This window comes from Candidatus Woesearchaeota archaeon (assembly GCA_020854775.1).
Taxonomy (GTDB): Archaea; Nanobdellota; Nanobdellia; order Woesearchaeales; family 21-14-0-10-32-9; genus 21-14-0-10-32-9.
The window spans coordinates 115,344-230,686 of the sequence record JAHKLZ010000005.1 but is presented as its reverse complement, the minus strand read 5'-3'; the positions used below and the strand labels follow the sequence as shown (position 1 = coordinate 230,686).

General features: G+C 31.7%; 119 protein-coding genes, 8 tRNA genes, 2 rRNA genes and 1 other RNA gene (1 of these 130 only partly in view). 90 read left to right on the top strand and 40 right to left on the bottom strand.

Annotated features, from left to right (window positions below):
* The 5 genes from KO361_01840 to KO361_01820 form a co-directional block, all read left to right on the top strand.
* Positions 1-770 carry the 3' portion of a carboxypeptidase-like regulatory domain-containing protein gene (locus tag KO361_01840; protein MCC7574306.1) on the top strand. Its footprint begins 349 nt before the window's first position, so only the last 770 of its 1,119 coding nucleotides appear in the window; the start codon falls outside the window, past its left edge; it ends in the stop codon at positions 768-770.
* A gap of 68 nt (positions 771-838) precedes the next feature.
* Positions 839-2,035: a cation:proton antiporter gene (locus tag KO361_01835; protein MCC7574305.1), complete on the top strand. Its 1,197-nt coding sequence runs from the start codon at positions 839-841 to the stop codon at positions 2,033-2,035.
* Between the two features lie 45 nt (positions 2,036-2,080).
* The gene (locus tag KO361_01830; protein ID MCC7574304.1) at positions 2,081-3,067 is read left to right on the top strand and encodes an RsmB/NOP family class I SAM-dependent RNA methyltransferase; all 987 of its coding nucleotides are present in this window, start codon (positions 2,081-2,083) and stop codon (positions 3,065-3,067) included.
* 99 nt (positions 3,068-3,166) lie between these two features.
* Positions 3,167-3,892 carry a hypothetical protein gene (locus KO361_01825; GenBank protein MCC7574303.1) on the top strand — a complete coding sequence of 242 codons (726 nt, stop codon included), beginning with the start codon at positions 3,167-3,169 and terminating at the stop codon, positions 3,890-3,892.
* A gap of 8 nt (positions 3,893-3,900) precedes the next feature.
* Complete coding sequence (locus KO361_01820) at positions 3,901-4,167, top strand: hypothetical protein (GenBank protein MCC7574302.1); 267 nt, start codon at positions 3,901-3,903, stop codon at positions 4,165-4,167.
* On the opposite strand, the gene KO361_01815 is transcribed toward KO361_01820, so the two are convergent.
* Positions 4,154-4,324 carry a DUF1931 domain-containing protein gene (locus KO361_01815; GenBank protein MCC7574301.1) on the bottom strand — a complete coding sequence of 57 codons (171 nt, stop codon included), beginning with the start codon at positions 4,322-4,324 and terminating at the stop codon, positions 4,154-4,156. The two genes, KO361_01820 and KO361_01815, sit on opposite strands and share 14 nt — an antisense overlap.
* A 117-nt stretch (positions 4,325-4,441) precedes the next feature.
* Here KO361_01815 and KO361_01810 point away from each other — a divergent pair, with 117 nt between their 5' ends.
* The 10 genes from KO361_01810 (at position 4,442) to lspA (ending at position 12,476) form a co-directional block, all read left to right on the top strand.
* A complete protein-coding gene (locus KO361_01810) occupies positions 4,442-4,909 on the top strand; it encodes a hypothetical protein (GenBank protein ID MCC7574300.1) in 468 nt (155 codons plus the stop codon).
* Between the two features lie 54 nt (positions 4,910-4,963).
* On the top strand, positions 4,964-5,278 hold the full coding sequence (locus KO361_01805; protein MCC7574299.1) for a 4a-hydroxytetrahydrobiopterin dehydratase: 315 nt from the start codon (positions 4,964-4,966) through the stop codon (positions 5,276-5,278).
* A 224-nt stretch (positions 5,279-5,502) separates the two neighbouring features.
* Positions 5,503-5,706, top strand: coding sequence for a helix-turn-helix domain-containing protein (locus KO361_01800; protein ID MCC7574298.1), 204 nt, complete (start codon positions 5,503-5,505; stop codon positions 5,704-5,706).
* Positions 5,703-7,469, top strand: a complete 1,767-nt coding sequence (locus tag KO361_01795; protein MCC7574297.1) for a hypothetical protein — start codon at positions 5,703-5,705, stop codon at positions 7,467-7,469. The genes KO361_01800 and KO361_01795 overlap by 4 nt, the downstream gene beginning before the upstream one ends.
* Positions 7,466-9,646 carry a hypothetical protein gene (locus KO361_01790; protein MCC7574296.1) on the top strand — a complete coding sequence of 727 codons (2,181 nt, stop codon included), beginning with the start codon at positions 7,466-7,468 and terminating at the stop codon, positions 9,644-9,646. The genes KO361_01795 and KO361_01790 overlap by 4 nt, the downstream gene beginning before the upstream one ends.
* 8 nt (positions 9,647-9,654) lie before the next feature.
* Entirely contained in the window at positions 9,655-9,912 is a 258-nt protein-coding gene (locus KO361_01785) for a hypothetical protein (protein MCC7574295.1), read from the top strand.
* 10 nt (positions 9,913-9,922) lie between these two features.
* A complete protein-coding gene (locus KO361_01780; GenBank protein MCC7574294.1) occupies positions 9,923-10,828 on the top strand; it encodes a twin-arginine translocase subunit TatC in 906 nt (301 codons plus the stop codon).
* 19 nt (positions 10,829-10,847) lie between these two features.
* A complete protein-coding gene (locus KO361_01775) occupies positions 10,848-11,588 on the top strand; it encodes a hypothetical protein (GenBank protein ID MCC7574293.1) in 741 nt (246 codons plus the stop codon).
* A 2-nt stretch (positions 11,589-11,590) separates the two neighbouring features.
* Complete coding sequence (locus KO361_01770) at positions 11,591-11,974, top strand: hypothetical protein (GenBank protein MCC7574292.1); 384 nt, start codon at positions 11,591-11,593, stop codon at positions 11,972-11,974.
* 4 nt (positions 11,975-11,978) lie between these two features.
* Positions 11,979-12,476, top strand: a complete 498-nt coding sequence (gene lspA, locus KO361_01765) for a signal peptidase II (protein MCC7574291.1) — start codon at positions 11,979-11,981, stop codon at positions 12,474-12,476.
* Here the strand turns inward: lspA and KO361_01760 are convergent.
* The 3 genes from KO361_01760 to KO361_01750 form a co-directional block, all read right to left on the bottom strand.
* Positions 12,460-12,729, bottom strand: a complete 270-nt coding sequence (locus tag KO361_01760) for a winged helix-turn-helix domain-containing protein (GenBank protein ID MCC7574290.1) — start codon at positions 12,727-12,729, stop codon at positions 12,460-12,462. The two genes, lspA and KO361_01760, sit on opposite strands and share 17 nt — an antisense overlap.
* 287 nt (positions 12,730-13,016) lie before the next feature.
* Positions 13,017-13,099: transfer RNA gene (locus tag KO361_01755), tRNA-Ser, on the bottom strand.
* A 101-nt stretch (positions 13,100-13,200) separates the two neighbouring features.
* Complete coding sequence (locus KO361_01750; protein MCC7574289.1) at positions 13,201-15,330, bottom strand: diphthine--ammonia ligase; 2,130 nt, start codon at positions 15,328-15,330, stop codon at positions 13,201-13,203.
* Positions 15,331-15,433: 103 nt separating this feature from the next.
* Between KO361_01750 and glyS the strand changes: the two genes are divergently transcribed.
* From glyS to KO361_01710, 8 genes are all read left to right on the top strand, one after another.
* The gene (glyS, locus tag KO361_01745) at positions 15,434-16,948 is read left to right on the top strand and encodes a glycine--tRNA ligase (protein ID MCC7574288.1); all 1,515 of its coding nucleotides are present in this window, start codon (positions 15,434-15,436) and stop codon (positions 16,946-16,948) included.
* 45 nt (positions 16,949-16,993) lie between these two features.
* Positions 16,994-18,382 (top strand): cysteine--tRNA ligase, encoded by a 1,389-nt coding sequence (gene cysS, locus KO361_01740; GenBank protein ID MCC7574287.1) that lies wholly within the window; start codon positions 16,994-16,996, stop codon positions 18,380-18,382.
* Between the two features lie 10 nt (positions 18,383-18,392).
* Complete coding sequence (locus KO361_01735; GenBank protein ID MCC7574286.1) at positions 18,393-18,605, top strand: hypothetical protein; 213 nt, start codon at positions 18,393-18,395, stop codon at positions 18,603-18,605.
* A 21-nt stretch (positions 18,606-18,626) separates the two neighbouring features.
* Positions 18,627-18,929, top strand: a complete 303-nt coding sequence (locus KO361_01730) for a non-canonical purine NTP pyrophosphatase (GenBank protein ID MCC7574285.1) — start codon at positions 18,627-18,629, stop codon at positions 18,927-18,929.
* 39 nt (positions 18,930-18,968) lie between these two features.
* Positions 18,969-19,556 (top strand): methyltransferase, encoded by a 588-nt coding sequence (locus KO361_01725; GenBank protein MCC7574284.1) that lies wholly within the window; start codon positions 18,969-18,971, stop codon positions 19,554-19,556.
* Positions 19,557-19,604: 48 nt separating this feature from the next.
* A complete protein-coding gene (locus KO361_01720; GenBank protein ID MCC7574283.1) occupies positions 19,605-21,332 on the top strand; it encodes a cation:proton antiporter in 1,728 nt (575 codons plus the stop codon).
* Between the two features lie 90 nt (positions 21,333-21,422).
* A complete protein-coding gene (locus tag KO361_01715) occupies positions 21,423-22,265 on the top strand; it encodes a hypothetical protein (GenBank protein ID MCC7574282.1) in 843 nt (280 codons plus the stop codon).
* Positions 22,262-22,699, top strand: a complete 438-nt coding sequence (locus KO361_01710; protein MCC7574281.1) for a DUF192 domain-containing protein — start codon at positions 22,262-22,264, stop codon at positions 22,697-22,699. Before KO361_01715 ends, KO361_01710 begins: the two co-directional genes overlap by 4 nt.
* Before the next feature lie 98 nt (positions 22,700-22,797).
* On the opposite strand, the gene KO361_01705 is transcribed toward KO361_01710, so the two are convergent.
* Positions 22,798-22,920 (bottom strand) — tRNA-Leu (locus KO361_01705).
* A 176-nt stretch (positions 22,921-23,096) separates the two neighbouring features.
* Between KO361_01705 and KO361_01700 the strand changes: the two genes are divergently transcribed.
* The gene (locus KO361_01700; GenBank protein ID MCC7574280.1) at positions 23,097-24,059 is read left to right on the top strand and encodes an SET domain-containing protein-lysine N-methyltransferase; all 963 of its coding nucleotides are present in this window, start codon (positions 23,097-23,099) and stop codon (positions 24,057-24,059) included.
* On the opposite strand, the gene KO361_01695 is transcribed toward KO361_01700, so the two are convergent.
* Positions 24,054-25,205 (bottom strand): glycosyltransferase family 4 protein, encoded by a 1,152-nt coding sequence (locus KO361_01695; protein ID MCC7574279.1) that lies wholly within the window; start codon positions 25,203-25,205, stop codon positions 24,054-24,056. The two genes, KO361_01700 and KO361_01695, sit on opposite strands and share 6 nt — an antisense overlap.
* Positions 25,202-25,897 carry a PIG-L family deacetylase gene (locus KO361_01690; protein MCC7574278.1) on the bottom strand — a complete coding sequence of 232 codons (696 nt, stop codon included), beginning with the start codon at positions 25,895-25,897 and terminating at the stop codon, positions 25,202-25,204. Before KO361_01690 ends, KO361_01695 begins: the two co-directional genes overlap by 4 nt.
* A 115-nt stretch (positions 25,898-26,012) precedes the next feature.
* On the opposite strand from KO361_01690, the gene KO361_01685 reads away from it, so the two are divergent.
* A complete protein-coding gene (locus KO361_01685; GenBank protein ID MCC7574277.1) occupies positions 26,013-26,705 on the top strand; it encodes a nitroreductase family protein in 693 nt (230 codons plus the stop codon).
* 4 nt (positions 26,706-26,709) lie between these two features.
* On the opposite strand, the gene KO361_01680 is transcribed toward KO361_01685, so the two are convergent.
* From KO361_01680 to KO361_01665, 4 genes are all read right to left on the bottom strand, one after another.
* Positions 26,710-27,051 carry a MarR family transcriptional regulator gene (locus tag KO361_01680; GenBank protein ID MCC7574276.1) on the bottom strand — a complete coding sequence of 114 codons (342 nt, stop codon included), beginning with the start codon at positions 27,049-27,051 and terminating at the stop codon, positions 26,710-26,712.
* A 13-nt stretch (positions 27,052-27,064) separates the two neighbouring features.
* A complete protein-coding gene (gene trxA / locus KO361_01675) occupies positions 27,065-27,394 on the bottom strand; it encodes a thioredoxin (protein ID MCC7574275.1) in 330 nt (109 codons plus the stop codon).
* A 102-nt stretch (positions 27,395-27,496) separates the two neighbouring features.
* Positions 27,497-28,120 carry a hypothetical protein gene (locus KO361_01670; GenBank protein MCC7574274.1) on the bottom strand — a complete coding sequence of 208 codons (624 nt, stop codon included), beginning with the start codon at positions 28,118-28,120 and terminating at the stop codon, positions 27,497-27,499.
* 71 nt (positions 28,121-28,191) lie between these two features.
* Positions 28,192-28,650 (bottom strand): 30S ribosomal protein S15, encoded by a 459-nt coding sequence (locus KO361_01665; protein MCC7574273.1) that lies wholly within the window; start codon positions 28,648-28,650, stop codon positions 28,192-28,194.
* Positions 28,651-28,838: 188 nt separating this feature from the next.
* On the opposite strand from KO361_01665, the gene KO361_01660 reads away from it, so the two are divergent.
* The 4 genes from KO361_01660 (at position 28,839) to KO361_01645 (ending at position 30,966) form a co-directional block, all read left to right on the top strand.
* The gene (locus KO361_01660; GenBank protein ID MCC7574272.1) at positions 28,839-29,303 is read left to right on the top strand and encodes an RNA-binding protein; all 465 of its coding nucleotides are present in this window, start codon (positions 28,839-28,841) and stop codon (positions 29,301-29,303) included.
* A gap of 122 nt (positions 29,304-29,425) precedes the next feature.
* Positions 29,426-29,833: an HD domain-containing protein gene (locus KO361_01655; GenBank protein MCC7574271.1), complete on the top strand. Its 408-nt coding sequence runs from the start codon at positions 29,426-29,428 to the stop codon at positions 29,831-29,833.
* Positions 29,834-29,962: 129 nt separating this feature from the next.
* Positions 29,963-30,157 (top strand): hypothetical protein, encoded by a 195-nt coding sequence (locus KO361_01650; protein ID MCC7574270.1) that lies wholly within the window; start codon positions 29,963-29,965, stop codon positions 30,155-30,157.
* A 407-nt stretch (positions 30,158-30,564) separates the two neighbouring features.
* Positions 30,565-30,966: an HIT family protein gene (locus tag KO361_01645; protein MCC7574269.1), complete on the top strand. Its 402-nt coding sequence runs from the start codon at positions 30,565-30,567 to the stop codon at positions 30,964-30,966.
* On the opposite strand, the gene KO361_01640 is transcribed toward KO361_01645, so the two are convergent.
* From KO361_01640 to KO361_01630, 3 genes are all read right to left on the bottom strand, one after another.
* Positions 30,963-31,385: a GNAT family N-acetyltransferase gene (locus KO361_01640; protein ID MCC7574268.1), complete on the bottom strand. Its 423-nt coding sequence runs from the start codon at positions 31,383-31,385 to the stop codon at positions 30,963-30,965. The genes KO361_01645 and KO361_01640 overlap by 4 nt on opposite strands.
* A 229-nt stretch (positions 31,386-31,614) precedes the next feature.
* Positions 31,615-32,358 carry a hypothetical protein gene (locus KO361_01635; GenBank protein ID MCC7574267.1) on the bottom strand — a complete coding sequence of 248 codons (744 nt, stop codon included), beginning with the start codon at positions 32,356-32,358 and terminating at the stop codon, positions 31,615-31,617.
* Between the two features lie 118 nt (positions 32,359-32,476).
* Positions 32,477-34,039 carry a hypothetical protein gene (locus tag KO361_01630; protein MCC7574266.1) on the bottom strand — a complete coding sequence of 521 codons (1,563 nt, stop codon included), beginning with the start codon at positions 34,037-34,039 and terminating at the stop codon, positions 32,477-32,479.
* Positions 34,040-34,143: 104 nt separating this feature from the next.
* Here KO361_01630 and KO361_01625 point away from each other — a divergent pair, with 104 nt between their 5' ends.
* Positions 34,144-35,646 carry a hypothetical protein gene (locus KO361_01625; GenBank protein MCC7574265.1) on the top strand — a complete coding sequence of 501 codons (1,503 nt, stop codon included), beginning with the start codon at positions 34,144-34,146 and terminating at the stop codon, positions 35,644-35,646.
* A 16-nt stretch (positions 35,647-35,662) separates the two neighbouring features.
* A complete protein-coding gene (locus tag KO361_01620) occupies positions 35,663-37,027 on the top strand; it encodes a hypothetical protein (GenBank protein ID MCC7574264.1) in 1,365 nt (454 codons plus the stop codon).
* Here the strand turns inward: KO361_01620 and rnpB are convergent.
* Together rnpB and KO361_01610 are read right to left on the bottom strand one after the other, a co-directional pair.
* Positions 37,024-37,325, bottom strand: an RNA gene (gene rnpB / locus KO361_01615) — RNase P RNA component. The genes KO361_01620 and rnpB overlap by 4 nt on opposite strands.
* 19 nt (positions 37,326-37,344) lie before the next feature.
* Positions 37,345-38,325, bottom strand: a complete 981-nt coding sequence (locus KO361_01610) for a hypothetical protein (GenBank protein ID MCC7574263.1) — start codon at positions 38,323-38,325, stop codon at positions 37,345-37,347.
* A gap of 228 nt (positions 38,326-38,553) precedes the next feature.
* Here KO361_01610 and KO361_01605 point away from each other — a divergent pair, with 228 nt between their 5' ends.
* The 4 genes from KO361_01605 (at position 38,554) to KO361_01590 (ending at position 44,787) form a co-directional block, all read left to right on the top strand.
* Positions 38,554-41,346, top strand: coding sequence for an HAD-IC family P-type ATPase (locus tag KO361_01605; protein ID MCC7574262.1), 2,793 nt, complete (start codon positions 38,554-38,556; stop codon positions 41,344-41,346).
* Between the two features lie 160 nt (positions 41,347-41,506).
* Complete coding sequence (locus tag KO361_01600; GenBank protein ID MCC7574261.1) at positions 41,507-43,783, top strand: CDC48 family AAA ATPase; 2,277 nt, start codon at positions 41,507-41,509, stop codon at positions 43,781-43,783.
* The gene (locus tag KO361_01595) at positions 43,758-44,120 is read left to right on the top strand and encodes a hypothetical protein (protein ID MCC7574260.1); all 363 of its coding nucleotides are present in this window, start codon (positions 43,758-43,760) and stop codon (positions 44,118-44,120) included. The genes KO361_01600 and KO361_01595 overlap by 26 nt, the downstream gene beginning before the upstream one ends.
* 85 nt (positions 44,121-44,205) lie before the next feature.
* On the top strand, positions 44,206-44,787 hold the full coding sequence (locus KO361_01590) for a nitroreductase family protein (protein ID MCC7574259.1): 582 nt from the start codon (positions 44,206-44,208) through the stop codon (positions 44,785-44,787).
* Between the two features lie 18 nt (positions 44,788-44,805).
* Here KO361_01590 and KO361_01585 read toward each other — a convergent pair whose 3' ends face one another.
* Entirely contained in the window at positions 44,806-45,243 is a 438-nt protein-coding gene (locus KO361_01585) for a hypothetical protein (GenBank protein ID MCC7574258.1), read from the bottom strand.
* Positions 45,244-45,465: 222 nt separating this feature from the next.
* Here KO361_01585 and KO361_01580 point away from each other — a divergent pair, with 222 nt between their 5' ends.
* Both KO361_01580 and KO361_01575 read left to right on the top strand, forming a co-directional pair.
* Positions 45,466-45,606 (top strand): hypothetical protein, encoded by a 141-nt coding sequence (locus KO361_01580; GenBank protein ID MCC7574257.1) that lies wholly within the window; start codon positions 45,466-45,468, stop codon positions 45,604-45,606.
* On the top strand, positions 45,599-45,751 hold the full coding sequence (locus KO361_01575; protein ID MCC7574256.1) for a hypothetical protein: 153 nt from the start codon (positions 45,599-45,601) through the stop codon (positions 45,749-45,751). The genes KO361_01580 and KO361_01575 overlap by 8 nt, the downstream gene beginning before the upstream one ends.
* Before the next feature lie 2 nt (positions 45,752-45,753).
* Here KO361_01575 and KO361_01570 read toward each other — a convergent pair whose 3' ends face one another.
* A complete protein-coding gene (locus KO361_01570; GenBank protein ID MCC7574255.1) occupies positions 45,754-46,281 on the bottom strand; it encodes a PH domain-containing protein in 528 nt (175 codons plus the stop codon).
* A gap of 135 nt (positions 46,282-46,416) precedes the next feature.
* The gene (locus tag KO361_01565; GenBank protein MCC7574254.1) at positions 46,417-47,049 is read right to left on the bottom strand and encodes a hypothetical protein; all 633 of its coding nucleotides are present in this window, start codon (positions 47,047-47,049) and stop codon (positions 46,417-46,419) included.
* Between the two features lie 119 nt (positions 47,050-47,168).
* On the opposite strand from KO361_01565, the gene alr reads away from it, so the two are divergent.
* The 3 genes from alr (at position 47,169) to KO361_01550 (ending at position 52,364) form a co-directional block, all read left to right on the top strand.
* The gene (alr, locus tag KO361_01560) at positions 47,169-48,320 is read left to right on the top strand and encodes an alanine racemase (GenBank protein ID MCC7574253.1); all 1,152 of its coding nucleotides are present in this window, start codon (positions 47,169-47,171) and stop codon (positions 48,318-48,320) included.
* Between the two features lie 117 nt (positions 48,321-48,437).
* Positions 48,438-51,062 (top strand): pyruvate, phosphate dikinase, encoded by a 2,625-nt coding sequence (gene ppdK / locus KO361_01555; protein ID MCC7574252.1) that lies wholly within the window; start codon positions 48,438-48,440, stop codon positions 51,060-51,062.
* Between the two features lie 483 nt (positions 51,063-51,545).
* Complete coding sequence (locus KO361_01550; GenBank protein MCC7574251.1) at positions 51,546-52,364, top strand: hypothetical protein; 819 nt, start codon at positions 51,546-51,548, stop codon at positions 52,362-52,364.
* Between the two features lie 75 nt (positions 52,365-52,439).
* Here the strand turns inward: KO361_01550 and KO361_01545 are convergent, their stop codons facing one another.
* On the bottom strand, positions 52,440-53,132 hold the full coding sequence (locus tag KO361_01545; protein MCC7574250.1) for a hypothetical protein: 693 nt from the start codon (positions 53,130-53,132) through the stop codon (positions 52,440-52,442).
* A gap of 64 nt (positions 53,133-53,196) precedes the next feature.
* The gene (locus KO361_01540; protein MCC7574249.1) at positions 53,197-53,943 is read right to left on the bottom strand and encodes a TatD family hydrolase; all 747 of its coding nucleotides are present in this window, start codon (positions 53,941-53,943) and stop codon (positions 53,197-53,199) included.
* Between the two features lie 86 nt (positions 53,944-54,029).
* On the opposite strand from KO361_01540, the gene KO361_01535 reads away from it, so the two are divergent.
* Positions 54,030-54,776, top strand: a complete 747-nt coding sequence (locus tag KO361_01535; GenBank protein ID MCC7574248.1) for a nucleotidyltransferase domain-containing protein — start codon at positions 54,030-54,032, stop codon at positions 54,774-54,776.
* Here the strand turns inward: KO361_01535 and KO361_01530 are convergent.
* The 3 genes from KO361_01530 to KO361_01520 are packed head-to-tail and all read right to left on the bottom strand — an operon-like array spanning position 54,769 to position 56,924.
* Positions 54,769-55,353 carry a hypothetical protein gene (locus KO361_01530; protein MCC7574247.1) on the bottom strand — a complete coding sequence of 195 codons (585 nt, stop codon included), beginning with the start codon at positions 55,351-55,353 and terminating at the stop codon, positions 54,769-54,771. The genes KO361_01535 and KO361_01530 overlap by 8 nt on opposite strands.
* Before the next feature lie 46 nt (positions 55,354-55,399).
* Entirely contained in the window at positions 55,400-56,089 is a 690-nt protein-coding gene (locus tag KO361_01525; GenBank protein ID MCC7574246.1) for a hypothetical protein, read from the bottom strand.
* A gap of 40 nt (positions 56,090-56,129) precedes the next feature.
* Positions 56,130-56,924 carry a patatin-like phospholipase family protein gene (locus KO361_01520; protein MCC7574245.1) on the bottom strand — a complete coding sequence of 265 codons (795 nt, stop codon included), beginning with the start codon at positions 56,922-56,924 and terminating at the stop codon, positions 56,130-56,132.
* 117 nt (positions 56,925-57,041) lie between these two features.
* Here KO361_01520 and KO361_01515 point away from each other — a divergent pair, with 117 nt between their 5' ends.
* The 11 genes from KO361_01515 to KO361_01465 all read left to right on the top strand — a co-directional run bounded on the left by KO361_01515 (position 57,042) and on the right by KO361_01465 (position 66,794).
* Complete coding sequence (locus KO361_01515; GenBank protein ID MCC7574244.1) at positions 57,042-57,545, top strand: ferritin; 504 nt, start codon at positions 57,042-57,044, stop codon at positions 57,543-57,545.
* Between the two features lie 493 nt (positions 57,546-58,038).
* Positions 58,039-59,499: ribosomal RNA gene (locus KO361_01510) — 16S ribosomal RNA — on the top strand.
* Positions 59,500-59,580: 81 nt separating this feature from the next.
* Positions 59,581-59,685: transfer RNA gene (locus KO361_01505), tRNA-Ala, on the top strand.
* Between the two features lie 194 nt (positions 59,686-59,879).
* Positions 59,880-62,789, top strand: a 23S ribosomal RNA gene (locus KO361_01500).
* The 16S and 23S rRNA genes sit together here with 1 tRNA gene alongside, the layout of an rRNA operon.
* 140 nt (positions 62,790-62,929) lie before the next feature.
* Positions 62,930-63,142: a hypothetical protein gene (locus tag KO361_01495; protein MCC7574243.1), complete on the top strand. Its 213-nt coding sequence runs from the start codon at positions 62,930-62,932 to the stop codon at positions 63,140-63,142.
* A 57-nt stretch (positions 63,143-63,199) separates the two neighbouring features.
* Positions 63,200-63,919, top strand: a complete 720-nt coding sequence (locus tag KO361_01490; GenBank protein MCC7574242.1) for a hypothetical protein — start codon at positions 63,200-63,202, stop codon at positions 63,917-63,919.
* Between the two features lie 6 nt (positions 63,920-63,925).
* Positions 63,926-64,597 (top strand): fibrillarin-like rRNA/tRNA 2'-O-methyltransferase, encoded by a 672-nt coding sequence (locus KO361_01485; protein MCC7574241.1) that lies wholly within the window; start codon positions 63,926-63,928, stop codon positions 64,595-64,597.
* 10 nt (positions 64,598-64,607) lie between these two features.
* The gene (locus tag KO361_01480; GenBank protein ID MCC7574240.1) at positions 64,608-64,970 is read left to right on the top strand and encodes a hypothetical protein; all 363 of its coding nucleotides are present in this window, start codon (positions 64,608-64,610) and stop codon (positions 64,968-64,970) included.
* Positions 64,967-65,644 carry a HesA/MoeB/ThiF family protein gene (locus KO361_01475; protein ID MCC7574239.1) on the top strand — a complete coding sequence of 226 codons (678 nt, stop codon included), beginning with the start codon at positions 64,967-64,969 and terminating at the stop codon, positions 65,642-65,644. The genes KO361_01480 and KO361_01475 overlap by 4 nt, the downstream gene beginning before the upstream one ends.
* A gap of 61 nt (positions 65,645-65,705) precedes the next feature.
* A complete protein-coding gene (locus KO361_01470) occupies positions 65,706-66,131 on the top strand; it encodes a hypothetical protein (protein MCC7574238.1) in 426 nt (141 codons plus the stop codon).
* Positions 66,132-66,794 (top strand): hypothetical protein, encoded by a 663-nt coding sequence (locus KO361_01465; GenBank protein ID MCC7574237.1) that lies wholly within the window; start codon positions 66,132-66,134, stop codon positions 66,792-66,794.
* On the opposite strand, the gene KO361_01460 is transcribed toward KO361_01465, so the two are convergent.
* Genes KO361_01460 through KO361_01450 form a run of 3 tightly spaced genes read right to left on the bottom strand, consistent with a single transcriptional unit; the run spans position 66,791 to position 68,085 of the window.
* Complete coding sequence (locus tag KO361_01460) at positions 66,791-67,087, bottom strand: metal-sulfur cluster assembly factor (GenBank protein ID MCC7574236.1); 297 nt, start codon at positions 67,085-67,087, stop codon at positions 66,791-66,793. The two genes, KO361_01465 and KO361_01460, sit on opposite strands and share 4 nt — an antisense overlap.
* 11 nt (positions 67,088-67,098) lie before the next feature.
* A complete protein-coding gene (locus KO361_01455) occupies positions 67,099-67,557 on the bottom strand; it encodes a hypothetical protein (protein ID MCC7574235.1) in 459 nt (152 codons plus the stop codon).
* Positions 67,558-67,605: 48 nt separating this feature from the next.
* On the bottom strand, positions 67,606-68,085 hold the full coding sequence (locus KO361_01450) for a hypothetical protein (GenBank protein ID MCC7574234.1): 480 nt from the start codon (positions 68,083-68,085) through the stop codon (positions 67,606-67,608).
* Positions 68,086-68,256: 171 nt separating this feature from the next.
* Between KO361_01450 and pth2 the strand changes: the two genes are divergently transcribed.
* The 4 genes from pth2 (at position 68,257) to KO361_01430 (ending at position 69,472) form a co-directional block, all read left to right on the top strand.
* Positions 68,257-68,601, top strand: coding sequence for a peptidyl-tRNA hydrolase Pth2 (gene pth2, locus KO361_01445; protein ID MCC7574233.1), 345 nt, complete (start codon positions 68,257-68,259; stop codon positions 68,599-68,601).
* Between the two features lie 63 nt (positions 68,602-68,664).
* Positions 68,665-69,045 carry a 30S ribosomal protein S8e gene (locus tag KO361_01440; protein ID MCC7574232.1) on the top strand — a complete coding sequence of 127 codons (381 nt, stop codon included), beginning with the start codon at positions 68,665-68,667 and terminating at the stop codon, positions 69,043-69,045.
* A gap of 25 nt (positions 69,046-69,070) precedes the next feature.
* Complete coding sequence (locus KO361_01435; GenBank protein MCC7574231.1) at positions 69,071-69,298, top strand: small nuclear ribonucleoprotein; 228 nt, start codon at positions 69,071-69,073, stop codon at positions 69,296-69,298.
* A gap of 9 nt (positions 69,299-69,307) precedes the next feature.
* Positions 69,308-69,472, top strand: coding sequence for a 50S ribosomal protein L37e (locus tag KO361_01430; protein ID MCC7574230.1), 165 nt, complete (start codon positions 69,308-69,310; stop codon positions 69,470-69,472).
* 67 nt (positions 69,473-69,539) lie between these two features.
* On the opposite strand, the gene KO361_01425 is transcribed toward KO361_01430, so the two are convergent.
* Positions 69,540-69,611, bottom strand: a tRNA-His gene (locus tag KO361_01425).
* A 157-nt stretch (positions 69,612-69,768) separates the two neighbouring features.
* Between KO361_01425 and KO361_01420 the strand changes: the two genes are divergently transcribed.
* The 4 genes from KO361_01420 (at position 69,769) to KO361_01405 (ending at position 72,865) form a co-directional block, all read left to right on the top strand.
* Positions 69,769-69,972: a hypothetical protein gene (locus tag KO361_01420; protein MCC7574229.1), complete on the top strand. Its 204-nt coding sequence runs from the start codon at positions 69,769-69,771 to the stop codon at positions 69,970-69,972.
* A gap of 24 nt (positions 69,973-69,996) precedes the next feature.
* Positions 69,997-70,434 (top strand): hypothetical protein, encoded by a 438-nt coding sequence (locus tag KO361_01415; protein MCC7574228.1) that lies wholly within the window; start codon positions 69,997-69,999, stop codon positions 70,432-70,434.
* A gap of 79 nt (positions 70,435-70,513) precedes the next feature.
* Positions 70,514-72,199, top strand: coding sequence for an arginine--tRNA ligase (gene argS, locus KO361_01410; protein MCC7574227.1), 1,686 nt, complete (start codon positions 70,514-70,516; stop codon positions 72,197-72,199).
* Positions 72,200-72,865: a DEAD/DEAH box helicase gene (locus KO361_01405; GenBank protein MCC7574226.1), complete on the top strand. Its 666-nt coding sequence runs from the start codon at positions 72,200-72,202 to the stop codon at positions 72,863-72,865. It begins immediately after the preceding gene.
* Here the strand turns inward: KO361_01405 and KO361_01400 are convergent, their stop codons facing one another.
* The gene (locus KO361_01400; protein MCC7574225.1) at positions 72,866-74,143 is read right to left on the bottom strand and encodes a hypothetical protein; all 1,278 of its coding nucleotides are present in this window, start codon (positions 74,141-74,143) and stop codon (positions 72,866-72,868) included. It lies immediately after the preceding gene.
* A gap of 155 nt (positions 74,144-74,298) precedes the next feature.
* Between KO361_01400 and KO361_01395 the strand changes: the two genes are divergently transcribed.
* The 10 genes from KO361_01395 (at position 74,299) to nucS (ending at position 85,166) form a co-directional block, all read left to right on the top strand.
* A complete protein-coding gene (locus tag KO361_01395) occupies positions 74,299-74,898 on the top strand; it encodes a 30S ribosomal protein S7 (protein MCC7574224.1) in 600 nt (199 codons plus the stop codon).
* 67 nt (positions 74,899-74,965) lie between these two features.
* Complete coding sequence (locus KO361_01390; protein MCC7574223.1) at positions 74,966-75,595, top strand: class I SAM-dependent methyltransferase; 630 nt, start codon at positions 74,966-74,968, stop codon at positions 75,593-75,595.
* Between the two features lie 66 nt (positions 75,596-75,661).
* Positions 75,662-76,216 (top strand): histidine phosphatase family protein, encoded by a 555-nt coding sequence (locus KO361_01385; protein MCC7574222.1) that lies wholly within the window; start codon positions 75,662-75,664, stop codon positions 76,214-76,216.
* A gap of 126 nt (positions 76,217-76,342) precedes the next feature.
* A complete protein-coding gene (locus tag KO361_01380; GenBank protein ID MCC7574221.1) occupies positions 76,343-78,412 on the top strand; it encodes a beta-propeller domain-containing protein in 2,070 nt (689 codons plus the stop codon).
* A gap of 61 nt (positions 78,413-78,473) precedes the next feature.
* Entirely contained in the window at positions 78,474-80,462 is a 1,989-nt protein-coding gene (locus tag KO361_01375) for a sugar phosphate isomerase/epimerase (GenBank protein ID MCC7574220.1), read from the top strand.
* 114 nt (positions 80,463-80,576) lie between these two features.
* The gene (locus tag KO361_01370) at positions 80,577-81,026 is read left to right on the top strand and encodes a hypothetical protein (GenBank protein ID MCC7574219.1); all 450 of its coding nucleotides are present in this window, start codon (positions 80,577-80,579) and stop codon (positions 81,024-81,026) included.
* Positions 81,027-81,068: 42 nt separating this feature from the next.
* Positions 81,069-81,196 (top strand) — tRNA-Cys (locus KO361_01365).
* 78 nt (positions 81,197-81,274) lie between these two features.
* Positions 81,275-83,686, top strand: coding sequence for a valine--tRNA ligase (locus KO361_01360; GenBank protein ID MCC7574218.1), 2,412 nt, complete (start codon positions 81,275-81,277; stop codon positions 83,684-83,686).
* 134 nt (positions 83,687-83,820) lie between these two features.
* Positions 83,821-84,363 carry a hypothetical protein gene (locus KO361_01355; protein ID MCC7574217.1) on the top strand — a complete coding sequence of 181 codons (543 nt, stop codon included), beginning with the start codon at positions 83,821-83,823 and terminating at the stop codon, positions 84,361-84,363.
* Between the two features lie 53 nt (positions 84,364-84,416).
* The gene (nucS, locus tag KO361_01350) at positions 84,417-85,166 is read left to right on the top strand and encodes an endonuclease NucS (protein MCC7574216.1); all 750 of its coding nucleotides are present in this window, start codon (positions 84,417-84,419) and stop codon (positions 85,164-85,166) included.
* On the opposite strand, the gene KO361_01345 is transcribed toward nucS, so the two are convergent.
* A complete protein-coding gene (locus KO361_01345) occupies positions 85,163-85,717 on the bottom strand; it encodes a hypothetical protein (protein MCC7574215.1) in 555 nt (184 codons plus the stop codon). The two genes, nucS and KO361_01345, sit on opposite strands and share 4 nt — an antisense overlap.
* Before the next feature lie 112 nt (positions 85,718-85,829).
* Between KO361_01345 and KO361_01340 the strand changes: the two genes are divergently transcribed.
* Positions 85,830-86,282: a hypothetical protein gene (locus KO361_01340; protein MCC7574214.1), complete on the top strand. Its 453-nt coding sequence runs from the start codon at positions 85,830-85,832 to the stop codon at positions 86,280-86,282.
* Positions 86,279-86,905, top strand: coding sequence for a nucleoside monophosphate kinase (locus KO361_01335; GenBank protein MCC7574213.1), 627 nt, complete (start codon positions 86,279-86,281; stop codon positions 86,903-86,905). The genes KO361_01340 and KO361_01335 overlap by 4 nt, the downstream gene beginning before the upstream one ends.
* An 18-nt stretch (positions 86,906-86,923) precedes the next feature.
* Here KO361_01335 and KO361_01330 read toward each other — a convergent pair whose 3' ends face one another.
* Positions 86,924-87,517 (bottom strand): metalloprotease, encoded by a 594-nt coding sequence (locus tag KO361_01330; protein ID MCC7574212.1) that lies wholly within the window; start codon positions 87,515-87,517, stop codon positions 86,924-86,926.
* A 36-nt stretch (positions 87,518-87,553) separates the two neighbouring features.
* Positions 87,554-89,068, bottom strand: coding sequence for an MFS transporter (locus tag KO361_01325; GenBank protein MCC7574211.1), 1,515 nt, complete (start codon positions 89,066-89,068; stop codon positions 87,554-87,556).
* Between the two features lie 1,010 nt (positions 89,069-90,078).
* On the opposite strand from KO361_01325, the gene KO361_01320 reads away from it, so the two are divergent.
* The 4 genes from KO361_01320 to KO361_01305 all read left to right on the top strand — a co-directional run bounded on the left by KO361_01320 (position 90,079) and on the right by KO361_01305 (position 93,241).
* Positions 90,079-91,374, top strand: coding sequence for a DNA primase (locus KO361_01320; protein ID MCC7574210.1), 1,296 nt, complete (start codon positions 90,079-90,081; stop codon positions 91,372-91,374).
* A 41-nt stretch (positions 91,375-91,415) separates the two neighbouring features.
* Positions 91,416-91,955, top strand: a complete 540-nt coding sequence (locus KO361_01315; GenBank protein ID MCC7574209.1) for a class I SAM-dependent methyltransferase — start codon at positions 91,416-91,418, stop codon at positions 91,953-91,955.
* A 311-nt stretch (positions 91,956-92,266) separates the two neighbouring features.
* Positions 92,267-92,701 (top strand): metal-dependent hydrolase, encoded by a 435-nt coding sequence (locus KO361_01310; GenBank protein ID MCC7574208.1) that lies wholly within the window; start codon positions 92,267-92,269, stop codon positions 92,699-92,701.
* A 96-nt stretch (positions 92,702-92,797) separates the two neighbouring features.
* Complete coding sequence (locus KO361_01305; protein ID MCC7574207.1) at positions 92,798-93,241, top strand: hypothetical protein; 444 nt, start codon at positions 92,798-92,800, stop codon at positions 93,239-93,241.
* A gap of 78 nt (positions 93,242-93,319) precedes the next feature.
* On the opposite strand, the gene KO361_01300 is transcribed toward KO361_01305, so the two are convergent.
* Positions 93,320-93,391: transfer RNA gene (locus KO361_01300), tRNA-Thr, on the bottom strand.
* Between the two features lie 138 nt (positions 93,392-93,529).
* On the opposite strand from KO361_01300, the gene KO361_01295 reads away from it, so the two are divergent.
* Complete coding sequence (locus KO361_01295) at positions 93,530-94,489, top strand: VWA domain-containing protein (GenBank protein MCC7574206.1); 960 nt, start codon at positions 93,530-93,532, stop codon at positions 94,487-94,489.
* A gap of 41 nt (positions 94,490-94,530) precedes the next feature.
* A complete protein-coding gene (locus KO361_01290) occupies positions 94,531-95,673 on the top strand; it encodes a radical SAM protein (GenBank protein MCC7574205.1) in 1,143 nt (380 codons plus the stop codon).
* Between the two features lies 1 nt (position 95,674).
* Here the strand turns inward: KO361_01290 and KO361_01285 are convergent, their stop codons facing one another.
* Positions 95,675-96,880: a replication factor C large subunit gene (locus KO361_01285; protein ID MCC7574204.1), complete on the bottom strand. Its 1,206-nt coding sequence runs from the start codon at positions 96,878-96,880 to the stop codon at positions 95,675-95,677.
* 122 nt (positions 96,881-97,002) lie between these two features.
* On the opposite strand from KO361_01285, the gene KO361_01280 reads away from it, so the two are divergent.
* From KO361_01280 to KO361_01265, 4 genes are read left to right on the top strand one after another with little or no spacing between them, the layout of a single operon-like run.
* Entirely contained in the window at positions 97,003-97,608 is a 606-nt protein-coding gene (locus tag KO361_01280) for a Sua5/YciO/YrdC/YwlC family protein (GenBank protein MCC7574203.1), read from the top strand.
* 11 nt (positions 97,609-97,619) lie between these two features.
* Complete coding sequence (locus KO361_01275; GenBank protein ID MCC7574202.1) at positions 97,620-98,219, top strand: metallophosphoesterase; 600 nt, start codon at positions 97,620-97,622, stop codon at positions 98,217-98,219.
* A gap of 43 nt (positions 98,220-98,262) precedes the next feature.
* Positions 98,263-98,688: an archease gene (locus KO361_01270; GenBank protein ID MCC7574201.1), complete on the top strand. Its 426-nt coding sequence runs from the start codon at positions 98,263-98,265 to the stop codon at positions 98,686-98,688.
* A gap of 13 nt (positions 98,689-98,701) precedes the next feature.
* Complete coding sequence (locus KO361_01265) at positions 98,702-100,120, top strand: RtcB family protein (GenBank protein MCC7574200.1); 1,419 nt, start codon at positions 98,702-98,704, stop codon at positions 100,118-100,120.
* Here the strand turns inward: KO361_01265 and KO361_01260 are convergent, their stop codons facing one another.
* Positions 100,121-100,720, bottom strand: a complete 600-nt coding sequence (locus tag KO361_01260; protein ID MCC7574199.1) for a hypothetical protein — start codon at positions 100,718-100,720, stop codon at positions 100,121-100,123.
* Between the two features lie 243 nt (positions 100,721-100,963).
* Between KO361_01260 and KO361_01255 the strand changes: the two genes are divergently transcribed.
* Positions 100,964-101,455 (top strand): peptidyl-prolyl cis-trans isomerase, encoded by a 492-nt coding sequence (locus KO361_01255; protein MCC7574198.1) that lies wholly within the window; start codon positions 100,964-100,966, stop codon positions 101,453-101,455.
* Positions 101,456-101,519: 64 nt separating this feature from the next.
* The gene (locus KO361_01250; protein MCC7574197.1) at positions 101,520-102,713 is read left to right on the top strand and encodes a tripartite tricarboxylate transporter permease; all 1,194 of its coding nucleotides are present in this window, start codon (positions 101,520-101,522) and stop codon (positions 102,711-102,713) included.
* A gap of 9 nt (positions 102,714-102,722) precedes the next feature.
* On the opposite strand, the gene KO361_01245 is transcribed toward KO361_01250, so the two are convergent.
* A complete protein-coding gene (locus KO361_01245) occupies positions 102,723-103,172 on the bottom strand; it encodes a hypothetical protein (GenBank protein ID MCC7574196.1) in 450 nt (149 codons plus the stop codon).
* Between the two features lie 246 nt (positions 103,173-103,418).
* Here KO361_01245 and KO361_01240 point away from each other — a divergent pair, with 246 nt between their 5' ends.
* Both KO361_01240 and KO361_01235 read left to right on the top strand, forming a co-directional pair.
* On the top strand, positions 103,419-103,547 hold the full coding sequence (locus KO361_01240; GenBank protein ID MCC7574195.1) for a toxin-antitoxin system HicB family antitoxin: 129 nt from the start codon (positions 103,419-103,421) through the stop codon (positions 103,545-103,547).
* Positions 103,548-103,549: 2 nt separating this feature from the next.
* Entirely contained in the window at positions 103,550-107,527 is a 3,978-nt protein-coding gene (locus KO361_01235) for a hypothetical protein (protein MCC7574194.1), read from the top strand.
* 7 nt (positions 107,528-107,534) lie between these two features.
* Here KO361_01235 and KO361_01230 read toward each other — a convergent pair whose 3' ends face one another.
* Entirely contained in the window at positions 107,535-108,734 is a 1,200-nt protein-coding gene (locus tag KO361_01230) for a hypothetical protein (protein ID MCC7574193.1), read from the bottom strand.
* Between the two features lie 194 nt (positions 108,735-108,928).
* Here KO361_01230 and KO361_01225 point away from each other — a divergent pair.
* A tRNA-Gly gene (locus KO361_01225) sits at positions 108,929-109,044 on the top strand.
* Positions 109,045-109,174: 130 nt separating this feature from the next.
* On the opposite strand, the gene KO361_01220 is transcribed toward KO361_01225, so the two are convergent.
* Both KO361_01220 and KO361_01215 read right to left on the bottom strand, forming a co-directional pair.
* Entirely contained in the window at positions 109,175-110,710 is a 1,536-nt protein-coding gene (locus KO361_01220; GenBank protein ID MCC7574192.1) for a hypothetical protein, read from the bottom strand.
* An 81-nt stretch (positions 110,711-110,791) separates the two neighbouring features.
* Entirely contained in the window at positions 110,792-111,223 is a 432-nt protein-coding gene (locus tag KO361_01215) for a divergent PAP2 family protein (GenBank protein MCC7574191.1), read from the bottom strand.
* A gap of 136 nt (positions 111,224-111,359) precedes the next feature.
* Here KO361_01215 and KO361_01210 point away from each other — a divergent pair.
* A tRNA-Ile gene (locus tag KO361_01210) sits at positions 111,360-111,436 on the top strand.
* Between the two features lie 67 nt (positions 111,437-111,503).
* Positions 111,504-112,301, top strand: a complete 798-nt coding sequence (locus KO361_01205; protein MCC7574190.1) for a hypothetical protein — start codon at positions 111,504-111,506, stop codon at positions 112,299-112,301.
* Between the two features lie 3 nt (positions 112,302-112,304).
* On the opposite strand, the gene KO361_01200 is transcribed toward KO361_01205, so the two are convergent.
* Complete coding sequence (locus KO361_01200) at positions 112,305-113,936, bottom strand: CTP synthase (GenBank protein ID MCC7574189.1); 1,632 nt, start codon at positions 113,934-113,936, stop codon at positions 112,305-112,307.
* Between the two features lie 186 nt (positions 113,937-114,122).
* Between KO361_01200 and KO361_01195 the strand changes: the two genes are divergently transcribed.
* A complete protein-coding gene (locus tag KO361_01195) occupies positions 114,123-115,307 on the top strand; it encodes a hypothetical protein (GenBank protein ID MCC7574188.1) in 1,185 nt (394 codons plus the stop codon).
* Positions 115,308-115,343 lie beyond the last annotated feature (36 nt).

The following is a 115,343-nucleotide window of genomic DNA, read 5'->3' as shown; positions in this document are numbered from 1 at the left end:
CAGAAACAAAAACTTATAGAAGTGATTTATGGGAAATAAATTACTCATTCTTAGGACATTATAACGTTAACAATTATGATATGTATATAAGGGCAATATGTGGAAATATATTAACAACGCCTTCATGTAATGAATGTGTGGATCCTGATTGTACAGCTAGCATAAAAGGAATAGCACACACAGGAGACGGAAATACAGTAAAAGATGCAGTAGTAGTAATAATTCCACAAAATGAAATTCAAAAAGCAAACGAACCATTATTTATGAGATCAAATACAACAAATGAAAAAGGAGAATACAAAATAAGCAACGCTTACTCTGGCAAAGTAACAATGCTTTGCTCAGCAATAGGGTATGAAGGTACAGCAAGGAATATAACTTTACTAGCAGGGGAAAACGTAGTAGATTGCAATTTAGGTCATGCATCATGTGATGAACACTGTACAATACCTTCATCAAGATTCGGAGAAAGAATCTGCGCAAAAGAATGCCAAGGAGAAAACGGATGTGATTTTAATAGTACAATAGCCATGAACGCGTGTGATAGAAGACCAATAAACTTTTTTCACCAACTAAATTCAACGATACTATCTGATTACATACAAATAGAAGGAATACTTTGTTGTAACACTTTCCCACACATAATAAACAGAACAATATTCAGAGTTAACCCAGAAACAGAAATATCTGATTTATTAACAAGAAGATTCAGAAAAGCACTCCCTGACGGAACACCTATGGATTTACACATCATAGTATACAATAAATGAACACAAAAAGAAAGATTTAAATTCTAAAAACTAAATTCTGAATATAAATCAAAAAAAGAGGCAACTAAGTGTTAAACAACAACGAATCCGCATTAATAATATTAACAGCGTTCGTAGTACTACTAGTAATCGGTCTAATTATATCAGAATTCTCAAGAAAACTAAAAATATCAAATATACTATTATTAACAATCACAGGATTAATAATGGGTCACTTCTTATCAGACTACGCATTATTTAACATATCGAACAACGCAATACTAACAATAGCTGTATTCACTCTCGCATTAGTAGTATTCGACGGAGCATCAAGATTCAAAGCAAGATCAGTAGATACACTATCCTTTTCAGCACTTAAATTATCAGGACTATTTTTATCACTAAACATGATATTCATAACAATAGCAACAATATTATTATTCTTTGACTTCTCAATAGCTAATTTGTTCTACGCATTAATATTCGCATCAATAATATCAGGAACAGACCCTGCATCAATATTCATAATGTTCAACAATAAAAGCAACAGAATATTAGAATTCCTAAAAATAGAAGGCATACTAAATACGCCTATAATGGTGCTAATACCATTCATACTATTAGACATACTAAACCAAATACTAAAAAAAAGTGTTATTTCTTTTGAAGCACATTTAGCAGCGATATTAACACAAATATTAGTAGGAATAGGATCAGGAATACTCATAGGCTTAATATTCTTCAAAGGAATAAGAAAATTTTCAGATCAAACATCAGGACTAACACTAATATGTTCAGCACTACTAGCATTCATATTATCAGAAAACCTAGGAGGAAACGGAGTACTAGCAGTAGCAGTACTAGGATTCATGTTCGGAGCATTATACATGTCAAATAAAGAAGTTCTTCAAGAATTTAGCGGAATGTTATCAAAATCACTAGAAATACTAGTATTTTTACTAATAGGATTCATAGTAAAATTAAACGTAGATGTAGAGTTCATAATAAAATCATTAGTGATATTCGCGATCTTAATAATAACAAGATTCATAGCAGTAAAAATAATTCTAAGAAAAAAAGAACATACTCGAGAAGAAATATTATTCATGACGTTTAACATGCCAAAAGGAATAGCTGTCGCAGTCCTAATATTCTCGTTATCATTCTTAGAAGCACCACAAATAAGCATAATAAACAATCTATTATTAACAATAATAATATACTCAGTACTGCTATCAACAATTGTTAACAAATTCTCAGAAAAATTCATAAACTTAAAAATATGAAACAATGAAACTTTTTTAAAATAAATAACCTTTCTAAATGAAAACATGACAAAAAACAAGAAAAATAAAGAACAAAAAGAAGCAGAATCACCAAGAGAACAATCATTAAAATTAAAAGAATTATTCAAAGAAAGATACAAAAAATTACTAGGTGAAAATTATGAAGAATTCATTAAGTATTCAACAACTTATATAAGAAAATCTATAAGAATAAACACGCTAAAAAAAACAAAAAAAGAAATACAACAAAGACTAAATAATACATGGGATTTAACACAAGTACCTTGGTGTAAAGAAGGATTCTGGATAAAATACAAAGATAAAAAAAGATTTGATATAGGAAATACTCCTGAACATCAATTAGGTTACATATACGTTCAAGACGCAGCATCAATGATTCCACCAGTAGTATTAGCGCCGAAACCAGGAGACATAGTTCTAGATTTATGTGCGGCGCCAGGAAGTAAAACAACTCAAATAGCGCAATACATGGAAAATAAAGGAATACTAATGGCAAACGATTCTCAAGGAAAAAGACTAAGCGCCCTAGGAATAAACTTACAAAGATGCGGAGTCACAAACACACTAATAACGAAAATGAACGGAGAAACAATAAAAGGAAACGAAATATTTGACAAAATACTAGTGGATGCTCCGTGCTCAGGAACAGGAACAATAAGAAGAAGCTACAAAATAGCAGAAATGTGGAGTCCTGGATTAGTTGAACGAATGTCAAAAACACAATCAAAACTACTAAAAAATGCTTACAGATTGCTAAAAAAAAATGGAGTCCTTGTATATAGCACGTGTACGTTAGAACCACAAGAAAATGAAAAAGTAATAAGCAAATTATTAGAAGAAAACCAAGACGCACAACTCCTAGAAATAAATCTTAACATAAAAAGAAGTCCACCAATAACATCTTTTCAAAACGAAACATACAACGAAGAAGTAAAAAAATGCTTAAGAATATATCCTCAAGATAATGACACGGAAGGATTCTTCGTAGCTAAAATAACAAAAAAACCATAAAAAACAAAAAGGTTTATAAAAACAATAATTTAGATAAGATTTATATATTAGTTTAATCACTTCAAAAGTTAACTAATTTAAAAAAAAGAGGTCTGGGTGATGGATGAAGAATACGAGCTTCTATCTCATGAAGAAGTTGAGAGACTAAAAAAAGAAGCTGAGAAATACAAAGATAATCCTTTCGTAAAAGGAAACTCAGAAGACAAACTATATTCCGCAATAATAGACTTAAACAAATCAATACACAAATTAACATCAGTATTTGAAGACGTAAAACAACAAATATTATTAGAACAAGAAACAGGAGAAGGCCCTGATTCAAAAATAGAAAAAATATTAGACCAAAACAGACAAATAGCAAGAGCCCTAGTATCATTCGGAGAAAAAATGGAAAACATTTCAATATCACAACAAGCACCACAACAAACGTTTAATCAACCAACTAATTTTAATCAACAACCACAAACAAATACTGAACCAACGCAACAACGCAACAACATAGAATTAGACTACCAATCATTAAATTATAATAATCCTAATCTAAATAACAATCCAAATGAACCAAAACCAACAAATAATGAAAACAATCAACCAACTAATTTTAATCAGCAATCACAGAATCAACAACAAAATAATTTTTCACAAGGACTCCAAGAAAACCAACAAAACCTACAATTCCCAAAACCAAATGATGATGCTCAACAATCGATGAATCAACAACAAAATAATAATATGCCGTTCCCAAATCAAAACATGCCAAATCTAAAACAAATACAAAAAGATAAACCACCAGAAAAGAAAAAAAGAACCTTTGGCTTATTCTGAGGCAAAAAATGGACCCTTCTTACAAATTAAGAAACTTTTTTCTAAAAACAGTAAAAACAATTAATGAATTAAAAGGCGAAGAAGACCAAACAAAACAAAAAAAATTAAAAACAATAAAAGAGCTAGAAGATGATTTATTCTACCTAAAAGAATCAGCAAAAAAACTACTAGAACAAAAAGAAATACAACTAATACAATACAAAAAAATAATACAAAGAACTCAAAAAATAAACTCGGAATTAAAAAAAATTAAAACAAAAATTACAAATCCTTAGACATAACAGTTCTTCTACCATTAGCTTCAGCTCTTTTCAAAGCATCACTAACAAGAACTTTGACTTTTTCATCAAGCGCATCACCAAAATCAGAAGAAATACTAAAATTATTAGCTAATTCTTTAATTTTAGTTCTGACAACAATAGTTCCACTCATAAAAACACCTCCTACAATTTTATTAATAAACGAAAATAACCCTATCTTAAAAATTTTTTCAAAATTTTAAAAAAATTTATAAACAAAATAACAAAATGAAAATAAAGAGGCAAATAAATGGAACTTTTTGAAATAGCAAAAAAAATGGAATTAGAAGGAAAACAACTCTATGAAGAGCAAGCTAAAAAAACAGAAGACACAGGACTAAAAAACATATTAATGATGCTTGCACATCAAGAACAAGAACACTACAACATTTTTGACGCATTACAAAAAAAACAACCTATAAAAATAAAAAAAGAATCATTCGAAGGAATAATTGATTTCTTTAAAGAAGTGAGAGAAAAACTTCCAAAAGATCAAGTAGATTTTTATAAAAAAATATTAGATGTAGAGAAAAAAAGCCAAGAATTCTATGAAGAATTATCAAAAAATCAAGAAGAACAAGAAGCAAAAGAAATAATTCTAAGAATAGCAAAAGAAGAACACAAGCATTGGATAATTATAAAAAACATAATAGACTATATAAAAAAACCAGATCAATGGGTTGAAGACCCAGAATTTCACCACTTAGAAGACTTCTAACAAATTTCTAAAAACCCCGAAACTTTTTTAAACAAAGAAAAATAAGATTAACTAATGGTATTAGAACCAATGCACTTAGAAGAAATAAACGATAACTTAACCCGAATTAAAGGATGGGATGAATTAAATCAAGATTTTATAAAAAAAACATTTCATTTCCCTGACTTTAAAGAAGCACTAGAATTCGTAAACAAAATAGGAATCGTTGCAGAAGCACAAAATCATTACCCAAAAATAATTTTATCCCATGGTCAAGTCATAATAAAACTATTCACAGTAGAAGCAGAAGGAATAACTTACAAAGATTTCGAATTAGCAAAATTAATAGAAGAAATATTTGAAGAATACACAAGAAATATAAAAAAATAACAATTCTAACATTTTCTAAAATAATTTTCTAACATTTTCAATATATTTAAGAAGAATAAACAAGAATTCTATTAGCTTTCTATAATGAATTTTCTAATTTGAAAACTCTTTTTTAATTTCAGAAACATTTATATACTACTTAGGTAATTAAAATACATAAAGGTTATATTATATTTAAAATCAATAAAATTAAAAAAATAAATAAAACTTATTGAGGTTATATTTTGCTGACAAAAAAAGAATACCAAGTGCTTGAGCTCAGAACAAAAAAGAAACTAACTCAAGTAGAAGTCGCAAAACAACTAAAAATATCTCAAGCAGCAGTTTCTAAATTCGAAAGAACAGCAATACAAAAAATAAAAAACGCACACAAAATAATAGAAATCTCAGAAAGACTAGGAATAAAACTGGAGGATGATGCAATATGACTCCAGCCAATAACATTTCTAAATACAAAGAAACAATATTCTTAGTGTTCACTTTTTTCATAATAATAGGAACAATGTTCTTATCAACACTAGATACACCAACAGGATTAGCAACACTATCAAATAAAGAAACAAAAACACTAAATTTAGATGATACATATGCACAAAATTCAACTATAGATGTAAGTCTTAAAAAAGTAGAAAAAATAAGTGCTACTGGAACATATAAAGGTAATCTAGGAGATAAAGCTAAAATATATGCTAAAACGAATGAAGGTGCAATAATTCTAATAGCAGAAATAACGTTAGAAGAATCAACAACGACTGTGTCGCAATTCACAGCACAAGTAACAGGACAAACACAAGAAGAACAAGAAAACGAAATAGAAGAAGAAACAACAACGAACGAAGAAGAAATTACTGTAGAAGATGAAATAATAATTGAAGAAACAACAGAAGAAAACCTTGAAGAATTACTAAACGAAACTACTGAAGTTGACGAAGTTGATGATTTAGTAGAAGATGACATGAATGAATTATTAGAAGAAGAAATAATAATTGGATCTTCTGATGAAATTGTTGAAGAAAGTCCTGAAGAAACAATTACAGATGATGAAGTTGATGAAGTTGAGGATGTGGTAGAAGATGACTTAGATGAAGTATTGGAAGAAGAAATAATAGAAGAAACAAGTCCTGAAGATAATCAAACAGTAATAAATGAAACAACAGAAGAACCACAAACATTTGATTTAATAAAAGAATTCAACAATTTATGCACACAAACTTGTGCACTAATAGGTATAGACATATCACAAATAATAATAGAAATAGAAACAGGAGAATTATACATAGAAAAAATAACATATACACAAGAATCAGAATACTTAGGAGAAGGCATAACACAAAAAGTAGAAAATATTCAAATCAAAAAAGGAGAAAACAAAACAATAAACGCACAAAATTACTTCGAAGAAGAAAACTTAGTGTTTGATGCAAAATCAAGTGAAGGATACACTCACATTGTAAATCAAAATGAAATAAATTTCATAGCACAAAAAATAGGAACTTGGGAATCAATCATATACGCAACGAATGGAACTGATTTAATAGTGAGCAACAAATTTAACATAACAATAACAGAACAAGAAGAACAAGAAATAATAGAAGAGCCATCAATTCCAGACAATAACGAAACAATAACAAATGAGACAATAACTATAGACATTCCTATTAATGAGACAATAATAGGAAATGAAACTATGATAGGAAATGAAACTATGATAGGAAATGAGACAATAACTAATGAAACAATAATAGGAGACATACCAGGATGTGATTACCCAGATCCAAACCAAAGACCATTAGAATGCATACAAAATGAAAACACAACGTATTTCCAACCAGAAGACTTAGTGCTGGAAAACACAAGAGGAACAACCATAGCGAGATTCACACCAATAGGAAACTTGCTAATAAAAGGAGACTTCGTAGAAAACTCACAAGAACAAGCAAAAACACACGATTACCAATTAGGATACGTAAATAACCAAGGAGAATTCATACCAACTATTTGGATAAACTCAGAAACAGGAGACTTACACCTAAAAGGAAAACTAACAGAATCTAACTCCAATATTGTAATGGAACAAGGACTATCAGCAATAACAAACAAAAGAGGAATATTGCTAGCAACAATTAACAGACAAACAGGAGACATGAAAATAAGAGGAAACGTAGTACCTTATAGGAGGTCGTTAGAATGAAAAAAAAAATTGTTCTAACAACAATATCAGTAATAACAATAATACTAGTGATGATGCTTCAAGTATCTGCGTTTAACGACCCAGGACACGACTCATTATACGTTCTCAAATTAGGAGACAGCACGATACTAGGCAATTTAAACGTAACTGGTAACATAACGACTACGCAATTAACAGCAGAAGAAAGAGTATTTAGTCCATACTTAGTAATAAAAGGAGATGGAGATCCTGCAGGAGCAGCAATAAACAGAATAGTAGGAACAACAGCAGGACTAGAAATAAGTTCCATACAAGAATTAGTTCTAAACACAGGCGTAGGAGGAATAGTTAGAATAGGATCAACAGGAGTGCCTGCAGGATTAAACGTAACAGGAAATATATGGTCTGGCGGAACCTTAGTTTGTTTAGCAGACGGAACTAATTGTATTAGTGGAACGAATCAAGGAAACGTTACAAGTGTATTCGGAAGAACAGGAATAGTAGTTGCAGAATCAGGAGATTATGATTTTACACAAATATCAGGTACATTACAAATAGATAAAGGAGGAACAGGTGCAACAACAGCAAACGACGCAATAATAGCCTTAGGTGCAGCAAAAGCAGATAATTGTCCACCAGGACAAGTAGTTGTAAACACAACCACTACAGGCGTTCAATGTATGAATGTAGGAACAGGAGATGGAAGCGTAACACAAATAGATCAAGGAACAGGAATAATTCTAAGTCCCACAACTATAACAACAACAGGAACAATAAGCTTCAACACGAGCTGGGGTGATGCTAGGTATTATACGCAGTCTTCTGCGGATTCTAATTTTGTGGCTATAGGTGGGAGTACGATGACTGGTTTCTTAATTCTTAGCGGGAATCCTACTGATAATTTGCATGCAACTACTAAACAATACGTTGACACAGTTGTAAGTGGAAACATAAGCGCGATAGACGGGTACTCAGGATGGAACATAAGTGACGGAACAACATCAACACTCATAAGTAGCGGAGAACTAATGACTATACTAGGAGGAACAGGAATAACATCATCAGAAACAAGTGGAACAATCACAATAAGCACAACAGCAACAACTTGCGGAGCCAATCAATACAGTTACTGGAACGGATCTCACTGGAATTGTAGAAGCGACGAAGACACAATTTATTCAGCAGGAGATGGAATAAGCTTATCAGGAACATCATTCACCGTAGAGGGAGGAACAGGCTTAACACAACAAAGTAGTGGATTAGCATTTGATCCAACTTGGGGTGATGCTAGGTATTATACGCAGTCTTCTGCGGATTCTAATTTTGTGGCTATAGGTGGGAGTACGATGAGTGGTTTCTTAACTCTTAGCGGGAATCCTACTAATAATTTGCATGCAACCACCAAACAATACGTAGACACAGTTGTAAGCGGAAACATAAGCGAAGTAGATGGAAGTAAATGGACAACAGGAACAGGAGATAATATTTACCGTCTAATTGGAGATGTAGGAATAGGAACATATGAACCAACAGCTAAACTTCACGTAGTAGGAACAGTAAATATAACTAATAACACATTCTTTGGAGGAAACGTTACACTAAGTCACAATCCTTTATCTGATTTACAAGCAGCAACAAAACAATACGTAGACACAGAAATAGTTACAGCACTAGGAGAATTTGACGGAAGTAACTGGAACAAAACTAACGGAGATATTTACAGACCAACAGGTCTTGTAGGAATAGGAACTGACACTCCTCAAAAATTACTTCATCTTAATCAACCAAGTAACGGATCAATATTACTAATACAAAGAAACAGTACTACTTTAGGAGATTTTACAGGAATAAACTTCGCAGTCACATCATCAGCAGGCGTATTTGGAGATGAACATCAAAAAGCAGCAATATTTTTTGAAAGAACAGACACAGATGGAAGAGGAAGCTTACACTTAGCAACATCTAATACAGTGGGAACATCAAACGTAGGATTAAGTGAAGCGAGAGTAACAATAACACAAACAGGAGAAGTAGGAATAGGAACAACAACTCCAACAGAAACACTAACAATAAACGGAACATTAAGCGTATCAGACAATGCAGAAATGAAACTAATACGATTTAGTGCAAATGATAGCTTAGGAATGTACGCCAATGAAACAGATATAATAATAGGAGACATAAGTGCTTTCATATAAGGGAAAAAATGGACTTAGAAAAATTAATGCAAAAAAGAATATCAAGAAAAGATTTCTTGAAATCAATAGGATTCATACTGTTAGCACTAATTTTCTTTCCAAAAAAAGCACTAGCGTTCCTTGACAAAACAGATAACACACAAATAAGAACAGAGATAAGACAAGAAATAAAAAAAGAAATTAAAACAGAACTAAATGAAAAAGAACTATTCAAAAAAGGAATATTCGTGAATGGAATAAAAGTAATGGAGATTTCAAACAAATAAAGGTAAAAAAATGTCAGAAGAACTACTAACAATCAAAGAACACTTAAAAGAACTAAAAAAAAGACTAAAAATCATATTAATAGCTGCTGTGCTAGTGTTCTTTACAGGATTCATAATAAGTGAAAAACTAATAATTTTCCTAATAGATTACTTCAAATTAGAACTATACGCATTATCGCCACTAGAATTTATAAGAACTCAACTAGTTGTATCACTATACCTAACACTAGCATTCCTAATACCGTTCATACTAGTACAACTATACTTATTTTCAAAACCAATAATGAAACAACAAAATAAAAAAATAGCAATAAAATACTTTACTTACTCAACCGCGCTAGCAATAATAGGATGTTTATTCGGCTTACTAATATTCTCAAAATACAGCTTAGACTACTTCGCAACACTACCACCACAAATATCTACTTTGTGGGGAGTATACAGCGCCATAATATTCGTGGCGCTAAGCGGATTCGCATTTGCACTAACAGCACAAATAATAATAATAATACCAATACTAGTAAAATCAGAAATAATAGATATAAACACACTAAAAAAATCAAGAGGAATAGTAATAATACTAGCACTAACATTATCAGCGATACTAACATCACCAGACCCAATAACACAAATATTAATGAGCGCTCCAATGTACATATGCTTCGAAACAGGATTATTCATATCAAGATTTCAAAAAAACAAAGAAGAAAACCTAAAACCCAAAATATTAAAACCCTTAACAGAAACTAATAACATAAAAGAATTATTAAAAACAACAAAGACAACAAAAAACAAAGAAGAATTAATAAAAATATACAAAAAAATAAACTATTTATACGAAGAAAAAACAATTCAAGAAAAAAAAGAAATATACCCTGAATTACTAAAATTATACTCAAAAATAAAAAATAATTAAAAAGCGCGAGGTGCAATAAATGACGATACAAATAATATTAATAATAATAGGACTTGCTTTAGTATTCTTATTATCTTTCAGATTACTAAAAGGAGTAATAAAAGCACTAATATCAGTAGTAATAATTTCAATAGTACTAATAGGAGTATTAGGGATAGTGATATACACAGACGCGATGGCATTAAAAAAAGGATTCGAAGGAGAAAAAACAATAATAATAACAGAAGAACAATTATTAATAACTGCATTCAAAATAACTAGTGATGTTACTTTATCATCCGCGATTAATCAAAAATTTTATGAATCAATAACACCGCAAGAAATAGATGAACTATTTGAAAAAATAAAAGAAGAAGACTACGAAGAAATAGAAGAAAATGGAATATTAATAGTAATAGAACAAAAAACTTTCTATGATGACGAAATAACTCTATCGGGAAGAAAAATAAAAATGGAAGAACAAACACTAAAAGATTTTGCATTAGCAACATCAAGCAATGAAGCAACAACAATACTAGAAAACGCTGAAGTAATAACGCAACAAGAAGCAATAATATTAAGAGAAGAAGGGCTGCACGAAATAAAGAACAAAATATACTACGCATTACTCGCGACTAAAATGAAAGAAACAAAAGGAAACTTCCTAATAAAAGAAGTAAAAAATCAGAACATAAATATAAAACCAGAAATGCTATCAATAAAAATGTTGAACTTTTTTCCAAAAAAAATAATGAATAATTTAATGAACGTGACTGAATAAAAATGGGCATATTAGACGTATTCAAAAAGAAACCAAACCTAGAAACAGAGAAAATAAACACAGAAAACAAAGACTTAGGCATGGATCCTTTCAAAACAGACCAATTAACAAACCTAGATTCAGGACTAAACTTACCAAAAAATGACTACGACCCAATAAACTCAACAATGCAAATGAATACAGCCAGTAACCAATTCACAGATTACAAAAACAAACCTTACCAAAAGATGCAAGAAACAAACAACAACTACAATCAACAACCAAACGAAACACAAAAAGACCTACAAATAATAATAGCTAAATTAGACGCATTAAGAGCGGAAGTACAAACAATAAACCACAAAATAGAAAAAATAGAAGAAAAACAACAAAAAAGAATGTGGTGAAAAATTGAAAAACAACAAAAAAATAATAATACTATTTCTAGTACTAGTAATACTAGATCAAATAACAAAACAAATATTCTCAAAACAAACAATAGACTTAGGAATCTTAGCACTAAGACCAGTAACAAACACAGGAATAAGCTTTGGATTACTACAAGGAAACAACTTCATATTCATAATAATAAGCGCACTATTCATAGCACTACTAATAAAATTCAGAAAAGAATTCAAAGAAAACCAAATACTACTAACAATGATACTAGCAGGAGCAACAGGAAACCTAATAGACAGAATAATACAAGGGCACGTACTAGATTTCATAGATTTCAAAATATTCCCAGTATTTAACATAGCAGACACACTAATATTTCTAGGAGTTGCAGGAATAATAATTTATGAAATAAAAAAAACAACAAAAGAAAAGACAAAAAATCAAATCAAAACCAAAGAACCAAAACTTAAAAAACTAAAAACAAAAAAAAGAATTAAAGAGCATTCTTAATAAAACTAATCTTCTCAGCAACATCGCTACCCTTCTTAGTAAGCTTAATAATCTTCAAACGACCCTGCTTCCTAAACTCAACCAAACCAGCACGCTCCATATCCATCAAAACCTTAACGATGTAACTATAAGTACCATCAATAATCTTAGCAAGAGAAGAAGCATAAACCTCGTTTTCGGAGTTCTTCAAAGCAATCAACAGCATAGCTGGCTTTTCCCTAAAAATTGCATTAAAAATTCCTTTATTCTTCACTTATAAAACCCCCTAATAAAAAAATGTAAAAAAATAAATTATTTAAACGTATTTACTAAAACAAAGATTATGTTGTATTTATATAATTTTCTTTTTTTAACAACCTTTAAAAATAAAAATTCTAAAAAAAATAGTCACTACAAAAAAAAACAAAAAAACAAAAATATTGATGTTTTATTGTTGTAACATGAAGAACGCCACGACCCGGATTTGAATAACCAGTACGCCCGTTAACGCCCTGTGCGTTTCGCTTCGCTCAAGCGCATAATTTATATTAAACAAAGAAACGCCACGACCCGGATTTGAACCGGGAATCCCAGATGGGACAAGCTTTCCAGGCTTGCGCAATACCAGATTATGCGATCGTGGCATGAATGAATGTGAATGACTCGAATCGCGACCAAAAATCGTTTTTTGATTTTTGTGTATGCGATCGTGGCATGAAGGCTATGAATTTAAAGAAAAATTTGTTCATTTAAAAGCTTTATCAACCAAAGAAGCCCTAACAACAACTAACGAAGCATAAAGCTCGCTTTCTTCATCAACACGAACTTCGTCTAAAGAAATTCGCTTACTAAAAAAGGGAGCATCCAAAACCAAAGATTCAAACTCACCACCCTCCCCGGCAGGATTCAAACCAAATTTTTCTTTCAAAATACGAAGATTATCAAAATCTTGTTTTACCAAAGACCGACCAAGCCAACTCTTATCAAGACCCTCCGCGGCAACTTTAACTAAACAAAAATCAATATTTTTAACACAAAGAATCTCCAACTCTTTCTCCTGATCCATATGCCACAAAGGAGCAAAAACCTTCAAACCAAGCTCATCACAAATCACTTCGATACGCTTACGCTGATAATTAGAAAACAAAGCACCACTAACAACACCCTCAATATTATGTTCATTAACAGCTCTAATCAAAGCCAACCTTAAATCAACAAGCTCATCCTCTTTAGCCTTATCAGAATCCTGAACAATCAAAGGAATACCGCAAGCATCAGAATGAAGACTCGCCAAATGAGTATTAGGACCATGATACATATAAGAATCTTTATCAGCAGGATTAATAGTAATAAAACAAGAAACAACATAATTTTGCTCTAACATGATTTGAACAGCCAAACAACTATCTTTACCAGTACTCCACAAAGCACCAAGACGAACATTACCAAAATCATAAAACTGCTTCAAAAAACCAGACTTAGACAAACCAGCAACCTTAGAAAACTTAGTAAGCGCCTTATCAAAATTAGAACCATATTGCGCAGCCATCTTCCTCCTAAAAGCAAATTCATCAGGCAAACCCAAGTCCTTACTAATACTACGAAGAATAAACTTATTAACACCATCCCTAAGCTTTAAATGAGGAGGAATACACAAAGAAAACTTAACTAAATTAATATCTAAAAAAGGAGATCTAAGCTCCAAATTATTAAACATAGTAATAACATCATCCCTATACAAATCTCGCTCAAATAACTTACGAAAACCACTAAGACACTCCTCATTAAGCTCAAAACTATTCAAATGACGATTATAACCAGCAAATAACTCCTCACTACCAAGCCCTGAAAAAATAACCTTAAAACCATCATCTCTAGCCTTACGAGAACACATAAAAAAAGAAGCACCAACACTAACTTTAGTAACATTATTATCCTCAATGATGCCTAAAACGTCTTTAACAACATCTTTATAATCATCAAGAGACGTACGAACAACTTCCAAATCAAGACCTAAAACTTTAGCAGCCCTCAAAGACCAAGACTCATCATGACTCACTTGAAAAGAATCATGCTCCAAAGAAGCAGTATAACACTTAAAATCAACACCTAATTTCTTTAAAATAAGAGCGATGAAACAAGAATCTAAACCACCAGAAAACAACAAAGCAACCCTATTATCAGGAGGAATCCTTTTCTTAACAGCATCCTCCAATAACCTAGACGTTTCATTAAAAAAGAAAGCATCATCTTCATCAAGAACTGAAACCTCAAAAAAATCTTTATAACTAGAACTCAATTCATAAGAAGACAAATCAAAAGTAATAATGTGCCTAGGATGAACCTCGCGAATAAACTGAGAATCAAGACCCAAACCAATCAAAACCTTTTTCTCAGAAGCAAAAGCAAACTTACCCTCATGAAAAAAATACCACAAAGGCTTCTCACCAAGCAAATCCCTAGTAATAGTAACCAAGTTTTTATTCAAATCCCAAAAAGCAAAAGCATAAACACCATCCAATAAACTTAAAGAATCAACACTAACACCTTGCTTAATCAAAAAATCTAACAAAACAACAGAATCATTATCATGCAGACTAATATCAAAATTTTTAGCAAGATCCCTAAAATTATAAATCTCGCAATTAGCAGACAAAACAAAACCATCCTTAACCAAAGGCATAAGACTAAAACCATTCACAGCATGAAGTCTATGACCTACACAATTAAAAGAATTACCACTAATATTCTCACCAACAGAAACACCATCAAATAAAGAAAAACCATCAACTCCTCGATGACTCATCAAATCTAACCCTTTACGAACTAAACTAACAGAATTCTCAAAATTAAAAAAACCAATAACTCCACACATAAAAAAACAGAAAACACTCAATATTTAAAAAAATAATGACAAAAACAAAAAAATAACAAATTTCAAAGCAATATTTATAAAAACAAAAGCTTCACTCATAAAAATGAACAAAAAAGAATCCCAAAAAGCAAGAGAAGAACTAATGAGTTTCATATCCGAAAAAGGATTCGTACACGGACCAAGCCCAGAAATATATGATGGAGGTGTTTCAGGATTCTACGATTTCGGTCCATTAGGAAAAACATTAAAAAATAATATAGAAAACACAATAAGAAAATTCTTTCAAAAATTAATGTTTTACGAAGTAGAATGCCCAATAGTAACGCCAAAAAAAGTATGGGAAGCATCAGGACACTTAGGAAACTTCTCAGATCCATTAGTAGAATGCGAAAAATGCAAAAACATATACAGAGCAGACAACTTAATAGAAGAAACACATAATGTGGATGGAGACTCATTCACAGAAAAACAATTAGAAGAATTTTTCAAAGAAAATGAAATAAACTGTCCAACATGCAAAACTAGACTACCACCAAAAATAGAAAAACACATGTTAATGCTAAAAACAAAAATAGGACTAAACCAAGAAATGTACAACAGACCAGAAACAGCAACCACTACGTATCTGCCTTTCTTGAACTACTTACGATTCTACAGAGATAAACTACCTTTTGGAATATTCCAAATAGGAAACGCATACAGAAACGAAATAAGTCCTCGCCAACACTTACTAAGAACTCGTGAATTTACACAAGCAGAAGCACAAATATTCTTATTCAAAGACCAAAAACAAGAATTTGAACAATTCAAAGATTATGAAGAAAAAGAACTAAACTTGCTATCAGCAAAAACACAAAAAGAAAACAAAGAATATCAAAAAATAAAATTAAAAGACGCAATAAATAAAAAAATACTAAAAAACAAAGCATACGCATGGACACTAGGATTTACACAAGCATTATTTGAAGAATTTGGCATTCCAAAAGAAAATATAAGATTCAAACAACACTTACCTGAAAAAATGTCATTTTACGCAGAAGATGCATGGGACTTAGAAATGAATTTCAAGAGCTACGGATGGATAGAACTATGCGGTTGCCACGACAGAACAGATTACGATTTAAAAGTACACTCAAAACATTCAGGTAAAGAATTACAAGCATTAAATCCTGAAACAAACAAAAAAGAAACACCACACATACTAGAAATAGCAATAGGACCAAACAGAGTATTATTAGCATTATTAGACCTAGCATATAACAAACAAGAAATAGAAGCAGGAAAACCCAAACTAAGATTACCAAAAAACGTGGCACCAGTAAAAGCATCGATACTACCTCTAATAAAAAAAGAACCATTACAAAAATTAGCACACAAAATAAAACAAGAATTACTAGAACAAGGACTAATAATACAATACGATGAATCAGGAAGCATCGGAAAAAGATACCTAAGACAGGACTCCATAGGAACACCTTACTGTATCACAATAGATTTTGAAACAATAGAAACAGGAAATAACAAAAACACAGTAACAATCAGAGAACGAGACAGCGAAGAACAAAAAAGAATAAAAATAGAAAACATACAAGAATATTTATTAAATAATCTAAAATAAGAATAATTAGAAATTAATATAAATAACCCTTTCTTTATGACATTTATGAAAATAAAAATATATAACACTTTAACTAAAGAAAAAGAAGAATTCACACCTTTAGAAAAAGGAAAAGTCAAAATATATTCTTGCGGACCAACAGTTTATAATTATCCTCACATTGGGAATCTAAGATCATACGTATTCGCAGACATACTAAAAAAAACATTCAAATTAAACAATTACGAAGTAAACCATGTAATAAACATAACAGACGTAGGTCATTTAACAAGTGATGAAGACGAAGGGGAAGATAAACTCGTAAAAGGAGCAAAAAGAGAAAACAAAACAGTTTGGGATATCGCTAAATTTTATGAAGAAGCATTCTATGAAGACCTAAAAAAACTAAACATAGAACCAGCAAACCATTACCCTAAAGCAACAGAACACATACAAGAAATGATAGAACTAATAAAAAAAATACAAACTAATGGATACGTGTATGAAGCAGAAGGAAATATATATTTTGATACTGAAAAATTTGAAGAATACGGAAAACTTACAGGAAGAAAACAAAAACAAGAAGAAACCCAATCACGCGTAGAAATAGACAAACACAAAAAAAACAACTCTGATTTCGTGTTATGGTTTACCAGACACAAATATGAAAATCACGAAATGGAATGGGAATCACCCTGGGGTAAAGGTTTCCCAGGATGGCACATAGAATGTAGCGCTATGTCTTGCAAATACTTAGGAGAAAAATTTGACATACACACAGGAGGTATAGATCACGTACCAATTCATCACACAAACGAAATAGCACAAAGCGAAGCAGCATTCGGACACGAATGGGTAACTTATTGGATGCATAATGAATTCTTAGTGATGAGTGAAGGCGAAAAAATGTCAAAATCCAAAGACGGATTCTTAACATTACAAGTCTTAATAGACAAAGGATACAAACCAGAAGAATACCGTTATTTCTTATTAGGAACACATTACAGAAAAAAAATAATGTACTCAAAAGAAGCAATGGACACAGCCAAAAATTCTTTACAAAAATTAAAAAATAAAATACGCGAAATAAAAAAAGCAGAAAAAAAAGAAATACAAAAAGAAAAATACGAAGAACAACTAACAAAATTTAAAGAAAATCTAAATGATGATTTAAATACGGCGAAAGCATTAGCAACGACGTGGGAAATGCTAGAAGAAGATATTAACGAAACAACAAAACTCGCACTAATAGAAAAATTTGACGAAGTACTGGGATTAAAATTAATAGAAAAAGAACAAAAGATACCAGAAGACATACTAAAAATACAAGAAGAAAGAGACGCGACAAGAAAAAACAAAAACTGGAAAAAAAGTGACGAACTCCGAGACTTACTAAAACAAAAAGGATACAAAGTTCTAGACTCCAAAGAAGGAAGCGAAATAATCAAAGAATAATAAAAATAACATGAAAAAACTAATAATAGCAACAGGAAACAAGAATAAATTACAAGAATTCAAATCCTTACTAGAAGAATACGAATTAGAAGCAATACCAGTAGAAACAAAAGAAATACAAGGAACATCAGAAGAAGTAATACTAGAAAAAGCCAAACAAACATATGCTCAACTAAAAAAACCTTGCCTAATAGAAGACACGTCCTTCGGATTCGAAGAATGAAACGGATTACCAGGACCATACATTAAAGATTTCATAGATATATTAGGATATGAAAAACTAGCTCACTTAACAAAAAATAAAAACGCAACAACTACTTGTTTAATCGCATTAGCAAAATCAGAACAAGACATAAAAATATTCAAAGGAGAAATAAAAGGAACAGTCGTAGAAATGAAAGGAGATAAAGGATTCGCGTTTGATAAAATATTCATACCAATAGGATACAATAAAAGATTCTCAGAAATGACGCCTGAAGAAAAAAATAAAATATCTCACAGATATAAAGCAATACAAAGACTAAAAGACTACTTAGACAATAATTAAAAACAAAACTTTTTATAATATACAAAACAATAAAAAATGATGGACCATTATTACACAGAAAAACCATTATCAAAAGAAGAAATATTCACTATAAAAATAAAACTAAAAAAACAAGCATTCGAACTATTCTCAGCATCAGGATTATTTTCAAAAAAAGAATTAGACAGCGCAACTCAGTTATTAATAGAAAACGCAGAAATAACCAAAAAAAAAATACTTGATTTAGGATGTGGAAATGGAGTAATAGGCATTTGTTTACTAAAACAAAAACCGGAACTAGAAATAACATTCTCAGATATTAACGAAAGAGCAATAAAAATTACGAGAATGAATCTTGAAAAACACAAATTAAAAGGAAAAATTATTAAATCAAATCTCTTTGAAAAAATACAAGAAGAATACGATCACATAATATCAAATCCGCCAATAGCAACAGGAAAAGAAACTTGCTTCACATTAATAGAACAAGCACATAAGCACCTTAAAAAAAAAGGAACATTGCAAATAGTTGCTAGGCACAACAAAGGTGGAAAAACACTCGCTAAAAAAATAGAAGAAACCTTTGGAAACGTATCTGAAATCGTCAAACAAAGCGGATTCAGAGTATACAAAGGAACAAAAAAATAAAATTAATAAATAACTAAAAAAAACAATAATAAAAAAGAGGAAAAAAAATTGTTAAATAATGTATTCGTAGAATTATCATTAGTTCTAGTAATAGCTGTAATAGTATCAGGGATAATGCGAATACTCAAACAACCACTAATTATAGGACATATAGCCACAGGAATACTAGTTAGCCCGTTATTATTAAACTTAGTAAAACCAGGAAACGAAACATTCGAAGCATTCGCACACATGGGTGTGGCAATACTACTATTCATGGTAGGATTACATCTAAATCCGAAAGCAGTAAAAGACGTAGGAAAAATAGCACTAATAACAGGAATAGGACAAATAATATTCACATCAGTGATAGGATTCTTAATAATAAAAACTTTAGGATTCGCAACAATACCTGCAATATACATAGCAATAGCACTAACGTTCAGTAGCACAATAATAATACTAAAACTATTATCAGACAAAGGAGACGTGGATACGTTGTATGGAAGAATCGCAATAGGATTCCTAATAGTACAAGACATAGTCGCAATGTTTATACTAATGTTAATATCATCCTCAACAGGAACAGCAGGTTTATCATTAATAGTAATAATAGAAATAATAATAAAACTAATAACTATTTTAGTAGGAGTATTCATAATAGCAAAACTAATATTCCCATTAATAACAGAAAAAATAGCAAAATCACAAGAATTCTTATTATTCTTCGCGATAGCATGGTGCTTCATAGTAGCAACAATATTTGAAAAACTAAATTTTTCAATAGAAGCAGGAGCACTACTAGCAGGAGTAGCCTTGTCAATGTCGCCACTAAAATATGAAATAAGCTCAAAACTAAAACCACTAAGAGACTTCTTCATATTACTATTCTTTGTATGGCTAGGAAGCCAAATGGTATTCTCAAACATAACACAATTCATATGGCCAATAATAATACTATCAATATTCGTACTAATAGGAAATCCATTAATAGTATTGATATTGATGGGTGCACAAGGATACTCTAAAAGAAACGCGTTATTCTCAGGATTCACAGTCGCACAAATAAGCGAATTCTCACTAATACTAATAGGATTAGGAGTGACAGTAGGACACTTAACAGGAGAAATATTATCATTAGTCACATTCATAGGAATAATAACAATTTCAGGCTCTACTTACCTAATAATATACAATAAAAAAATATACGAATTATTATCACCTTATTTATCAATATTCGAAAAGAAAAAAACATCAGAAAAAAACCAAGAACAAAACAAAAAAATGCATGAAGTAATACTTTTCGGATATAACCGAATAGGATTTGACTTAGCAGAATCATTAACAAAAATGAAAAAAACTTTCTTAGTAATAGATAACAATCCTGACACAGTAAAAGAAGTAACAAAACAAGGAATAAATTCAATATATGGGGATGCAGACAACAGAGAATTCTTATCAGAAATAAACTTATCAAAAACAAAAATGATAATATCAACAATACCTGACCCTGAAACAAACCACGTACTAATAAAAACATTAAAAGAAATAAATCCTAAAGCAATAAAAATAGTAGTAGCAAACCAAATAGATACAGCGTTAGAACTATACGAAACAGGAGCTGATTACGTCATAATGCCTCATATGCTAGGAGGAAAACACACATCTCAACTATTACAAGAAACAAAATTTAAAAAAGATTTAATTCTAAAAGAAAAATTAAACCACTTAAGACACATAGAAAAAAGAAAAAAATACAAAGAACTAAAAAGTAACATAAACAAAGAACAAGCATAACAACAAAAAAACTTCTAATTCACCACTAATAAATAAAAAAACAAAAAAATTTTCAAAAAATATATAAAACAAAACAATACTTACACAGATATGGAGATAGTCAACAGACAAAACAAAATACTATTTGAAGGATTCTCAATATTCTCTATACTGATTCTATTAGCAATAATAATAATATCAGCGTTCAGCACGAATTCACCATTACTCTTCGTAGTAATAGGATTTCTACCATCTTTAATAACAATAATACTAAGCTTAGTATTATACGAAGAATCATTCCATCACAAAATAACAATATGGTTCATACCACTAATAATAACAGGATCATTCTTCTTAATAGGAACAAATTACGAATACATGAACTATAACATGGACGTAGCAACCTTAACATCAATAAATATAATATACTCAGTGTTGTACTTAACGATGTTCTTCACAATAATAAGAATAACAAGGAAAAAACCAAAACAAACAAAAGAACAAAAACCAGTACAACTAAAAGAACAAAACATCCAAGAATACATAGCGTCAATAGAAGAAAAAAGCAAAGCACTAAACTTCGTAATAGGAAGAGTCTATAATAAATACCACGGAGGAACACAAGAACTAAGAAAATCAATAAATCTAAAACCTGATTGGTACAACGAATTATCAGAAGCACTACAAAACGAAGAAAAAACCGACACGAAAAGACTATTCACAATCATAGAAAAAATAGAATCTCACTTAAAAAACTTAAAAAAACCAGAAAACCAAGTCCTAACAAAAAAACAACTACAAGACCTAAAAAACTTGGACAGAGACAAAGAAGGAAAAGACACAATACTAGAAGTACTAATGAAAAACGACGCTGACCCCGTAGAACTATACTATAAAGGAATGCAAGAATTCTGCGAAACAATAAGAAAAGAACTAGAAGAAAAAAAACAATGAAAACAAAAACAACGCTTTTACTCATAATAACATTCTTCATAATAAGTTGCACACAAACACAACAATGCGAACCAACAATTTGCTTTGAAGAAACCTGCTACGAAATAGAAATACCAAGAACACAAGAAGAAAAACAACAAGGACTAATGTTCAGAGAACACCTACAAGAAAACCAAGGAATGCTATTCATATTCAACACACAACAAAAACACGCCTTCTGGATGAAAAACACATTAATACCTTTAGACATGATATGGCTAAACGAAGACCTAGAAGTAGTATACATACAAACAGCCACGCCTTGCGAAGAAGAACCATGCAAGATATACGCACCAACCACGGAAGCACTATACACACTAGAAATAAACGCGGGACTAGCAGAACAAAACAACATCAAAATAGAAACACAAGCAAAACTAGAACTATGTGAATAAAATTAAAGATTTCTAAACATTTTAAAGAAAAGTGCGGGGGAAGATAAAGAAAATCAAAGATTTTCAAACCTTCCAGCCCTCATTTTTCTAAAGAAAAGTGCGGGGGAAGGGATTCGAACCCTCGAACTCACTAAGAGACAGGATATCTCCTTCCAAACGAAAGAGTGTCTCGCTTTGGATGCTTAAGTCCTGCGCATTTGACCAGGCTTTGCTACCCCCGCGTAAAATAAAGGAGAACTCTTCCTTTTTTAAAGGTTATTTTTTTAAACACAAATAAAAGAATGAATAAATCCTTATGAAAATTAAAAAAAAACAGTGTTTTAAGACGATGAAACTTTTAAAAAATAGTTTTAAGAATCAAAAGGTTTTTAAAAAGACCAAATCTTCGAATTTCTTAATGGAAAACAAAGAAATTAAGAAAAACGAATATGTTCATGCTAAAAAATCAAAAATACATAACACTGGTATATTTGCTAAAAAATTCATACAAAAAGGAACCCTAATAATAGAATACATAGGAGAAAAAATATCAAAAAAAGAGTCGGAAAGAAGAGCGGACCAAGTCTTAGAAGATTCAAAAAAAAATAAAGAAAAAGGCGCGGTTTACATATTTGAAATAAACAAAAAATATGACTTAGACGGAAACGTACCTTACAACATAGCTCGTTTCATAAATCATTCTTGCAATCCTAACTGCGAATCAGAAATAATAAATGAAGAAATATGGATAAAAGCAATAAAAGACATAAAACCAGGAGAGGAACTCAAATATAATTATGGATATGACGTTGACAATTTCGAAGAACATCCTTGTCGTTGCGGATCAAAAAAATGTAAAGGATACATAGCATCAGAAGATAACTGGAAAAAACTAAAAAACTTACTAAGAAAAAATTTCAAAAACAAAAAAGTACTAATAGCATATTATTCAAGAACGGGAAACACAAAGAAAGTAGCAGAATACTTAGCAGAAAACATGGGTTTTGACGTAGATGAAATAACAACGGATAAAAGAGATGGAATAATAGGATATCTAAAAAGAGGATATGAATCCGCGTCGAATAAAAAATCAAGAATATCATTTAATAAAAACCCTGAAAGCTATGACTTGGTAATAATAGGAACGCCTATTTGGGCATATAATATAAGTTCGCCAATAAGAACATACTTAGTATTATGCAAAAACGTAAACGTGGCAGCATTTTGTACGATGAGTGGAAAAGATCATGGAAACGCGTTCAAAGAAATATCTCAAAACATAAAATCTTTCAAAGGATTACTTAATATTAATGAAAAAACAATAAAAAACAACACTTTTCAACATGATTTACTAGAATTCTTTAGAAAAATAGAACTATGAAAGATTTCTTAAAGCTTCTACAATTTTCTTAGAAGTTACATTCCAATGAAAATCTATAAGCACGGTTTCTCGAGCATTAAAACCCAACTTAGAAGCCCGCTTAGAATCTCTTTTAACAGATTCAAGTTTCTTAAACAATTCAAAAGAATGTTTCTGATTAAAAATCAAACCATTCTTATTATTCTTAATATATTCTTTAATAAAACCAACAGGAGTAGAAATAACAGGCAAACCAGAAGCCATAGCCTCAAGAGTAGTCAAAGAAGTAGTCTCAGTTAAAGAAGAAGTAACATAAACATCCATTAAATTCAAATAAATATGGACATTATTCTTAGAACCAGTCAAAACACAACCCTCAACACCAGAAAATTTATTTTTGATACTTTCTAATCCATCACCTACAATTAACAACTTAGAATTCTTATGATTCTTTCTAAACCACTTAAAAGCTCTTAATAAAGTAACAAGATCTTTCTCATTAGCTAATCTGCCATGATTACCAATAACAAAAGAATTTTCTAAGCCAAGCTCTTCTTTCAATTTATTAATTTCTTCTAATTCCTCACGTGTTCGTCCAAAAATAGGTTTAAAAATATCGCAATCAACACCTAAAGTAGCAATACTTTTCTTAGTAGTAATACCTCTCCAAGCTAAAGCATCAGATAAAGCACCAGAAGGAGTAATTAATAAATCAGGCTTATTATAAATAAACTTAGTGAACATTTTAGAAACAGGATATAATAATTTTCTTAAAAAAATATTACGCGTAGACATAGGAACAAGCTCCCATTCAAGACTATGAATATAAGTAGCAACTTTTTTATTTAGTTTCTTAGAATAATAAATAGCCAAAGAACCAATAGGGCCAATAGTTTGAGTAAATACTAAATCAGCCTTCCTAACTTCGCGTTTAACAGTCCTAAAACTAAACTTAGGAGCAACATAATCGCCTAAACCAAAACGAGACTTCTTAATTTTAACTAAACGATAACCTTCAGGCTTAAATGAACCAAAATCAGGAGCTATAACAGTCACATCATAATGCTTTAATAAACTAGGAATAATCTCAGACAAAAAACGAGATATACCACACCACCTAGGAAGAAAATTATCTGTGGCTATTAACAACTTTTTTTTAGGAATCATCTTAACTTATAAAACACCTCGACCCTTTTAAATTTATATCTTAAACCATTCAAATAAGCCTTAACAAAAACCGAAACAAACAAAACATTAACTAAAAAAGTATGAGAAAAAAAATTAATCTGACTCTTAAATTCCTTCAAAGCACGAACTTTATACTTAAAAGTCTTAGAAACATCAACAATTAAAAAAGGATTATTCCTCTTTAACAAATTCCAAATATTCCAAACATCAAAAGAATAAACATCACTAACCAATTTCTTTTTTCTACTAAGCTCATCATAAATACCAAGAACAACTTCCCTAACAAATCTATGATCTGGTAACAAATCATCTCTAGAATGAGTAAAAATCATCTCAGGATCATACTTCAAAAAAATATTAAGCAATTTACTACGCATCTTTTTCTTCAAAAAATCTTCTTTCATAATACCATCTTTTATACCAAGAAAAAACACGCCGCTACCACCAATAATCTTATCAGCCTCTCTAGACTCTTGAACCCTTATCTTAGCAATATAACTACGCTTAACATGAGGATGACTTAACTCACCATACGAAAAAATAATAGTATAAACATTATAACCTTCCCTAGCAAACTTAGCCATTGCACCCCCTGGACCAATAACCTGATCATCTGAATGCGCACAAACTACTAAAATATTCTTTTTTTCTTCACTATCGCGTTTTTCCATAAAAATAACCTAATTAAGCTAATAACTAATAAAAAACTTTCTTATTTAAAATGTTTTTGTGTAAAAACCCTTCTAAATCAAAACATATAAAAAGAAAAACCATTATTAACACCACATGGACCTATTTGAATGCATACACACAAGAAGAAGCGTAAGAAATTATTCAAACAAAAAAATAGAATTTGACAAAATAACCTTGATACTAGAAGCAGCCACAAAAGCACCAACTTCAGGAAACTTACAAGATTACAGATTCATAATAGTAAATGACAAAGAAAAAATAAGAGCGCTAGCAGACCATTGCAACGAACAACACTGGATAGCAACAGCACCAACACTAATAATAGTGTGCGCAGACACAGAAAGAACAGAAACATATTATGGATTAAGAGGACAAAGATTATACGCTGTTCAAAACGCAGCAGCAGCAGCACAAAACATATTATTAGCAGCACACGCATTAGGAATAGGTGCTTGTTGGATAGGAGCATTTAACGAAGAATACATATCAGACGAATTTAACCTTCCTGGAAAAGTAAGACCTCAAGCAATAATAACACTAGGATATCAAGAAGGCGAACTCGATCCAAAAACAGAAAATGACTTAGACGCAATGATATTCTTTAATTCATACGGATCAAAAGTAGAAAACATGAATTTATTAATGAGAGAATACAGCAAAGAAATTGATAAAGCATTAGCTAGAGGAGACAAAAAAATAAATCAAAACATAAAAACATTCAAAGGAAAAATTAAAACATTATTCTCAAAAACAAAAGAAAAATTTGAATCAAACAACAAAAAATAAGGAATTACCATTGATTAAGAGAAGACTCAACATTACTAAGCCAACCACTAAGAATCTTTCTTAGCTCTTCTTTCAAAAAAGCTTTATCTTTAGGTCTGTAAAAAAATAAATAACCGCCCTTATCTAGATTTTGTTGTCGTCTATCTAACAAGTTCTTTTCATGAAGACTCTTCAAACTACGCTGAACTGTGGCTAAGCTGACATCAAGAAAAGTAGTCACATCGTGAGCTGTACTCCAATCTTTATCAAAAAGCAATTCTAAAACATCTAACTCTGTTTTAGTAATCCCGAAGCCACAACGCATAACTTCCTTCAAATCCAGTTTTTTACAAGCAAAATCAATCATCTTAAACAAATAATTATTTCTTCTTTAAAGATTCTTCTATTTCCTTTTTTAGTTCATCTTTTTGCCTAAAACCAACAATTCTGTTAATCTCCTCATTACCTCTAATAACGGACAAACTAGGAATGCCTCTAATCTGAAAATTATTAGAAAGCTCTTGTTCAGTTTCAGTATTAACTTTTCCAAATTTAACTTTTCCTTCATATTCTTTACTAAGATCTTCAAAAACAGGACCCATCATTCTACAAGGACCACACCAAGAAGCCCAAAAATCCAGAACTACAGGGACATCTGATTGTAAAACTTCTTTCTCAAAATTATCTTTTGTAATATTAATTGTTGCCATAAAAACGCACCTCCATATCAAATAATTCGCGGTACTGTGAGAAATATGAGGTTCTTTAAATACTTCACTAAGAACATCAAAAAAACAACAAGAAATGAGATTCTAAGATTTGATACGTCGAAGAATACTATTTGATTCATCAAAAGAATCACCGTTCTTCCAAACAAAATAATCTTTAATTAACACATCATAATCTTGCTTAGAGAAACCCATATCAACAACGCCAATAGAATCATGAGAATCCCAACTTTGACTAAAATTATTAAAAAAATCTTTGTTCTTAAAAGAAGCCAAAAACAAAAAATTAACGCGTTCACCAAATAATTTCTCAACACACTTAACCAAATAATCTAATTTATTAACGTCATATTTTTTTAAACTATTAGATTTAGACTCAACAATAAACAAATCATCTTTATAAGTTCCTAAAAAATCAAACTCAAAAACAGGAGAAGAACCACGATAAAACTTAAGATTATGATTATTCTGAAAAATATCATAATTACTTGTAGGAACATCATCTTTAGAAAAAAAAACAAAACCTGACTCGTATAAAGATTTTTCGACAAAATACTCGCTAAGCACACATTTAATTTCGCTTTTAGTCACTTTATCATAAAAGTCAAGTCTTTCTTGAATTTCATCAAAATTAATATCTAAAGATTTAAAATTATAAACGCTAAGAAAATCAATCAAAGAAGCCAAACTAATATTTTTTTTATTCATTAAATAATAGTTACAAAAAGATGTTTAAATAATTTATGAAAAAAAATAATTAAAAAGAAAAAAAAGAAAAATTAATCCTGAGCATACATCTTAAATTGATCAGCATTATAACGCCATTTAGCTTCAAGAATTCCTTTAGTCTTGTAATACTTAGCTAACCTTCTAATCTTAGAATCAGTAAGCTGTAAACCGCGCTTAGCAGACATATCTTTCTTATTAATTTCAAGATGCTTTCTAAGCATAACGGATTTCTTAATCAAAGCCAAAAAATCTTCAGGCAAATCTTGCTTAACCTTCTTTTCCTTCAAAATCTGAGTTATAGTTTTACCTGTAACAACTTTGATATCAGGAATACCATACTGATCTCTTAAAAAAATACCTATTTGACTAGGTTTTTTTTCTTCTTTAGCATACTTAACAACTAATAACTCAGCTTCCTTAGCAGAGTACTTTAACCAACCAGGAACAACCTTTTTTATAGGTTTAGTGCTTCCTGAAACACCTTTTGCACGTGAATGCATCCTTGCCATAATATTTCACCTTTTAATTGTACTGGACGGAGAAAAAAACTCGTAAAAACAAGTATTTCGAATAAAAACCAAAAGGCTTTAACTCTCCGGTTTAAGCAAGCCAATAATTGACCGACTTATCCATCAAACAAAAGAAACCAAGTTTTTTTTATAAATGTTTTTATATTACTTCTTCTTATAAGAAAAATATGAGTTCAAAAACACTAAACAAATCAGAAATAAAACAACTAAATCAAACACTTAACGATTTGTATGGAAAAGAATTCTTTAATAAAAAAGATTTAATTCAAATAACACAAAACCCTATAAAACACATAAAACTAAATAAAGAACCAGTATTTTTCTTCGAAAAAGAAAAACCAATACCTTTGCTGAAGTTATTGCTGAAAGAACAATTTCTAAAAACAATAACTGTTGATATGGGTGCTATAAAATTCATTTGCAACGGCGCAGACGTAATGAAACCAGGAATAACTGATTTAGATGAAAACATAAGAAAAGGAGAAATAATAGTTATAGTGGATGAAAAAAATAAAAAACCTTTAGTTGTAGGAGAAACACTTTATTCAGGAGAAGAAATAAAACAAAAAACAGATGGGAAAGTGATAAAAAATTTACATTTTATAACTGACAACAAATGGGATTTAAATTAAGAATAACTACGATTCAGTAAATATCAAAAAATGTTTTAAATCTAACAATATTTCTTTATAATATTAGATTAAGTCAAACTAATAATTTGAGAATCAATAATAAATAATCTTTGATGTATCAAATGGAATTATGGCAAAAAATAGAAAAAGGGCTCTCGTTAATAAATGAAATATTCGAAAAAACAAACGAAGATAATTACAAAGTATTAATGCCTGAAATAACAAATATAATTATAGGGCAAGACTACGAACAAGTTTTCTCAGAAACCCAAGAAGATTTCTTTAAAAAAGGACTAGAATACGCAATAAAAAAACATCTTGGAGATTACAGAGATAACGGATTACCTTACGCAGTTCATCCAGTATCAACAGCGTACTTACTAGCAACGTGGAACAGACCTTTATACTTAGTAGTGTCGGGATTACTGCATGATGTACCTGAACATCAAGGAATAGATGAATTAAACAATATAAATTCAAGATTTAAAGAAAAAGTCTCAGAAATAATAGATTCAGTATCTATATTCTAAGAAGACAGAACAAAAAGAGACTTTACACAAAAGAAAAAAATACTAACAAAAACTAAAGAACTAGGAACATATGACCCAATAATATTAAAATTAGCAGACATAAGTCATAACTTAGAAACAACACAATATATGAAACCAAAAAATAATGTGTCCGCGGAAAGAAGACAAGAAATATTCATTAATAATGTAATAAATAATTGGTTACCTTATGCAAAATACGTAGATAAAAAAATTAATATGGAATTTGAAATAGCGCCATATATGAATTATTTAATAGAAAAAAATCAACAAATCTCAACAATTTTATTGCCTGCACCAAAATAAAAAAAACAACTCGTATTATGATGACGCATAATTTTCTTAAACTTAGTTAATTGCTTCCTAGCTTTAACAATCCTATAAGAACACTTAACTTCATAAAGATGCAATTCATCTCCTCGCTTAGCAACAACATCAACTTCACCAATAATTCTTTTCTTTTTCTCAAGTCTTAGATGGGTAGAAATATCATCATAATCAGGCCGTAATTGCCTTACAAGTTTCTCGACGTAACGGTCGTGCTTGTTTAGTTTTTTTATGGTTTACACCTTCAAAAAAGGTAACGAATGTTTTTTGTATACCAGTATTATAATTTATTCATTTTAAATTATATAAACATTGTTGTACTAGAACAGCATTATAACAAAATAATAAAAAATTTATAAAAACAAAAATAAAAACAAATAATTAAGATGGAAAATTGCATATTTTGTAAAATAATAAAACAAGAAATACAAGCACATAAGATATACGAAGATGAAGAAACAATAGTAATATTGGATATAAATCCTGCAAGTAAAGGACATTCTTTAGTAATACCAAAAAAACACTACGAAAACTTACAAGACGTAACAGAAGAAGCACTGAAAAACATAATTGTGACAACAAAAAAAATAGCAAAGAAATTACAAGAAAAATTGAACGCGACAGGAATAAATGTAGTGAACGCATCAGGAAAAGATGCACAACAAACAGTAGAGCATATACACTTTCACGTAGTGCCAAGATATAAAGAAGACGGCTTAGACTTATGGTTTCACGGAAGAAAAAAAGAACTAAATGTAGATGAAATTAAAAAACAAATAATTAATTAAAGTTTCTTAGTGATGCACAAAGTGTAAATATCTTCGCCAAAAAAATCACCAAACATAGTGTTTTTCTTTTTATCAAAAATCTCAAAACCTAATCTTTCATAAAGCGACTCATAACGCTTACTATTAGAAGAAAATAATTCACCATAATATTGGTTTTGCCCAGCATCTCTAACCATTGACTCGAAACTAGTAAGTAATTCTAACCCAAGCGATTTTCCTCTATAATTAGGAAGCATGTTTAAATGCAAATGAGCAGGCACATTAGGATGCTTCGGAGCTTCTTTAATAGCTTCAGTAAAAGACCACTTCACAAAATGCTTACTAGATTCATGATTGTTATAATGACCTAAAACATATCGTCCAATAAGCTTAGATGCTGACTTTAAAATATGTAAATTCTTATTTAAAGCACCAATCATGTAACCAACAACTTTGCCTTTATCTTCAACAACTAAAGCGTGCTCGGGTTAAAAACGCAAATAAGGATCCACAATCAATTCGGAAAAAAGAGCTCTATCTTGAAAAAAAGAATCAATAGGTTCTCCCCACAGCCCAGTCTCTGCACAAATATCTCTAATAGATTGCCTATCTTCTGGCTTATAATGTCTTATTAAAGGATTTTTATTTGACATTTTACGTTTTTAAAAATTATTTTTTTGATTTATAACTAGACAATATATTCGTATTCAAATCAAGAAATTTCACAGTGTTATAACTAAAAATATTTTCACGCATATCTTTTGCAACGTCATTTAAAAAATGATGCAAATAGAAAGGGATGTGATTTGAAGATATTAAATTAGGATGCTCTAATTCCTTTTCTATTTGATTAATTGATTTATATAAAAAAACACTTTTATTTTTTGAAAAAATGACTAATGGATTTTTCATAGGTTTTCCAAACAGAGGCTCAAACACAATTTCTTCTAAATCAAAAAGCGATTTTTCTTTAACTAAATCTAAATAAGCACCATCCATACCGCTAGACATTTCTTGCAAAGCATGATTTGAGGATTTCAAAGTAATATTTTTAGAATGTCCAAACACATTTTCTTTTAGAGGAGGTTCTTTATCAGGAATTGCAAAATTACCAATAACTAAAGGTATGTTTGTAACATTAAATTTTAAATAAAATGATTTTCCAGAATTATTAATGGGGTATTTTCCTTGAGGAGTTATATAAGTGTTTAAGTTAGGCAAAATTTGCATAAAATTTTCATATGCTTCCACAGATGCTCCTGCAGGCAAACCTGGAATCGCAACGGCATTAAACTCTTGTTCAGAGTATGCGTCTAATTTTCTAGCATGTGTATTTGCTTTAAAAGATGCATTGTGTAAATATTCTCCTAATTTATGAAAAAAATTAATTTTGACATTATTTAATTTTGACATTTTTTTTACTCCTCCTAAGATGTACTTTTTAAGTAATTTTTAACTGTCGGAAGAACAATTAACTTATAAACTTTTCTTTTTTAACTACTATTTAATAGTAACAAAATATGTGTTTTGATTATTTACTATCAAAATCATTCAAATTAAACTGACCTTTACGCTTATTTTTTTTCACAACAACCTTCTCAACACTCAAATCCTGACCAACTTGCTTCTTAATACTAAAAGCAACACTCTCCCCAACAAGCTCAACAAGACTACTGATATCAATACTCTTAACATCTTTAACGTTCTTAACACCATTATTAAACAACTTACGAGCCCGAACACGACCAACACCCTTAAACTTAGTCAAAGGCAACAACTCTTCCTTAATACCCTTACTCAAACGCTCACGAATAACATGAAGACGCAACAAATCCCTCTTAATACCAGGAACAATCTTAGAAAGCTCCTGACAAGAATACAACAACCAATTACCCCGCTCAACCTTAACATTAAGCTCACCAGGAGTAACACCATAAGAATCAAACAAAAAATCTTCTGACTTCTCATCCATCCAATCCTCTAAAACCAAAGCAGTCTTAACACTACCAAGAAAATCATAATAATAATCAGAAAAAGAACTAGGCTCCTCAACCAAAAAATCAGACCCTAAAATCTTCTCTTCAATCAAATCCTGATCCTTTTTCCTAAGACTAAAAAAAGGACGCATCTCATTAACTCCACAAATCAACTGCAAAACACCAAAAACAGAAACTTCATCCTTAACAAGCAACAAACCCTCGATTAATTCATAAGCAGTAAAAGGATCCAAATACAACTCAGAAACCCTACGCCCAAGCCTAGTAGCATCCAACTTAAAATCAGACTCCAAAGCACTCCTAAAAAAATTATTTTCTCTAGACGAAATAATAAAACCATACTCTTCCAAAGAACTAATAACGCGCAAAACTATTCCTTTTAACTTATCAGAATCTTGATACTGAAAAGCATACAAAGTCAAAGACAAAAAATCCATTAAACCAGAAAAAGAACTAACATAACCAGAAGCAACTAAAGACAAAACATAAGTACGAAGAACAGGCTCAACAGCCAACTTAGAACTAATATCCTCAGGAAAACCATTAATATACTCCTCCCAAAAAAATTCTTTCTCCTCAGAAGAAGAAGCAATACAAATAGCCTCCCCAAAAGAATCAAAACTAGGACGACCAGCCCTACCAGCCATCTGCTCATACTCCAAAACAGGAATAGGAACTGAACCCCAACCAGGACTAAAACGCTTCAAATCCCTAATAATAGTACGAAAAGCAGGCAAATCCAAACCAGCACCAAGAGTAGTAGTACTACAAATAATCCTAATAACACCAGAACGAAAACCCTCTTCAATCAAACGACGCTGAACACTACTAAGACCAGAATGATGAAAAGCAACACCATTCCTCAAAACCTTACCTAAACGCTTACACTGCTTAGTAGGAGAACCTAAAACTTTCTCAACCCTAGAACCAAGAACAGAAGCCTCCTCAAAAAAACTAAGCTTAGAAGAAACACGCTCAGCACAAGCCTCAGCACTCTTCTTAGTACCAACAAAAACAATACATTGCTTACCAATACGAGAAACATCTAAACAAAGATCAACAACACCATCCCCAGTAACCCTATCAATAACTATCACAAACAAAAAGAAAACAAAACACTTTTTTAAATATTCACCCAAAATGACCAGTGAAAAACAACTATTCCATCAAATATATAAATAAATATTCTTTTCAACAAACCATGAAACGCAGAACAACAATAATACTAGGAATCATGTTCATATTAGTATTAGCCCTAAGACTATTCATAGCATTTCAAACAGAAGACATAACATACGACGCTTATTTCACACTAAGGAATATAGAAAACATAAAAGAAACAGGACTACCATTATTCAAAGACGAATTAAGCTACTCAGGAAGAAACAACGTTTTCAGCCCATTATACTACTACTTACTAACAATATTCTCGTTTATAATACCAGAAATGCTAGTACTAAAAATAATACCTAACATACTAGCAACATCAATCATAATAATTGTGTTTCTATTCTCACTACACTTATCAAAACACGAAGACGCATCACTAATAACAGCAGGAGCATCAGCAATAATACCAGTATACTTCTCAAACACAATAAACAACGCATCAATATACTCCTTAGTAATACCTTTATTTTTCTTATCAGCATACTACTTCCTAAAAACAGTAAGCAACTCAGAAAACTTATGGAAACTATTAACTTGCCTAATAATACTAGCACTATCACACGCATCCTCACTAATACTAGCATTCAGCTTACTAATATACGTAGCACTACTAAAAATACAAGGATTCAAAAAAAGCTCAAAAGAACCAGAACTACTACTATTCTCAATATTCCTAATAGTATGGTCTAATCTAACAATATACAAACAAGCAATAACAACACACGGATCAGCAGCAATATACCAAAACGTACCAATACAACTAATACTAGAAATATACAAAGAACTAACATTCATAGAAAGCCTATACTGGATAGGAACAATACCATTACTATTCGGAGTAATAACCATTTACGACTCAGTATTTTCATCAAGAAAAAAATCAGTAACTATGCTAATATCAATATGTATAACATTCTTTTTCTTATTATGGTTTAAACTAATAAACATATACATAGGACTAATGTTCTTAGGAGTAACAATGAGTATATTAGCATCAGGAACTCTTGGAAAAACCCTAAATTATGCAGAGAATCTAAAATTCAAAATAACAAAAACCCTAACAAAAACTTTGATAATAATACTAATATTAACATCATTTATACCAGCACTAACATATTCATTCTACGAAGCATCAAAAGTACCAACAGAAAACGACAAAGAAGCATTCGAATGGATAAAACAAAACACAAACAAAAACGCTACAATACTAGCACTACCAGAAGAAAGCTCAGCAATGAGCTACTACGCGCAAAGAAAAAATGTCATAGATCAAAACTTTTTATTAATAAAAAACATAGACTTAAGATACAGAGAAACAAAAAAAATATATGATGATCGATTCTTAATACCTGCTTTAACAAAACTAAACTATTATTCAGTAGACTACATATTATTATCTGAACACGCAAAAAATAAAGAAAAAATAACAAACCTATTTTACGAAGACAACGACTGTATAAAAAAAATATATGAAGGAGAACAATCAAAAACAGAAATATTCAGCGTTAACTGCGTAGTCACACTAATAGAATAACAATGAGAATAAAAAAATGAAAGACAAAAAAATACAAACAGCAATCCTAATAGTAATATTCTTATTATTAATATTACCTATGACTCTAAAAACAGGATTCACAGAAAAAACATTCACATCAGAAGAAACATACCTTAATCTAATACAAGTAAATCAAATACAACAAGAACCACTACACAAACAAATAACAAATAACAACCCATTTCACGTATTATTAAAAAAAATACCTTTAAACGACGTAGGAATAGCATTCATAATACCTTTAATAACAGGAATACTAACAATAATACTAATATTCATAATACTAAGAAAACTAAATTTATCGGACAACGAAATAGTATTAGCATTACTATTATTTTCATTAACTCCTATATTTCTATACAAATTCACAACACTAAACCCTGACAATTTAGCATTTCCACTATTACTACTCACAATAATATTATACATGAAAAAAACATACACAACAAGCATACCTCTAATACTAATGACTTTCATAAATCCAATACTAGGAATAATATTCACAATATTCCTAATAACAGAATTATTACTAAAAAAACAAAACAAAACAATAAAACTAACGCTACTAATATCAATAATATCTCTTGCAATATATTTCTTAACACTGGACTTATTCATAAACATACAAAGAACAATACTAGACAACGTTTTAATAGAACTAGGAAGTATGAACGGATACTCAATACCATTAATAATACTAAGCGCGATAGGACTATTTGCATGGTGGGAAAAAGGAAAAGAAAGAACAATAATAACAACATCACTAACAACAGGACTAATAATTTCTTTATTCATACCAGAAATAAGACTGATATTCGCATTAGCACTAGCAATATTTGCAGGAATAGGAATGAACCAATTATTAACAATGGAATGGGAACTAAAAAAAATAAAACAAATAGCGATACTCCTAATATTCTACATAATATTATTTTCAGCAATAATAACAATAAACACACAACTAACACAAATAAGCAAACAAGAAGTAGAAGCATCAAAATTCTTAGCATCAATAAAAACAGAAAACCAAGTCCTAAGCACAGAAAACAAAGGATTCATGATACAATACTTATCACAAAAACAAACATTCTTAGATGGAAACACTCAAAAAAATAAACAAAACGAAAAAATAGACATAGCAAATCAAATATTCTACGCAAGAAAACTAAGCGAATTACAACAATTACTAAACGAAAACAACATAGAATACATATTCATACACGAAAAAATGAAAAACGGAGGAACATGGATAGGAAGAGAAGAAGGACTACAATTCTTCTTACAACACAGCGAACAATTCATAAAAATATTTGACAACGAACAAGTACAAATATACAAATACATAGAAAAACAAGAGTAGGACAGTTATAAGCCGCTTTCTGTCAACCCCCATAAAATGGAAGGGTTATTCGTGACATTCTACTAAGCCTCTCCAAAGAGTTGCACCAGTCAAGGACTCACAGTTTCATCCATTCTCATAAACAAAGTCAAGAGGTTAACTCAGCTTAGTCACCTAAGCCTTCGCATCTATCATCCCGGATATGAGGGGTCTCTTTTCTGAGTGGTTGCCATCCTTTTCAGGATCTCACAAAAAAGTGAGTGACATTCTCGGTGAGCGGACTTTCCTCCAATAAATGGACGGTCACGCACTGCCCTACAAACAAAAAGAAAGAACAACTAATTTTTAAAAACTCTGTTTTTCTCATGCATAGAAATAATCCAAGAAACAACCAAACCAATAAGCAAAGTCAATAAAAACAAAGGAAGCAACAATTCTCTGAACAAAGTATTTTTAACATCACCTTGAACAAAAAACTCAAAATCCAAATCAAAACCAGGAGTAATTCTATAAGAAAAAACAACCTCGTCCTTCAAAGAATCAACACGCCACAAAATTAACTGCTTAGAAGAATCATAAAAATAATCCCCATTAATAACAAGATTCTTATTACTCAAATCACCATGAATTCGCTCAACAATAATAAAATCATCAAGTCTAACATAATTATCAGGAATAATAACTAAAGAAACATCAGCAACAACTATTCGCCTATTATTAACAAGTCGCTCATTAACAGAAACCTCGCGCTCAACAACAACATTATCCAAAACAACATCATTATTATTAATTAAAGAAGATTTACTCCTCATATCAAAATAATCAACAAAAACAGAACCTTCAAGATAAGAAAGAACAACTAAATCATAAATATCTATAGGAACAGAATCATCAACAACAAAAAAATCCTCAACATCCAACAAACCATTAATACAAATATCAGAATTCTCAATAATTATTTCTTCACACTCATAAGGAAGTTCCTTACCACTATGACAACGAATCTCATCAATAACATAACTAAATAAAGTATTACCTTCACACCTAGGAGAAGGACAAGGATTAGGCCTAGAAGAAAAAGCACGATTCCTAATCTCTAAAGGTCTATTAGGAAAACAATAAACTTCTTTACAATACTCTTGCTCCATCAAACTAAAAATTTGAGAACAAGAACAACCAAGAAAGTCAGGATTCCTCAAAATAATAGGTAAGCCTTCACCTGTATTAGTATCTGGACAATTATCAAATGCATCAATAACACCATCACCATCACTATCTATTCTATCAGAAGACTGAGCAATAACGATGAAAGAAAGCAAAAAAACTAAAAACAAACACAAAAATACAAACCTTAACGCCCTCATTTGAATAACCACCACTAAACACCCCAAAAAAACGTGCTTAAACAACTAAATACTTTCTTATTTATATTATTTACTAAACCTAACTAATAAAAAACAAACAAATAACTATAACATTTATATATAACTTAGTTCCTTAAAAACATAAGTTAAAAAGAGGGTTATTAAAAAAAAGGGTGTTAATTAATGACAGAAAACATGAAAACAGAAGATAGAAATTGGCACATAAAATCAATACCTGAAATATTCTCAGAAACAAAAACAAACAGACAAGGACTCACAGAAGAAGAAACAAAAAAAAGACTACAAGAAAACGGACCTAACACCATAGCAAAAGAAGAAAAAAACTCAGCTCTAAAAATGCTTCTAAGAAACTTTAACAGCTTACTAATATATGTATTATTAACAGCATCATTAATATCCTTATTCTCAGATCACGTAGAAGAATTCATAGTAATAATGGTAATAATACTATTCACAGGATTACTAGGATTCATACAAGAATATAGAGCAGGAAAATCAGTAGAAGCACTATCAAAATTAACAGCAAAAAAAGTAGATGTATTAAGAAATAATAAAAGAAAAGAAATATTAGCTGAAAACTTAGTACAAGGAGATATAGTTTTCTTAAAAAGAGGAATGATAGTTCCTGCAGATATAAGAATAATAGAAAGCAATGGATTAAGAGTAGACGAATCAATACTTACAGGAGAATCAGTATCAAAAGCAAAATACCCCGAAAGACTAGATGTACCAGGAGTAGTAATATCAGACAGAACAAACATGATATTTAACGGAACAAATATATCAGGAGGCTCAGGACTAGGAGTAGTTGTAGAAACAGGAATCAAAACAGAACTAGGAAAAATATCTATGACTCTAAGAAAAATAGGCTACGTAAAAAGTCCACTACAAAAAAAATTAGATGGAATGAGCAAAAGAATATCTTTAACAGTAATAGGTATATGTGTACTATTCTTTTTCATATTACTAAGTCAAGGACTGGAATTATTAGAAGCACTACTATTTACGAGCGTATTAGCAGTATCAGGAATACCAGAAAGTTTCCCATTAGCATTAACCCTAGGATTATCTAACGGCGTAAAAAAAATGGCAAAACAAAAAGCCATAGTTAAAGATTTAGGATCAGTAGAAACACTAGGAACAACCACGGTTATATGCACTGATAAAACAGGAACATTAACAGAAAACAAGATGAGAGTCGTAAAAGCATACTTATCTTCAGGAGAAGAAATAGACGTAACAGGAAAAGGATACGAACCAATAAGCATGTTTTCAACAAAAGACAAACAATTAAAAAAAGAATATTTACAACAACACAAAGAATTCTTAAAAACATGCGTTTTATGCAACAACGCAGAATTAACATTCGACGAAGGAGAATGGATTTTATCAGGAGAACCAACAGAAGGCGCTCTATTAACATTAGCCAAAAGCGCAGGAATAGATGACGCTTTAATGAAAGAAGACAATCCGAAACTATACGAAGTAGCATTTGATTCAAGACAAAAATACATGATAACAATAAATAAGTCAAAACATAAAGGAACACAAACAGCGTACCTTAAAGGAGCATACGATAAAATAATAGAAAAATGTGACTACATAAGAATACAAGGAAAAATAAAAAAACTAACTCCTAAAGACAAAGCAAGACTCTCAGCAAAATTAACAAGATACGCTTCACTAACACTAAGAGTATTAGCGCTAGCAACAAAAAAAATACCCAAACCAATAAAACTTGACAAAAGAGGAGAAATAACAAAAGCAGAACTCAAACACTTAGAAAAAGGATATGTTCTAGAAGGCTTATTAGGAATAGAAGATCCAATAAAAGAAGATGTTTACAAAGCAGTAGAAGAATGCGTAAGCGCAGGAATAAAAGTAATAATAGTAACAGGAGATCATAAACACACAGCTACTAGCATAGGCAAAAAATTAGGCTTAGTAAAATCCAAATATGACTTAATCATAGAAGGATCAGAACTAGATAACATGGATGATGAAGACTTAGATAACGCAATGAGCAAAGTAGTAATATTCGCGAGAGCAACACCCGAACACAAATTCAGAATCGTAAATTCACTACAAAGACTAGGAGAAATAGTGGCAATGACTGGAGACGGCGTAAATGACGCACCAGCTCTAAAAAAAGCAGACATAGGAGTAAGCATGGGCAAAACAGGAACAGACGTCGCAAGAGAAGCATCTAACATGGTACTAGCAGATGATAGCTTCAGCACAATAGTAAAAGCAGTAAAACAAGGAAGAACAATATATAGCAACATAAGACGATTCATATACTACTTACTAACAGGAAACTTCACAGAAGTAACCTTAATATTTATCTCAGTACTAATAGGAATACTAAACCCATTAACCGCGATAATGGTATTATTCGTAAACATAGTAACAAGCACTTTCCCAGCAAGCGCTCTAAGCATAGAACCAACAAGAGATAAAGTAATGCAACAAAAACCCAGAAACCCAAAAGAAAAACTATTATCAGGATATGTATTACTAAAAATACTAGTATTAGTACCTATACTATTCGTAGGAACACTCTTATTATTCATATGGGAATTAGAAGTAGCAGGAGCAACAATAGAAAAAGCAAGAACAGTAGCATTCGTAACACTAATAATGTTCGAATTATTCCATACATTCAACGCGAGATCACTACACACAACCATATTTAATAATAACTTTTTCAAAAACAAATACATATTCATAGCGGTGGGACTATCATTTTTATGCACCTTATTAGCGGTGTATTGGGCGCCCGCACAAGGAATATTAGGAACAGAAGCTCTACTATTAAAGGATTGGCTCATAATAATAATAGTTAGCATGTCTGTAATAGCAGTAAGTGAAGTAATAAAACTAATGATAAAAAGCGAATTCGAAGAACAAAACAGACTACGAGGAAAAGGCGGATCCATATACAAAATAGAATAATATTTTTTTATTATCATGTTTTTTTTCAAAAAATATAAATACTGAGTTTTATTCTTAAATAAAATAATAATTAATACTCTAAACAGGTTTAAAAAAAGCACAATTTTTTCAGAGGGGATGAAACAAAATGGTTGAAGAAAATGAAAATAACAATAACAACGTGGAACTAAACTTAAAAGTAACAGAATCCATACAGGATGACGTAAACAAAGGCATAATAAGAATAGACAGCGGGTACATGAAGAAACTAGGCGTACGAGAAGGACACTTCGTAGAAATAAAAGGACAAAGAACAACCATAGGAATAGTGGATAGGGCTTTACCAGGAGACATAGGATTACCAATAATAAGAATGGACGGCCTTCTAAGAAGAAATGCAAAAGCAGGAATAGGAGAATGGGTATCAGTAAAAAAAGCAGAAGTAACAGATGCAAAAAAAGTAATAATAGCTCCTGCAAGAGAAGGATTAATAATTAAAGCATCAAATCTAGACTTATTCAAATTAGGATTCGTAGGAAGAGCAGTATTCAAAGGAGACTTAGTAGCAATGTCCAAATTCAAAAAAAGAACATCAGCACTAGGAGACTCAGCTAGAATAGCGGATGTATTAGAAAGCATGTTCGGATTTCCAGACATAAAATTCGTAGTTTTAGAAACAGATCCAAAACAAGGACCAGTAGTCATAAATGAAGAAACACAATTCGAATACAAACAAGAAGGAGTAGAACCAAGCACAGAAGAAGAAAAAGAAACAACAACTGTGGAAGTATCCTACGAAGACATAGGGGGATTAGATGACGAACTAGAAAAAATCAGAGAAATGGTAGAATTACCATTAAAACACCCTGAATTATTCCAAAGACTAGGAATAGAACCACCGAAAGGAGTCTTATTGCATGGACCGCCAGGAACAGGAAAAACCATAGTTGCAAGAGCAGTAGCAAACGAAACAAACAGCAACTTCTACGTTATTAACGGACCAGAAATCATGAGCAAATTCTATGGAGAAAGCGAAGCCAATCTAAGAAAAATATTTGAAGAAGCAGAAAAAAACGCTCCAAGCATAATATTTTTTGATGAAATAGACGCGATAGCAACAAAAAGAGAAGAAAGCAAAGGAGAAGTAGAAAGAAGAGTAGTAGCACAACTCTTAGCATTAATGGATGGACTAAAAAGCAGAGGAAAAATAGTAGTTATAGCAGCTACAAACATACCTAATTCTTTAGATCCTGCATTAAGAAGACCTGGAAGATTCGACCGTGAATTAGTAATAGGAGTACCACAATATGAAGGAAGACTAAAAATATTAAAAATTCACACAAGAAACATGCCTCTAGACAAAGATGTATCTTTAGAAAAACTAGCAGAAGTCACCCATGGATTTGTAGGCGCAGACCTCGCTAGTCTATCCAGAGAAGCAGCAATGAACGTATTAAGAAAAATACTTCCACAATTAAATCTTAAAGAAGACCAAAAAATATCAGAAGAAACTCTTAGCGAAATAAAAATAACAATGGAAGACTTTAAAGAAGCACTAAAATCAGTAAGACCATCGTCACTAAGAGAAGTATTATTTGAAACACCAAAAACTACTTGGGAACAAGTTGGAGGATTAGAAGAAGTAAAACAAGAACTAATAGAATCAGTTGACTGGCCATTAAAACACAAAGGAGAATTCCAAAAATTAGGTGTAAGACCTCCAAAAGGAGTACTTCTATATGGACCTCCTGGAACAGGAAAAACATTACTTGCTAAAGCGGTAGCAAAAGAATCAGAATCCAATTTCATATCTGTGAAAGGACCTGAATTACTAAACAAATGGGTTGGAGAATCAGAGAAAGCAATAAGGGAAATATTCAAAAAAGCAAGACAAGCAAGCCCATGCATAGTTTTTTTTGATGAAATAGATAGCGTAGCACCAAGAAGACACGTTGGAACAAACGATAGTCACACAACAGAAAGAGTAGTAAATCAATTATTAACAGAAATGGACGGCATGCAAGACTTAGCAGACATAGTAATAATAGCTGCAACGAACAGACCTGACTTATTAGACACAGCACTTCTAAGACCTGGAAGATTTGACAGAATACTACTAGTAAGCGCACCTGACAAAAAAGCAAGAGAAGCAATATTCAAAGTACATACAAAAGGAATGCCTTTAGCTAAAGACGTCAATTTAAAAGACTTCGTAGACAAAACAGACGGATACTCAGGAGCTGACATAGAAAGCTTATGTAGAGAAGCAGCTATGCTAGCACTAAGAAAAGACTTGAAAACCACTGTTATTAAAAAAGAATTCTTTGAAGAAGCGCTTAAAAAAGTAAGACCGTCAATAACAAAAGAAGTTCAAGACGCTTACGCAGAGATACAAAATCATTTCAGATCCGCAGCAGGAAAACAACTAAAAGATGAAAGACCTAGTTACTACGGATAATCTTTTTTTTTTTTTAAATAATAAAAGAACAATATTAAGATTAAAAATGAACTTATTAGAAAAAAAATTACTGGAAAAAGAAACAAATCAAAAAATAATATTAAGTGAACCACGTTATTTATATGACTTCCAAAAATACCAAGATAAAACATCAAGAGCTTGGAAAAGAGTACAAGTCGGCATAATAATGATGGGAGCAACAATATCGATGTTTTTTTATAATGACTTAGATAAAATATTTAAAAATGAATTAATACCTTTAATAAAAACGAAATATGAAACAATAACAAAACAAGTTAATAATCAAGAATCAAACAAGTCTTATTTCTTTAACTAAAAAAATAAATCCTTTAAGATTCTTAAAAAAACTTAAATAAAAACTAATATTCCTAGATTAAACAAGTTCTAACAAGAGGTAAAATATGAAATTAACAGAACATAGAAAAACAGAACAAAAAATTAATGAATTATTCATAAACAGATGGTCTCCAAGAGCAATGAAACCAGAAAGTATAACAGAACAAGAACTACTAGCTTTATTTGAAGCAGCAAAATGGGCACCATCTTCTTATAATAGTCAACCTTGGAGATTTATTTACGCATTAAGAGATTCAGAAGAATGGAACCAATTCTTAAATTTATTAATAGATTTCAATAAATCTTGGGCAAAAAATGCTTCAGCACTAATAATCTTAGTTTCAAGAAAAAACTTTGAATACAACGAAGAATATTCAAAAACACATTCTTTTGATACAGGCGCCGCTTGGCAAAACCTAGCGCTACAAGCAACAATGAATGACTTAATAGCACATGGAATAGGAGGATTTGATCACGAAGAAGCAAGAAAAATCGCGAACATATCTGACGCATACAAAGTAGAAGCAATGATAGCAATAGGAAAACCAGGAAACAAAGAAGATTTACCTTTACAATTAAAAGAGAGAGAACAACCAAGTAACAGAAAATCACTAAAAGAAATAGCTTTCAAAGGAAAATTAAAATAAAAAAAACAAAAAAAATAATTATTTCTTAGCAGGTTTGTTATTAGAATCATCCTTCACACTAGGCATAGGAATAGGAGAAGGCAAACCAAGCTCTCTAGATAACAAAATAACTTCGACTGTGCATTTATTCATAACGTTATTAATAACAACTTTAGCATTATCTTTGTCTAAAGATTTATCTTTTTTCCACTTATCAAGAATAATTGTTGCTTCAGCAACATCAACTAAACTTAAAAGCTCACCTTTAAGCTCAATAGATGCAATATCAGGAGAATAAACAGTTTTATAAGAAAATAAGAACTTCAAAGCACTTTTAGTCTTATCAAGACCCATTTTAACTTCTTCCACGCCTTCAATCTTGATATTGTTAGAAACAGAAATACTGCCTTTAGGCACGGATTTTCTCTCTGCGCTTATACCATTAAAAGTTATATTTAGTATATTCATGTACATCACCAATCCACTAGAATTAATCTTCTTTTATAAACTTTTCTTAGACCTATTTAAAAACACAAGCACTGGACAAACGTGCGCGCGGAGTATTTAAACTAAACCAAACCAATAAGGTGTGAGGTGAAAAACAATGAATAACAACCACACAAACCCTGAATACATACAAAAAATAACATTCTCACAAATAATGAGACAGACAATGAAAAACCTAGAGAGGTGAAAAACATGAAAAAATACCAAGAAGAAATAGACAAATACGAACAAATAAACAAAAGATTAATACCAATACTAATAGAACACAGACTAATAAACGAAGACATAGACTACTTTGACGACTACTTAGTAGGAGGAGAAGAAAATGCTTAAAAAAATAAAAATGATGATGACTAAGAAAACAAATAACTACTTCGAATGGGAAGAATACAAAAACAAAATAACATTCTTAGAAACATTCAAATGGCAACAAGACATAAGAAAACAAAGCATAAAAAACTCAAATTTTTTTTCTTAACTTTACATATCAACAACGTGGCTAACATGAGAATTCTTCTTATGAATCAAAGAATACACTAACTCCTCAAGTTTGACAGGATCTTTAACATAACGAATAACTAAATCAGGCATTTCATCATCGCCAGTGTGTAAAGTAATGCTGCCCGCACCAGTAATACGATCCCACAACGAAACCTTCAAAACGATATTAGTAATACGACTATAAACAACGGACTTTCTACTAATAACAATGAATCTAAATTCCTTAACAGCGTTAGTCTCGTAAAAATAATACTTAGTTAATCTAAGAATAATCAACCTAAAAGAAATAGAAAAAAAAGTTAAAATAAAAACAATCAAAAAAACCAAACCAGCATTGGGAAGAACAAATAAATCAACAAAACTAACAAATATGCCTAACAAGAAATATAAACCAAAACATAAAAGTAAAAAAACAAAGAAATTCTTAAAAAACAAAGGAAACAAAGCATTAATAACGTCAGGTCTAACAACCAATAAAGGCTTCCTACCACTAATACTTCGAGACATAAATAAAAAAATAAAAAAACAAGTATATAAATATTATCAAAAAATTAATTATTCAAAGCACGCTTATAAGTAAGATTTACAGAATCATAAAAAGTATTATGTTCTGGATTGCTCAATTTATTCTTTATCGTAAGATTACTTCCTATACATAGGCAAAACATCTTGATATTCGAATTCTAACAAACGAACATAAGTATGACGCGTATCTGACTTACTAGAAAAAAAACTTTTTTTTGAATCAGACTGAACCAAAATATCTGTTTGACCTATTCTTTTATACAATCCATCCATACTCTTCAAATCATTAAAATTAGGATTTCCAAAAACACCTGTTGCTATTCTAGCAATACCCGAAAACTCATCATTAGGCATTAAAGAACCATAAAAATTAATCAAAGAAGAAGTATCGCCAACAAAAAACCTGATCTTAGTAACAACATCTAATTTAGTTAAATCATCATTTTCTAATACTAACAAATTAATTAAATTATCCTTATTAAAATCAGAATTAACATATTCAAAATTTAAACTCAAATGAGCGCCAACACTACGAGTATTAGGAGAAAATATAACATCCAAAAAATCATAATCAATCTTTTTTTCATATACGCCTTCAACAGGCCAACTATCTTTATTAGATAAATTAATGGCTATAACGGAATCTAACGTAGAAAAATCAAAAATATTCAATTCAACAGACCTAATCAAATTATCTTTATTAAATCTTAAAGTCTTAAAATTTTTAACTTTTTTAAAACGCTCACTCATAACACAAAGAAAGACCTCATCATTTTTAAAGTTTATTATTTTAACCACTCAAAAGTAATTATTAAAAAAAAAGGGGTGGTTTAGAAAAACTTATAATAAATAATCAGATACTCAAAAAAATGTATTCTTCAAAAATATATTTGGACAAAAAAAAGTATGAAGAAAATATACGCTTCATAAAAAAAATAATAGGTGAAAAAACAATAATATCATCTGTTGTAAAAGGCAATGCTTACGGACACGGAATAAAAGAAATGATTTTATTGGCAGAAGAATCTGGAATAAATCATTTCTCAGTATTTAGTCAAGACGAAGCATACAAAGTAAAAAAATACAGCACAAAAAATTCAACTATAATGATAATGGGTGTTTTATCTCTAAAAAAAATAAATTGGGTAATATCAAATGATATAGAATTCTTTGTTTTCAATTTTAAAAGATTAAAAGAAGCACTAAAAACATCAAAGAAACTAAACAAAAAAATAAAAATACATATAGAAGTAGAAACAGGGCTTAACAGAACAGGATTCTCAGAAAAAGAATTACCTGAGTTATTCAAAATAATACAAAAAAACAAAGAATACATAACAATAAAAGGAATATGCACACATTTCGCAGGAGCAGAAAGCATAGCCAACTATTATAGAATAAAAAAACAAAATAACAGATTCAAAAAATACTTAGAAGAATTTGACAAAGCAAACATAAAATATGAATTAACACATGCTGCTTGCTCAGCAGCAGCAGTCACAATGCCCAACACAAGAAGAAACTTAGTAAGAATAGGGATAATGCAATACGGATTTTGGCCAAGCGATGAAACAAGAATGTTTTACTTAACAAAAAAACAAAAGAAAAAAGATCCGCTACAACCAATACTTTCATGGGAATCAGAAATAATGAGTATAAAACACGTAAAAGCAGGAGAATACATAGGTTACGGAGATTACTACTTAGCAAAAGAAGATATGACTATAGGAACTGTTCCCATAGGTTACGCACAAGGATACGGAAGACAATTAAGCAATAATTCTTGGATAATGGTTAACGATGAAATAGCAGAAGTAATAGGGGTAATAAATATGAATTTATTCCAAATAAACATTTCAGGATTAGAAAATGTGAATATAGGGGATAGAGTAATACTAATTGGGCAAGAAAATAATAAAGAAATAAGATTTGCATCATTTAGTGATAAAAAAAGTTCACTAAATTACGAAATACTAACAAGAATCCCTGAAGAATTACCACGAGAAATAATAAACAAATAAATCATTTTTCCGTAACTTTTTTAAGCAAATCATACATCCTTGAAACTGCAAGAAAAAACAAGAAAAAGAAAAAAAAAGACGAAGAGGGAATTTTTATTCTTAAACAGGAGGTAAAAAATGAAAAACGTATACTTTTTTGGAGCAAATAAAACCGAAGGAAAAAAAGAAATGAAAGAAATACTAGGAGGAAAAGGAGCGAACCTAGCAGAAATGGCGAACCTAGGATTACCAGTACCGCCAGGATTTACAATATCAACACAAACATGCAAAAAATATTACGAAGAAGAACAAAAAATTCCTGAAACAATAAAAGAAGAAATCAAAGAAAATCTAAAAAAATTAGAAGACACAATGCAATCAAAATTAGGAAACGCAGAAAATCCCCTATTATTATCAATAAGGAGTGGAGCAGTAGCATCAATGCCTGGAATGATGGACACAGTTCTAAACCTAGGACTAAACGATGAAGTAGTACAAGGACTAATCAAAAAAACAAACAATGAACGATTTGCATGGGACTCATACAGAAGATTCATTACGATGTTCGGAGACGTAGTACTAGATGTGCCACATCACGACTTCGAAGAAATATTAGATAAGAAAAAAATAAACAAAGGGGTTAATGTTGACACAGAACTAAACGCTGAGGACTTAAAAGAAATAACGCAAGAATACAAAGCATTAGTAGAACAAAAAACAGGAAAACCATTCCCAAAAAACGCAGAAGAACAATTATTTTTATCAATAGAGGCCGTATTCAAATCATGGAATAATAGTAGAGCAATACATTACCGAAAAATGCATGATTTACATCATTTAATAGGAACAGCTGTGAATGTACAAGCAATGGTGTTTGGAAACATGGGTGAAACCTCAGGAACAGGAGTTTGTTTTACAAGAGATCCCAGTACGGGCGAAAACGTATTTTACGGAGAATATTTAATGAACGCGCAAGGAGAAGACGTAGTAGCAGGAACAAGAACTCCTAAACCAATAAAACAATTAGAAGAAACTATGCCTCACGCGTACAAAGAATTAGTGGAAACATACAAGAAATTAGAACAACACTACAAAGATATGCAAGATATGGAATTCACAATACAAGACAAAAAATTATACATTCTACAAACAAGAAACGGAAAAAGAACCGCGCAAGCAGCAGTACAAATCGCGATAGATATGTGTAAAGAAAAACTCATAACAGAAGAAGAAGCAATACTAAGAGTAGAACCAGAACAACTAGATCAATTATTACACAAACAACTAGATCCAGTAGCAAAAAATAAACATGAATCCTTAGGAAAAGGCTTACCGGCAAGTCCTGGAGCAGCAGTAGGAAAAATAGCATTCAATAACGAATCAGCAGTAGAAATGAAAAAACAAGAACACTCAGTAATTCTTGTAAGAAACGAAACAAGCCCTGAAGACTTAATAGGAATGGAAGCAGCACAAGGAATTCTAACTTCAAAAGGAGGAATGACTTCGCACGCAGCAGTCGTCGCAAGAGGAATGGGAAAATGTTGTGTCGCAGGATGTTCAGATGCGAAAGTTTCAGAAAAAAACAAAACTCTCGAAATAGGTGGAGAAACATTCAAAGAAGGAGATTATATAACATTGGATGGCTCAAAAGGAGAAGTATTCAAAGGCAAAATACCAACAGTAGACCCAGAACTTAGCGGAGCATTCGGAGAACTAATGAGTTGGGCAGATAAATATAGAAAACTAGGAATAAGAACAAACGCAGACACACCAAGAGACGCAGCGCAAGCAATAACATTCGGCGCAGAAGGAATAGGATTATGTAGAACGGAACACATGTTCTTTGAAGGAAACAGAATCAAAGCAGTAAGAGAAATGATACTATCAGAAACAAAAGAAGCAAGAGAAAAAGCCTTAGAAAAATTGAAACCATACCAAAAACAAGACTTTTATGAACTGTTCAAAATAATGAATGGAAAACCAATAACAATAAGATTGTTGGATCCTCCGCTACATGAATTCTTACCAAGAGAAGAAGCAGACATAAAAACACTCGCAGAAGAATTAAATGTGACTTTAGAAAAATTACACAAAAAAATGGATTCATTACACGAAGTAAACCCGATGCTAGGACACAGAGGATGCAGACTCGGAATTACTTATCCTGAAATAACAAAGATGCAAGCAGAAGCAATATTTGAAGCAGCAAAAGAAGTATCAGAAAAAGGAATAGAAGTAAAACCAGAAGTAATGATACCACTAATAGGAAACGTGGAAGAATTAAAAAATCAAAAAATAATAGTTGAAGAAGTTGCTAAACAAATTCTAGAAAGCAATGATAAAGTCAAATACTTAATAGGGACTATGATAGAAGTACCAAGAGCAGCAATAACCGCGGACAAAATTGCGAGAGAAGCAGAATTCTTTAGCTTTGGAACCAATGATTTAACACAAATGACGTTAGGATTCTCAAGAGATGATGTAGGATCTTTTGTTCCTGAATACATAGAAAAAAAAATACTAGAAAAAGATCCTTTTCAAACACTCGACCAAGAAGGCGTAGGTCATCTAATAAAAATAGCTGTAGAAAAAGGAAAATCGACAAATGAAAAAATAAAATTAGGTATTTGCGGAGAACATGGCGGAGATCCAAAAAGCATAGAATTCTGCCACGAAGTTGGGCTAAACTATGTTTCGTGTAGTCCTTTCCGAGTTCCTATAGCGAGATTAGCAGCAGCACACGCGGCACTAAAACAAAAATAATTTTTTCTTTTTTTTTACTAAAAAAATGAGAACACGAAAAATATATGGAGAAAGCAAAGTAAGTCGATGTCCTTTTTGTGATGGAGCCGCGGTAACAAGAAACGAACAAAAAATACCTGTGTGTATGAAACATAAAAATGAATTACTGCAAGACTTGAAATGTAGTTGCGGGGACTATTTAGATATAAAAATGGGCAAATATGGTCCTTTCTTTATTTGTATGAATTGCAACATAATAAAATTTGAAAAAGGTTTAGAAATAAATGGTTATCCTCTTATAAATATAAAAGATTTATGAAACTTGATTCTTACATCTATTAAGAACTAAGATGAAATTAATCATTCTTCATCTTCTTCAAGTCCTTCGTATTCATCCTCCGTCCAAAAATCTTTTTTCCACAACATAGAAATATTAATATAGTTGTACTATATTTAGATATTATTGTAAAAAAAATAAGCACATAGTTGTAGGGGGTTGTTTTATTGTTAGATCAAAAAATCACAAAGAAAATAGAAAACTTCGTAAAAAATAGACCTAGAACAATAGAAGAAATATCTAAATTAATAAGTAAGAATTGGCGAACAGCAGATAACTACGTAAAAAAAATATCTTCTGAACAAGGAACAATAGCGACACACACTTTTAGAAAAGGAACAAGAGGAGCACTAAAATTAGTATACGTTGTTTCTGGAGAAAACTTTCATTCAACAGCTTATCAAGAAAGAATATTTTCACAAATAATATCTTCAAGACAAAAAGAAGATTTTAACCCTTTTGATATATATCAACATGTTCCAGAAAAGAAAAGAAGAGCATTTCTAGAAAAACAAACAGAACTGGAAATAACAGAAAAACAAGGATTAACAAACGCGCTAAGAAGCGCAGAAAGTCAAGTACTAATATTCTCAGGAAATTTGTCTTGGGCAATAACAAAACAAGGAACAACATCAATATTAAGTTTATTAGAAGAACTAATAATAAGAAAAACACCAATAAAAATATTATGCGATGTAGATTTAGAATCGATGGAAAATATAAGCAGAATACAATCTCTAAACGAAAAACACAAAACAGACTTAATAGAAATAAGACACGCAGAACAACCACTAAGAGCATTCATAGTGGACAATAAATTTGCAAGATTCAAACAACACAAACAAAGAAATACGTTCATATTCTATGAAATAACTGATGAAGAATGGGTGAATTGGCTACAAAAATTATTTTGGCAAATATTCAGAACAAGCATCGGAGCAGAACAACGAATAAAAGATCTAAAAAGCATAGAAAGAATAAAATAATAATTTTTTAATAAATTATGAGGGTTGATTAAAAAAAAATAAATAGTCAAAAACATAAAACTAAGAATTTACGCATTATTTCTTATGAGCTTCTAATAAACGATTAAACTTGCCATCAACTTTCATTGCCAAAACAGGATTATATTTTCTAGTAAATTGCTCAAATAATTTACCTTGAAATTCACATTCTTTAGAATAATCAGCTTTCAAAACATCCATTCTAGAAGGAGTGTGAGAAATATAACCTATCCAACTAGGAATATAAACGCCTGAATTAACACCTATTGTTAATTCATTAAAAAAATGGCTTCCTGTCGAAGCTTTAGGTTGATTAGAATAATGAGCACAAGCTTCCTCGGGATAACCTAAAGCTTTACCTATATCATAATCATTTCCTGATTTAAAACTCTCAACTAAGACATTAAGATTTTCTTTATTAGAAGCAACAAAATAATTTTCAAGCTGACATTTAACAAAATAATTTTCAATATTCTTTCTACTTAAAAAAGAATCATCTTTTTTATTAAAAAACAAACCTTCTTTCACTAAGGCTTTCCTAAAATCTTGAACATCATCAAACGCTAAATAAAAATCATCAAAACCACTAATAATATCACGCCCATTTTTAAAATCGTTTTTTACTCGAGGATTATCAATATATATAGGGTCTAAACTAATCAAGGTGGAAGGTTTTAAATTATTTAATACTAAAAATAAATTTAACTCATCAACAGGATACAATCCTTTTATTTTAGGTATTTTTACCATAAAATTAAGAAATCAAACTAATTTAAAAAACTTTCTCTTTTAATTACTTAAAAGTAACAACTCATTAAAATAATTTTTGATAATTCATAAAAATATTATTCTCAACTTCCTTCTCCTCAAAACCCTTAATTTCTGCAATCTTCTTAATAGCAATATTAACATTCCAAGGATAATTCTTCTCACCAGGAACAGGACCAAGATAAGGACTATCAGTCTCAGTCAACAACTGATTAATATTAGTATACTTAACCATTTCTTGAAATTGCTGCAACTTATTCACAATAACAGGAACAGAAAAAAACCAACTATTATCAGCACAACGTTCCACTAATTTTTTCTTACCAGAAAAACAATGCATAACAGGTTTCTTCAAACGAGAAGACTCAAGCATCTCAATCACTCTAAGCTCAGCCTTACGAGAATGAATAATCAAAGGCTTATTAGTCTTCTCTCCCAATTCAATAAAACGCCAAAACGCATTCTCTTGTTTCTTCATACCAACATCATCCTTAGTATACTTAAAATCTAAACCAATCTCGCCAAACGCAACACACTTAGACTTAGAAATAAAATCAAACTCAGCATCAAAAACATCATCAGATTCCTCAACAACATGAGTAGGATAAAAACCAAGAGCAGGTTTAACCAAATCATACTTTTCAGCCAACTTCAAAACTTTACGATTACTACTAGGATTAACACCATTCACAACCACAACAGTTCTAGTCTCTTCGCATCTACGCATAACATCATCTATCTCAGAATCATAATCCTCAAAATCGAGGTGAGCGTGAACATCAACAAAAGGCATAAAAACTAAAAAATCTTTAACTTTATAACTTTTTTCAATAAAAAAACTAAAAACAATTATAAACAACGAATTCTTAATAATCATAAATGAAAAAAATAAGTAAAATAAACAAATTCTGGGAAGACTGGAAAAACAAAACAGAAATCGAAACGAAAATAATACAAGAACTTGAAAAAACAGAAAACATTCTAAAAAAACAAACAAAAATATTATCAATATACGTAAAAGGAACATTTCCAAGAAGAGAAACAATACAAGGAAGCGACGTAGACCTCGTATTAATATTCAAAGAAAAAAACTACGAAGAACAAAAAAATAAAATAAAACAAGAACTAAAACAAAAAGAATTAAACAAAATATCCTTATCTGCTTATTCAACAGAAGAACTAAAAACAGGAAAAACACATCAAGGAAAAAACACGACGAGATTCTCAAAACACATCGATGAATACGAATTATTAATAGGAAAAAAATTAAACAGCAAAGAATTAAAAAAAAGAACAAATAAACAAGATTTTGAAAAAATGATAAAAGCATTTCAAGAAATATTCTTACCTAAATACAAAGAAAAAGAAATGAGCTTCCATGATATAATAAAACAAGTATTCTGGTTAACAGACAACGAATTAAGACACAAAAAAATCAAACCAAAAAACAAATGGCTTGATTTAAAAAATCAAACACAAAAAATAAATCCTGAACACATAATAATGGATGCTTACAAATTCAGAGAACAAAAAGCACAAAACAAAGAAATAACAATGCAAGAAAAAAAAGAATTCATAAAAAAACTAAAAAAACACCTAAAAGAATTAAAAAAACAAATCATTTAAAACTATTAATAACACGAACGCAATCTTCCCAAGAATTAACTCTTACAATTCCTTTAACAATACCTTTATTAACATTCCAAGGCTTATTAAACAAAATAACTAATCTATCATTTCTTAAACAATCAACAGCATAACCAAAAGAATCCTCAATCATAACACTAATATTTAACTCATCACAAACATCACCTTTACTACGAGAAACCCCGCTATTAGAAAGATGATTAACAATAATCAAACCCTTAAACAAACCAGGAAAAAACAAATCAAGCCAAACCTTAGTTTTATCAGCAATAAACTCCTGACGCGCAGTAATAATAAATAGTTCATGAATCTCACCAAGCGCTTTAACACCTTCAACAGCGCCTTTAACAGGCTTTAAATTCTTAAAAAAATCAGACTCATAAAAAGCAAAAACCTTCAACTTAGCTTCCTCAACATCGCCACCCCAAACCTCCCAAAAATTATAACTAAAAAAATCATCAAAAACCAAAGAAGAACCATAAACAGAATTATGAAAATCAATCAAACCACTAAGAAACTCACAAAGAACCTCATCTAAATCAACACCGATACGCATAAAAAATCAAATAACAAAGACATATAAAAAACTTTTCTAAAAAAAACTACTTATTAAAAAAACCCCTGATCTTATAAGAACCATTCAAAGGACCTCTACGCCTAACATCAAAACCAACCTCAAAATCAGGATACAAAGAACCTTCACTCTGATTCAAATTAATAACATCACTAAAAATACCCTCATCAACATCCTGAACCTTAATACCTTTAATCTCCATAGCATCCAAAGAAGACCTAACAAAAAAATAACTTTCACCAAACAAGAAAAAATCAATAGTATCACCAACACTATTCAACTGCTCAACAGTCAAATCAGCCAAAGTATTACCACTAAAAGAATGACCAATAAGATCATTTTTATAATCACGATTATTACCTTTAGCAACATAATCAACAAGAACCCATGAATCATCTCGCTTCTTATAAATAAAAGTCTCATCAGGCAAACTCAAATTCTCAACATAAGTAGAATCATTAGGCTTATCAAAACCATACTTAACCCTATTAAACAAAACACTAACCTCCAAAGACTTCTTAGAACCATTACTAGTCTTAATCATAGTACCAGTAGGAACATTAATTCGACCACCAAAAATACCAGTCTTCAAATCATAACTAAACTCAACAGGAAAACCAGAATAATCAACACCAACATAATCATGATTAACAAAAGGCTTAGAATACATCAAAAAAGGAAACAAAAAAGGAACAATAATCTTTGAAAACTTATTCATAAAAAAACAAAAAACAAATAACTTTTTAAAATTTATGAAATCAAAGATTTTCAAATTCTCGAAGAACCTTCCTAATACTAGGCAAAGCTTTCTTCGCAGCCAACTCCCCTTGTTTAATAATGTGACTAGCTTCAGAAAAACTCGCAAAATAATCAATATCAATATCAGGAGAAATAACAACATCTGCTTTTTCAGAAATACTCTTAGACAAATGATAAAACAAAATCCTAACAGTGCGCTTAGCAATACCCCCAAAAGAAGGACTCATATCATTACGTAAATATTTCTTAGAATCAAGATTAACAGCAATAACAACATCGGGCTTCTTACTAAGCGCGGCATTAACAGGAACAGGCTCAGACAAATGACCATCAATTAAAGACAAACCCTTATAACTATAAGGTGAAAAAAGCAAAGGAATACTAATACTACCTCTAATGGCATTAACCAAATCACCCCTATCAAAATAAACAGACTCGCCATTACGAGTATTAGTAGCAACAACCACCAAAGGAATCTTCAAATCCTTAAATTCAACATCGCCCAAATTATCTTTCAAAAAATTAATAACTTTATTACCTCTAAAAAAACCCATACTAAGAGAAGGATCTAACAACTTAAACAACTTCTTATTATTAATAGATAAAGCAATTCTTTCAACATCCAAAATATCTTTATTCTTAGCATAAAACGCACCAATAATAGCACCCATACTAGTACCTGTAATTAAATCAATGGGAATATTATTTTTCTCAAGAACTTTAACAACGCCAATATGAGCCAAACCCCTAGCACTACCAGCACCAAGAGCCAAAGCAACAACAGGTTTCTTCATAAAAAAACCAATATTTCCTGTATTTAAATAATTTATCAAACCAATAAAAAAAACAAATAAGACACACCCAAATATTTATAAAATAAAACTAATTAGTAAAAAATAAGGGTGATAAACATGGGCACAAAAGCCATAGATATAATAAAAGGAAACGTAAAAGAACTAATAGACTTACTAAATAAAGCATTAGCAGACGAATGGTTAGCAGTATACCAATACTGGGTAGGAGCATACATAATAAAAGGACCAATGAGGCCAGAAATAGAAACAGAACTAAAAGAACATGCAAAAGAAGAACTAGAACACGCAGAAATGCTAGCAGAAAGAATAATCCAACTAGGAGGAGAACCAATCCTAAACCCAGAGGATTTAGGAAAATTCAGCAACTGCGGATACGAAACTCCAAACAAACCAGACACAAAAACAATACTAGCACAAAACATTAAAGGAGAACAATGCGCAATCGGAGTCTACAACACAATACTAGAAAAACTAAAAGGAATGAATGACGCAATCACATACAACATGATTAGAAAAATCATGCAAGACGAAGTAAAACACGAACAAGAACTACAAGACTTGCAAGAAGACCTAGAACTAATGTGCAACTGCAAAAAATAACCTTTTTTTTACTTTTTTTTTAACAAAAATTAAATAAAAGAACAAAATTCTGAAATGAATGAATAAAACAATCAAAAAAATAATAAAACAACAAAGAATAAACATTAAAATAACCGAAGAAAACTTTTTTTGGTAAAAAAATTTATTTATATAAAAACAAAAAAATTCTGCACCAAAAAAACAAAAAACAAAAGAACGAAAACCTTTTAAATGGAAACGTTTTCCCACAATTTACTCAAATAGAGTATCACCACCAAATTCTGAGACTGTCGCCTCTCGAGGCTTACGACAGGAGAATAAACAAAAAAAAATTCAAAATCATGCTTGATTGCAGAATCGAGTATGCGCAAAAAGATTGATAAGAAAATCAACAAATAGTTCGTATGATGTACTAACGAGAACTTAGTAATAATATACGACCTAGAAACGTAAACCTTGTAACAATTTTTAAAGTTTTAAAGCGATCGGAACATAAACGAAGGATGTAAAATGAATACCCGTTGATCCTGCGGGAGATTGCTGCTATTGGGATTCGATTAAGCCATGCAAGTCTTCTAGCAATAGAGGCGTAAGGCTCAGTAACACGTCGTTAATCTGCCCTAAGGTCAGGGATACCCACGGGAAACTGTGGTTAACACCTGATAAGGAATACATACTGGAATGTAGTATTCTCCAAACTCGAGCCTTAGGATGAGACGGCGGCCGATTAGGCTGTTGGCGGTGTAACGGACCACCAAACCAAAGATCGGTACGGGCCATGAGAGTGGGAGCCCGGAGAGGGACACTGAGATACTGGTCCCAGCCCTACGGGGTGCAGCAGGCGCGAAACCTTTACAATGCACGCAAGTGTGATAAGGGGATCCCAAGTGCTCAAGCAATGCTTGGGCTTTTGTTGTGTGTAAATAGCACGGCGAATAAGTGGTGGGAAAGACTGGTGCCAGCCGCCGCGGTAACACCAGCGCCACAAGTGGCAATCACGTTTATTGGGCCTAAAGCGTCCGTAGCAGGTTTCGTTAATCTCTTGTGAAATTGCCAGGCCTAACTTGGCAGAGTGCAGGAGACACTGCGAGACTTGAGACCGGGAGGGGTTAGAGGTATTCCTTAGGGAGCGGTAAAATGCTATAATCTAAGGAGGACCACCTGTGGCGAAGGCGTCTAACTAGAACGGATCTGACTGTGAGGGACGAAAGCTAGGGGAGCGAACCGGATTAGATACCCGAGTAGTCCTAGCCGTAAACGCTGTGAGCTAGGTGTCGCGTATTCTACGTGAATGCGCGGTGTCGAAAGGAAGCTATTAAGCTCACCGCCTGGGAAGTACGGTCGCAAGACTGAAACTTTAAGGAATTGGCGGGGGCGCACCACAAGGGGTGCGGCGTGCGGTTTAATCTAACTCAACGCAGAGAATCTTACTAGAAGCGACGGCAGGATGAAGGTCATGTTGAAGACATTACCTGACGAGCCGAGAGGTGGTGCATGGCCGCCGTCAGCTCGTGCTATGAAGTGTCCAGTTAAGTCTGGCAACGAGCGAGACCTATATCTGCAATTGCTACCGGCACTACGGTGGACCGGGCACATTGCAGGGACTGCCTTGGAAACAAGGAGGAAGGTGTAGGCTACGGCAGGTCTGTATGCCCCGAATCTTCTAGGCTACACGCGCGCAACAATGGTAGGGACAATGGGATGCAACTCCGAAAGGAGAAGCTAAACCTCTAAACCCTATCTCAGTCCAGATTGAGGATTGTAACTCATCCTCATGACGTCGGAATCCCTAGTAATCGGGTTTCATCATAGCCCGGTGAATATGTCCCTGCGCCTTGCACACACCGCCCGTCAAACCAACCGAGCAGGGTTTAGGTAAAACTTAGCTTATTGGTTAAGTTGAATCTAGGCTCAGTGAGGCGGGTTAAGTCGTCACAAGGTAGCCGTAGGGGAACCTGCGGCTGGATCACCTCCTTTTTTTTTACTATTAATAATAGTAAAACGGTTAACTACCGAACAAGTTATTCTTATCAATCTTTTTGCCTTTTATTATCACGGGCTCGTAGCTCAACGGTAGAGCGCTCGCCTTGCACGCGAGAGGCTTCGGGTTCAAAAAAATCGACGTGGATTCGCGTTATGTTTGAAAGTCCCGACGAGTCCATTATAATCATTTAAAAATTATATTCACTCAAATTCATTTGATGAAAAACTGCTCACAAGCTTTTTTGTGAGTGGAGGCAGAAAACTCCAACAACAGGAATGTTGGAATCACGTTTTATGAAGCCGTGCATAGTTGATTCCTGGTCTTTGCTAACAGTGTAAAATTAATGTAAATTATCCTTACACTACCAAATTAAGGAAAGAATCCTACGCTGTTAGGTGAATAGCTTGGCTCAATAGCTGAAGAAGGACGTGGCAAGCTGCGATAAGCAAGGGATAGGCGCATGCAGCCTTCGACCCCCTGATTTCCGAATGCGACTTCGTTATACACTCCGAAAGGAGAAGAAACGCGGGGAATTGAAACGTCTTAGTACCCGCAGGAAAAGAAACCAATTGGGATTCCGTTAGTAACAGCGAGTGAAAACGGAAAAGGGCAAACTGAATCTGTTGCAGTAATGCATCAGGGATGTGGTGTTGTAAGACTTCTTTTTTGATCCATTTACGAGAATCTAAAGTCCTCTGGAAAGAGGCGCCGAAGAGGGTGATAGCCCCGTGAGAGAAACGTGATGGACTTTAGAATGTTCTTGAGTAGCGTATCTTGGAAATGATGCGTGAACCTGGGGGACATCAACCTCCAACCCTAAATACAAGTTGAGTCCGATAGAGTATAGTACCGTGAGGGAATGCTGAAAAGAACTCTTAACCGAGAGTTAAAAGAGCTTGAAACCTAGCAGTTATCGATAGGTACGCGTCTAAGGGCGTGTATCGTGCGTTTTGAATAACGTGCCAGGGAGTGCATCTAAGTGGCAAGAATAACCTAACAAGGGTATTCATAGCGAAAGCAAACGCCCGCAGTTTACGAGGGGCGAGGTATGAAAGTGCCTTGAGTCACTTGGATGCGACCCGAAGCCGAGCGATCTATTCTTGGGTAAGGTGAAGCGCCTCTTAAAGGGCGTGGAGGCCTGAAGAGGTTCTACGTGCAAGTGTTCTTCTAACCTGTGAATAGGGGTAAAAAGCCAATCGAGCTCGGTGATAGCTGGTTCCTGCCAAATTTGGCCGTAGTCAAGTCTCCATTGAGATAGTTTAGGGGGTAGAGCTACGGATTGGGGATTTAGGGGAAGAAATTCCTCGGTTCCTTGTCCAACTCCGAATACCTAAACGTCGTAGACGTGGGGAGACGGGGGCTCGGGGTAAACCTGAGTTCCGAGAGGGAAACAACCCAGACTACAGTTAAGGTCCCAAAATACTGATTAAGTGTGAATGGCACAAGGCTGTTCATAACCAGAGACAGCGAGGAGGTTGGCTTAGAAGCAGCCACCCTTTAAAAAGTGCGTAACAGCTTACTTGTCAAGGTTATGAGCGCTGAAAATGGACGGGGCTAAATCAGTTACCGATACTGTAGACCACCGCAAGGTGAGTGGTAGGCAGGCGTTCTGCATGGGCTGAAGCTTTTCTGAAAAGAAATGTGGACCGTGTAGAAATGAGAATCCTGGTAGTAGTAGGAACATAGTGGAGTGAGAATCTCCACCACCGAAAGGGCAAGGGTTCCTTGGCAATGCAGTTCAGCCAAGGGTAAGTTGGTCCTAACCGCGATCATAAATTGATTCTAGCGGGAAAGGGAAACCGGTTAATATTCCGGTACTATCTTAGTATGCGTGGCGACACAAGTTTGTTTACTGACGCATCGTGCTAGCCTAACAAGTAATTTCAGACTTGATAATAAAGACAATTCAAGGGAGTATCGTAATGATGAGAACTCGAATAATCTTTAGATGTGCATACCTTAAGGTATGTTTAGGTAATGCTTGGTGCCCGTGAAAAAGGAAACAAAAAAGATCTTAGATAGCCATACCCAGAACCAGCACAGGTGCCCCTGGGTGAGAAACCCAAGGTGTGAAGGGATAATCTAGTTAAGGGAATTCGGCAAATTAGCCCCGTACCTTCGGTATAAGGGGTCCCTGGATTCGTTGTTGTATAATTGCGATTTCAGGGCGCAGTGACAAGGGGTGTCCGACTGTTTAACAAAAACATAACCGACTGCTAGCCTGTAAAGGTGTGAATAGTCGGTGACGTCTGCCCAGTGCCCGTACTTCAAACCTCATTTCAATGGGGCTAAGAGCGGGTAAACGGCGGGGGTAACTATAACTCTCTTAAGGTAGCGAAATGCCTTGCCGTTTGATTGACGGCCTGCATGAATGGCGTAACGAGATGCCCACTGTCCCTAACTAGAACCCTCCGAACTTTCCATTCTGGTGCAAAGGCCAGAGACTTCCAGTGGGAAGCGAAGACCCCGTGAAACTTTACTGTAGCCTGTTGTTGCAAGGCAAGATAAGTTATATAGCGTAATTGGGAGCTGTTTGATGGTACGAACGCCAGTTCGTGCATAGGCGAAAATGTAACACCAATTTTCTTGTTTTACCTTGCTTTACTCTTCCGAGAGGACATCGGCAGGTGGACAGTTTGGCTGGGGTGGCACGCTGTTGAAAAGGTATCAACAGCGCCCAATGGTCTGCTCAGACGGGTCAGAAATCCGTCGTAGAGTGCAAGAGCAAAAGCAGGCTTAACTAGGATTTTTACAAAAGGAATCATAGTAGAGAAATCTTGGTCTAGCGATCTCCTATCTCTCCTTGACTGGGGGGTAGGCATGACTGAAAAGTTACTCCGGGGATAACAGAGTTGTCGCGCCCGAGAGCCCATATCGACGGCGCGGCTTGCTACATCGTTGTCGGCTCTTCCTATCCTGGGCGTGCAGAAGCGTCCAAGGGTGGGGGTGTTCACCCATTAAAAGGAATCGTGAGCTGGGTTCAGAACGCTGTGAGGCAGTTTGTTTGATATCTACTGGAAGTGTTAGAGATCTGAAGGGAAGAATCTCTTAGTACGAGAGGAACGGAGAATCGGCGCCTCTGGTTTACCAGTTATCCGGAAGGGTATTTGCTGGGCAGCTACGCGCTAATGGATAAGTGCTGAAAGCATCTAAGCACGAAACCAGCCCTGAAAAGAGATCTCTTAGACGCCTATAGAAGATAGGTTTGATAGAAGCGGAGTGTAAGTACCAAGGTAACGAGGTATTCAGCTCGCGCTCACTAAACGTCTTACTCTTTCCAAAGTTTGTATTTGGTGAAGTCCAAGGAATCAACTATGCACGTGCTTCTCTTTTTTTTTTTTTTTTTTTTTTTTAATTATTTGTTCTATAAATAAAAACATTTATTAGCTAAGAAAATAATAACTGGTCTAGGTGATACAATATGAATCTAACAAAAATGTTTAATAAAATGTTAAAAAAAATGAAAATATTTGATTTTCAAATAATGAAATTATTAGTTTTTTTATTCACATTAATGTTATTAACTGCTTGGCCAGGATTCAGAAATTTAGCACTAAGCATTTATTGGTATTGGTACTTAATTTTTATAATAATACTAATTATACCTTTATATAAAAGATTATTTTCTAAATAATCTTTATTTTTTTTCTTCTTCAAAACCTTTAAAAACTAGTTTCATATCCTAATAAGTATGAATCAAGATTTTGATGAAATAAGAAAAAAAGCTTTATTAGAAGTTAAACAAAAAATTAAAGAATCTGTTAATAAAGATTTAATGATTATAAATGCTATTTCTAACATAGAAGAACTAGATAAGTATTTCAACGTAGTAGTCGGAAGACTAAGAGAATGGTTCTTGCTTAAAAATCCTGAACTCGAAAAAAAAGTAGAAGACAATCAAAGAATCGTAGATATAATACTACAACAAGAATATTCAAAGACTGAGATGGGAACAAAACTAGAGCCTAGAGATGAAGAAGCAATAATGTCATTAGCATTATTAGCTCAAGCAACAACAAAAACCAAAGAATTCTTAACAGAATACTTAGAAGAAATAATGAATGATTATTGCAAGAACTTATTGAGTTTAGCAGGAACAACAATAGGTGCAAAATTATTAAGAGAAGCAGGATCATTAAAGAGGCTAGCGAGCTTACAAAGTGGAACGATCCAATTATTAGGAGCTGAAAAAGCATTGTTTAGACATATAAAAACAGGAGCTAAACCTCCAAAGTACGGATTCATAATAAATCATCCTGTTGTGACTGGGGCATCTATTAAAGAAAAAGGAAAAGCTTCCCGCACATTAGCGGATAAAATAAGTATGTGTGCCAGATTAGATTTTTTTAAAGGAGAATTCTTAGGTCATAAATACTTAGAAGAATTAAAAACTAAATTTAATAAAACATAAAGAAAAATGGAAGAAATTAACAAATTAAGAATATATAGAGAAAGAAAAGGAAAAAAAACTTTGTTGTACACAAAAAGTATTCTTCCAGGAAAAAAATTCTTCGCAGAAAAAACAATTAAAATAAAAGGGGAAGAATATCGCGAAATAAATCCTGAAAGAAGCAAATTAGGAGCCGCGGTGCTAAAGGGATTATCACAAACAGGCATAAAACAAGGCTCAATAATTTTGTACTTAGGAGCAAGTCATGGTTATACACCTTCATTCATATCAGACATTGTTGGGGAGGAAGGAATCATATTTTGTTTAGACTTCGCACCAAGAGTTGTTCGAGACTTAGTTTTTGTTTGTGAAGAAAGAAAAAACATGATACCTTTACTAGAAAATGCGTCTCAACCACAAAATTATAAAGATAAAGTTTCAAAAGTAGACGTGGTTTATCAAGACGTTGCTCAAAGAGACCAAGTAGGAATATTTTTAGATAATTGCAAAGAATTTCTTAAACCAGGAGGATTCGGATTACTAGCAATAAAACCAAGAAGCATAGATGTAACAAGAAAACCAAAAGACATATTTAAGGAAGTAAGAAAGAAATTAGAAGAAACTCTTTTAATAGTAGATTACAAAGAATTAGATCCTTATGAAATGGATCATGCGTTCTTCGTAGTAAAAAATAAATAAGTGGTGCGTCATGGAACTGTTAGAATTGCAAAATCAAATAAAAAAATTTAATGATGACAGAGAGTGGAGTCATCCAAGACAAATAAAAGATTTATTACTAAATATGTCTGAAGAAGTAGGAGAATTCTGGAACAAAATAAAATGGGTTGACGTAGAAACACAAGTAAAAATAATTAAAGAAAACAAAGAAGAAGTTTCAAATGATTTAGCAGACATGTTATATTTAATACTAAAACTAGCTTATATTTGTGATGTGAATTTAGAAAAATCTTTGAAAGAAGTGATGGATGAATATGAACAAAGATTTCCTTTAGAACAAACAAAAGGGCATCATGGAAACATATTGGCATCAGGAATAGATAATAAAAAATGAATAAATACATAAGACAAGAAATCCTAGAAGAAATAGGTATTGAAGGTCAAAAAAGAATAAGAAATGCTAAAATAGCCATAATAGGTTTAGGAGCATTGGGAACAGTAACTTCTGAATTGTTAACAAGAGCAGGAATCGGCGAATTATTATTGTTTGATAAAGACATAATAATAATAGAAAATTTGCACAGACAAGTATTATACAAAGAAAAACATGTAGGAAAATCAAAAGTAGAAATAGCAAAAAAAGAACTAAACGAAATAAATAAAGACACAAAAATAAAAATAATAAAAGAATACTTATCTAAGAGTAATACTAAAGAACTTGATGACTATGATTTAATATTGGATTGTACAGATAACATGGCTTCTAGATTTATAATAAATGATTATTGTCAAGAAAAAAACAAGACTTGGATACACGCAGCAGCAACAGGAATAAAAGGCAACATATTAGTGGTAGATAATCCTGATAAGTTCAAAAAAATAATAAGAACTGGAGAAACATTTGATAATTGCAATGAAATAGGTGTTATAAACACAATAACGATGATTGTGTCAGCAACACAAGTAACTCAAACAATAAGAATAATAACAGAAAAAAAACATTCAAAAGAATTAATAAGAATAAATACGTGGAATAACGAATATGATTCTTACAACATAAAAAACTAAACGTATTTTAGTTAAATTTTTATTTACAAACAATAATAACTAAGAAAAAGAGGTTAAAAAAATGAAAAAAATCTTTATGTTCACGTTATTAACAATATCCTTAGTGTTTTTTGCTTGTAACAATCCTATAATAAGTGATGATTCAGAAAAAATAACAATTTATTATTTTTGGGAAAAAGGATGTCCTAATTGCGAAATACAAGAAGAATTCTTAAAAAATTTAGAAAACAAATATGACGACATAGAAATAAAAAGCTATGAAGTTTCAAATCAAGAAAACGAAGAATTGCTAATATTATTGCTTGAAGCATACAATGAACGAAAAAGTGGAGTGCCAACAACATTTATAGGAGATGAATTAATCATAGGATTCGGAGACGCAGAAACAACAGGAAACCTAATAGAGGACATAATAAAAAAATGTCAAATAAATAAATGTAAAAATCCTGCAGACATATTACTAGAATCAAAAAAAGAGGAATCCTAAATGAATTTAGCTGAAAAAGCTTACGAATCATTATTTCCTAATAAAAAAGAAACAAGAAGATTTGTATTAAAATACTCTGCGAAGTTTAAACCATTTAATGCTAATGCTAAGTATGACTCAGAAAAAATAGTTTTTTCTATAAGTAAAAACTGGGAAGAATTCTCAGAAGAACTAAGAATAGGATTAATACAAAGCTTACTAATAAGAATAATTAAACAAGATTACGACGAAACTTTCGAACTCGATTTATATAATAAATTCATAAAGAACTTACCTAATTATTCAAAAATAGATAAATCAGACCCTGAATTATTAAATAGTTTTAACAAAATAAATAAAGACTATTTCAATGAAGAAATAAACACACCTAACTTAGTTTGGGGAACTAATTCATTTAATAAATTAGGCCATTATGAATACACAACTGATACGATAATGATAAGCACCGTACTTAAAGGAGAACAAGAATTACTTGATTATGTTGTATTTCATGAAGCATTACATAAAAAGCTAGGATACAAAAAAACAAAGACTGGGAGAATGACTCATCACTCCAAAGAATTCAAACAGGAAGAAGCAAAATACAAAACAAAAGACATAGAAAAAAAACTCAGAAATTACTTAAGAAAAAAAAAGCTAATAAAAGCACTAAAATTCTTTTAAATATTCAAAGCAGCACGAATATCAGGATCAATCTTATCAGGATTCCAAGGAGGATCAAAAGTTAAACGAACCTCTACGCTTTTAACACCTGATAACTCGGAAACTGTTTCTTTAACTTCATTAACAAGAAAATCAGCATAAGGACAACCAGGAAAAGTAAGAGTGAACAAAACAAAAACTTCATCCTCAGATACTTTAACATCATAAATTAAACCAAGACTAACAACGTCTACACCTATATCTGGATCAACAACATTCATCAAAGCCTTAAAAACATCATCTTTAGTAACCATAAAAAACACCTTCAATCAGAAAAATAACCAATTACGTTTCCCTCAGTAGTTCTAGGAAATTCTTGACCGTGATACTTATAATAAATAACAACGTTAGACCTAATCAAACTAGGCTCATTATAAATGCCGTCAGGCGTACAGATTATATCAGCACTAGAATCACTAGGGGCCAGGACTATGCTAGGAACAAACTCAGTCGTGTTTCTATCGTATCGTTCAATTTGACAACTAATATGAGTGATATTAACAGGTCTACCAGCATTATTTCGCATTTCGAGAATTAAACCAGATTCATTAAATTTATGACCCATACAAAAAAGATCATCAGTAAACAAACAAGAAGGAGGAACAACTTGCTCAGGACCCATCCTAAAATAAAAAAAAGCACCTATAACAACTAACATAACTAAGAAAGCCCAACCATAAGTAATAATGAATTCTAAAGCAATTTGACCTTTATTTTTCTTCATAACATCACCGAACTAAATAAAAGAAAATAAAAAAAAGAAAAAAAATAATTATTGCTGTACTTCAGCACCTAAACTACCACGAGATTGTTGTTCTATATTTCCACCAGCACGAGTATATTTCACGATTATGTCTGATTGGAATCGTTCACCAGAAACATACTCAAAATTTTCATCACAAGTAAAAGTTATTCTTCCACCATCAATAACTCTATTTCCTGTATCGGGATCTGAAGTACAACTAATTTCAGCATCGGGATTATTTAAATCTATAAGAACAGCATTGAACCCATCAATAGTGTAACCCAACCTGTTAACAATAGTGAATTCTACACCATCATCTTTTACAGCGAATTCATCACAAGTAAAACCTGCAGGGAAACTACACCTAGGAGGAATAAGTTTCGCAGGATTCAAAACATCAAAATAAACGAATGCGCCAATAACAATTAATATGACTAAGAAAGCCCAACCATAAGTCATCAAGAACTCTAAAGCAGCTTGACCTTTTTTCTTTTTTTTACACACCATTACATATTCACCTCGTATTTAAAACAATAATTTTTACTTATTAGTATTTATTAATGCGCTAATAAAAGATATTAAGTCATTAGTATTTAAATATTTCTTTTTTCTTAAGTATTAATAGAGAATAAAATAATTTAAACAATTTTATATACTAAAACAATTTATTTAAAAAATATGAGTTTAAAACAAGTAATAATAGTAAGAACGGATCTAAAAATGCCTAAAGGGAAATTAGCTGCACAAGTGGCACATGGAAGTGTAGAAGCAGTTATGAACTCTGACCAAAAAATGGTGCAAGCTTGGAAAAAACAAGGAATGAAAAAATCAGTATTAAAAGTGTTGTCTGACAAAGAATTAAGAGATTTATTAGTACAAGCAAAAAATCATGATTTAAAAGTAGGATTAATAAATGACGCGGGAAGAACTTTTTTAGAACCAGGAACAATAACGGTGCTAGGAATAGGGCCTGACGCAGAAGAAAAAATAGATAAAATAACAGGGCACTTATCATTACTCTAATTCTAAATAATAATAGTCGAGAGCATACAAAGATTTATAAATCAAAGTTTTTTTCCAATATTCATGGTAGTAGTACAAGACAGATCATTAAGAAAACCCTCAGGGGCGAGAAATACGAGCACAAGAACAAAGAGAGTGCATATGACTGGTAATAAAGCAGCATTGCCAACAATAGGTTTTTTAAGAGTTAAAACTAAAAAAACCAAAGGTGGTTCAAAAAAAGAACATTTATTATCAGCTGAATTAGCAAATGTTTACGACCCGAAAACAGGGAAACACGCAATAGTAAAAATAAAAGCAGTAAAAGAAAATTCGGCGAACAGAAACTATGTTAGACGAAACATATTAACAAAAAACACGATAATAGAAACAGAAAAAGGATTAGCTGTAATAACTAGTAGACCAGGACAAGAAAAAATCATAAACGCAGTCTTAAAAAAATAATTTGATTTTTTTTGGAGGGTAAAAAATGGAACAAGCATCAAGGCCTTTAGACGCATTAAACAAGGCAAGAAATAAAAGAGTATTAGTAGAATTAAAGAACGGAAGACAATACGTGGGTAGCTTAATAGCATTTGACATTCACATAAACACAGTCCTAGATAACGCAGAGGAAAGAGTGGATGGAGAGTTAAAAAAACAATTAGGCACGGTTTTCATAAGAGGAGACACAATCACAATAATTTCGCCGCAATGAGGTTAAAAGATGAGTAAAGGAACAGCATCAATGGGTAAAAGATCTGGCAAGAAATCACACATAGCTTGCAGGAGATGTGGAAAGATATCTTTTCATGCAAGAGATAAGGTCTGTTCTAGTTGCGGATTCGGAAAAAGTGCTAAATTGCGTAGTTATGCATGGCAAAAAAAATAATTCTTTTTTAATTTTTTTTTTCTTTAAATATTTCTAAGTTATTGAATAATTTTAGCTTTTATAGAAGGGCGGCCGCCGGGAATCGAACCCGGTCCTAAGGTTCCACAGACCTCAATGCTAGCCGGTACACCACGGCCGCCATATAGTCTGTGATTATTGTTTGTTTTATATACTTTTTGGGTTCTTTTTTATAACAAAAAAACAAAAAAACCTTTTTAACTACTAAAAAGTGATAAAAAATAGAAAGATTTATATAGTTGTTTTACTTTACTAATAATAAGAAAAAGGTGAACAAAATGAACCAAAACAAATATTTAAGAACAAACAACCAAGAAAACAATCCAAACGCTCAGAATCCTTTTAAACACATAGCTTATATGCCAAAAACACAAGAAAATAAGCAAATACAACAATACAAACAAGACGTAATAATATCAAAAAAACCAAAACAAACACACCAAGAATACTGGGAAAGCGTTGTAAGAACCCTATACTTATAAAAAACCAAAAAGAGGTGAAAAAACATGAATCAATACAGACCAAATGAATCACAATATCAAAATGAACAAAAAAACAACCACGGAAATTTTTTTAAGAATTTAACGAAAGGCTTACTAATAGCAGGAATAATGTCAACACCTTTTCTACTAAATAAATGCAACACACAACCAGAAACACAAATAATAAACGGACCAAAAGGATACGAATTAGTAGAATTTAACATACCTTTAAAGTATCAATCAACCCATGTAAGCGAAATACACTTAGGAGACGATACCACAAAAATGAAGAGAACTTATAATCCTGAAGAAGGAACAATAACATACGAAGGACCAATAAAATACAGAATAAGCAATCCTAGATCACCTGACCCTGAAGACGCAAAATTAACAGAAAGAATGTCCGAAGCTACAAAACCAGGTAGCGTAACACTAAAAAAATCAATAGATGACCACTTATAAACCATTTTTTTTATTTTTACTAATTTTTTTCTAAAACTAACAAAAAACATTTATAATACATTAATACTTTCTAACAATGATGAACTTCAAAGAAGAACTAGCTCAAATAATATCAAAAGAACTAAATATAGACAAAACACAAATACTAGAACTAATAGAAACGCCAAAAAATCAAGAACAAGGCGATTACGCACTACCTTGCTTTTTCTTATCAAAAACACAAAAAAAACCACCTCAAAAAATAGCAGAAGAACTAACAAAAATAAACAAAGAATGGTTCACAACACAAAACGAAGGATCTTACTTGAATTTTAAAATAAAAATAGAAATACTAGCAAAAAATACTTTAGAAAAAATAAATGAACCTTACATATTAGAAAGACAAGAAAAAACAAACATAGGAATAGAATCACCATCACCAAATTCAAACAAACCACTACACCTAGGACACGTAAGAAACATGCTACTAGGACTAAGTCTAAAAAACATATATGAAAAAACAGGAAAAAAAGTCACGTGGTTTGACATAGTAAATGACAAAGGAACACACATCTGCAAATCAATGCTAGCGTATCAAAAACAAGGAAATAACAAAACGCCTGAACAAGAAAACAAAAAACCAGACCACTTCGTAGGAGAATACTACGTAAAATTCTCAGAACTACTAAAACAAAAACCAGAACTAGAACAAGAAGCACAAAAAATGCTACAAAAATGGGAACAAAAAAATCCAGAAACAATAAAATTATGGAAACAAATGAGAGAATGGTGGCTACAAGGAACAAAAAAAACATACGAAGAATACGGAATAAAAATAGACTCACAAACATATGAAAGCGACATATACGAAGAAGGAAAAAAAATAGTGCTAGAAGGACTGAAACAAGGAATATTCAAAAAAGACGAAACAAACGCGATATACATAGACTTAGAAAAAGAAGGGCTAGGCAAAAAATATTTACTAAGATCAGATGGAACTACTATTTACATAACACAAGATATATATTTAGCAAAAAAAAGATTCACAGAACACAAATTAGAAGAATTTAGATACATAGTGGGAAGCGAACAAATATATCATTTTAAAACACTATTTGAAATATTTAAAAAACTAAATTATGATTTCTGGAACAAATGCATACACATAGCTTACGGAATGATATATTTACCAAGCGGAAGAATGAAATCAAGAGAAGGAACAATAATAGATGCTGACGACTTCAAAAAAGAATTAGAAGAACTAGCAGAAAAAGAACTACAAAAAAGATATCTTGAAATAACAAAAGAAGAATTACAAAAAAGAAAAAAAATAATCGCAACAGGAGCAATCAATTTCTTCATACTAAAATACGATTCATTAAAAGATTTTACTTATTACCCAGAAAAATCATTAAATTTCCAAGGAGAATCAGGACCATACGTGCAATACGCACACGCAAGAATTTGCTCCATACTAAGAAAAGAACAACCAAAAAAAACCCTTGATTATTCAAAATTAGAACTAGAACTAGAAAAACAAATACTAAACAAACTAAGAAAATACGAAGAAACAATACACAACGCATCAAAAAATAATAAGCCATCAATAATAACAACATATTTACTAGAACTAGCACAACTTTTGAATTCGTATTATCACGAAACACCAATACTAAAAGAAGAAGAACAAACAAAAAACGCAAGACTACACCTAATAAACAAAACAAGAATAATATTAAAAGATGGCTTAGCACTACTAGGAATAACAGCACCAGAGGAAATGTGAATGAAACTCACAGAACTAAAAAAAGAAATACCAAAAAATATCTACGAAATACTAGAAAACAAAAAATTTGAAGAACTAAGACCAAGCCAAACAAAAGCAATAAAACAAGGATTATTTAAAGAAAAAAACCAATTAATATGCACGCCAACAGCATCAGGAAAAACACTCGTCGCAGAAATGTCATTCTTAAACACAATACTAAATAAAAAACAAAAAGCAGTATATATAGTACCTCTAAGAGCACTAGCAACAGAAAAATATTATTCATTTAAAGAAACATACACAGAAATAAAAACAGGACTAAGCACAGGAGAACTAGACTCAGAAGACACAGCACTAGGAAACAACGATTTAATAATCGTAACAAGCGAAAAATTTGACTCATTACTAAGACACAAAACACCCTGGATAAAAAAACTAGGAACAATAATAATAGACGAAATACACTTATTAAATGACCCTAACAGAGGACCAACACTAGAAATAGTGATAGCAATACTAAAAAAAGAACTACCAAAAGCACAAATAATAGGACTATCCGCAACAATAGGAAACCCAGAACAACTAGCACAATGGCTAAACGCAGAACTAATAAAAGACACATGGAGACCAGTCAAACTCAAAAAAGGAGTATATCTCGAAGGGGAAATACACTTCAAAGAATAATCAAACACGATTTCTAAAATTATTTTTAAAACAAGGATTACGATAAAAAACAGAACTCAACTCAGAAATACTATCGAAACCAGATAAAAAATAATCAGGACTCACCATAGGCTTAGACAAATACTCAACACCAAGAACTTTAGCACTATAATTAGCATGAAGAAGCAATTGCTCAGCTCTATCTCTAGTAAGATTAGAGTAAATACTGGCTTCATAATTATCTAATCCATTAATAACTCGGTCATACCAATTCTCAATCTTCAAAATAGCATTCTTAATATCAGGTAACTCCCGAGCAATCCTACTATCGCAATTATCTTGCATATCGCAAACACCCTTACCCTCAACAAGAACTAGTTCATTCCTATCCAAAGCACGATTAACAAGATTCTTCAAAAAAACTTTATCATACAAAAAAAGCTTAACTTCTTCAAAAAAATTATTATGACTAAAATACTCATCTTTAGGAATAACTTCAATCATTTCCTGAAGATTATATTTAATAATGCTATTAGTAGCAGTTCTTTCAAGCTTATGCAAATTCTTATTTAAAGATTTCACATTCTCAATCTTAACATGCCTATTTTGCTTCAAATACTTCAAAATCATATCAGAAAAATTACTCAACAAAATCAAATCCTCATGATGCTCAGAAGGAAAATAATCACCTAAGAATTTATCTAATCCATTAATTTGATAATTATTACCTTTTTTATCCTTAACAGAACGCAACAAATCTTCTATGCTATCATGAACCAACCACAAAAAATTATGATACTTACCACTATTATGAATATCATATTGCAAAGCCTCAGAAGTAGCAGCACACCTAATATTGTGCATGTTAAAAGGCAAATTACAAGTTCGTATCCTAGTTTTACCATGATTAAACAAATCAATAATAGTTTTAGCAAAAGAAGTATAATCGCCAAACAAAACCCTTAAAGATTCATCAGGAGGAACAACCCAGTCTTTAAGATGATCCCTGATAGGATTCATAAATTCTTTATTTAAAATATCATTTTTCTTAACAGAAATCTCGGTTTTTTCATAAACATTAATTGTTTTAATGATGTCTAAATCAGAAACAGAACCAACTTTGCTTAATACATTTTCAAAGTAAGTCTCAATAATTTTTTTATTCGCACTTAATTGCCTACGATCATATAATTCAATAAGCAAATCATCAGAAGGCATATTAAGCTCAATCACTGAATTCAAAACTAATTCAGCTAATTGCTCCCTTCTAGCCTTATTAGGAATTATGAGTTCAGACATATAAAAACAAACCTCGAAACTTATTTTAACTACTACGTAATGAACACGCATTTATATTATTTACTAAAAAACTAAAAAATATTAACAAAAAACAACAAAAAATGATAGTTATAAAAGCATAACGTTTATAAACTAACCATTATTTCTTAGACACTATGACAAAAGTACTAGCATTCAACAAATGGGATGTAGAAGGAATAACTGTAACTGACCCCGGAATAGCGCCATACTTAACACTAAAACCAGTTATAGTGCCAAAAACAGGGGCGAGATACGCAGGAAACAAATTCCACAAATCCAAAGTATTCATAGTAGAAAGACTAATTAACAAAATAATGATAACAGGTCACAAATCTAAAAAACACTTTATAAGCTCAGGACATAACACAGGAAAAGCACATAAAGCATACGATTTAGTTCAAGACACACTAGAATTAATAGAGAAAAAAACCAAAAAAAATCCAATAGGTGTACTGGCAAAAGCAATAGAGAATGCAGCTCCAAGAGAAGAAATAGTAACAATAGAATATGGTGGAGCGAGATATCCAAAAGCAGTAGAATGTGCACCACAAAGACGAATAGACATGGTTCTAAGATTAATGGCGCAAGGAGCAAGACAAAAAAGCTTCAATAAAAAAAGATCAATGGAAGACGCACTAGCAGACGAAATAATAAATGCATATAACGCATCACAAAACAGTGTCGCAATATCCAAGAAATTAGAACTAGAAAGACAAGCAGATTCTAGCAGATAAACAAACTAATTCTTTTTTATTTTCTTATAAACATAGTTTTTTAAATAAAAAAATAAACCAAAACTAAATGGATGAAGCCTGGAAAAAAATATACCAAGAAAACGCAACTAAAGAAATACCTATACACACAATGTCTTGTTGGACAGAAGAAGGATTCCAAGAATTATTCAAAATAACATTCAAAATAGTAAAAAAACTAAAAAACATAAAAACAGTACTAGATGTAGGATGCGGACCTGGAGAATACTGCGCAGAATTTCATAGAAAAGGATATGAAATAACTGGAATAGATTATGCAGAAAACGTAATAAAACAAGCACAAAAAAAACACCCTGACATAAAATTTATTGTGGGAAACGCATACAAATTACCATTTAAAGATCAAGAATTTGATTTAATAACTTGCATAGGAGTCTTACAATGCGTTTATGAACCAGAAAAAATAATAAATGAACTAACAAGAGTATCAAAAAAACACATAATAATATCAACACTCCTAAGACAAAAAAAATTAGAAAACCCAATAAGGTTACTACAAAAAAAATTAGAAACAGATAACTGGCCAACCAGAGATTATCACCCCTCAGAAATACAAGAAATACTAGAAAAAAAAGGATATATAACAACACTTATTCTAAAAAATAATAAACAACTAATAAAAGACGGATTCTTCATAATAGCAACAAAAAAACAATAAAAATAAGAATTATAGAAAACTTTTTAATATCTCAAAACAAAAGTTACTATTAAAGAGTGCTTTCAAATGGTAACTTCCATAATATTAATAAGACACGCCTCAAGCGAAACTATTAATCCAGAACAACCAAGAACGCCAGGTCTTGGACTAACAGAATCAGGAAAAGAACAAGCCAAAAAAACAGCTATGTTCCTACAAGGACTAACATTCTCAAAAATATACACTAGCAAAATGACTAGAGCAATAGAAACAGCACAAATAATAACAAATCAAGAAATAAAACAACAAGAAAACCTAAACGAATTCAACAAAATAGTATTCGAAGAACAACCAGAAAAAGAAACAAAACAACTAGAAAAATTTAATGAAAACATAGAACAAGCACTAAAAACAAAAACAGTATTCGAAGAAATACTCAGAAAACACAGAGACTCAAAAGTACTAATAGTAGCACACGGAAACGTTATAAGATACTTAGTGTGCTGTGCACTAAGCCTAAAACCACACAAAGCACCAAACTTCATAATATCAAACGCTTCAATCACGCACTTATTCTTTGAAGGAAACCAATTAATCAATGTCGGATGTATAAACTCAACAACGCACTTATTCTTAAAATAATAAGACTTCTAACAAAATAGAACTCTAAGCAACCTATATATATACAATTAACTTATCTAAAAAATAAAAAAGTTAATTTAATAAAATAATGAAGTTGTTAAACAACAATATTAAGAGGTAAAAAAAATGATAAAAAACAAAGCAATAATACTTATTTTAACAATAATGTCTATTACATTAATAGGTTGCGTAGAAACACAACGAATTTATGAAACATCAAAAGATGTAACAATAAATAATTTTAAATCAGAACAAGAATTCAAAGAATTTCTAAACGAAAATAAAAATAATTACGGCTATTATGGAGGTGCGTTAAGAGGCTCAACAATGATGGCTTTTGACATGGTCGCTGATGGCGCAGTTCCAGAATCAACACTCGCAACAAAAACAATATCATTAGATTATTCAGAAACTAATGTTCAAGTACAAGGAGTAGATGAATTAGACATAATAAAAACCGACGGAAACTACATATACACATCAACAAACCAAGACTTATTCATAATCAAAGCTTACCCTGCAGAAGAGGCAGAAATAATAAGCACAATAAATCTAAAAAATCAAATAACAGGACTATTCATAGAAGAAAACATATTAGCAGTAACAGGAACAATAAGAAACATAGATGAACTAAAAGAAATAGGATTATCAACATACACAGGACTAACATTTCTAAATATGTATGATGTTAGTGATAAAAAAAATCCTGAACTAATAAAAGAATACAAATTTGATGGATCGTACTTTAATGCGAGACTATTTGAAGGAATAATATATTTATCGACGAATTTTAACCCTTACAATAGACCAAGTCCTATGCCTATAATAATAACAGACGGTGTAACAAGAACAACACCTATAACTGATATCTATTTTTACAACACAGATTATAGTTCAGCAGCATTTGTAAGCATACACTCAATAAATATGAAAAACCAAGAAAAAATAGATTCAAAAATAATGACTCTAGAAGGAAATAATCATATGTATATGTCTTATGAAAATATATACTTAACGTACCAAGAAAACATAAACCAATATGAACTACAACAAGAAATAATGATGAACAAAATAATTCCTAAATTATCAAAACAAGACAAAGATTACATACAAAGAATAAAAGAAGTAGATAATGATTTAATGAACAAATACGAAAAACAATCAAAAATAATGGAAGTAATACAAAGATACGTAGAATTCTTAGATATAAAAGAACGAGATGAATTACAAGAACAAATAGAACTGGAAGTAAAAGAAGAACTAAAAAAACTAAAATATTTAGAATACACAGTTATACACAAAATAAGCGTGGATAAAGGAAAATTAAATTTTGAAGCAGGAAACAAAGTTCCAGGAAACGTATACGGACAATTTGCTTTAGACGAACACAAAGGAATACTAAGAGTGACAACCACGCTAAGACAAGGAATGACAGTAACTGATGAATATGATTTATTTAATTGGCAAAAAAGATCTCCTTCAACAAACAATGTTTACACATTAAATGAAAAAATGGAAATAATAGGAAAACTAGAAGGACTAGCACCAACAGAAAGCATATTCAGCGCGAGATACGCAGGAAACAGATTATATTTGGTAACCTTTGAACAAATAGATCCTTTCTTCGTAATAGACTTAGAAGACCCTGAAAATCCAAAGGACTTAGGAGAACTAAAAATAACAGGGTATTCAAGATACTTACATCCATACGATGAAAACACAATCATAGGACTAGGAAGAGAAGGAACAGAAACAGGAAGAATACAAGGACTAAAAATAAGCTTGTTTGACGTAAGCGACATATCAAATCCAACAGAAATAGTAACATATGTGAGTGAAGACACAACATCTAGTTCAGGAGCAGAATGGGAACACAAAGCGTTCTTATTCTCAAAAGAAAAAGATTTACTAGTAATACCAACACAAAACTATGATTGGAGAAATCCTGAAAATAATTATGCGGGAGCATTAGTATTCAAAATAAACAAACAAGAAATAACACCAAGAGGATTAATAATTCATGAACAAGGAACACAATACAACTATGGACAAGGAGTTGAAAGATCATTATACATAGAAAATGAGTTATACACAAAAAGTCCTAACTTGTTAAGAATAAATAATTTAGAAACACTAGAAAGCACAAAGAACATAACACTGACTGCTACAAGAACAGGAACAATACCAAGATACTAACCATTTTTTTATTTTTTTTAAAAAATAAACATTTAAATACTACTTTCTTTTAAGTATATTTATGCAATTTTCAAATAAAGGATACTACTCAGCTATGGATCACATAGATAACACTGAGTTCTTCACATCAAATCAACCAACACAATTAGATGAAGAAGGTAATCCCATAACGCCTGATGAAGCACTAAATTTTACGCCAAAAGACATAGGACTAACAACGAATCCTATGCAAAATACTTTAGAATCATTCAAAGCACAAATAAAACAAGGAATAGGACGTATAGAGTTCGGATTTATGGGGCAAGGAAAAGGAAGTGCTCAAAACCCAACACCAGAATCCATAGGTTCAGATGAAAGAAGAGACGTGCGAGAATTATTAAAAATAAATGATATAAAAACAAGTACGCATGCAGCAGTACACACAAATAGTTTAGCAGGATTTACAAACAAAGGATTTGATAACGCGTCAAGAGCTCATGCATTAAAAGAAATAAACAAAGCAATACAATTCGCAGGAGAAGCAACTCGTGGAGGAGCGATAGTATTTCACATGCATGAATGGCAAAGACCTATGACTGAAATAAATGATTCGGCAGGAGCAAAATTCAAAAGTTACACAGAAGAAAATGAAGAAGCAGTACTATTCGCAGTAGATAAAAGAACAGGGGAACCAGTATCAGTAATAAGTAAAAATAGAGAAGTATTTAGACCGGTATATGAAACAGCAGGAAGCACGGGACGCGTAGGACAAAAAGATGCTTTTGGAAATGTTTTGAAAAAAGATGATTGGGTAGATGTAAGAGGTAATTTAATACCGAAAGACGCATCACCAGAATTATTGTTTAATAGAGTTCCAAAATTTAACAAAGAAAAAACAAATTTCGAAGTAGAACCAGTAACATGGAACAAATTAGTAGAAGAAACAAATAGGTGGAACGCGGAAAATCCTGATCAACCAAGAAGATCACCAGAAGAAATGTTCGCGATAGTAGATACAGAAAATAAAGTATTACAAGCAAAAGGAGCATCATTATTTCACGCACAAGGATATGAAAGCGCGAAGTATGAAAGAGACCAATTACTAGAAGAATATGAATTATATAAAAAATTAAAACAACAAGTACCAGAAGAAGATCAATGGAAAATAGAAAGTCATTTCGTAGAAAAGCATAAACAAGGATATTTTGGTATGAGATCTGATGAATCAGCCGAATCATACTATGAAAGAAGAATAAAAGATAACGAAGATAGAATGAGACATATTCACGAATCATCAGCTTCAGCAGATGTTCAAGCAAGACAAGCACAAGAACTAATAAATAATATTCAATCAGCAAAAGAATACGGCCTGACTAAAACAGCAGATACAATATCGTCAGCAGGAATAAGAGCTATGGAAGTCTACAATAAAAACAAAGACAAATATGAATTATCAGAACCTTTATTTGTAGCTCCAGAAAACTGGGATTCAGGATTCTATGGGAGTCATCCTGACGAGATGAGAAGAATAGTTGAAGAATCAAGAAAAGCAATGGCACAAAAATTAATGGATAAAAAATATTCAAAAAAAGAAGCTGAAGAATTAGCAAAAACACACATAAAAGCAACACTAGACGTAGGTCACTTAAACACTTTAAGAGATAAATTTCAAGGCTCGCAAGAAGAATTTAACAAATGGATGATTGACCAATCAGAAAAACTCGTAAAAGACGGAATAGTAGGACACATACATTTAAGTGATAACTTTGGTTATGACGATGAACACTTAACACCAGGACAAGGAAATATACCTATGAAAGAATTCCTAAAAAAAATGGAAGAGCGAGGAATGAAAGACATAATACTAGAAGTAGGAAGCTTTAACGCTAATTCAGCGTACTTAGATACTTTAGCATTTACTAACGCACCAACATACGGATTAGGAGCAAAACAAAGATTTACACAAACAAGAAATGCGCACTTCGGATACAACGCACCAGGCTTCTTCATAGCGGGAGCATACTCACCAAGTAATGAATGGAAACCATGGACAGACATCCCGTTAGAATAAACATTCTGAGTTCAATATTAATATGTATTATGTGGTTTAATACAAGTAAATATTCGAAAGAATTTCGAAAAAATACTGAAAGACTATTTATAAATAAATAATTTAATTAAATCAATGAATTTAGAACAAAAAATAAAACAACAAGAAATAAAAAAAGAACCAACAAACCAAATAAGAAAAATAACTAATTATGATATATTATTATTAAAATACTCAAGAACTGTAGATAACATAGATATGTTCTTAGGACCAATATCAGAAATAGCAAAAATATCGGATTCAGAAACAATAAAGACAACGGGGCTAGCAATAGCACTAATAAAAGGAATAATAAAATTGCCTTTCGTAACAATGTACTTAAAAAGAACAAAAGACTACGCATCATTATATGATTGGATACCAAAAGAAATATTCTCATACGTAGTACCTATGGGGAGCTTCATAGACATTCTGAGAAGCTACGAAAAAATAACATTCAAACACTACGGAATAAAACCATTCACAGAAATACCAACAAAAAAAGAATTAAATACAAAATTAATAACACAAAAAAACTATGTTTAAAAACAAAATTATATAAAGAAATACTAACCCCGAATGAACTAAGCGGAGGTAGCCAAGCGGCCTAAGGCGACCGCCTGCAGAAGCAGGAAAACAACTGCTGTGAAGAGCTAACAAGCAATGAAAAAAAAACAGACAGCGGTTATTCGGGGGTTCAAATCCCTCCCTCCGCTTAAGCGTGGGAGGTTTGGAAATCTTTGATTTTCCTTATCTCCCTCGGCTCTTTTATAAAAAAGTTGGGGAACAAAAAATTGGAAAAACCACAAAATTATGACTTCGCAGAATCAGAAAATAAATGGATGACTTATTGGCAAGAAAAAAAATTATATAAATACGAAGAAAATCAAGCAAAACAAACATTCTCAATAGATACTCCGCCACCATACGCTAGTGCTGATCACTTACACGTAGGACACGCCATGCATTATTCTCAATTCGAATTCGTAGCAAGATACAAAAGAATGAAAGGATTCAATGTATTTTTTCCAATGGGTTTCGATGACAACGGATTACCTACTGAACGATTCGTAGAAAAAAAACACAAAATAAACAAGTCAAAAACAACAAGAACTGACTTCGTAAAACTGTGTTTAGAAGAAACTAAACTATGTGGAAAAACATATAATGATTTATTTAACTCATTAGGATTCTCAATAGATTGGACATTACTATATCAAACAATAGGAGAAAAAGCAAGAAAAGTATCGCAAAAATCATTTCTAGACTTGTACAAAAAAAACAAACTATACAGAAAAGATGCTCCTGTAATGTGGGATACATCGATGCAAACAACATTAGCACAAGCAGACCTTGAAGACGTGGAAATGACTTCTCATTTCAATGACATAATATTCAAAGTATATGGAAAAGACATAATAATAGCAACAACAAGACCAGAATTATTACCTGCTTGCGTAGCAATATTTTACAATCCATCGGATGAAAGATACAAGGAATTAAAAGGAAAATTCGCAAAAGTGCCTTTATTTGATTTTGAAGTTCCAATACTGCCAGATGAAAAAGCAGATCCAGAAAAAGGGTCAGGACTAGTAATGTGTTGCACGTTCGGAGACAAAACAGACATAGAATGGTGGCAAAAACATAATTTGCCATTAAAAATAGTAATAACTAAAGATGGAAAAATGAACGAACAAGCAAAAAAATATCAAGGACTAAAAATTAAAGACGCAAGAAAACAAATCATAGAAGATCTAAAAAAAGAAAACTTACTAATAAAACAAAAAGAAATAATTCACTCAGTTAATGTATCAGAACGAAGCGGAACAGAAATAGAATACATAAAAACCTCGCAATGGTACATAAGAGTTCTAGATGCAAAACAAGAACTAATACAACAAGGAAAAAAAGTTAACTGGCACCCTCAACACATGCGTGTAAGATATGAACACTGGGTAGAAAACCTAGGCTGGGACTGGTGCATATCAAGACAAAGATATTTCGGAGTTCCATTCCCTGTGTGGTACTCAAAAAAAACAGGAGAAATAATATTGGCGGAAGAAGATCAACTACCTATAGATCCAACAACTAGCAAACCAAAAAAATTACCTGAAGGACACACAGAAGAAGATATAATACCTGAAATGGATGTTATGGATACGTGGATGACGTCCTCAGTAACTCCAGAAATAAACAGTGGGTGGGGGACAAAAGAAGAAAGAAAAAATTTTTTACCAATGAGTCTAAGACCACAAGCACATGACATAATAAGAACTTGGGCGTTCTACACGTTAGTAAAAGCATATTATCATCATAATGATGTGCCTTGGAAAGACATAATGATGAGTGGACACGGCCAAGACCCTAATGGTCAAAAAATGAGCAAAAGTAAAGGAAACTTCATAGTTGCTCAAGACATAATCGCTAAGTATGGCGCTGATTCTTTAAGATATTGGGCAGCAACAGTAAAATTAGGTGAAGATTTACCATATCAAGAAAAAGACGTAGTAACAGGAAAAAAAACAGTTACTAAGCTATGGAACGCATCAAAATTCGTATTTATGAATTTAGAAAACTTCAAAGACTATAAAAAACCAATAAGTGAGTTCAAATTAAAAATAATGGATAAATGGTTGTTATCAAAACTGATGAAAACCATAAAAACATCAACAGAAGCATTTGACAAATATGAATACTCAAAATCAAAACACGAAACAGATGTGTTTTTCTGGCAATCATTCTGCGATAATTACTTAGAATTCGTAAAACACAGAACTTATCAAAATGATTCAGACTTAGAATCAAAAACAACTGCGCAAGCAACTCTTTATTATGCATTATTACAACAAATAAAATTATTCGCACCTATAATGCCTTTTATAACTGAAGAGATATATCAAAATTATTTCAAAGAACAAGAAAAAACAGAAAGCATTCACATATCAAATTGGCCCGAAATTAATAAAGAATTAATAAATGAAGAAGCAGAAAAAATAGGGGATTTAGCAATAACAATAATAGGAGAAATAAGAAGACACAAATCATTAAATAAATTGTCTTTGAAAGCAGAAATAGAACAAATAACTATATTAAGCACCAAAGAACAAAAAGAATTAATAATGTTAGTGGTTGAAGATATAAAAATTGTTGGAAAAATCAAACAAATGAATTTCAAAGAAGATACTAAGTTATCAATAACATTCTAATCATAAATTCACTTAATAGTAGTTACAAATAGAAACATTTATATAATTCTTAGACTCAACGAATCAAAAACTTTATTAACGTGTAATTTAAAAAAAGTTTTAAAAAAAACAAACAAAATAGGTGGTTACAAAAAATGGTTATAACATACGGCAATTGCAGAGAAAACCTAGTAGAAAAATACAGAGTGCTAGGACTAAAAGGAAAAGGAATAAAAAAAATAATGGTTGGAGAAGACCCTTCAGGACTAAACGCTTACGTCGTAGGAGACGTTCTAAGAACAATGTGCAGAAGTCCATCAACAGAATTACTAAAAGAAATGCCAACAGGGGAATATCCTATAATATTGGAATTAACACCTAAAGGAATAGATTTCTTAAAGAAAAACGTAAACGATTTGATAAAAGAACACTCTAAACTGATATACAGAGACGAACCAGGAACGATAGATGACTTCTTTGAAATTGAAACAAATTTTAACACAGATCCAAAAATAAAATCAGAAAAGAAAAAAGTTTACTTAGAAGAAGAAAGATTAGATATTACGCAAATGAACGGAAGCTACAAATTAGTACTAAAATCGCCAATAGATGTTAACAGCTTAATAAATCAAAACATAATATCTAGCGCACCTGTTCACACAGTAAGTGATGGAAAAAACACAAGAACACTATATTAATTTTTTATTTTTTTATTTTTTTTAGCAAAAAATAAAAACAAAGACACATTCTAATGATTATGAACTTATCAGAATTCAGAGTAATATTCAACGAAAGCTTAAACTCTAATAAAACAATATCTTTCTTTTGCAAATGCAGAATACTATATTCAGGAAGAGCAGAAGCAGAACTCGAAGAAGGAGATAGATTAATAATAATAAAATCAGATAACTCACTAATAGTTCATCAACCAGAAGGAAGCGCACCAGTTAATTATATGAAAGCAGAATCATCAATAGAAATACAAGAAACTAACCATTCCTTAATTTTAATATCAAAAAACCAAAAATACAAAGACGAATTACAAATAACAATAACAAAAATATACGGATTTCAAGCACAAAAACTAGAAGATGGACAAAAAATCACTCTTGCAGGAAGCGAAAAAGATATGTCTGACATGATAAAAAACAATCCTGAACTAATAAGTAAAGACTTCCTTCCTTTAAGCAGAGAAGAACACAACAAATTTGGATTTATAGACGTCTTTGGACATGACGGCGCAGGAAACTTAGTAATAATAGAATGCAAAAGATACACGGCGGGACTATCAGCAGTAGAACAACTAAGAAGATACGTTGAAAAAATGAGCGAACTAAAAGGAATAAATAAAAATAAAATAAAAGGAATACTCGCCGCGCCAGACATAGCAAAAAACGCAGAAGAAATGCTAATAAGTTGGAAATACAAATTCAAAAAAATAAACCCTCCAAAAAAACTAGAAAAATATAACAAAAATCAAAAATCCTTAAGAGAATTCTAAGAATTACAAGCTTTACAAGACTTGTAACCTTTATTAATCAAATCTTGTCGAGAATTGCTCTTCTTCAAATTTTCTTGCTTAGTCCTAGACAAAGCAATACAACCACCTAAATGAAAAGATTTACCGGATTCAGTGTAAAAATAATCTTTTAACTCTTTCACGCTTTTTTTCAACTCAGAAATTTTTTCTCTAACTAACTTTTGGTTATCACTAAATTTCTTAACAACTCTTTTTTTCTTTTCAACATTATTGATTTGAATAAGGAAATTTAAAGCATAAAAAGAAGAACTAATTATGACTAAATTACTAGAATAATCAATCATAAAAATATAAACAAGAATGACCAATCCAAGAAGAACAGAAATAACCAAGAAATTATCAGCAAAATAAAATCTTCGCTTATTATTTAAAACGCGTAAAGCCGTGAATAAGCCAATAACGAGCAAAATAGCTCCTGATATTAAAAAATTCGAAAACATCATCAACATAGTTCCTATAACAAAGAAAACAGATGATGAAATACCCCAAAAAAAATTATTTTTGTTTTTCATAATTAGTAGTAACAAAAAAGAGTTTATATACTTTTTTATTTGCTTTATAAAACAAAGCATAAAGAATAATAAAACAGTAAATTATTAAATGAAAACTTTTTTCGAATAAAACATGAAAAAACAATACGAAGAAATCAGAAAAAAACACGATTTACCAAGCTACGAAGAACTAAATAAAGATTTTGAAATATATTCAATATCAAAAGAAGATGATATAATAAGAGAAATACTAAAAAAAATGAGTAATACAATAGATTTCTATATAAATATGTTAGAAGACATAATTCAACCAGACTCGAGATTTTATACATTAAAAGAATCAAACATAGTTGATAAAAATCTAAGAATAGAAGTAAATAAAACATACAATAAATTAATGTTTTTAAACAGAACAAACATAGAACTTCACTTAGATTACGAAGAAGAAAAAGCAACACAATTAATAAAAAATTTATTCGTGGAGTGGCAAACAATAAAAAAAGAATTAATTCCTGTAGTTAAAACACTAAAAGAATCATGGTTGAAAAACGCAGAAATAAAACCAGAAAGGGGGTACTTCGGATGACTTACATAATAATGGGGCCACAAGGCTCAGGAAAAGGAACACAAGCAAAACTAATAGCAAAAGAATATGGACTAGAACACGTATCAATCGGCGACTTACTAAGAAAAGAAGTAGCATCAGGATCCGAAAAAGGAAAAATGCTACACGAATACATGAAACAAGGAAAACTAATACCTCTACAAATAAACAACGAAATAATAAAAGAAGTACTAGATAAAAACAAAAACATAATACTGGATGGATATCCAAGAAACATAGAACAAGCAAAATTCTTATTAGAACACGCAGAAATAAAAGCAGTAATAGTAATAAATATAAGCGAAGAAGAATCAATTAAAAGGTTATCAAAAAGACTAATATGCACAGCTAATAATAAAATATATGTCGAAGATCAAATAACAGACCAAGACAAAGAAGAATGCGAATCACAAGGTGGACAAATAATAAAAAGAGACGATGATAAACCAGATGCAATAAAGAAAAGATTAGAAATATACAACAAAGAAACTAAGCCTGTAGTTTCAGTTCTAGAACAAAAAACATTCATCGTAGAAATAAATGGAGAAAAACCTCCAGAACAAATATTTGAAGAAATAAAACAAAAACTCAAATTCATAAAATAATTTTTTTAACTCTTTTTTTTATAAACTAAAGCCAACAAAAACTAAAACTAAAAGAAAACCTGCTAATAAAAAATAAACTAGTTTATTCCACTTAAAAACGTGCACGCCATCAAAAGGAATGAAAGGAATCATATTAAATAAACCAAGCCAAGAATTAATAAAAAATCCTTGAAAGAAAAAAAATCTTAACAAACCACTAAACAAAAAGAAACCAGGCAAAAATAATAAAGCCAAAACAAAATTAGAAAAAGGACCGCTAACAGAAATCAAACCATTCTGCTTCTTATTAACAGAACCATTAATAATAACTGCGCCAGGAGCAGCAAAAATAAAACCGGCAAAACTCATAAGAACAGCAAAAACAAGCATTAAATCATTAGATTTAAATTCAGCAGAACAATAAAATTTTTGCGCAACAAATTTATGAGAAAGTTCATGAACTACAAAACCAAAACCAGCTGTGACTAAAGAAATACTAAAAGCAACAAGAAAACCATTAAATAAACCTAAAGGCCTTAATAAACTCGTGGACAAAATACCAAAAGCCAAACTAATAGCAAACCAAGCTTTAATCAAATCAACTAATTCACTCTTCTTAAAACGTAAACGCATAAAAAACAAAGAAATATTAAAAACATATAAATCTTTTTAGTATTTAGGCTTAATTTTAAAAGGACCTTTACCAGGAACATTCTTTATTTTTTCTTTAACAACAGGCTTAACAATAGTTTTCTTAACGATATTCTTATTAACATCACCAATAATTTCGAATACGACGCCTTCCTTAGGTCTAATAGTGATAAATCTTTTATAATGTTCCTTTAAACCAATAGAAACAACTTTTTCTTCTTGAATCTTGTTAACAAAAAACAAAGCAACTAATAATCTTAAAATACTTGAAACAAGAAAAATCATAAAAAAAACAGAACCAAGAAACTTTAAATCAAAAAAAGTAATAAACATACCAATCATAGTTCCTATAAATGCGCCGATACCTGCAAGAACATTGTTATAAGCGAGAAACTTAATTTTTTGCTTAGGATTAACTGCTTCAAAAACAAAAGTAGAAGACGCGATATTAAAACCAGCCCAAGCCACTCCTGAAACTAATTCTATTAACAATAAAACTTTCCAATCAACACTAATTAACCAAAACAAAGGAATAAAGGGAATAATAAAAGAAGAAATAAACAAAACTTTTCTAGAACCTTGACTTAAAGTAAAATTAGTCCAAAATCTATTAGAAATCATAGAACTAAGAACTGCACCACCAATAATTATTGTGAAAATCAAATAAGAAAAATTCAATTCTCTAAGCATATAAATAGCAAAAAAAGGAGTAGAAACAGCCACTGCTAATTTATACAAAGAAAAAAAAGTTGCGAAATTACCAAAATTATTTTTCTTCACGTTTTTAAGAAACTGATAAAAAGAATAATCTTTAGAATACATAGACTTCGGTGAAGGATCAAAAATTCTTTCCTGACTATTAACAGCTAGCCTAGCGGATAAAAAACCAAGAAAAAACAATATGGAAAAACCAAGAGCGACATTAATGCTAGCTATTTTACTAAGAACTAAACCTGCAAGAACTGTACTAAACAAACCTGCTAAACCAACAAACACGTTTCGTTTACCGAAATAAGTAGCGATTCTATTGCTGGGAATAACATCGCCTAGAATAGCGTTCCAAATAGGGTTTTGAATATTAACAAAAACAGCATCAAGCACAACTAACAAGATTAATAAAAAAGGATAATTAATAGAAAAAGCAGCAATCAACGTAACTAAAATCCATACATAAGCTTCAAAGTAACCACATATAATCATTAGTTTATGTCTATTCTTAAAGAAGTGAGCTAAACGCTCAACAAATAATTGAGAAAAAGCACCTATTAATTGAGGTAAAGCAGTTAAAAGAATAATTACGAAAGAACTAAAACCTAAATGAATTGCCAAAGGCGCGATATAATTAGCAACCAAACCATTCTTAGTAGCTGTATAAACACCTTCTTTTCTAGCATTAATAAGAGTTCTATCAGTTCTTTCTCTTAATGATTCGTTTGAATCTTTAATTTTTTCTTCTTTAATCTTAGATTTAACACTATCTTTTATCTTAATGTTAGTTATAGCTTTACCTTGTGATTGTATATTTAAAATCAAAACTTACTCACCTATTTTTTTGGGGTTGAAAAAAGGAATTTTTGAATAATTCAATTTATTTATAAATTTTTTGCTAAAAACTATTTTAATATACAATAATGTATTTCAGTATATATTTTTCTTCTAATTTTTTATTTTAATAAAATCTTCAAAAACTGTTTAAATAAGTTCAAACTTATTTTGGTCGTTATTTTAACTAAAAAAATAAAGATTAATGATATTTGTTAAGTTAAATAAAGTTTTAAATAAGTTATTTGATTTTATTGTTTTATTTATTTTTAATTATTTTCAATTTAAAGTTTTTTTTGACTTTAAAAATTAAAAAAAAGCTTTATTAATCTTTTTTTAACAGTTGTAGATTTAAAATTTAAAAAATAAGATAATTCTTACTAAACAGTAACGAAAACTTTATAAATATCAAAGAATTACTATTGTTTAGTGAAAACAACAATTGCTTTCGAGCTTGTTGAAAAACACTAAAGACTGGAGAAGAAACACACTAAAACACCTCACCCTCTTTTTAAGAACACTTAACCCTTTTCTTAAAAAACCTTCTCCAGTCATTCTTTACAATAATATTAAAACACAACATTAAACCTAAAAAAAAGAATAACTACTCAAAATTCGTAAAAACAACGCAATTGGTAATATTTATATAATTCAAATAACTTCCATTACATAAGCCCGACACGAGAGTACTCAATGGAGCACAAGGCGAAACCCTCCAAAAGAGGGCATTAACGAAAGTTAATGACCGAGCAATGAGCTTGGGAGTTAGTGTCTCGGGCTACATAATAGTCATAAATAATTAAGAACAAGATATTCATTTATTATCACATCATTAATTTAGGTTTTTAGAGGTGAAAAAAAGCCTTAAAAGTCCTTGACCTGTGTAAAAACAGACCAAACAAAAAAAGACTTTTAAGAACTTAACAATTTAATTCTTGTTCTAAAAAAATTTTTATTGACTAACATAGAAAAGAAAAAACAGAAACCAAGGAGGAATAGAAATGGCAAAAATAGCACAAGTTGCTGCAAAATACATTATTCATGCAAAAATAAACATAGACGGCGTGGTAGACAGACCTGATGTCATAGGAGCAATATTCGGACAAACAGAAGGATTACTAGGTGCGGACCTAGAATTAAGAGAACTACAAAAATCAGGAAGAATAGGAAGAATAGAAGTAAACGTAGATACAAAATCAGGAAAAACAAACGGAGAAATAGTAATACCAAGTAGTCTAGATAAAGCAGAAACAAGCATAGTGGCTGCAGCAGTAGAAATAATACAAAGAATAGGACCTTGCAACGCAAAAATACAAGTTAGCAACATAGAAGATATAAGAATAAGCAAAAGAGAAGCAGTAATAAACAGAGCAAAAGAATTACTAAGAGATTTAATGTACAACTCCATGCCTGACTCTCAAGAATTATCAGAAGAAGTATCACAATCCGTTAGAGTAATGGAAATAGTGGAATTCGGAAGAGAAAAACTATCAGCAGGACCAGGAATAGCAGAAAGCGACGAAGTAATATTAGTAGAAGGAAGAGCAGACGTTCTAACACTACTAAAACACGGATTCAAAAACGCTATAGCACTAAATGGAACCAGTGTACCACAAACAATAATTGATCTTAGTAAAGAAAAAACAATGACTGTATTCGTAGACGGAGATAGAGGTGGAATGCTAATAGTACAAGAACTATTATCTTCTGCAGAACTAGATTATGTTTGCAGAGCACCTGATGGAAAAGAAGTGGAAGAACTAGCAAAAAAAGAAATACACAAAGCCTTAAGATCTAGAATAACTGCCGAACAAGCAAGACTAGACATATCTTCAGGAGCATTCAATACAGATGTGGCAAGTGTAAAAAAGAGCTATCAACAAAAAGAAATATTAAACAACAGAGACCAAAGAGATAATAGAGATAGAAGATCACAACCAACAACACAAACAAGACCACAACCGAGCTACCAAAAACCACAAGAAGTTCAAAAACCATCAAAGCCAACACCTGCAGAATCTAAAAAATTCTCAGAAATGCTAGAAGACTTGATAGGAACAAGAGGGGCTTACATCCTGAATGATAAATTGAACATACTAGGAAAAGTGCCAGTAACAGAACTACAAAGCACCATAAAAAGCTTAGCAACAGGAATCTACGCAATAGTATTTGACGGAGCAATAGATAAAGACTTAGTATCAGCTTCAGAAAGAGCAAGCGTAAAATTCTTAGTAGGAATGGAAGCAAAAGCTAAAATAAACAGCTCAGTAGCACTACTAACACTGAACGACCTATAATTTTTTTTATTTTTTTTATTTTTTTTAATTCTCATAAGAAAATGAACAAAAAAAAAGATTATGAATACTACGAAGAAACCTCCAAAGGATACGAAGAATTACACGGAGAAGAACAAAGAAGAAAACTCACAACAATAAAAAATAATCTAACTCAAGAATTTCACAACGTCTTAGACATAGGCGCAGGAACAGGTATATCAACAGAATTCTTCAACAACGTAACTTGTCTAGAACCATCTAAAAAAATGTTACAAGAAGGACTAAAAAAAAGAAAATTCGAAACAATAAATGACTACGCAGAAAACCTAGAAAAATATACAAAAGAAAACCAATACGACTTAATACTCTGCGTAACAGTAATACATCACTTTCACGACTTAAACAAAGTTTTACAAGAAATAAAAAAAACAGCAAAAAAGGAAGCAACCATAATAATAACGATGCTAAAAAAAGCAAGAAACACAGAAGAACTAATAAAAAAAATAACAAAAAGTTTTACTTTAAAAAAACAAATAGAAGACCCTACAGACATAATATTATTTCTAGAAAATAATGAAACTAACAACGAACTTGCTGAGTAGAAACTTTTTTAAAACATCAAGGTTTCTCAAAAATACATGCCTCTGTAGCATAGTAGCTATTGCGCGAGACTTGTATCGATAATCGGAAAAAAACCGAGTCGCAATGTAATCTCGAGGTCGGGGGTGCAACTCCCCCCAGAGGCTTTTTTTAAGCTTATTTTTGTTTCTCGCAATAAGTCTTTTGACCTAAGCCGTGATGATAAGATTTACAAGCATCACAATCATTGTTATTACTGCAACTTTTATAAGGACAAGGGCAAACCATTATATTAATAATTAAAAAGCATATATAACTTTTATGTTACTTAAAAATGAAAGGAAAAAACCACTTAATATCAGGAATAATAGTATTATTCGCAATAATGTTATTTGATTTATTCTTAGGATTAAAACTGTATTCAATAATTGAACAAAACGTCGCGGTAACAATAATTTCTTTGTACTTGTTCTTCGCGGGGCTTTTATTACCTGACGCAGACAAAACTAATTCATGGATATTCAAATTTTTTTTACCGTTCGCGTTAGTTTCTTGGCTAACAGGATTAATGCTTAGTTTTTTTAAAGGAAAAAAGTTTAGGCATAGAGGGGTTCTTCATAGCTTTAAAGGAATGTTTTTAACATCTGTAATTTCAGCCATTCTAAGTTTTTTAATGATGTCTTTGTTTATTGATTTAAAATATGAATACGCGTTCTTGTTTTTTTTAGTTATCATTCTGGGTCAATTAATTCATTTAGTTCTGGACTGAAAACCAACAAAACGATTGAGTTACCACTATAAAGTAATTAAAAAACGAAAGATTTATATATGTGATTAACTTTCATAAAAACAGAGGTAAACAAAAATGTCAGCCAAAAAAACACTATTATCAATAATCGCGGGTAGTATGCTAGCAATAAGCACACCTAGCTGTACTAAAACATCTAGTTACGACTTCAACAGAGAAATAGTAAAAGAAGAAGTAATGTTCAAAAAAGCAATAAGAACACCGGGGTTCATAAAATCAAGAACCAAGTACTTAGGAATGCCAAAAACAAGCCAAGTATACGGGAATGTACTAACAGTAAAAAGAGAAGACGGATCAGTAATACAATACGTAGACAACAAAAAGAACGACCACAAACTAGACTTAGTACGAATAATGGACAAACACGGAGAAATAAAAGAATATAACTCTAGTCAAAACTGGACAAGACCAATATTTAGAGAAGCACAAAACCAATACGACACATACAAAGAAAACATACTAAGAATAAAAACAACAGAAGGTCTATCCTTAGTAAAATAAAACTTTTTTTTATTTTTTTTAAAATTTATAAAAATAGAAAAATCAAGTTGTCTTAGCATTCTGAATTAAAAATTAAAAAGCCTCTGGCGAGGATTGAACTCGCGACCTCTACCTTACCAAGGTAGCGCTCTACCGCTGAGCTACAGAGGCGACAATTCTCGAAAACAACGTATTATTTATAAAATTTGCTTTAACCAAATAACTAAACCAAAATGTTTTTAAAGAAACACAAACAAAAAAAGAATATAAAATAAATAAGTCAAACACGTGCTTAAAAAGAGGTGTAGAATGTACGTTACTTTCAACAATCCGTTATACTTATGGTTCTTATTCTTAATACCTATAATGATAATAGCACACTACTACTTCTTAAAAAGATCCAGAGGAAAAGCACTAATATTCTCAAATATTCAAGCACTAAAAAGAATGAACAAAGGAAACATAATAACAGCCAATCTAACCCATTTAATAATAAGATGCTTAACAATATTTGTACTAATAATAGCGGTATCAGGAGCAACAATATGGGTGATGGGTGAAAGAAGCGACGTAAACATAATTTTCGCATTAGACTCAAGCGCTTCAATGACTTCACCAGACATAGGATCATCAAGATTCGAATCAGCAAAATCAATAATATCAGAATTAGTAAATAATATGCCGAGCGGACCTGAGTACGCACTCATAACATTCGCAGGAGTAAGCAAAATACAAAGAATATTCACACAAGAAAAAACAGAACTACTATTATCTTTAGACCAAACAGAGATTTTCAGAATAGGAGGCACAGACGTAGGAGGAGCAATAATAACAGCTACGAATTTGTTCGAATCAAAACCAGAACAAGGAAAAATGCTAATAATAATATCTGACGGATTAGACAACGCAGGATCATTCATAACAGGAACAATGGACGAAGCAATTTTCTACGCAAAACAAAACCAAGTAGTTATACACTCAATAGCAATAGGCACAGAAGCAGGACCTCTAGGATTTCTACCAGAATACTATCAAATACCTGCAAGTTTTAACGATGAAATAATGATTCTTATGTCAGAAGAAACAGGAGGAACATATCACAGAGTAGAAACAACAAATGATATTCAAACAGTAATAAACGAAATAACTCTTGAAACAAACAGAGCATACATAAATCATAATTTGTACTACTGGGCACCTATACTCGTATTCTTATTTCTAATAATAGAATGGGTTCTAGCAAACACTATGTATAGAAGAGTGCTATAAAAAAAGCAATTATTTTTAATAAAAACAAGAATCATGAATAAATGATGAATAAAAGTTATGAAGAAACATCCTGGAACTCGTACAAAACAGGAAAACTCTGTAAAGGATGTGAACAATGCGTTCAAGGAAAAAAACTAGTATTATTCATAACAGGACTATGTCCAAGAAAATGCTTCTACTGCCCTATAAGCTCAGAAAAATACGCTCACGACGAAATCTATGCGAACGAATGGAAAATAAAAAATCCTAAGAAACCAGAAGAACTATTCGAAGAAGCGAAAATGACAGGTGCAAAAGGAGCAGGAATAACAGGAGGCGATCCCTTAATAAAAATAACTAGAACTTGCGAATATATAAAACAACTAAAAAAGAAACTAGGAAAAAACTTTCACATACACCTATACACATCACTAGACTTAGTAACTGAAGAAAAACTCAAAAAATTATACAAAGCAGGCTTAGACGAAATAAGATTTCACCCAGACTTAGAAAATGACAAGAACTGGAAAAAAATAGAACTAGCAAAAAAATTTTCATGGAAAACAGGAGTAGAAATACCTGTAATACCAGGAAAACAAAAACAAACAGAGAAATTAATAAATTTTCTAAAAAACAAAATACATTTTCTCAACCTTAACGAATTAGAATTGTCAGACACAGACACGAATCATTATGACATGACTAAATACAAAAGAAAAAACAATACTAGCTACGGAGTAAAAGGAAGTCAAGAATTAGCACTAAAACTACTAAAAAAATGCTCACAACTAAAAATGAATGCACATTACTGCACAGCCAAACTAAAAAACCAAGTACAAGTAGGAGAAAGACTAAAACGAAGAGCAAAAAACACTAAATTAGAAACAGACGAACTCACAAACGAATACTTACTAATGAGAGGAGCAATATACATAAGAGGACACGAACCAGGATTCAAATACGAACAAGGAAAAAACCAAGAACAAAAAACAAAACAACTAACAAAAATAAAAAAAGAACTAATAACCAAAAAAATATTCAAAGAAAAAGAACTCACAATAGACAAAGAAAGAAACAGACTAATAACACATTATGAATTAATACAAAAAAAAGCAAAAGAACTAAAAAAACTAAACTTAGTACCTGCAATAACAGAAGAATATCCCTCATCAGATTATTTCTGCGTAGAACTAGAATTCTTATGAATTAAACTTTCTTTTTTAACCACGTAACTTCTTCATCAGACAAATCAAACTCATTAACAAAAGAATTAACTCCATGATTATTGTGAAACATTAATTGTAAAAAAGGAACAACACTCGAAAAAGCCTTCTTAGAAGCAGTATGAGTAATACGACCTGCTTTTTGAGCAATACTTCTCCTTTTAGCAACAGAATTATTAAAAATCCAAATCTTCAACAAACGAGAAGAAGGCTTATACTTAACAGAAATAGGATTCTTTTCATCCTTAGATAACGCAATACCTGCACTCAACAAATTATAACAATAAACATAAAAACGATAATACTGCCACCTCCTAATCCTACCATAAAACACATTAGCCAAAGACAAATTATCATAAGCAAGCATTAAAGATTTAGGCTTCAAATATTCATAAGGAATATTCTCCTCAACCCACAAAAATATTTTATCAAGATCTTCAGAAACATTATCAAAAGCACCTAACGCGACATCAACATTCAAAGTCTTAAAAACTTTAAACAAAGCATCCTCGATTTCCTGAACAGAATCCCTAGAATCAAGAAAAGAAACATCATCATCATTAAGAGAACCCTTTAAAGACAAAGATTGCAAATCATTAATACCAGCTCTTAAATCACCACCGCACATCCTAGCAAGCTGAGTCAAAGCAGAATCATCATAAACAATACCCTCAGAAGCACAAATCTTTTTAAAAACAACCAAAATATCATCAACACACAAAGAATCAAATTCAACCAATTCACAAATCTTCCTTAAAGGCTTTAATTTATCAGAATAAGCATCCTCACAAATAATAACAAAAGGAAACTTACTAACGGCAAGAATCTTAATCAAAGCCTGCAAACCACCCCTATCTTTAGTACCTGACAACCCATCAACTTCATCAACAAGAATAAGCTTATCAGAACCAAACAAAGAAACTTGATTAACTACACTAGACAACAAAGAAGAAACAGACTCAGCATTCCTAGTATCAGACGCATTCATCTCCACTAACTCAAAATTATTATCATTAGCAAAAGCAACAACGCTAGCAGTCTTACCAACACCAGTACCACCATAAAGAAGAACAGGCTTCCTACTACTCTCAAAATTAACAACATACTTTTTCAATAATTCCAACTGCTTATCCTGACCAACAACGTCATTCAAAGAAACAGGCGCATACTTATTAATCCAAGGAATCATAACAAAAAGAACATAAAGAAACAATATAAAGTTTTGTAAAAAAAAACAAAAAATTAACCAAAAAAACAATAAACTATTTTTTTTCAAATAACTTTTTAAATAAGTTTTCGTTACCCTAACACATGCAAGTAATAAACAAAGAAGAATTAACAAATTTCAAGAGAAAATACCTAAAAAAAATGAAAGAATCAGTATTTATATATCCAACTGATTCAATATACGGTATAGGTTGCGACGCAACAAAACCAGAATTAGTAGACAAAATCAGAAAACTCAAAAAAAGCAACATACAACCATTCTCAGTAATAGCACCATCAAAAGAATGGATACAAAAAAATTGCGAAATTAATAAAGAACAAAAAAAATATTTTGACGCACTAGGAAAAAAACTAGACATAAACGGAAAAGAACACTGCTTCACCCTAATACTAAAGTTAAAAAATAAAAACGCGGTAGCACACAACGTAACACAAGGAATAAACACTTTAGGAGTAAGAATACCAAGCAATTGGTTCTCAGAAATAGTAAAAGAATTAGAAGTCCCTATAATATCAACAAGCGCCAATAGCACAGGCGAAAACTTCATGACGTCATTAGATGACTTGAATGAATCAGTAAAAAAAGGCGTAGACTTCATAATATATGAAGGCGAAAAGAAAAGCGTGCCCTCAACGATAATAAACCTAGTAACTCCTGAAATACAAATAAAAGAAAGAACAAAAAAATAAGGTGTTCTAATTTGAGAATACTAAGCGCAGGAGACATACACGGAAACAAATTCTTAGCACAAACACTAGCTAACAAAGCACAAAAAGAAAAAGCAGACCTAGTAATACTATGCGGAGACTTAATAGAAGAAGACTCATTAGAAAACGTATTAAAACCATTTAAAGACAAAAACATAAAAACAATATTCGTACATGGAAATCACGAAAGTAAAGCATCAGCAGACTTCTTATCATACATAAACAAAGCTAAATTAATACATGGACACGGCGTAAAATACGAAGACATAGGATTCTTCGGATGCGGATCTGCAAACATAGGAATACACGGATTAACAGAAAATGAAATATTTAACACGTTAGAAAAAGCACACCAAGGAATATCTTATTTAAACAAAAAAATAATGGTCACTCACGTTCATCCAGCAAACACCAAAATGGAAAAATTCTCAAAATTCGTACCGGGAAGCACAGCGGTCCACGAAGCAATAAAAAAATTTAAACCAGACATAGTATTATGTAGCCACGTACACGAAGCACAAGGACTAGAAGAATTCATAGATAAAACAAAAATAATAAACGTAGGACCAAAAGGAAGAATAATAGATTTGTAAAAATCAAAAACATTTTAATAAAAATAAAGACTTCCAAGTATTAATGAACAAAAAATTTGAGTTCTTAGAACACACTGCAGACACAAAAATAAGAGCGTACGGAGAAACAATAGAAGAAGCATTCTCTAACGCTTTAATAGCAACAACCACAGTTATGACAAATCCGGAACTAATAAAAGAAAAAATCACGAAGAAAATAAAAATAAAAGCAAAAAACAAAAAAGCTTTACTTTATGATTTCTTAGAGGAAATACTTTTTTTATTAGACACGGAACAATTACTCATAAAAAAAACGAATAATCTTCAAATAAAAGAAAACCAAGAAGAATATGAATTAACAACGGAACTAATAGGTGACTACGCAAAGAATTACGAAGTTCACTCAACAATAAAAGCAATAACTTATAGCGAAATGGAAATAAAACAAGAAAAAAATAAACACGTAATACAAATAGTACACGATTTATAAAAAAGGCAAAAACATGAATCCTAAAAAAATAAACGAATACTCGTACGTAATAGAAAAAACCAATAATATGAATGTTCCACTAAAAATATTCGCATCAGAAGAACTACTAAAAAAAATGATGGAAGACGACTCACTAAAACAAGGAATAAACGTTGCTTGTCTACCAGGAATACAAGAATACTCAATAATGATGCCTGATGCTCACCAAGGATACGGATTCAGCATAGGCGGAGTAGCAGCGTTCGACTTAGAAAAAGGAATAATCAGCCCAGGAGGAATAGGCTACGACATAAACTGCGGAGTAAGACTATTAACATCCAACTTAACAAAAGAAGAAATACAAAACAAAATTCCTGAACTGCTAGAAGTCTTATTCAAAAAAATACCTCCCGGAGTAGGAGAAAAATCAATATTCAAAGTTAATGACCAAGAACTAAACGAAGTAATGACTCAAGGACCAGAATGGGCAGTAAAAAAAGGAATAGGAACACAAGAAGACATAGAAATGTGCGAAAGCAACGGAAAAATGTTAAATGCTAATCCTGAAAAAGTTTCACAAAAAGCAAGAAGCAGAGGAAAATCACAACTAGGAACACTAGGATCAGGAAATCACTTCATAGAAATACAATACATAGACGAAATATACGATGAAGAAATCGCAAAAAAATTCGGAATAAACAAAGAAAAACAAATAATGATACTTATACATAGTGGATCAAGAGGACTAGGACACCAAGTATGTTCTGATTACATAAGAAAAATGGAAGAAAACAATAAAGAAGAATTACCAGATCAAAGCTTAATAAATGCTCCAATAAACAGCGAATTAGGAAAAGATTACTACGAAGCAATGTGCGCAGCGGCAAACTTCGCATGGACAAACAGACACATAATGGCGCACCAAGTAAGAGAATCATTTAAAGAAGTGTTCAAAAAAGAAATAGAACTAAAAACAGTTTATGACGTAGCACATAACATCGCGAAAATAGAAGAACACGAAATAAATGGAAAAACAAAAAAAGTACTAGTGCATAGAAAAGGAGCAACAAGAGCGTTCCCAAAACATCATGAAGAATTACCTAAAAAATACAAAGAAACAGGACAACCAATATTCATACCAGGAAGCATGGGTACAAGTAGTTACGTATTAGCAGGATCGACAAATTCTATGAAAGAAAGCTTCGGAAGCACAGCACACGGCGCGGGAAGACTTCTATCAAGATTCGCAGCAAAAAAGAAATGGACCGGGAACCAAATAAAAAAAGAACTACAAGAAAAAAACATAATGATAAAAGCAGCATCCATGAATGGAATAACAGAAGAAGCCCCTCTCGCCTATAAAGACGTAGACGAAGTCGTACAAATATCAAACAAAGCAGGAATAGGAATACTAATAGCGAAACTTAAACCCTTAGGAGTTATAAAAGGATAACTAATAAGGAATAATTCTTTTATCTTTATTATCAGAATTACTACCAGAATTAAAAATACTAAACAAATCAGTATTAGGATCTCTAAACTTAGTAGAGGATTTAACATCATTACTATTATCAGAAGTACTTAAATTTGAAGAACTAGAATTAGTACTAGAACTAGCGCTAGAACTCACAGAACTAGAATTATCAATATTAGAAGATCTAGGTTTATCAAAATAATCAAAACTATGATAACTAGGAACAGAACTAGAAGTGCTAGGCTTAGAATCATCCTTAAACTCTAAATCTAATCCAGACCTTGAAGAACTAGGCGTAGGAACATCTTGTTTAAGATCAGAACTAGATTCATTAAAAGATTTAGTATCAGAAGAATCAGAATCAAAAACACTAAACAAATCACTATCTAAATCATCCTTGATAGTACTAGGCTTCTCAGAAATACTCAAATCCCTATCAAAAAAACCAACATTTTCCTGAACAGGCGTTTCATCATAAACACTCTTAGCAGAATCATCATTAATCAAATCTTGCAACAAACCAATAACCTTAGCTATGTCTTTTTTAGAATCCTTAGAAGTATCAATCTTTATTTCCATCAACAACAATTAAACCTTCTAATATAAAAGCATTTCTATTATAAAAAACAATAATAATAAATAACGCCCAAAAATTTTATTAATAAAAACCAAAAACCAAATAATAAAATGAAAAAAACAAAAAACAAAAAACATAACAAAAAAGAATCCAAAACAAAAAAAGTAATAATAGCAATAACAATAATAATAGCAATCTTTTTCTTTTTTAAAATAATTCAAACAAATAATGAAGAGGTAAATGAAATGAATCCAATAATAATATTAGAAACAAATAAAGGAAACATAAAAATAGAACTAGACAAAGAAAACGCACCAATAACAACGCAGAACTTCATAGAATACGTAGAATCAGGATTTTACGACGGACTAATATTTCATAGAGTAATACCAGGATTCATGATACAAGGAGGAGGATTCTTACCAAACGGAACACAAAAAACAACAAATCCGCCAATAAAATTAGAATCAAACAACGGACTAAAAAACAACAAAGGAACAATAGCTATGGCAAGAACACCTGCAGAAAACAGCGCGACGAGCCAATTCTTCATAAACGTAGCAGACAATAACTTCCTAAACTACGCACCAGGAAACCCAGGATACGCAGTATTCGGAAAAGTAACGGAAGGAATGAACGTAGTAGACCAAATAAAACAAGTACAAACAACAACAAGAAACGGACACCAAGACTGGCCAACAGAAGACATAATCATAATAAAAGCATACAAACAATAAGTCCTCGAAAAACATACGATTTTAAACAACAGAAACTTATAAACTTTAATAAAAAAATAAAAGTATGTTCACAGAAATACTAGTAGCTACGCTACTAGGGATAATCGCTGGGACTTTTACAGGCTTAGTTCCAGGAATACATGTTAATTTAGTAGCGGTTATGCTTTTATCTATTTCCGCGAAATTATTAGGAATAGCAGGAGTAGAATCAATTGCTTGTTTCATAATAAGCATGTCGATCACACACAGCTTCGTAAGTACTATTCCGAGTATTTTTTTAGGAGCGCCAGAACCAAGTTCTGCTTTAAGCGTCTTACCAGGACACAGATTATTCTTAGAAGGCAAAGGATTAGAAGCAGTAAAACTAACAATAATAGGATCTTTATTCGGACTAATAATTTCTTTCATTTTTTATTATTTCTTCGAACAAATAATAAACATAATTTATCCAATAGCTTCAAAACACATACCTGAACTATTATTAATAGCAGGTATATTCATAATTTCTAGAACTGACAAAAAAGGAAAAGCATTATTTACTTATGTAACAGCAGGAATATTGGGGGTGATGGTTTTAAATTCAAGAATAGAAAATCCTTTATTTCCCTTACTTTCAGGATTATTTGGATGCTCGACTCTAATATTTAGTTTAAAAGAAAAAAGTGTGATGCCGGAACAAAAATTAACAAAAAAAACGGAGTTAAACATTAAGACAGGAATAAAGAATTCTATGCTAGGCGCGGCGTCAGGATTCATCACAGCTATTCTTCCAGGACTAGGATCAAGCACTGCCGCGGGAATAGCTTCGATATTCTCAAAAGAGTCAGACGCTAAAAATTTCTTAATAATGATGGGGAGTATAACAACAGTTAATTTCTTCATGTCCATAGCTGCACTAAGCGTATTAGGCAAGGCAAGAAACGGTGCAGTAATCGTAGTAAAAGAACTATGGCAAGTACCTGAAACATCATTACTTATAGCTGCGGCGATGATAAGCGGAGGAATAAGTGTTTTCTCAGCAAAGAAATGCGCGGAAAAATTCTTAAAAATAATGAAAAAAATAAAATATGAATCCGTAGTGAAAATAGTTCTTAGCTTAATAACAATAATGACTTATATATTATCAGGATACTTAGGATTATTAATATTGGTTGTTTCAACAATTCTAGGATTGTATGTTAACATCGTAGGGATACCTAGAAATACTATGATGGCTTGCATAATGGTGCCTGTAATGACTTTTTTCTTAACAATTTAGTTAATTTTTTTAATCTTTAGTAACTGTAAGAATTAATTCGTTTGAAGACACAGTCTCATTACCTTTTTTAATTGTTGCTAATAACTTATAATCTGTTCTAATAGCGTTAGTGATTCCAGAAACACTAAAAATCCTAGTAACTGATTCTCCTGGATATAGCTTAATGTTCAAAACACTAGGATCTTCATGAGATACATTAACTGCTAAAACATCATCAGCAGTGATGAACAAAGTGCCTTCCATCAAAGAAGAACCGGTGTTTTTAACAATTACAAAAAGACGAGTTTCTTCCCCGGAAACAATCTTAGAATCTTTTAAATTTAGTTCTATTTTTCCTTTAGAAGAAGTAGAAAGCTTATTGTATAAACTTGAACCAATTATTAATAGAATAACTAATAAAACAATAATGCCTGCTAATACGTACAATTTCTCTTTGTTGGATAAAGAACTTTTTTTCATATAAGCAATGTCTAGTTCCTAGTATATAAAGATTATCTTTTGATTGATTATTCAAAACATTTAAATACTAAAAAGTTATTAAACTTATTAAAATAACTAAAATTAACAAAATAATAAAAATAACTAAAATAAGTCTTTTTTTTGTTTAATTAAAAAAAAACAAAGAAACACAAATAAAAAAACCAATATTTATAAATACAAAAAAATGAAAAATAAAAAGAGGGTCGTGTTAAAAAAAATAAAAAAATGGCTAATATAAACATAAAAATACCTGAAGACATACACAAACAACTAAAAATAGAAGCAATAACACGAGACATGACACTAAAAGAATACATAATACAAAAACTAGGAGAAAAACAAAACAAAAAATAAAAATGCTACAAAAACTAATAAACAAAAAAAGCAAACAAACAATCCTAGTATTAGTCACTATGCTAATTATTTTTCTAATAAACACAGCAGGCGCCAATTCACCCAACGTATTCATAGAACCCTTAAATCCTTACACGATAGATACACTAATATGTTCATTCGACTTTGAAGGATACGATTATTACAACATAAACTGGTATAGAAACGGAGAAATAACAGGAATAGGAAACTCAACAACAGTTTCATCAACCCAAACAACAAAAAATGAAACCTGGACTTGCGAAGTAACAACTTATCTAGGAGGAGAAATAGAACATCAAGGAAACAGAACAGTACAAATAAGAAATTCAGCTCCAACAAATCTAAGAATGTTCTTCGCGAACGGAACAGAAATATTTGAATATCAAGAAATAACAGAAGACGAAGTATACAACGTTTATTTCAACGCAACAGACCCTGACGGAGACACATTATCATACTCAATAACAGACACATCTGAAAGAGACTTATGCCATAGCTTAAATCAAAACACGGGAACTATGGTGTGTGAACCAACACACTACACACTAACAGGAACAACACTACCTGCATCAGAATCACCAATTAATTATACAATAAGATTAAGAGCAGAAGAAACAGCAGCAGAAGGATACAGCGTATTCAGAGACTTTAAATTAACAATAATACCAGTAAATGACCAAGCAAGATTCGAAACAGAAATACTTGATTTAAGCCTTAATGCGTTACCAGAATCAAACTGGACTTACTTAGTAGAAGCATACGACGAAGAATTAAACTTACCATTAAACTTCTCATTATCACACAATGAAGGATTAGGATTAAAATTAGTTACTCCTGAAGAAAATAATCAAACAACAATTCTTTTAGGATTCCCTGAAGGAAAACCAACAAACGCGGACGTAGGAAATTGGACTGTTACAATATTCGTGACGGACAGTTACGGAAGTAATGAATCCAGACCTGCAACGAACCAAACGTTTAATTTACAAATAAATAGAACAAGCGAATTACCTTATGTCACAACTAATTTAACTAATATAATAGGAACGCAAGGAGAACCATTCGAATTATTAATAGAAGCACGAGACCCTGATGAAAATGACACAATAAGCTTCAGAATACTACCTTTATATAACGAAACAATAGATCCTCATTGCGCCCCACAATACTTTGAATGGAACCAAACATTACAAGTATTAAATAATTCATGGAACAACGCATCAGCACTAATAAACATAACAAATTTAACAAACAACCACGTAATATGCAGAATGATGAACATAGAATTAACAGATCAATTAGGTTCATCATCAACAATCCCGGTATTCTTTAACATAACTAACGTAAACGATCCCCCTGAAGTACATGAATTAAGCTTATACGAACAAAACATAGGCGGACAAACAAACATGAGCAATTTATCAGTAAGCTTATATGTGGCATCGGCAGTATACAAAGTAAACGCAACAGACCCGGACCAACACACTTACGATATTAATAATACAGGAATAATAACATACACAACTAATGATTCAAGATTTAACATAAATTCACAAACAGGAGTAATGCCGCTAACATTCCTTAACCAAGACTTAATAGGAAACTGGGAAATAGAAATAACAGCAACAGACAACCAAGGACTAAACCATACAAGAATAATGAACCTAGAAATAATAGCGAATCAACCACCAATAATAAGTACGCTAACAGAACCAATAATACATAATCAAAACGACGAAATAATAGTTCCATTCAACACAACGGATCCAGACGGAGACAACGTATACATATCAATTTCAAGCAACAACCCAAGATTCAACCAAGAAATATACTTAATGGCGTTAGAACAAAACAATACGTATATGCAAGGAAGCGCGAACATAACGAATTGGCACTTCAACCTATCAAACTGGATAATAAACAAAACAAACACGCATCCAGAAAACCAAAGACCAAACAAAACACTGTACGCAAACGAACTAGTAGGAACACATAACTTAACAATAACATTATATGACTCACATGGAGCAAGCAACGTAAATTCAACAACTAACCTAGTATTCACAGTACTAAATGAAAACGATCCGCCATTCTTTGACATGAACCCAAGAAATAACGTAACAGATGAAGAAATAACATTTAACAACATGGCACAAGGAAGAACAAGAACAGAAATACTATATGCAACAGACTTCGACTTATACTTACCGAATCCGACAGAAGAACTAACATACACAACAATAAACCAATCAAACATAACAATAATATCATTCACTAAACACGTAGGATACGAAGACGTAGCAACACTAACATTTGTTCCTAACACAGTAGGAGAACAATTCATAACAGTTCAAGTAACAGACCTAGAAGGCAGCTCAACAAACCAAACAATAAACTTCAGAGTATACAACGAAACCACGCCACCAAGATTCACAGAAATAAGACCTTACTTCGAAAACGGAACAACATATGCAGGATACAAAAACGCAGCAGAAATGACTAATCCATCATACATAGAAGGAGAAGAAAACACATACATAGTATTCGACGCGAACATAGAAATAGACCCAGTAATATATATGAATGACCCGGAAGGAGAATTCAATTCATTAAAAACAGAATTATATGTGAACGGGGAACTAATAGAAACAAAAACAAATGTTATCTCAAAATATAATTCATCATACCAAGTATACTTTGATTTCTTCAGCGAAGGAATAAACAACATAACAATGAAAGCAATAGACGCAATAGATTCATCATCAACGTGGACGTGGCAAGTAAACATATCAAACGTTAATCGACCACCAATTTATTGCGAAGACTCATTACACGACATAAAATTCAGCGGAAGCATAATGTGGCCTAACTACTTAGGATACTTCGCGCATCAACGATTCTACGACCCAGATGATGATCCTACAAACACAAGACCAGCATCAATAAATCCATGCATAGAAGAATTCTCAGGAGTAAAAGAATTACCAAGTTTAACATTCAGCCACGAAATGACAGCAGGATATTGTAACGCTGACTTCGTATTTGAAGGAACAAACCTAACAATAATAGGATACGCAAGAGGAATGTGCGTAGTGCGATTCACCGCGACAGACGAATACGATGAAAGCGTAACAAGCGAAGAAGTAATCATAGAAATACTAGAAGCAGTATCAGACGGAGACGTAGCATCAGAAAAAACAATAATAATAACAGAAACAATAACAATGCCAATACAAGAAGAAGTAGACGTCCCAGCACCAACAAAAATAATTTATCCAGGAAACGCGGTATTCTACCAGAATCAAACAATAGAAATACCGATAGAAGTAAAAAATAATTGGACAACTGAATTATCAGGAATAACACTATCAGCAACAACAACTAATAACTTACAAGAAAATTTATCCTCAGAAGAAGATAAAATAGAAATGTTCTTCTCAATAACAAACATACCGTCGCTACCAGTAGGACAAAAACAAGACGTGAAATTAGTCCTAACAAATTACAGAAAACCAGGACCTATAAAAATAAACATATTCGCAGACGTACAAAACCCAGAATTTACTGATTCAGAAACACTAATAATAGCGGGACTAGAAATGATGGGAGATAACCCAGAAAACGTAAGAGCACTAGTAACATACGCGCGCGACTTACTAACATCAAGTCCTCAATGCGCAGAACTAAACGATTTACTAGACACAGCTTCAAGAATGCTAGAACAAGAACAAACACAAGACGCATTAAGACTAATAGATGCAGCAATAAACGGATGTAACTACTTATTATCACAAGAAGAATTCCTAAGAAGAGAACAACCAGGAGCACTAAAAGCAGGACTAGACTTCACATCACAAAACTGGTTCGAAATAATAATGGGCTCAGTAGCACTAATATTCATAGCAATAACATTCTACGTATTCTCATTCATAAGAATGTCAATAAAAGACAACAAATAAAAAAAAACTAAAGCTTAGAAATACGCTCATACAAAGAAACTAACAAAGGATAAACCTTAGTTTTTTCATCCTTACTTAACTTCTCATACAAATCATTAACCGAAATATACACACTAACCAAATCATCCTTATCAACAAGACTCATAGAATCATCAAGCAACCTAAAAACATCTTTAACATCAACATCCTCAGAAACAGAACTCTCTTTAATATCCTCGGAGTCATTAACAACAGGAACTTCTTCATCACTAACATCATTAACAGATTTATCAACACTCTCACTAACATCCTTAGAAGAATCAGAAACAACAGAAACCTCACCAGAAAACTCTTTACTAACTTTAGTCTTCTTAACATTAACATCCTTTAACCAATCATCACTCTTAACATTATTCTTAACATCTTTAGTCTTAGACCAAGAATCATCAATCACGCCAACAGAACTAGAAACAACATCCTCAGAAAAATTATTACCAGCATCAAAACCACTCAAATCCTTCTCGTCAGACTTTATGATTTCATCTTTAACACTTGAATCAGCAACTTTATCTGTATCAGAAATCTTTTTGTTATTATCTTTAATAACTGAATCAACAATATCATTAGAATCAGAACTAGGCAAATCACTAACCACTTCATCATCCTTAACTTTTGAATCAACAGCATCCTTAATAATTTTTGATTCACCAACAGAAGAAACAACTCCTTCATCATTACTAGAAACATCATCACTTAACTTAGAAGTATCAATCTCAAAAGTAATACCCTCAGAAACATCATCGTCATTACTACTAACCAAACCAAGCTTTCTAAAAAAATTATAAAAAAAACTTTTCTCCTTCTTCTCCTCAGACCTCAAAAACTTAACAACATCATAAAACTCCTTAATCAAATCCCTAATCTTCTCCTCATCAAAAAAAGAATCCTTATACTCCACAGCCTTAATCTTATTAACATAATCAACAACGGCCTTCTTCACTTCTTTATTAACAAAAACCTTATCAAGCTCCCTAATAATCTCATCAAACGATAACTCATGATTAATATCTAAGAATTCACGAAAAAAATCCTTAACAAAATAATACAAATCAGAATCAGTAACCAAAGGCTTATTCAAATAATAATTAGTCTTCTTACTCAAACTATCAAAAAGCAACTTAGTAGACTTCTCCTGCTTACCACGCGAAACACTATCAACAGTCTTCATAAAAAAACTCACACCCTCTTTTTTACTAAAAAAAATAAAATAATAAAAATAATTCAATAATAAGTTTAAAAATCAAATTATTTAAAGCTTTCTAATTTAAACAAAAGAAAAACCAGACGAAAAACAACCCAAAAAACCAAAAAACCAAATCATACAAAACCTTTATAAATTAATAATTTGTACCAAAAAACAAAGCACCGATAGTCTAATGGTAGGATAGCGGCCTTCCACGCGCTAGAATCAAAGATTCGCTGAACCTTCACATGCGCGAAGATAGCCGTTGGTCCGGGTTCAAATCCCGGTCGGTGCATTTTCTTTTTTTGAGAGTTGTTGGTTTAAGTAATCTTTGCGGGATTTGAACACACTAAAAAATCAAAGATTTTTTGTGCCTCTCATTTTTTTAAGAAGCTCAATAAATAATTAAAACAAGCACGAAGAAACTACCAAGAAAGCATACCATGCGCCTTCTTATAATTCTTAAAAATCATCCACATAGCGCCAGACGCGGCCTTAATAGCACCCTTAACATCACCCTCACTAACCTCTCCTTTTTTAGACTTACCGCCCAAAGAAATATTAGGAACAAAAGCCTTACCAATCTCACCAAAACCCTTAAAAATACTAATAAAAGGATCAAAAACATTCAAATCACTCTGAATAGGCTTAAGCTTATCCCTACCACTAGAAACAACAGGCTCCTCAATAGTACCCTCAGCCTCCCTAATATAACTATCAAGATCATCACCAAGCATATCCATCGCTGACTTCAACTGATCATCAACCAAACCAAGCAACTCACGATCCTCATAATCCTTCATTCGCCTATACATCTCAATCTGCTTATCAGTCCAAGCATAAGCCCTAAGAGTCATAGTGCCCTTACCAACATGAACAGGACCTCTAGAAGCTTCTTGCTGATAATTAAGAACAGGCCTAGTATTAAAAAGAAAAGTCATTAAAACACAAGCATTCACGTTCTTAATAGGCTTATAACCAATAACTTCTATTTCAGTAGACGAAGTCTCAAAACTACTAATAAGATCAGGACTATCCAATTGCTCCTCATTCATAGTCAAACGCTTAATATGCTTCAAATAAGGCTTAACCCAAGACATATAAGTCTTAATAGTAACATAATGCTGGCGCAAATACTTAATCTGAAACCTACGCCTAGTAATTAATTCCTTCTCAGTCTCATCAACCCAAACCAAGAACTGATACAACTTCCTCTTCAAAACACTCTTCACGCTCTGATTAAAATTCAAACCATCAACTACTTTATCAACATCATCCTTATTATGGACAACAGTATTAAAAAACAAATCAGGAAGAACTGCGTAACCAACCTGATTAGAAAGATGAAATAAACTACCAGGCTGAGCCTGACCGCCCTTATTCTCAGCAAAGTCAGCAAACAAACCCTTAAGAGTAGCATCCGCACTCTTAGAATTCTTCCTATTACCATAAACAGTTAAACGCTCATCAATAATCCTCAACTCACGAACAATCTGAAACAAAGTCCTAACCAACTCAGAAATACCCTTAAGAAAAGCACTAGCCCTATCCTCTTGAATACTAAGACGTTGAGCACTCTGACCAAAAAAAGCACTATTCTCAGAAGCAGAAAAAACATCAGTAACTTTAACCATCTTAGGAAAACCATTATCTTGACGAAGATGACCAATACTCCAAAAGTACAACTCTTCCAACGACATCCCAAAAGACTCACTAATCAACCTATAACGCTTCTTAGTAGAAGGATAACCAGTATTCTGATACGTGCCAGTACTACTAATATTATAATCCTCATCTAACTCCTCATCAGCATGACTCGCATCATAAGCAGTAACACCTTTAACACCTGGCTTAAGAACATAATAACCCTTTTTATCATTATACTCATACAAATCCTTGGCACTACTATTAATAAAACCGAACTTCACCAATAATTCATGATTCTTAAGGATATCAGCCATTCAAAACAAACCTCTTTTACAAAAAATATTAAACATTTTAATAATCAAAAGATTACTAACAGTAATCATTTATTAACCTTTCTAAATAAGCAAAACCAAAAAGAAAAAACCAGTACTAATCACGCCAATAAACAAACCAACCAAAACTTGAAAAAAAGTATGACCATACACAACTTTCAAAGAATTAATTTTTTGCTTCTTCAAAAGAACATTAACAGAATCACCCAATACGCCAACTTCTCTACGAACAGTAACAGCGTCCCTAAGAATCAAAGTAGCCAAAACAAACGCTAAAAAAAACACAGGCGACAAACCTTGCTCAAGAAACAAAGCAAAAGTAATAGAACCCATCAAAGCAGAATGAGAACTAGGCATACCTCCATTCCTAAAACCTGCAAAAAAAGAAAAACTACCAGAATAAAAAAAATGAATTAACATCTTAATCAAACAAGAAACTATCCAAGCAACAAACACGCTCAAAAAATAAAAATTAGTAACAACATCAAAAATCATAAAAAACAAAAACGAACTAAAACAATATAAATTTTTCTAAAAAAAAGACTCCTCAGAATTAAATAAAACAAAAAACAAAAAACGAAGAAAAATTATTTAAAGGCTTCATTAATCCTTAGACATAACAAAAAAACAAGGGTCCGTGGCTTAGCCTGGTATAGCGCACGACTGATAATCGTGAGGTCCGGAGTTCAAATCTCCGCGGACCCACCATTTTACTTCTTCAGAAAACTATATAAATAAGTAAAGAAAAATGAATAATAAAAAGAGGGTTGTAACGTTGGACTTCAGTATACACAAAAAAAGTGCTAAAACAAAAAATAATTATTCTGCAAACAACATAGACCTAGCCTACAAGTTCTCCAAACAAATACACGACGAACTAGGAGACTTAGTAAAAGGAATAATACTATTTGGAAGCGCGGCAAAAAAAAATCAAGAAACAAACGACATAGACATATTGCTAATAATAGATGATGTATCAATAAGATTAGTCCCTGAAATAGTACAAACATACAGAATAATAATAGAAAAAACAGTTCAAAAAATATCAAATAAGCTACACGTAACATCAATGAAATTCACGTCGTTCTGGGAATACATAAGAGCAGGAGATCCTATAGCTATAAACATAATAAGAGACGGATATGCATTATATGACACAGGATTCTTCGAACCAATACAAATACTACTATTACAAGGCAGAATAAAACCAAGCCAAGAAGCCCTATGGTCATATTACAACAGAGGACAACAATTCTTAGCAACATCACAAAGAAGAATAATAGACGCGGTACTAGACTTATACTGGGGCGCGATGGACGTAGCACACTCTGCACTAATGAAAATAAATGAAGTACCAGTAGGACCAGAAGACATACCTAACTTAATAGAAGACAAACTAGTAAAAAACAAATTAATAAGCAAAAAAATACCTTGGATACTAAGAAAACTATATTCTCTAAACAAAAAAATAACTAATGGAAAAATACAAAACATCACAGGAGAAGAATTCGATTTATTACTAAAAGAAACAAAAGAATACTTTGAAGAAATGGAACAATTCATAAAAAAATAAAAATTATTTCTCAGACATAAATTTAATCGCTGCTTTAATAAAACCACTAAACAAAGGATTAGGTCTCAAAAAATTACTAGTGAACTCAGGATGAGCCTGAGTACCAACAAAGAAAGGATGATCATTTCTTTCCAAGAACTCAACTAATTTCTTATTAGGAGAAAAACCACTAAACACCAATCCTTTAACTTCTAATTTATCCTTAAATAAAGGATTAACCTCGTATCTATGACGATGACGCTCAACAACTAAATCCTTACCATAAAGAGACTTAACAACAGAACCTTTCTTTAATTCGGCAGGATAATCACCTAAACGCATACTAGCACCATAATTCTTTTCCTTAATGTTCCTTTTTTGCTCCGGCAAAACATCAATCACAGGGAACTTAGTATTAGGATTAATCTCAGCACTATTAGCATCACTCCAGCCCAAAACGTTCCTAGCATGCTCAATCACCGCTAACTGCATACCATAACATAACCCTAGAAAAGGAATCTTATTTTCACGAGCCAACTTAATGGCATTAATTTTACCATTAATACCGGAAGAACCAAAACCACCAGGAACAATCAAACCATCAAAACCGTCAAGAGAACCATTACTTTCAAAAGCAATAGAACTAATCCATTGAATATCAGGCTTAACACCTTGATGATAACAAGCATGCTTAACCGCTTCAACCACAGAAATATAAGAATCTTCTAAAGCGAAATCACCAGTATCAAAATACTTACCAACAATACCTATTCTGACAGAGCCCTTAGGATTCTTAATGGTATCAACAAAACCAGACCACTTAACAAAATCATCATTAAAATTTTTAACTGGTTCGTTAAGCACTTTAAGAATCTTCAAATCAAGACCTTGCTTATCAAACAACAAAGGAACTTCATAAATAGTCTCAACATCCTCACAAGAAATAACATTCTCTTTAGGAACATTACCAAACAAAGAAATCTTCTCCCTACGCAAATCATCAATAGGTCTAGACGCTCTACAAACAACGAAATCAGCCTGCAAACCATTAGCATTCAAAGCACGAATAGAATGCTGAGCAGGTTTAGACTTCATCTCACCCGCAGTATTAGGAATAGGTAAATAAGCAACGTGAACAAAAGCAATACTTTCACCTCTAAGCTTCATAGAACGCAAAGCCTCAAGAAACAAAACATTCTGATAATCACCAATAGTACCGCCTATTTCAACAATAACAAAATCAGCACCAGAAGACTCAGCACAAACTCTTAAACGACGCTCAACTTCTAAAGGAATATGAGGAATAACTTCAACGCACTTGCCATCATATTCGAGATTTCTCTCTTTAGAAATAACTTCTAAATAAACCTGACCCGTAGTAATACTGCAAGATTTAGATAACTTAAGATCCATGAATCGTTCATAATTACCAAGATCTTGATCAGTTTCACCGCCATCGAAAGTAACAAAAACTTCGCCGTGCTCAGTAGGACGCATAGTACCGGCATCAATATTAATATAAGGATCAATCTTAACACAAGCAACCTTAAAACCTCTGCTCCTCAACAACATCCCAATAGAACTAGCAATAATGCCTTTACCAAGAGTGGAAATAACGCCCCCTGTAACAACAATCCACTTAGCTTTCCCCCGCATAAAATACCTGGAACCTTGTTTTATATAAATTTTACGATTAAAAAAAAACAACAAACAAAGTTTGTATTCACTCAATAATGGATAAACAATAGAAATATTTATATAGTAATATGTAATATTTTAATCAAACAATAATTGTTTAAACAAAAATAAATTTCCTACACGAAGAAGGGTGGTGATATCAACATGAAGAAAAAACTAACAATTTTATTAATACTAGCAATGTCTTTAATGCTAATTGCTTGTGGACCAAAAGAACAAGACCAAAACGGTTTAACTGATGATTTAAATCTATCAATAATAGATGAAATAACAGAACCAAAACCTATTGATCCAATCGACGCATCAAAAGCAGCATACACATTAAGAGCTGTAGAAGGAGAACTAGTAAGAATACCTGTTCAAGCACAAGATCCTGACGGTGGAGAAGTAAAAATAACTTTTGAAAAACCATTCAACCAAGAAGGACTATGGCTAACAAGAATAGGTGACGAAGGACAATACTTAGTAAAAGTAAGCGTAACTGACGGATTACTAACAACTTCTGAACACGTACTAATAATAATAGACAGAGCAAACAGACCACCTGTAGTAGAATGCCCAGAAAAAATAGTGGTGCAAGAAACAGAAACAGTCAAAATAAACTGTAACATATACGATGAAGACGGAGACCCAGTAATAGTATCATATGAAGGATGGATGCGCTCATCAACAAGAGACACTGATTACGGAGATGAAGGAAACTACTCAGTACTAGTAAGAGCAAGAGACGCAGAAAACGAAGTGACAAAATCAATGCAAATCATAGTGGAAAAGAAAAACAGACCACCAGTAATAGAAACAATCAATGAACTAAGAGTAATAGAAACAGAAACAATAAGAGTACAACCAAAAGTAACAGATCCGGATGGGGATGACATAACTCTAAGTTTCTCAGAACCACTAAGCGCTGACGGTTCATGGACTCCTGACTTTGGAGATAGAGGAACGTACGAAGTAATAATAACTGCTAGTGATGGAAAAGAAGAAACAACAGAAACATTCAAATTAGTAGTTGAAAGAAGAAACAGAGCACCAGTAATAAAACCAATCGAAACAATAACTGTGCAAGAATCTGAAACAGTAAAAATAAACGTACAAGCCTACGACCCAGATGGAGATGACATAATTATAAGTTTCTCAGGATGGATGAATTCAAGCGAATACACAACTACTTATGACGACGCACACCCTCTAGGATGTGACGAACCAGGATGTACAGCTACATACTTCGTAACAGTAACAGCGAGCGACGGAGTACTAGAAACAAACGAAGTAGTTGAAGTAAGAGTCAAAGACAAAAATAGACCTCCGGAGATAGTCTTCGGATAAATTTTTTTTCTTTTTTTTCTTTTTTTTTAAAATAGG

Bases quoted from the DNA above. Each gene is read 5' to 3' on its own strand.
- alr (MCC7574253.1), top strand. From the start codon at position 47,169: ATGTATTCTTCAAAAATATATTTGGACAAAAAAAAGTATGAAGAAAAT.
- KO361_01685 (MCC7574277.1), top strand. From the start codon at position 26,013: ATGGACCTATTTGAATGCATACACACAAGAAGAAGCGTAAGAAATTAT.
- KO361_01595 (MCC7574260.1), top strand. From the start codon at position 43,758: ATGAAAGACCTAGTTACTACGGATAATCTTTTTTTTTTTTTAAATAAT.
- KO361_01260 (MCC7574199.1), bottom strand. From the start codon at position 100,720: ATGGAAATAAAGATTGATACTTCTAAGGATTCTAAAAAAGACATAGCT.
- trxA (MCC7574275.1), bottom strand. From the start codon at position 27,394: ATGGCAACAATTAATATTACAAAAGATAATTTTGAGAAAGAAGTTTTA.
- KO361_01335 (MCC7574213.1), top strand. From the start codon at position 86,279: ATGACTTACATAATAATGGGGCCACAAGGCTCAGGAAAAGGAACACAA.
- KO361_01435 (MCC7574231.1), top strand. From the start codon at position 69,071: ATGGAACAAGCATCAAGGCCTTTAGACGCATTAAACAAGGCAAGAAAT.
- KO361_01310 (MCC7574208.1), top strand. From the start codon at position 92,267: ATGAAAGGAAAAAACCACTTAATATCAGGAATAATAGTATTATTCGCA.
- KO361_01565 (MCC7574254.1), bottom strand. From the start codon at position 47,049: ATGAGTGAGCGTTTTAAAAAAGTTAAAAATTTTAAGACTTTAAGATTT.
- KO361_01710 (MCC7574281.1), top strand. From the start codon at position 22,262: ATGAAAACAAAAACAACGCTTTTACTCATAATAACATTCTTCATAATA.
- KO361_01220 (MCC7574192.1), bottom strand. From the start codon at position 110,710: ATGGCTGATATCCTTAAGAATCATGAATTATTGGTGAAGTTCGGTTTT.
- KO361_01470 (MCC7574238.1), top strand. From the start codon at position 65,706: ATGAAAAAAATCTTTATGTTCACGTTATTAACAATATCCTTAGTGTTT.
- KO361_01750 (MCC7574289.1), bottom strand. From the start codon at position 15,330: ATGTGTGGAGTTATTGGTTTTTTTAATTTTGAGAATTCTGTTAGTTTA.
- argS (MCC7574227.1), top strand. From the start codon at position 70,514: ATGAACTTCAAAGAAGAACTAGCTCAAATAATATCAAAAGAACTAAAT.
- KO361_01680 (MCC7574276.1), bottom strand. From the start codon at position 27,051: ATGATTGATTTTGCTTGTAAAAAACTGGATTTGAAGGAAGTTATGCGT.
- KO361_01405 (MCC7574226.1), top strand. From the start codon at position 72,200: ATGAAACTCACAGAACTAAAAAAAGAAATACCAAAAAATATCTACGAA.
- KO361_01320 (MCC7574210.1), top strand. From the start codon at position 90,079: ATGGCAAAAATAGCACAAGTTGCTGCAAAATACATTATTCATGCAAAA.
- KO361_01420 (MCC7574229.1), top strand. From the start codon at position 69,769: ATGAACCAAAACAAATATTTAAGAACAAACAACCAAGAAAACAATCCA.
- KO361_01485 (MCC7574241.1), top strand. From the start codon at position 63,926: ATGGAAGAAATTAACAAATTAAGAATATATAGAGAAAGAAAAGGAAAA.
- KO361_01520 (MCC7574245.1), bottom strand. From the start codon at position 56,924: ATGAAGAAACCTGTTGTTGCTTTGGCTCTTGGTGCTGGTAGTGCTAGG.
- KO361_01215 (MCC7574191.1), bottom strand. From the start codon at position 111,223: ATGATTTTTGATGTTGTTACTAATTTTTATTTTTTGAGCGTGTTTGTT.
- KO361_01695 (MCC7574279.1), bottom strand. From the start codon at position 25,205: ATGATTCCTAAAAAAAAGTTGTTAATAGCCACAGATAATTTTCTTCCT.
- KO361_01390 (MCC7574223.1), top strand. From the start codon at position 74,966: ATGGATGAAGCCTGGAAAAAAATATACCAAGAAAACGCAACTAAAGAA.
- KO361_01820 (MCC7574302.1), top strand. From the start codon at position 3,901: ATGGACCCTTCTTACAAATTAAGAAACTTTTTTCTAAAAACAGTAAAA.
- KO361_01665 (MCC7574273.1), bottom strand. From the start codon at position 28,650: ATGGCAAGGATGCATTCACGTGCAAAAGGTGTTTCAGGAAGCACTAAA.
- KO361_01280 (MCC7574203.1), top strand. From the start codon at position 97,003: ATGCAAGTAATAAACAAAGAAGAATTAACAAATTTCAAGAGAAAATAC.
- KO361_01345 (MCC7574215.1), bottom strand. From the start codon at position 85,717: ATGAAAAACAAAAATAATTTTTTTTGGGGTATTTCATCATCTGTTTTC.
- KO361_01200 (MCC7574189.1), bottom strand. From the start codon at position 113,936: ATGCGGGGGAAAGCTAAGTGGATTGTTGTTACAGGGGGCGTTATTTCC.
- KO361_01245 (MCC7574196.1), bottom strand. From the start codon at position 103,172: ATGAAAAAAAGTTCTTTATCCAACAAAGAGAAATTGTACGTATTAGCA.
- pth2 (MCC7574233.1), top strand. From the start codon at position 68,257: ATGAGTTTAAAACAAGTAATAATAGTAAGAACGGATCTAAAAATGCCT.
- KO361_01495 (MCC7574243.1), top strand. From the start codon at position 62,930: ATGAATCTAACAAAAATGTTTAATAAAATGTTAAAAAAAATGAAAATA.
- KO361_01570 (MCC7574255.1), bottom strand. From the start codon at position 46,281: ATGTCTCGAAGTATTAGTGGTAGGAAGCCTTTATTGGTTGTTAGACCT.
- KO361_01530 (MCC7574247.1), bottom strand. From the start codon at position 55,353: ATGCGTATCGGTGTTGATTTAGATGAGGTTCTTTGTGAGTTTCTTAGT.
- KO361_01440 (MCC7574232.1), top strand. From the start codon at position 68,665: ATGGTAGTAGTACAAGACAGATCATTAAGAAAACCCTCAGGGGCGAGA.
- KO361_01830 (MCC7574304.1), top strand. From the start codon at position 2,081: ATGACAAAAAACAAGAAAAATAAAGAACAAAAAGAAGCAGAATCACCA.
- KO361_01270 (MCC7574201.1), top strand. From the start codon at position 98,263: ATGAACAAAAAATTTGAGTTCTTAGAACACACTGCAGACACAAAAATA.
- KO361_01265 (MCC7574200.1), top strand. From the start codon at position 98,702: ATGAATCCTAAAAAAATAAACGAATACTCGTACGTAATAGAAAAAACC.
- KO361_01455 (MCC7574235.1), bottom strand. From the start codon at position 67,557: ATGAAGAAAAATAAAGGTCAAATTGCTTTAGAATTCATTATTACTTAT.
- KO361_01375 (MCC7574220.1), top strand. From the start codon at position 78,474: ATGCAATTTTCAAATAAAGGATACTACTCAGCTATGGATCACATAGAT.
- KO361_01825 (MCC7574303.1), top strand. From the start codon at position 3,167: ATGGATGAAGAATACGAGCTTCTATCTCATGAAGAAGTTGAGAGACTA.
- KO361_01285 (MCC7574204.1), bottom strand. From the start codon at position 96,880: ATGATTCCTTGGATTAATAAGTATGCGCCTGTTTCTTTGAATGACGTT.
- KO361_01590 (MCC7574259.1), top strand. From the start codon at position 44,206: ATGAAATTAACAGAACATAGAAAAACAGAACAAAAAATTAATGAATTA.
- KO361_01385 (MCC7574222.1), top strand. From the start codon at position 75,662: ATGGTAACTTCCATAATATTAATAAGACACGCCTCAAGCGAAACTATT.
- KO361_01780 (MCC7574294.1), top strand. From the start codon at position 9,923: ATGTCAGAAGAACTACTAACAATCAAAGAACACTTAAAAGAACTAAAA.
- KO361_01715 (MCC7574282.1), top strand. From the start codon at position 21,423: ATGGAGATAGTCAACAGACAAAACAAAATACTATTTGAAGGATTCTCA.
- KO361_01645 (MCC7574269.1), top strand. From the start codon at position 30,565: ATGGAAAATTGCATATTTTGTAAAATAATAAAACAAGAAATACAAGCA.
- KO361_01575 (MCC7574256.1), top strand. From the start codon at position 45,599: ATGCTTAAAAAAATAAAAATGATGATGACTAAGAAAACAAATAACTAC.
- KO361_01810 (MCC7574300.1), top strand. From the start codon at position 4,442: ATGGAACTTTTTGAAATAGCAAAAAAAATGGAATTAGAAGGAAAACAA.
- KO361_01195 (MCC7574188.1), top strand. From the start codon at position 114,123: ATGAAGAAAAAACTAACAATTTTATTAATACTAGCAATGTCTTTAATG.
- KO361_01660 (MCC7574272.1), top strand. From the start codon at position 28,839: ATGAGTTCAAAAACACTAAACAAATCAGAAATAAAACAACTAAATCAA.
- KO361_01240 (MCC7574195.1), top strand. From the start codon at position 103,419: ATGGCTAATATAAACATAAAAATACCTGAAGACATACACAAACAACTA.
- KO361_01230 (MCC7574193.1), bottom strand. From the start codon at position 108,734: ATGAAGACTGTTGATAGTGTTTCGCGTGGTAAGCAGGAGAAGTCTACT.
- KO361_01380 (MCC7574221.1), top strand. From the start codon at position 76,343: ATGATAAAAAACAAAGCAATAATACTTATTTTAACAATAATGTCTATT.
- KO361_01540 (MCC7574249.1), bottom strand. From the start codon at position 53,943: ATGCCTTTTGTTGATGTTCACGCTCACCTCGATTTTGAGGATTATGAT.
- ppdK (MCC7574252.1), top strand. From the start codon at position 48,438: ATGAAAAACGTATACTTTTTTGGAGCAAATAAAACCGAAGGAAAAAAA.
- KO361_01480 (MCC7574240.1), top strand. From the start codon at position 64,608: ATGGAACTGTTAGAATTGCAAAATCAAATAAAAAAATTTAATGATGAC.
- KO361_01625 (MCC7574265.1), top strand. From the start codon at position 34,144: ATGAAACGCAGAACAACAATAATACTAGGAATCATGTTCATATTAGTA.
- KO361_01400 (MCC7574225.1), bottom strand. From the start codon at position 74,143: ATGTCTGAACTCATAATTCCTAATAAGGCTAGAAGGGAGCAATTAGCT.
- KO361_01415 (MCC7574228.1), top strand. From the start codon at position 69,997: ATGAATCAATACAGACCAAATGAATCACAATATCAAAATGAACAAAAA.
- KO361_01640 (MCC7574268.1), bottom strand. From the start codon at position 31,385: ATGATTGGTGCTTTAAATAAGAATTTACATATTTTAAAGTCAGCATCT.
- KO361_01650 (MCC7574270.1), top strand. From the start codon at position 29,963: ATGAAACCAAAAAATAATGTGTCCGCGGAAAGAAGACAAGAAATATTC.
- KO361_01580 (MCC7574257.1), top strand. From the start codon at position 45,466: ATGAAAAAATACCAAGAAGAAATAGACAAATACGAACAAATAAACAAA.
- KO361_01535 (MCC7574248.1), top strand. From the start codon at position 54,030: ATGAAAAAAATAAGTAAAATAAACAAATTCTGGGAAGACTGGAAAAAC.
- cysS (MCC7574287.1), top strand. From the start codon at position 16,994: ATGAAAATAAAAATATATAACACTTTAACTAAAGAAAAAGAAGAATTC.
- KO361_01605 (MCC7574262.1), top strand. From the start codon at position 38,554: ATGACAGAAAACATGAAAACAGAAGATAGAAATTGGCACATAAAATCA.
- KO361_01250 (MCC7574197.1), top strand. From the start codon at position 101,520: ATGTTCACAGAAATACTAGTAGCTACGCTACTAGGGATAATCGCTGGG.
- KO361_01315 (MCC7574209.1), top strand. From the start codon at position 91,416: ATGAACAAAAAAAAAGATTATGAATACTACGAAGAAACCTCCAAAGGA.
- KO361_01340 (MCC7574214.1), top strand. From the start codon at position 85,830: ATGAAAAAACAATACGAAGAAATCAGAAAAAAACACGATTTACCAAGC.
- KO361_01735 (MCC7574286.1), top strand. From the start codon at position 18,393: ATGAAAAAACTAATAATAGCAACAGGAAACAAGAATAAATTACAAGAA.
- KO361_01785 (MCC7574295.1), top strand. From the start codon at position 9,655: ATGGACTTAGAAAAATTAATGCAAAAAAGAATATCAAGAAAAGATTTC.
- KO361_01430 (MCC7574230.1), top strand. From the start codon at position 69,308: ATGAGTAAAGGAACAGCATCAATGGGTAAAAGATCTGGCAAGAAATCA.
- KO361_01290 (MCC7574205.1), top strand. From the start codon at position 94,531: ATGATGAATAAAAGTTATGAAGAAACATCCTGGAACTCGTACAAAACA.
- KO361_01655 (MCC7574271.1), top strand. From the start codon at position 29,426: ATGGAATTATGGCAAAAAATAGAAAAAGGGCTCTCGTTAATAAATGAA.
- KO361_01545 (MCC7574250.1), bottom strand. From the start codon at position 53,132: ATGGTAAAAATACCTAAAATAAAAGGATTGTATCCTGTTGATGAGTTA.
- KO361_01355 (MCC7574217.1), top strand. From the start codon at position 83,821: ATGGTTATAACATACGGCAATTGCAGAGAAAACCTAGTAGAAAAATAC.
- KO361_01775 (MCC7574293.1), top strand. From the start codon at position 10,848: ATGACGATACAAATAATATTAATAATAATAGGACTTGCTTTAGTATTC.
- glyS (MCC7574288.1), top strand. From the start codon at position 15,434: ATGAACAAAAAAGAATCCCAAAAAGCAAGAGAAGAACTAATGAGTTTC.
- KO361_01490 (MCC7574242.1), top strand. From the start codon at position 63,200: ATGAATCAAGATTTTGATGAAATAAGAAAAAAAGCTTTATTAGAAGTT.
- KO361_01525 (MCC7574246.1), bottom strand. From the start codon at position 56,089: ATGAATAAGTTTTCAAAGATTATTGTTCCTTTTTTGTTTCCTTTTTTG.
- KO361_01795 (MCC7574297.1), top strand. From the start codon at position 5,703: ATGACTCCAGCCAATAACATTTCTAAATACAAAGAAACAATATTCTTA.
- KO361_01770 (MCC7574292.1), top strand. From the start codon at position 11,591: ATGGGCATATTAGACGTATTCAAAAAGAAACCAAACCTAGAAACAGAG.
- KO361_01450 (MCC7574234.1), bottom strand. From the start codon at position 68,085: ATGGTGTGTAAAAAAAAGAAAAAAGGTCAAGCTGCTTTAGAGTTCTTG.
- KO361_01460 (MCC7574236.1), bottom strand. From the start codon at position 67,087: ATGGTTACTAAAGATGATGTTTTTAAGGCTTTGATGAATGTTGTTGAT.
- nucS (MCC7574216.1), top strand. From the start codon at position 84,417: ATGATTATGAACTTATCAGAATTCAGAGTAATATTCAACGAAAGCTTA.
- KO361_01475 (MCC7574239.1), top strand. From the start codon at position 64,967: ATGAATAAATACATAAGACAAGAAATCCTAGAAGAAATAGGTATTGAA.
- KO361_01515 (MCC7574244.1), top strand. From the start codon at position 57,042: ATGGGCACAAAAGCCATAGATATAATAAAAGGAAACGTAAAAGAACTA.
- KO361_01370 (MCC7574219.1), top strand. From the start codon at position 80,577: ATGAATTTAGAACAAAAAATAAAACAACAAGAAATAAAAAAAGAACCA.
- KO361_01255 (MCC7574198.1), top strand. From the start codon at position 100,964: ATGAATCCAATAATAATATTAGAAACAAATAAAGGAAACATAAAAATA.
- KO361_01690 (MCC7574278.1), bottom strand. From the start codon at position 25,897: ATGGAAAAACGCGATAGTGAAGAAAAAAAGAATATTTTAGTAGTTTGT.
- KO361_01790 (MCC7574296.1), top strand. From the start codon at position 7,466: ATGAAAAAAAAAATTGTTCTAACAACAATATCAGTAATAACAATAATA.
- KO361_01395 (MCC7574224.1), top strand. From the start codon at position 74,299: ATGACAAAAGTACTAGCATTCAACAAATGGGATGTAGAAGGAATAACT.
- KO361_01305 (MCC7574207.1), top strand. From the start codon at position 92,798: ATGTCAGCCAAAAAAACACTATTATCAATAATCGCGGGTAGTATGCTA.
- KO361_01815 (MCC7574301.1), bottom strand. From the start codon at position 4,324: ATGAGTGGAACTATTGTTGTCAGAACTAAAATTAAAGAATTAGCTAAT.
- KO361_01670 (MCC7574274.1), bottom strand. From the start codon at position 28,120: ATGAATAAAAAAAATATTAGTTTGGCTTCTTTGATTGATTTTCTTAGC.
- KO361_01700 (MCC7574280.1), top strand. From the start codon at position 23,097: ATGGAAAACAAAGAAATTAAGAAAAACGAATATGTTCATGCTAAAAAA.
- KO361_01330 (MCC7574212.1), bottom strand. From the start codon at position 87,517: ATGCGTTTACGTTTTAAGAAGAGTGAATTAGTTGATTTGATTAAAGCT.
- KO361_01235 (MCC7574194.1), top strand. From the start codon at position 103,550: ATGCTACAAAAACTAATAAACAAAAAAAGCAAACAAACAATCCTAGTA.
- KO361_01635 (MCC7574267.1), bottom strand. From the start codon at position 32,358: ATGTCAAAATTAAATAATGTCAAAATTAATTTTTTTCATAAATTAGGA.
- KO361_01620 (MCC7574264.1), top strand. From the start codon at position 35,663: ATGAAAGACAAAAAAATACAAACAGCAATCCTAATAGTAATATTCTTA.
- KO361_01805 (MCC7574299.1), top strand. From the start codon at position 4,964: ATGGTATTAGAACCAATGCACTTAGAAGAAATAAACGATAACTTAACC.
- KO361_01465 (MCC7574237.1), top strand. From the start codon at position 66,132: ATGAATTTAGCTGAAAAAGCTTACGAATCATTATTTCCTAATAAAAAA.
- KO361_01295 (MCC7574206.1), top strand. From the start codon at position 93,530: ATGTACGTTACTTTCAACAATCCGTTATACTTATGGTTCTTATTCTTA.
- KO361_01725 (MCC7574284.1), top strand. From the start codon at position 18,969: ATGGACCATTATTACACAGAAAAACCATTATCAAAAGAAGAAATATTC.